Raw genomic sequence first — 115343 nt, 5'->3', positions numbered from 1 at the left:
TCACTATAGGAGAAGTTAAGGGTATCATTGAAAATAGGGTTGCTACAGAACCGTCTGGATTCTCTATTACTGCAAAAAAACCTACATAAATGGCCAACATAAGTGGCATAATAATAGGCAGCATAAACTGCTGTGTATCGGTCTCACTATCAACAGCAGCACCTATTGCCGCATAAATTGAACTGTATAAAAAATAACCTCCAATGAAATAGATCAGAAAGAATCCGGCAAGTTTAAGTAATGGTAAATTGAGAATATCAAGAACAATTAGTTCAATTTTATCGAGATCTGTAGTGGCCATATTACCCACAGGTGTGCTGGGAGCAGTTGCGTCTAAACCTAGATAAAGCGTTAAAAAGGTTAGCAAACCTCCACCAATAATCAACCAAATCATAAACTGAGTGATACCCGCAAGCGTGGTCCCCATAATTTTACCCATCATGAGTTTAAAAGGCTTAACCGATGAAATAATCACTTCAATAATTCGATTTGTCTTTTCTTCGATCACCGAACGCATAACCATATTCCCGTAGATGATGATAAACATCATCAGCAAATATCCGGCTCCGCCACCAAAACCGGCTTTGATCCAACTTGATATTTTTGAAGTTCGTTCTCCTTGAAAATCTTCTATATTTATCGATACCAGTGTTTTTGATTCATCAATTAAATCCAGATCAACACCGCGATCGAGTAACTTTTCGTTGGTGATTTTAGTCTGAATTTGCTCTTCTATGCTTTCTAAAGTAGAAATCCCCGGAGCTTCGTTTCCGAAGAAAACTACTCCGGAAGTATTTTTCTTGATGTTTTTAGGAATATAGAGCAGTCCAAAATAGCTATTGTCTTCAACTTCTGCCTTAGCCACTTCGAGTCCGGCCGGAGACAAATCGAGATAGTCTATATTCTCTGTGTTTTCAAATTCTTTATAAAACATGCCGCTTTCATCAACCACAACAATCGTCTGCTTTCCGGCTTGGTTGAGTTGCGTTAAATACGTAATAAGCATGATCATACCTACTACAATCAACGGACTCAAAAAAGTCATGATGATAAATGAGCGATTACTCACCCGCGCTTTATATTCTCTTCTGATTATTAACCCTAAAGCTCCCATTAATTTGCGTTTATGGTTTGAATAAAAATATCGTTTACCGTGGGTACCACTTCAACAAAGTGGTTTATAGTACCTTTTGATGCTAGAAAGTTCAGCAACTCGTTAGGCTTTAAATCTTCAGGAATCTTAACTTCTATTTTAAGATCGTTTTCATTAATAGTTTTAAAATGAGCTTCATGCAGCTCCCAAGTAGAAGGAATTGAATTGAAGACATCAGTCTGTAAAAGCTGTAAACTTGATAAACTATCATCTGCGGTCTCCAAGCCTATTTCAAAAGTATTGGTCCGATAAGCCCGTTTGATATCTACAAGACGACCATCTAATATTTTGTTGCTTTTATGCATCAAGGCGATATGATCACACATTTGCTCAACAGATTCCATTCTGTGGGTCGAAAAAAGAATGGTTGCGCCATCATCGCGTAATTTGAGAATTTCGTCTTTAATCAACGAAGCGTTAATCGGGTCAAAACCACTGAAGGGTTCATCAAAAATCAAAAGCTTCGGCTTATGAAGCACCGTAACAATAAACTGTACTTTTTGTGCCTGACCTTTAGACAATTCCTGTATTTTTTTATTCCACCAGCTCATCATCCCCAAACGTTCAAACCAATAGGTACTGCGCTCTTTTGCTTCAGCTTTTGTGAGTCCTTTAAGTCTCGCGAGATAAATAACCTGCTCCCCCACTTTCATAGACTTGTACAGTCCACGTTCTTCAGGCATATATCCAATATTGATGATATGCTTTTGATCAAGAGGTTCTCCATCTAAAAAAACCGTACCGGTATCTGGCATGGTTATCTGATTTATAATGCGAATCAAGGTGGTTTTACCAGCTCCGTTAGGACCTAATAATCCAAAAATACTACCCTTAGGGACAGCGATAGAAAGATCATTAAGTGCGGTATAATCCCCGTATTTTTTATGAATATGGTCAGCGACTAAAAGGTCTGTCATAGAAAGTAAATTACCTAGGGCAAGCCCACAAGGCATTATAATGAAACAAATTTTCTATTTCGAGGCAAGCTTCGGGGGTATTAAACCCTTTGGCGGTGCCAATAAAAATAAAAGCTAAATATATTGAAAAGCTTACAGCCTAAAGGCCTGTTAAGAATTATTTAGTACCAAAAGAACTGTTAGGGTCTTAAAAACAAAAACCCACCCTTAATTTGCATCAAGGATGGGAAAAAAATTGCTATGAAAAAGAAAAATATCACTAACTAGTGATTAGTGATATTCAAATATACACATTTTTCTTAATATCATCTTAAAATCTAAGAAAACATATCTTTAACTTTCTCAAAGAAAGACTTATCCTCTTGTTGTGGCTGAGGCGAAAAATGCTCATCATCCAGCATATTTTCAAAGAACGCCTTTTGCTCTTTATTCAAGTTTTTAGGGGTCCACACATTCACGTGTACCAGTAAATCTCCTCTGCCATACCCGTTAATTGAAGGGATACCTTTTCCGCGTAAGCGTAATATTTTACCGCTTTGCGCACCTTCTTCGATCTTGATACGCACCTTGCCGGTAACGGTATCAATCTCTTTACTGGTACCCAAAACAGCTTCAGGAATACTTATATACAAATCGTAGTGTAAATTATCTCCTTCACGACTTAAGGTATCGTGCGAAGCTTCCTCAATTACAACGAGTAAATCACCTGCTATACCATTGTTCCCGGGTGCCTCATTACCTTTTCCGGTAACTTTTAACTGCATCCCGTCTACAACACCAGCCGGTATTTTGATAGAAACCGTTTCTTCTTCGGTCTTCATTCCTTGTGCATCAGCATCTGCAGCTTTAGATTCTATAATCTGACCGCTACCGCCACAACTTGTACAAGGTGAAGCTGTTTGCATTCTGCCAAGAATTGTATTGGTTACACGGGTAACCTGACCGCTACCGCCACAAGTTGTACACGTTTTATATGTTGTACCACTTGCTTGTTTTTTACGCTTTACTTTGATCTTCTTCTCCGCACCGTTTGCGATCTCTTCTAAAGTAAGTTTTACGCGTATACGTAAGTTGCTTCCTTTAGTTCTTCGCTGGCCGCCAAAGCCACCACCGAATCCGCCAAACCCGCCGCCACCGCCACCAAAGGCGCTACCGAAAATATCACCAAACTGACTAAAGATGTCGTCCATATTCATGCCGCCACCGCCGCCAAAGCCACCGCCTTCAAAGGCTTGATGACCATACTGGTCGTAACGCGCACGTTTATTTTCATCACCCAGCACTTCATATGCTTCTGCAGCTTTCTTAAACAGCTCCTCTGCTTCAGTATCCCCCGGATTTTTATCTGGGTGGTACTTAATCGCCTTCTTTCTGTATGCTTTTTTTATCTCTGCAGCTGTAGCATTTTTGCTTATGCCTAGTATGTCATAATAATCTTCTTTCATCCCTGTCTCTGCTTCAATTTATTAGTACTATCTCTTACTTCTTACTGCCCAACTACAACCTTTGGATAGCGAATGATTTTTTCTCCCAATTGATAACCGCTTTCAATTACATCAACGATTTTACCTTTCAAGCTATCCTTTGGAGCCGGAATCTGCGTGATCGCTTCGTGTAAATCTGCATCAAAAGCATCGCCAGTTTTCACTTCCATCTGCTTTAAGCCCTTAGCCTTAAGCGTCTCTCTCAGCTTATTGCTGATAAGCTCTACCCCTTTCTGCAGGTTTTTGTCTTTTGCTTTTTGAATTTCTGTCATCGCTCTGTCAAAATCGTCTAAAACCGGCAACATAGCCTGCATAACTTCTTGACCTGCGGTCTTAAATAACTCTACGCGCTCTTTGCTTGTGCGACGCTTATAGTTTTCAAATTCAGCAAAAAGACGTAAGAATTTATCTTTTTCCTTTTCTAAGTCAGCTTTGTATTTAGCCAACTCATCTTCGTCATCTTCAATCTCAACAGCTGCAGCAGCTTCATTATTAACCTCTGCACCAACCTGTTGCATATCTTGTGCTTTATTTTCTTCGTTCTCGTGAAGGATCTCTTCTTTATTTTCTGAACTCATGGTATATCTTATTTGCTTTGCAATTGGCAAAAGTACTGCCATTGTTGTAAAAATGTCAAAATGTCACCAATATAATTTATGGTTTATTTAAGAGCAAATCTCAATGTTTCTTCTATTTTTGAACTCTCAATTAACACTAAAAAAGCAATTACAATGAAATTTAAATTTTTAACCTTATTTACTATGGCTGCGCTACTTACAGCTACAGTATCTTGTAAAAATGAAGCTAAAAACGAAACTGAAGCTGCAGATGCAGAAACTGTTGCTGAAGTAACTACTGAAGCTTCAAAATTTATGCTTGACAAAGAAGCATCAGAAATTAGCTGGGAAGGTGCAAAACCAACCGGAACTCACACTGGTACCTTAGGTCTAGAATCTGGAGTTGTGCGTCTTGAGGACGAAATGATAAGCGGAAGCTTTTTAATTGACATGACTTCTATTGTTGTTACAGATCTTGAAGGAGATCAAAAAGCAAGCCTTGAAGACCACCTTAAAGGAACTGTTGAAGGTAAAGAAGGGGATTTCTTTAACGTAAATAAATATCCTACTGCTGCTTTTGAAATTACTGGAGTAACTGAAAAAGATGGTAAAAAAATGATGGCTGGTAACCTTACCCTTAAGGAAACTAAGAAAAACATCGAGTTTCCTGTAACGTATGAAGTTGCTGGTAACACATTAACGTTAAAATCTGAGCCATTTACAATTGACCGTACGGATTGGAATGTAAACTACGGATCTAAATCTGTATTTGACAACTTAGGTGATAAATTCATCAACGATGAAATCGAATTAGAATTTACAATTGTTGCGAACCAACAAATGTAATCTCATTCAATAATATTGAATTACAAAACCGGCCTTGAGCCGGTTTCTTTATGCAAACTCTTTTTTGACTTTGGTTATTCAAGCAGATCTGCTAAAGCATTATGCAATTGCCTGTATTTAAAACTGTAGATCGTTTCTGTTTTTTCTGAACTCACTTTCTGGCTTTCTAAAACCACGGCAGCCATCTCTCCTAATAAAAGCTTCAATGCAAATCCCGGAACATTAGGCAAGATCAAAGGCTTTCCTAATAATGCAGCGGACGCTTTAGTTAAGGTTTTATTCGTTACCGGGTTTGGAGCGACTGCATTGTAAACGCCGTCTAGATTTTGTATAATAACAGTCTTGAATATTCCGGCCAAATCTTCTAAATGAACCCAGGACTGCCATTGTTTACCGTCACCTAAGGGAGCACCAACATAAGCCCTTATGGGCTGTAAAAGCTTTTCTAAAGCACCTCCGTTTTTGGCCAAAACAACACCTACTCGCACTTTAGCAACTTTCAACCCCAGTGCCTCAAACTGATCTGCCGCTTGCTCCCAAGCCTCAACAACAGTTCCTAAAAAACCTGGATTATAGGTTTCAAAACTTTCGGTATAAATAGTGGTTTTTGAAGAAGGATATGCACCTATCGCACTTGCTGAAACAAATTGCTTCACCTCATTAGGTGTATTTTTTAAGGTTTTAAAAAGAAGGTCTGCCGTCTTTGTCCGACTTTCTAAAATAGTTTTCTTGTAACTATCCGTCCAGCGCTCTGCGATACTTGCTCCTGCCAGATGAACAATGCTGGTCACACCTTCTAAGCAAGCCGTATCAATCTCTCCGGTTTTGGCATTCCATACAAAACCTTGATAGTTGGTTTTAGTCTCAATCTTCTCCGGACTCGTTGTTAAATAATTTACCGCAATCCCGGCATCTAACAGTTGTTTACACAACTCTTGTCCTACCAGACCTGTAGCTCCTGTAATTAAAATTCGCATCGCTTCTTTTTGCCCTAAGTTAGTCACTAAGTACTTAGTGAGGGACTATTTGGTACAGGTTTAACAATGCTTTAATCTATAAAACAATATTGTACTTTACACTTAAAGATGCTTATACTAACTTGCGGTTCCTATTAGGTTATATATTTATGAAAAAGCTGCTTTTAGCAATCACTACCGGACTTTTATTGGCTATCGCATGGCCTACTTATGGTTTTCCGTTATTACTTTTTTTCGGGTTTGTTCCGTTACTATGGGTTACGCATAAAAGTATTGCAAAACCAGCTAAAAAATCAGGCTTAAAACTCTTCAGCTTTGCTTATATAGCATTTTTTATATTCAATATTAGTACCACCTGGTGGCTTTATAATTCAACAGGATTTGGGATGTGGTTTGCCGTTTTAGCCAACTCACTTTTGATGACTTTTGTATGGATGCTCTATAGAAAAGTAAGCAAGCGACTTTCTATAAACTTAAGTCTGGTCTTTCTCATTTCACTGTGGATACTTTTTGAGTTTATGCATCTCAACTGGGAGTTTGCATGGCCGTGGCTCAACTTGGGTAATGCTTTTGCTACCTATACCGGCTGGATTCAATGGTATGAATACACAGGAGCTTTTGGTGGAACACTATGGGTTTGGAGTGTTAACGCTTTAATTTTTAAAGGAGTTTTAGCGTTCGCAGAAATAAAAAATCAAAGAGCTCTTTTTATAAAATTAGCGATTGCTGCAGGAGTGATTCTTATTCCTATTGGTGTTAGCCAACTTATTTATCACAACTATAAAGAGACTGAAGATCCTGTTGAAGTTGTCTTGCTACAACCGAATATAGACCCCTATACCGAAAAATACAATACTACTAACGAGCGTATTGCAGACTTACTTTTTGAAGAAGCTTCAAAAAGTTTAACCGATTCAACCGATTTTTTAATCGCTCCCGAAACCGTATTGGCAGAAGGTGCCGGTGTGGATATTCGGAATTTTGAGTACAGCAGAGAGAAAGAGAAAGCTGAAGATTTTCTAAGCGCTTACCCCAATTTAAATTACCTGGCAGGGATTCAATTTTACAGATTGTACACAAATGAAGATGATGTTTTACCTGCAACAAATTATGTAGGTAAAGATCGAATTGGAAATCCCCTTTGGGCAGATTTTTTCAACTCTGCTTTTCTATTGAACAAATCAGATAGCACACAGATTTACCACAAAAGTAAATTAGTCGTTGGGGTTGAAAATTTTCCGTATCAAAGTATTTTAAAACCGCTGTTAGGCGATGTTATGCTTGATTTAGGTGGAACTGTTTCGATGAAAACCACTCAAGAAAACAGAGTAGCTTTTGCAGGAATTGATGGAAGTAAAGTAGCTCCTATTATTTGTTACGAATCGGTTTATGGGGATTTTGTAACCGATTATGTAAAAGCTGGAGCAGAATTTTTAGCCATCATAACCAATGATGCGTGGTGGGGAGATACACAAGGACACAAACAACACCTCAACTATGCACGACTGCGGGCTATAGAAAACCGAAGAAGTATTGCCCGTAGTGCAAACACGGGTATTTCTGCAATAATTAATCAAAAAGGAGAAATTGAGAAGGAATTGGGTTACGGTTTACGCGGAAGCTTAAAAGGAAGTGTGAATAAAAACAAGGAGCTTACCTTTTACAGTAAGCATGGAGATTACCTTGCTAAACTGGCTTTTATTCCAGTATTTGGACTTCTGATTTTCTCATGCTTCCGAAGGAGAAAATAAGTATAACCAACTACTGCCCGCGATAGTAAATGACCGTGCTTATCGTTTTTAGTAAAATATTGAGATCGAGAAACATATTACGGTGCTTGATGTAGAACAAATCGTATTGTAATTTTTCTAGCGTATCATCTACAGATTCGGCATAACGCCCGCGTACTTGCGCCCACCCCGTTAAACCAGGCTTCACAACGTGCCGTATTTCATAAAAAGGTATTTTCTCTGAAAGTTCTTTTACAAAAACAGGGCGCTCAGGGCGAGGACCTATAAGACTCATTTCTCCTTTTAAAATATTAATACATTGCGGGATCTCATCAATACGCGTATTGCGTAAAAGTTTGCCAAAAGGAGTTATACGCGTATCCTTTTTCTGAGCCCACTGAACCCCACCAGATTCTGCATCTACCACCATTGTTCTAAACTTTATCATCTTAAACGCTCTTCCATTTTGACCAACGCGTACCTGCGTATAGAACAGAGGTCCTCTATTTGCTATAAGATTTCCTAAAAGGATTAAAGGGAGTAAAGCAAGTGTCAAAAGCAACACTAATGCCGCAAAAATCACATTAAAAAAACTACTGACAAATAAGTAAAACCGATTCTTATTACTTCGGCTAAATGGGAAATATTTATAAAAATCTCGTTCTACATGCTGTACCGGAACCCGATGAGTAATTTCTTCATAAACCTGAGTGTATTCCCGAATAGGAAAACCTTGTTCTAAGAGAATAATCAATTTATTATATAAATCTACTCCTACTCCTTTTGAAGGACTCGCTACCACAATTTCAGAAACAGAATAACGCTTTATAGCATTTAATAAATCAGCAACTTCAATAGCCATCAATCTACGATCAAAAGAATCTGGCTTGATATTATCGGTATTTACAAAGCCTATAACCCGGTAGTTAGGATCAGCAACGTGAAGATTTTCTGCTATTAAATTGATATCAAAACTATTCCCTACAACGAGTATTCGCTTATTGAATCGAGGAGCAGAAATAAGGTTGATGTAGGTATAGCGCCACAACAATAATCCAAGGACTAAAGAACCAAAGAAAAATAAGATTTGTAAGCGGTTCTCAGGTAGCACCGGAGTAAAAAACGGAGTTAGCACAAAAAACAAAACGGTCATAGAAACCGTTAGCAAGACATTCTTAAGTGTAGTCTGAAATGAAGCTGCTTTCTGCAGATCATACATCTCAAATATTGCAGCAAAAAGCGTGTAGTACACTATTAAGATAAACACCCACTTCCAGCTATTGGGTTTAAATTTTAAATACTCAAAATCAAAACCATTATAAACCAATGCAATCATCAGAAAGATAAAAACAAGATCAAATATACGCAGCAGGATTTTGCGCTCTGAGATTTCAAAATGAATATTGGGTATCCAAGACATGTAGGCCTGTTTGGGCATTTAAATATAACGCATTTTAAGACAAAATATTAGACCACTGTTTCTTAACAGCGTTCCAGTCGTATTGCTTAATATGATCTTGAGCGTTTTGAGTTATATTTTGAACGAAACTTTTATCTGTAAGTAAACGCCCTATGGCTTTTACAAATCCGTCACAATCTTCATCGACGACTAATAAACCGGTTTCTTCATTTTTTAAAATATAAGGAACTCCACCTACTGCTGTACTAACTATCGGTAGCCCTAAAGCCATCGCCTCTAAAACGCTTACCGGTGTGTTATCGATATGGGTGGTGTTTATAAAAATATCATAATCTGCAGCAAGATTCAGCCACTCACTTTTCTCCAGTTTTCCGGTAAATACAACCGGTAAATGTTTTGAAAGCGCATACATTTTACAAGCTTCTAGACTGCCATCTTTATCAGGCCCCACCATACAAAGCTGAGCATTAGGATATTCATCAAGCAATCTTTCTAAAACTTCAAGAGCCAGCATCGGGTTATAAATAGCAGCAAACGAACGCACCCACAATAATTTAGGCTGAAGTTCCTCACGGAATTTAAATGGATAACTATTGAGTTCTAACGCGTTTGCAATAATCTCAACATTGGAATAGCCTGCATTCTTAAAATGATTTGCCAAATATGCTGAAGGAGCTACTAGTTGACACGCATTCTTAAATAAAAAATATGAAGCTTTTTGACTTCCTTTTAAGCGTTGCGGTAAATTTCCACCGTGTAGAATGGGAATATAATTTAACCGAAACCTTTTGCAGATTCGAGCTGCAACATAAGCAAACCAGAAATTCTGAGTACTGTAAGTATCTATAAGCACATAATCAGCTTGCTCTCGATATCGAAAAATGAGCCATATCATATCTAGTAAACGAACTGGTTTCGACCGCTTAGAACTTGCATAAAAAACAGCAAAACCCAAACTTTCTAATTGGGGACCTAAAGTATCTATACCCGTTGGTGTAAACCCTTTACTGGCTAATTTGTTTCCGAGGTAGAGTATCGTTTTTTTCATCAACTACATTCAATAAAGCCAAAGCATAAATAAATGCCGGTGCCGCCACACGCATAGACGAGTGGTTAATAGTAAGAAACCAAAACCCAAAAAAGGAGTAAAACAGGTAGTTTTTTCGGTTTCCAATTCTATAAAACAGCGGTGTACAAAATAATATCAATAAAGCTATTAATCCGAAAACTCCGTGTTCAGAAAGCAATCTGCTGATTTCATTATGCGAGGCAGCTAAAATATCAAGTTTTTCTTCCCGATATTCTCGCGTTTTGCCAACACCGATTCCCATTACAGGATTATTCATGAAAAATGTAAGCTCAGAAGTAATCAACTCTTGTCTTCCTGTAGAGAGATCTTCTTTGATACGTCCTGCAGCATCTTTATTAGCATAACGTAAATCGATAAGCCCCATTGTTCGAACCGAAGTAATCAACCACGTGATAGCTAGCGCACTTCCCAAAATCACCATATAAAATGAAATGGAATTTCTTTTTTTAGAAGAAACCCCTTGAAAATAGATTACGATAAAAGCTATACTGATTAATGCTGCAGTAAAAACTCCTCCTCTCGAGAATGTAACTATACCTCGATAGGCTAAAAACATCAGCAAGCCGATATTTATAGAAAAGATCAGTTTATTCTTTCCATTGACAAAAATCTGCACTACTAGCGAAAACATTCCTATACCAAGGGCAGTAGCCACTTGATTGGGGCCATAACCTCCGGATAGGGCAAAATTAGATTGCGTCCCGTTGAGAACGTCTCGCGTGTCTGGAGTAAAAAAGAAGAGATAAATTCCCATGGCAATCACAGGCATTAATAAACACCAAACTATATTATGGATTTGTTGACGCGTTATACGACGATCAAAACAATACAGTGCCGCTATACCTAAACAAAACGGGCCGCTTAAATTAAATATTACTGCTTTACGCACATTGGTATCAAAATTAAGCGTCTCAGCAGCATAAAGTACTCCGGGAATCAGCAACAGTAAATACAACCAATACGGTGCTGATCTGCGCGATGTCCCGCTGAAAAACAATCCCAATAAAATAAAACAAATAACTGAATACTTACCGGCTTCCCAAGGAATCAAACTTCCTCCGGTCATCCTAAAAAAAACCTCCCCTGAGGTCATATATGCTGCAGCATATAAAGCCTGATTTTGTTTGTTCCCGGATTGAAATATCCAAAGTGTGAAGAATACTATAGAACCCAAAAAATAGAACAGACCTAAAAACCGGAACAAATAAATAGCAAAACCTATCGCAATATGAAGTGCGATAAATTGCAAGTAACGTTTGTTATGATTCTTAAATAATTTCAGCATACTTTGAAATAACTTTCTGAATAACAATTGGTTCCCCGTATTCTAAAAGAATTCTATCTTTTAACTTTTTCACATCTACCGCTTTATCATCAGTCATAAAACCGCTGGCTCTAATTGCCTCAGCAAGCGCAGCAGGATTCTGAGCAGGAACCAACTTCCCAAAATCCCCTAGTACTGCTCTGCACTGCCCCACATCTGTGGTGATTACCGGTATTCCTGCCTGGCCGTATTCGAGCAGGGCCAAAGGTAAGCCTTCCGAATCTGAAGATAGAACGCCTATATCAAAATGCGGTAAAATGGCAGATATTTTTAGGTAGGTACCATAAAAAAAAACGCTTTTTGAGAAGGGCTCTTCTTCTAAACGCTCAACAAGAGATTTTGCATAAAGACTTTCGGGTACAGATCCAAAAAGGTGTAAGGTGTAGCCTGCATCATGTTCTAAAACCAGTTTAAAAGCATCTAAAAGCATATGATGATTTTTTTGAGGCCTTAAATTGGCCACACAAACCATGCGTTTTCCCTTAGCTCCGGAAATCTCAAAGTCTGTATCAAAGGGTAAAGCTTCCGCTATAAAATTTTTAATGTAGAAGGTTTTTTTAACCTTCAGCTTTTGTTTTGACCACAAAACGAGTTTTTCATTAACTGCAAAAATTCCGTCAAAATACGAACTCAATAGTTTTAGGCTAGTCGCTTTCCGCCCTGCAAGATATTCACTATTCCCAAAGTGATCATGCCAAATCAATTTCAATCCCGGAGTTATCAACTTTACTAAAACAGCTAAAAAATAACTACTCCCGTGAGCCTGAATGATTTCGATCTTATGCTTTTGAATAAAACGCTTCAGCCGTAATACTGCTGCAACGTCCAGTCGTCGCTTTCGCTTTAAATACAAATAAGGTACTTCAGGATCGATCAATGTTTTTAACTGCCCCTCCTTCCGCGTGACACAAAGAGCGGAAACTTCAACTCGCTTGTGGAGGGCATTCGCATAGTTAACCGCCATCCGCTCTGCTCCGCCTATTTCTAAACTATCTATCAGTTGTAAAACCCGCACGCTAAAGTAGTTTTTTGATTTCAGCGTCAAAACGCTCTAAAGTATAATTTCGGGACCAGCTAGCCGCTTCGGCAGCCATTGTTTTAAGCTTGTTCTTATCGAGCAAGTGCTCCTTCAGTCTTTCTACGTCCATATCCAAATCAGTTTCTAACAGCACACCGCGTTTTCCGGAATTCAGCATCCAGGGAACACAGGAAACCGGAGTAGCAACAGGAATCACCCCCCACCACATCGCCTCGGCCACCGCTTTGGGCCAGCCCTCACTTTTTGAGGGTAAAATCAAAAAGTGACTCTTGGCGTAGGCCTCTTTCAGGGCTTCTGAAGACTGATTCCCATGTAAAAACAATTGGCGCTCCATCTTTAATTCCTTAGCAGCTTTATTCAACTTTTCACGTTCCGGGCCTTCCCCATAGACGTGTAACTCTAAAGGAAACCCACGTTCGATTAATTCGGCTACCAATTCTAAGGCGTACACCGGTTGCTTGCCTGGCGAAAGGCTTCCTACAAAAAGAAAACGCAGGGGTAAATCGTACTTGCGTTTAGGTATTTCGGCTTTATCTTTTTCACTATAAGAAGCCGTAAAAAAAGCTTTGACATTGGCTTTCTGATTCGGCCATTCCCCATAAACCAGCACCTGCATATTTTTGGTCAAATAGGTATTACTCAATATCCATTTCTGCAAACGATAGCTCCAAGGCTGGCTTGCACCGGGTTTCCAGTTTCCGGCGTATTTTGCTGTTTTGGATTTATGCGGAAAGAAAATTTGAACCAATGCCCCCAGCAAACCCATATTTCCGGGACAACGCAAATGGATGTGATCTGCTGATAACATTTCAAAAAAAATAGTCATTAGGATTTTAGGAGTATACACAATAGCTGTTAATCCGCTTAAAAAACTATCAATCGAAATAGGATTGACAGAAACTAAGTGAATATCTTGTCTCTTAAAAGAGGTCTTCAGTAGCGGCTTATCATATTGAGAAGGGCAAAGAATTACAACACCTTCAAAGTACTTGAACCAAAAATCCATTTCAATTACGTAGGGAGAATAAGCCATATAGTTGCCGTCTTTCTTTAAGACTGGAGCAGAAGATATCACTAAAATATTCATCAAATATATTCTGAAGAATTTTTACTACTTATCACCTGTGCGGGAACACCCAAAACGGTTTGATTTTCAAGAACGCTCCTATTTACTAATGAATTAGCCCCTATAACACAATTATCCCCTATTACTATTTTACCTACAATTGTGGAATTACAACCGACGTAAACATTGTCTCCCAAAGTTGGTACTCCCCTCTCAACACCCCGACCACTTACACCTATTGTAACTCCCTGAGAAATATTACAATTATTACCTATACAGCAATTAGGATGAATAAAAATATTTCCAAAATGACCGATATAAAAGGATCTTCCTATAATTACAGATGCAGGCAAAGAAATACCTGTAGTAACTTCAATTAGTTTCTGCCAAATCAAACAAATACCTAACAATAAATGTCTTACCCCAAAAATTTTAACTTCACTATACACGAATGATGCAACTCTAAATTGAATAATTGCCCAGAAAGCCTGAGTCAAAAACACTATCCCTATAAAGTTTCCTCCATACCGTTTATATTTTCTGTAATCTGACTTTATCATTCAATTTTAGGTTTATTATATAACAAACTCCACCAACCCACTACCCTGCCGGTTGCTTCGTTAAACGCTTCCTTTTTGTCAGAAGCTGTCAACACATTACTAAACCGGATCAGTGTAAGCAGCAAGGCTGTAGCATTCCATTTTAATCGAGCTATAAACCCCGGGTTAGAATATTTCACGCGCCACACATACCAGCCGTTACGGATCACCATTTTGCCGTATTTGTAGAGATTGGGTCTTCCAGCGGGGTCGTGATGATGCTGCAGACGAGCAGCAGTACACATCACATTTTTCCCGTATTTCAAAGCACGCAGACAGTAATCTGCGTCTTCATAAAGTCCGTACCCATCAAAATACAGACTGAAGTTTTCAGCATCAATTACCTTGCGGCGAAAATTCATAGACATTCCGATTAGTAAATCCACCTCGTAATTTTTTCCGGTTAAGGGATAGCCATAGGTTCTGCCGTGAGAAAAGTCAGGCATAATTCCCGGGAGATCGGGTGATTGCAAACCCAGCTTATTCCGCAGATAAAAACGCTGCGACTCACTGCGCTCAAAGCCTTCAAATACATAGACTTTATCTGTTGAGCTTTTGCGATCTGAAGGTTTCCAAAGGTTTTCATTAGTTGCCATACCACCTACACCCACGATATCGGGATCAGATTTAAAAGCCCCAAGCACCGCCTCAAAATAATCGGGTTCTAAAACCACATCATCATCCAGAAAACAGATGATTTCAGCTCTGGGATTTAGCTTTTCAATCCCAAAGTTTCGCTGTCGGGTAAGTCCGCGATCTTTATCCTCAACTTTATAGTAGCTTAGGTTTTTTAGGTCTTGCTGCGAAAGGCTCTCCGGAGTTTTATCATCACGTGAACCGTCGATTATTAAAATTTCATCCGGATAAAGACTTTGCACAGCTACTGTAGCTAAAAGCCTGTTTAAGGCTTCGGTACGCTGGTAGGTACAGACAATAAGTGAAAACATCATTTCGTATTCAAAAGTTTTTTGGCCCAAATTAAACTTACCTTCCATCGTTTCTGCATCAACCGAATATAGGCAAACGGATTTTTAATCTGCTGCAGCCTGTAAAATTTAAGAAACAACACCGTTTTATATCCCTGAACCTGAGAAGGTGTTGCATGTTTAACTATGGAAGCCAAAACCGTTGGTGCAGGTTTGGGCGCAGGACTTTCGGTATCCCAGGGCTTTTCAACAGGTTTTCTAAAACCGCCCGAAGCAGCCTTTAAATGAATCAGTTTTAAAAATGGATTGTACAGTATATCAACACCGGTTTTACGTAACTGCATCCCAAAATCGGCATCTTCACCAAAACCATGTTCCAGCGCAAGATCAAAACGTAGTGCTTTTAGTGCCGAAGCTTTTACAAAACTGCAACCCGAACCAAAAGCCGGCCATTGAATCACCGTTTTTTCGGGTTCTATTTCGCCTTCCTGAAGACAGCTCACTGTAAAAGCCTGCGGATCTTCGGCCTGAATAAACGCATCAGCCTTTTGTAAAAAATCACTCGGAATTCGCAAATCATCATCAGCCAGAAAAACCCAGTCTGCCTCAACCTGATCTAAAGCCAGATTGCGCGCGTTGCAGGCTCCGGTTTGATGGGTAAAGGTATGTCTGATTTCAAATGGCCAGCTTTGGCTTTGTAAATAATCGAGTTCTGAAACCGAAGCTGTATCCGGATTTTGCTCAATAAGGATTAGGCTTTGGGGTAACAAAAGCTGTTCTGCAAGATCTGTAAGGGTTTGTTTTAAAACCTCTTTGCGGCCCAGCGTGGGGATAATAACATCAAACTGGATCTTCGGCTTCACGTTGTTTTGATCTGAAGGAGTCACTTCAAAGTGAGGGATATCTCTTTGCGGAATAGATTTAACCGGAAAGGACTTCACGAGCTGAAACAGATTGAGCTTTTTACGATACCACAAAAGCTGCAGGGCAAACATGATCAGCCATTTTTCACCCATAAGAGTCGCAATTGCGGTGTAAGTTGTTTTCGTATTTTTTGAGAAGGAAAGGGTACTTTTTTCGGAACTCCTGATCAGTCGTGGCTCACTATACACCCGTAAGCCTTTGGATATTCCGGTTTTTGCCAGTATGCAGAGAAACAAATCGAAATTTGAATCTACGGGAATGTATTGCTTAAAATGCAATAGTCTTTTACAGCTAATTAAACCCACAGCACTGCTCATCAGCCAGGTGGGATATTTGACACCAGACTGAATTCTAAAAAAAACACTTTGATCTACAAATCCCATTTCTTCAGCAATTACCAAAGGTCGATTTGCAGCATAACTCCACATTTCAGATTCCCTTGGAAAATTTTCAATAAATGCGAGATTCAGGTTGGGTTCTACCTCTTCGTGAAACCATACCAAAGTCTCATGCGGAAAGGTTTCGGCCAAAAGAAAACAAGCGGCACTCACCGCTTGATTTTTAAATTCGAGTTCCAGAGGATGTCCGTCTTTTGAGACAGCGACAGGCGTTTTACCGTTATGTTTTAAGAAAATCAAGCTTTTACGACACCTTTATAAAACTCCAGATTTTGCTTAACCACAACTGCCGTTGCAAAATGTCCCACAACCTGTTTACGGGCACGGGCTCCCATTTTACTTCTTAATTCCTCGTCATCAAGTAATTTTAGAACGGCATCGGCGTATTTCCCATGATTTTTGGGATCAACGGTATATCCGGTTTCACCATCTAGCATTACCTCGTTTGCCCAACCAATATCAGAAGTAACCAGCGCTTTTTCCATCGCCATGGCTTCAATCCAGGTCATCGGTAAGGCTTCTGCAAAACTGGGCAAGACAACCACAGCTGCTTTGGCAATTTCTTCCTGTACCAACTCATAAGCCAGTAATCCCTTAAACTCGATGCGTTTGTGAAATTCAGGTTTTACCAGTTCCCTAAAAAGCTCCTGAGTAGATCTGCCTGTAAAAACGTCCCTGACATCATTCCCGGCAAGAATCAGCTGTGCTTCGGGATTCTGTTCAAAAATACGATTGGAGATTTCGGCCAGTTCCAAAACACCTTTTTTTCGGATTATACTTCCGTAATACAGCAAACGATTGGGAACCTCCGGAATTTGAACCGGTTTAAACCGATCGACATCAATCGAATTGGGAATCACTTGTATTTCCTTATTCAGTCCAAAAATTTCTTTTGTCTGTTTTGCTGTAAAAGCACTTACCGCAAGAATGTGATCGGCATTTTTAAGGGCTTGCTTTTCAAACCAGCGGTTCTTGGGTTTTTGCTTTCGGTTCTCCAAATGGCAAAAATAGCCGTCGCTACCGTTACAACGAATGATCAGAGGACATTTAAAGCGCATCAAAGCGGTGATCCCCGTCCAGTCCGGCGCTTCTAGTATATCTATTTTATGTATCAGAATCTCCCGATTGACGTAGCACTGTAAAAACCTGCGGTGCAAATACCAGCCTGCGAATGTATACTTCCGCTTTGCGATGCTGTGAATTTGGACTCCCTGATCTTCAAATTCTCGGTCTTCCGACTGACTGTACACAAAAACCGTAACGCGTTCCCCGGCCTGAACCAGACTTGCTGCCAGGTTTTTGATACTGGTTCCCAGACCGCCACTTCGGTTAAACGCAGCGTGGGGATACTCGGGAGTTAAAAAAGCAATGTGCATCAGTCCAGTAAATTTATATGTTCAGCGACCATACGGTCTAAAGAATAATCTTTTTCTATAAGTAATGAGGTATCTCGGTTTATACCCCGCTGACCTGTTACAACTTCAGAAATAATATTGGCAAGTGCATTTTTATCTTTTGGACGAAACAAAAATCCGTTTTCACCCTCTTTGATAATCTCGGGATTGCCGCCAACTGTGGTGGTAATCACCGGTACATTTGCCGATAAACTTTCAAGAATTGAAAGGCTGAAGCATTCCATATAGGTAGGTTGAATAAGGTACTCGTAATCAGCTAAAATAGTGGGGATTTCGGAAGAACTGCCTTTGAATGTCAGCAACTGATCAACCGCTTTGTCTTTTGCCTGTTGTTTAAGACCTTCTTCCAGCGGACCTTCGCCGTAAATGGTGATGTGGAGGTTGTTTTGCAAATCGGGTTTCAACAGCGCCAAGGCATCTATCAAATCCTGCAAGCCTTTAGATTCCCGCAGGTGGGAAACCACGACAAAATGAACGTTGCCTTGCGAATCCAGATCGTGTTGCGCTCGTTTTTTAAAGACTGAAGTATCAATCCCGTTGTAAATCACTCCGGTTTTGCGGACCACTACTTTGCCCAGGTCTTTCACAATATGCCGGGCCGTGTAACTGCTCACTCCAATAAACCGGTCTATAGCCTTATGGTGTAAATAGCCTTTTAGACGGTTTTTTAACTGCTTTTTAAGCGGAAAACCATTTAAGGGACGCGGATTGTGATCTACGGCGATTAGGTTTTTGATCCTTCCGGCATGTTTGGCTTTTTTATAAAAGGGGGTGCACAACTCGGTAAAATGCGTAACCAGCGTGCTGTACATTTTGCCATTTTCCTCAAGGTAGTTTAGGAAAAAAGCTTCGACACTCGAATTTCCTTCCGCAGAAAAAACAGTGACACCCTCGTAAAATGTTTTATCCAAAACATCTGGAAAAAACCAGTCTACCTCATAGCCTTTAGCTTTCGCTGCTTTATCATAAGCCACAAAAAAACGATCCATCCCGCCTATGCGATCCGGGCGCAGCACGTAATTACAAACTACAGCTAATCTTTTGGTACTCATAAGGTGTTTTTTAAAGCCTGTACACAAGCCTGAGTGGTTTCGTCAAGGGGTTTACCCACCTGCATCTCAATTAGCTTCTTTCGGTTTTTCATATCAAGATTGGGATTACGCAAATACGCGTTCACGGCAGTATACAATTCTTCTGCGTTTTTAGCGATTTTAACCGCCCCACTTTGAACCACATTGTCATAATGCTCATACTGCAAAAACCGCTGATCGTTGTAAAGTCCGTTAACGCCATTACCAAAGGCCGTATTGACAACCGGCTTTTCAAACAGCATAAAGTCGAGACTCATGGTTGAAAGCATATTGACGTTCAGATCGCAAAACTTAAGAATGGCTTTAAGCATGCTCAGGTCTTCGCGTGTAGGTACCCGTTGAGACCAGGGCTCGGGATGCCCTTCCCGGGTGAGCTCCCATTTGGGATGATTCCATTTGATTTCGGGATATTTGGTTTTGGTTTCTGCGAAACGCCGCTCGTCTTCTGCCGGTGAGGTACGCACCAAAAGCTGGCACAAATCGATTGCTCCGGAACGGATGCCTTCAGCCAAAGTCGCGATCACCAGCGGATCGTTAGGGCCAATCGTGGCATCGGCGCAGCTGTAGCACAGTATTTTTTCATCCGGATTCAGACCAAACCTTTTGTAGAACTCCGCTTTTGGAATATCAAATTGGGAAAGCACATACGGCTCAAATTGCGGAGTCCCCACTATAGAAACCGTCTGCGGATTGGTATAGGGATAAAACCGAAGCAATTCGTTTTTCATCAAATCGCTCCAGACTAAAAAGTAGTCAAAAGTTGAAGCCATCCTCCCTTTTGAAGCAAGATTGTCCCAACTGAAAATAAACGAGGCGGTAGGAACCTGTAGTTTTTTCGCCCAAAAAACCAGTGTGGCAATAAAGGGTGGTCGCTGATGTGTAAAAAACAAAAGATCAGGCTGATACTGCTGCAGGAGTTGCCCGTATTGGCTGACGACAACACCATTTGCAAAGCTTTGCTCCTGCAACTTTTCATACCGAAGGATATCCTTTTCGCTGTGAAAAACAGAACTAATAGCATAAACCATACGGACCAAAAGGCCGTGCGGACTCCAGCTTTTGGCTTTGTTCATCTCGTAATTATCTGCAATTCCCGGGTTGGTTTTGTGTTTTTGCAAATGTGCGACTTCTTTCAGTTTACGCCAAAACCAGTTCTTTTTGGTTTCGGTAAAAACCGGAAGGGCTACAATAGTAAATTTTGCAGCATCCAGTTCGGGAAAGGCGGTATAGGGCAAACCTGAAAAAATGATAACTTTTTCAAAACCGGCTGCAGCTTTATCGAGAAATGTACTTAAAACGAAATTGCGAAAGCCAACGCCATCTGTAATTACAATTCCTAAGGTCTTTCGAGATTCTAAATTCAAGGTTTTAGATTAATCTGATTATTAAGTTATTGAGTTATTTGAAAAAATTTACTCCCACTTAGAGTGCCGGCCGAGACCCTAAGTCGAAACCGGGGTATCGAGAATGTCACTTCGAGTGTTTGATTGAGGCCAAAAGCCGAAAGCAAATGTATCGAGAAGCCTGGAAAACGACGAACATCCTAACTCCTAAGACTTCTCGATACACCTGAAGCTCCGCTATCGCTCTGCTTCAGCCACTCGAAGTGACAAATATTATTTAAATCGCTTTTTAGCCAAATTCGGCAACTTTTCATATTCTCCATTGATTAAAGCCTCTTTCTTTGCCTGTGACCAATTTTTAATCCTTTTCTCAAACTCAATTGCTAAATCTGGCTCTGTAAACTCACAATAATAAACCAATTCAATTGGCCTTCTGCTATACGTATAGGAATTTTTATACTTCCCGGATTGATGTTGTTCAATCCGCCCCCAAAGATCAGAAGTAATGCCGGTATAATAGGTTTTATCCCGACACCTTAGAATATAAACGCTATAAACTTTCATACAAACCGCAACTAATCTTTAAAAAACATCAATGAAAAATCTAAATCGAGAAGCGTCACTTCGAGTGTTTGATTGAGGCCAAAAGCCGAAAGCAAATGTATCGAGAAGCTTGTTGAACTAAAAAACATCCGAACTCCTAAGACTTCTCGATACACCTGAAGCTCCGCTATCGCTCTGCTTCAGCCACTCGAAGTGACACCTTAAAGATCCCGAAATTGCTTCTGATGGTCTATTTGCCAAAAAGCTTTGGTTCTTAGCGCTTCCAGAAATCCGGAGGCAGCTGTTTTGGTGCTTTTTGCTCCTTTTGGATTTACGTTTAGTGCTTTCGCAGAAGCGATCCCTTTTAAAATAGCTGCTTTAGTATTATCCACGTGAATAATGCTATCAGTGTACAAATCGCGGTTTTCCTGGCGCCTGCCCACATTTACCGTAGGAATACCCAGATAGGGAGCCTCGTGAATTCCGGCACTGCTGTTTCCTATTAAAAAGGCTGCGTTTTTGAGCAAAGTAATGAAGTACTCAAACCGCAACGAGGGAAAAAGCCGGAATCGCGGATGCCCTTCAAATTGGCGATACGCCTCCAAAATAGCCGAAGAACCCAGGTCATTATTGGGATAGATCACCACATAGTTTTGATCATCTTCCAGGAGCACTTGCACGAAATCACCTGCATGGGTTACAGTTTCCTGATGCGCGGTGGTCACCGAATGAAATAAGACTAGCGCATAGTTTTCAAACGGAATGTCGTAGTAAGCTTTTGCGGTTTCTAAAGCCGGTAAGCTATCACTAAAAAGCACATCGAGATCAGCCGAACCGATGTTAAAAATACTGCTCTCGAGTTCGCCCATTTGCAGCAAACGTTTGGCTGCCGTCTCGTGAGATACAAAATGAATATGACTCAATTTACTCACCGAATGCCGAATGAGTTCATCTACGGTCCCCGAAAGTTCGCCTCCTTCGATATGACCTACCAAAATATTGTTTAAAGAACCTACAATTCCACCGGCCAGAGCTTCCACCCGATCGCCGTGAACCACAATCAAATCAGGTTTAACGGCTTTAACAAAGGCTGAAAAACCTTCGATAGTCTTAGCCAAAGTAAGATCCATCGTGGCTTCTGAGGTATGATTGGGAAAACGGTGTATGTTATGCAAACCGGCCTTTTCGATCTCAATAACGGTTAGGCCGTATTGCTCCAGCAAGTGCATGCCCGTAGCAAAAATACAATACTCAAATTCCGGCGCATCACTTACCGCCTGAATCAGGGATTTCAGTTTCCCAAAATCTGCCCGCGTACCGCTGAGGAAGGCTATTTTTTTCAAAATTATTTTTATAAAAATAGTAGTTCAAATAATGTTTAAAACCTGAGCTAAAAAACTATCTACAATGTTACTTCAGTTTGATTGAGCCGGCAAACCGAAAACAAATGAATCGCGAAGTGTCACTTCGAGTAATTTTTGAGAACCTGAGTTCGAAAAGATTGTATCGAGAAGTCTGGTGAACGAGAAACATTCTAACACAAAAGACTTCTCGATACGTCTGAAGCTCCACTATCGCTATGCTCCAGCCACTCGAAGTGACATTATTTAAATAGCTTTTTAGCCAAATTGGGTAGCTTTTCATATTCTCCATTTATCAAAGCTTCTTTCTTTGCTTGCGACCAATTTTTAATCCTCTTCTCAAACCCAATTGCTAAATCGGGCTCTGTAAATTCACAATAATAAACCAGTTCAATCGGCCTTCTGCTATGCGTATAGGAATTTTTATACTTCCCGGATTGATGCTGTTCAATCCGCTCCCAAAGATCAGAGGTTATACCGGTGTAATAGGTTTTATCCCTGCATTTAAGGATGTAGACACTATAAATTTTCATATAACCAGCAACTAATCTTTAAAAAAAACACCAATGAAAGATCCAAATCCAAAAATACAATGTTTCGAGAATGCCACTTCGGTGTTTAATTGAGGCTACAAGCCGAAAGCAAATGTATCGAGAAGTGTCACTTCGAGTAATTTTTGAGAACCTGAGTTCGAAAAGATTGTATCGAGAAGTCTGGTGAACGAGAAACATTCTAACACAAAAGACTTCTCGATACACCTGAAGCTTCGCTGCCGCTATGCTTCAGTCACTCGAAGTGACAGTCAATATTTAATATCATCGTGCTTTAACTGTTCATCCTCAGCAATAGCTCTTGCTGCTTTTTTTCCCAGGATATCTTCAAACTGTTCAGCCAAAATCTCACCGGTTCCCGGACGCTTTACCCAAATATTTGCTTCGCTAAAAACCTCACCTTCCTGGATTGGCGCGATGGTACAAACAGTTGCAAATGCAAAATCGATGGTGACCTGTTCTTCCTGAGCCGGCGCTTTTACGCCCCCACGCATAAGCCAGATTTCCTTACTCGACTGAATGAGTTCGGTGCAAGCTTTCTCGTCCATACTGCAAACAATATCCGGTCCGGTACGCTGCATATGATCGGTAAAATGCCGCTCTAAAATAGAAGCTCCTAAAGCTACTGCTCCCAAACAAGCGTTGTTGTTCAAGGTATGATCTGATAAGCCAAAAGGCACATCGGGAAAGGCCTGATGCAGTTGAGTCATCGCACCCAAACGCACTAAATGAGTGGGGGTTGGATATAAATTAGTGGTGTGCAGCAAAGCGAAAGGTGTACCGGCATGCTTAAAAATCTGCACGGCCTTAGAGATACTTTCAATCGTATTCATCCCGGTGCTGAGAATAACCGGCTTCCCAAAACCTGCGATGTGCTTGAGTAAGGGATAATTATTGCATTCACCCGAACCGATTTTATAGGCCGAAACATGCATAGCCTGAAGCCGGTTTGCGGCTGCACGCGAAAAAGGTGTTGAGATAAATAGCATTCCTTTTTCTTCGACGTACTTTTTAAGCGCAATCTCATCGGCTTCATCAAGCGCGCAACGCTGCATAATCTCGTAAATAGAAACAGCTGCATTCCCCGGAATCACTTTCTTTGCAGCACCGCTCATTTCATCTTCTACAATATGCGTTTGGTGTTTGACCACTTCAGCTCCTGCCCGGTGCGCAGCATCAACCAGTTCTTTAGCCACTTGCAGAGAACCTTCGTGATTAATCCCTATTTCGGCGATGACCAGTGGTGGGTAATCCGGTCCTATCTTACGGTTTTCAATTTGGATGTATGGGTTCAAGGTGGTCGTTCTTATTTTTAATTATATTAACCTGTCACTTCGATTTCTTTGATTGAGGCTACAAGCAGAAAGCAAATGTATCAAAAATGTCAGTTCGAGTGATTCTTGAGCGCCCTAGCGTGAAAGAATTGTATCGAGAACCCTCACAAACAACAAACATCCTAACTCCTAAGACTTCTCCATACACCTGAAGCTCCGCTAAAGCTATGCTTCAGCCACTCGAAGTGACAATTTCGAAGTAACCTTATTTAAAATACTTCAAATACAACTCCGCCCTCTTAAAATCCGCTTCGGTATCAATGTCAATTTCTGCAAAAGGATGATCCACAATTAAAGGATAATTTTTTTCTCCCAAAAGTTTACCCTGATTTAATAATTCCGTTTTAAAAATATAAAGCAAACCGTTCTCATAATATAGTGGTTCAAGATCCTGACTGCGCTGACCCATTTTATAATTGTATGGGGTAAAACAATTATTAGAAATAGTTCCCAGTTTACGCTCATTTCGGGAAACGGTCATCAGACTATCACAATCTTCACGTTCAAAAGTCGCGATGGCTTCTTTAAGAAGACCTTTGGGCCTCAACGGATTTGTGGGTTGCAATAAAATAACCGCTTTAAACTTCTTTTTCAGTTGATTTACCGCATGTTGCAAAGCTGTAACTACCGGTTCTTCGTTGCCTGCTAAAGCATCGGGCCGTTTAATGACTTTAACACCACCTACTTGTTCTGCATATTGAAGAACCTTTTCATCATTTGAACTAACTACAATATGCTCAAATCCTTCTTCCTGAGCATAGGTCATGCTATGACCAACAAGCGGCTTATCTCCTAATTGCCGCAAATTTTTTCCGGGAAGTCTTTGCGAACCGGCCCGCGCGGGGATTATAACAAGGTAGGTTTTCATTTAAAAAGCTTTTGACCTTTACCGGTAATCATCAAACTTGAAAGCCCTAAACTCACTTTACTCCAGCTTTTAAGTGTCTCAAAATTTAGAGACCCTAATTTTAACAGTACTTTCAAAATGGATTTCGTTGTTTTTAAATCTTTATGAACGAGGGGTATCATTTTTCGCAATTCAGCAGTATAAAATCTCCTGAGCGAGGGAGACAACCTGCCTTCCGATTGCAACCTCTTAATGAAAGAAATCAGCGCACGAACTCGGGATTGCGTAATTTTAAAGTTCCCCTGCTTATATATGTTCTCTGAAATACTCGCACTGTGTTTTAAGTATGTGGTTAAATAATAATTAATGACTAGCATTACTGGATTGCTCAACAATACACGTTGAAAAAAGTCCCGGTCCTGCCCACCTAAAAGCTGTTCATCAAAAACTAGATTATGTTTATCCAAAAAGGATTTGGTATACATAGGGTCTGGCAAATACCAGGATATTTTACGGGTGATAAAGTCCTCGAGCAGATTAGACGTTAACTGTGTGCGCTGCTCTAAAACTTCCGTTTGATCTTTCACATAATAGATTTTCGTTTTTGACAAAACGATATCTGTTTCCGTATCAAAAGCGGCAAGCTTCTTATGAATAAAATCCGGCTCCATCAAATCATCAGAATCAAACCAATTGATAAATCTTCCCGTAGCATGTTCAAAACCAAAATTACGACAGGCGTTGGCACCCTTGGGTCGGTTATTAGGACGTATCAAAACTTTAAATCGCGAATCTCCTTTTTCAAAATCTTTTAAGATTTGAAGAGACTTATCGGTACTGTGATCGTCAACAAGTAAACACTCCCAATTGCGATAGGTTTGAGCCTTTATCGAATCGAGTGTACCTTTTAGATGAGCTTCCCGGTTGTAAACAGGGATAATTATAGAAACTATCGGTTTAATTTGAGCTTAATTTTGGATTCCAAAAAACAGGTGCTTGAGACAGTGATAAATAGGCGTTAAGTTTTTCGTTAGAAAAACGTATGTCCAGCTTTTGTCGACGGCGTCTATTTTGAATTAACGCTAATCCGGCCTTGCATATACTCATCAGAATACTGAATTCGCCTTTTAAAAATTTCAGTCTGAACTGTTCCTTGATAGAATACATAATTTTAAACCAGGCTTTTTGTTTGGGATAAAAAATCAAATAGTTACTCCAGGCAGCCTGCAAAGCCCATTGGGTTCTTAAGCTGGTTTCTTCAGCGCTCTTTTTTCGATTCTTTAGTGATACCCGATGATGAACGAGCACTTTTGGAAAATAGAAAACCATTTGTTCTGCCCTAAATAATTTCATTGCGGCATAGTCCTCTTCTCCATAGAAATGATACCACTCGGGGTAAGACGTTATAAAGTTATCCCAAGAACTTTTACGCATCAGGTGAGCACCTCCCAGAAAATTACTTACCTGATAGGTATTCTCAGACGTTTTTTGACTCGCCGGCTTTTGCAGGCCCCAAAAAAGCCTAAACGATAAAACAGCACAGTTGAGATTCTCCTGCATAAACGACATTGCTTTTTCTAATTCTTCAGGATTTAAAAAGTGCGCGTCATCATCCAGGGAAAGAACGTATTCTGTAGGAGCGGCTTGCATCAATTGATTTCGATTGGCTATCAAGCCCTTATTTACTGTATTCTGAAATATGTTTATCTCCGGATATTCACTCGAGATGTATTCAAAAGTGCTGTCTGTAGATGCGTCATCCCAAATGTAAATACCCTCATCAGCAATGACTTCTCGCAAGGCATTCAAAGTAAAAATCAACTCCTGTTTACGGTTAAAAGTGGTTATTAATATACTTATCTCTTTGGAGTTAAGCAGAGGCATTTAGGAGATTTTGAATTTGTTTATTGAGATACGCTGATGAAAAATAGTCCTGTAAATCGGCACGATTTAAATGCCAGGATTCTGCCTTTGTATTTTTCCATTTGAGGTAGAGCTCAGAGAGAATTCTGGCGATCTGTTTGGAATCGTCTGCCTCACTTTGCCAGGTGTAATCTTCCCCGAGCAGCCCTCGCACTTCACTTTTTTTTGGACTTAAAGCTAAAATAGGCTTATCTACCATCACACAATGAGCCATCTTGGCCGGTAAAAACGGACTATAATCTGTATCACTTGCTTCAATAATTAGGTTTACAGATGCGGCTTGTTGTAACGCCAAAGATTCAGCATAGGAAACGCCCGGGTGATAGATGAACTGCGCAACGGGTTCAAATGAGTTTATCAATTCTTTATAATTGCTGGCGGGGCCTACTAAATAAATATAGACATCCCCTCTTGCTTCCTGATGATTATCCAAAAATTGTTGAAAACCCAGAAGCAGACCTTGGGGAGATCTTCCGCCAATTAAATTCCCCGTATGAAGGATGTTGAACGCATTTTCCTTAAAAAAAGAAGGCAGTGAAACCTCTGCAATCTCGTTATCGTATTGATGTGGAATGATCACCGATTTTTCTTTAAACCCGGGATAAAACCCTGTCATATGCTCTGCCAGAAAACGTGACGGAAAGCCTGCATATCTACAATGGGCAGCTACCTTTTGAAAAAAATGATCTTTCTGCTTTGCCCCCTTAGGAACAAAGGTATAGGGTTTAGGGTAATGTTGAAAAGGATATGGATCGTGAACGTAAGCCAACCATTTCTCGTGCCACTCAGGTAATTGTAATAGTGCATAATGGGGTCGAAAACTCTCCCCCTTACTTAGGGTTATGACTAAATCAAAATTGTGAACATTAAAGCTTTTAATCTTTTTTACAAAAGATTTAGTATCGTTGAAGAATGCAAAACTAAATCCAAAGATATTCTCTAAAAAGACCGACCAGTTCACACCCAGATTACGATGTACAGTACGCTGAATCCCACCGAGTATATAGTATAAATTGCTTCTCCGTTGTTCTGCTAAAAAGCAGATCGCTCCTTCTATTTGAATCTCATCCTGAGTATAGTGAATAACACTTACCACATAGCCAGAAGCAACAAGACTTTTAATAAAGGCAACATTAGCCTTAGAACCACTGCTATCTTCCGGATTAACGGAATCAGTAACAACTAAAACTTTGTTCGCCATCCTTTTTTCATTTTTAAAAAAAAGCCTACTACTCCGCTAAAATTATATAAAAACCAAAGTCTTATTGTATTGACAGCATTCAAAGCAGATTTTCTCATTATCGCTTGATAAAGAGACTTCTCCTTTTTAACAACAGCCTTCCAAACAAAAAATTTTGCCGAAGTATAATTCATTTTATTACTCTCTATCAAATTATCTATACATATTTGATAGGCTCTGATAAGACTCTCTGTATACTTTAGATTTCCATTAAAGAAGGCTGCTGTGTTACTGTGCTCGTGTTTCCTATTATAATAAAGTTCAACATTTATTCTCCCTCCCTTTCTCTCTTTGATTAATAGCCGAGAATAGAACTCAAGTTCTTCGGCATAATACAAACCTTCTTTAAACCTCTCACCTTGAAGGGCTGTTTTTCTCCACATGACCGAGCAACTAGCTAAGGGTATTATATTATCTAAAACATCTATTAGTCTTTTATCTGAAACATCATCAATTCGCTTGAATTCTCGAATATCACTAAACCTTTTTATGTAATTGTTAAATGGTTTTATCTTATAATGTATAAAATCTAAATTATTACTATCAAACGCCTTAGTACATATTTCAAGGTTTTGAGGATGTAGAATATCATCATCATCGACAAACAGAATAAACTTCGATTTTAAGTCCTTGGCTAAATCTAAACCGTAATTTCGCGTGGCTGAAAGTCCTTTAATATAAGTGGAAGGTTTCTCGAAATATAAAAATCGAGAATCTGTTTTAATAAATTGATTTACCACCAACTCAGTATCATCAATTGAATTATCATCTGTAATTAAACATTCAAAATTACGGTAGGTTTGATTCTTAATAGACTCTAAAGTTTCCAGAATTAAATGAGCCCTATTAAATGTGGCTAAAAGAATGGTAACTTTAGAGCTTTTATTAGATTCCAAACTACTGACTTAATTTTAAAATTTGACGCCAATACGATGGTCCAAGATGTTGTAATGCAAAGAATGAAGCTTTGATAGTTCCAAATTCCTTTTGCTGCACACAGGCTTTAAGTAAGTTATAGCGTTTAACACGAAGTGTTTTTGAAACCTGTTTTTTTGAAAAGGGATGTTTACACTTCTCAAGTTGTTCAAAAAATGCAAGTCCGGCTTTGAGTTGTTCCATGCTTGAAACTCTTGTAGGCCAAATGTAAGAAAGCACCACTTCATTAGGATATCGCATTTGATCGCAGTCAAACAACCTAAACATACGCAACATACTCTGTTGTGCACTCACAACCTGTTTTTGATTCTGGACTTTAGAAATTTGATTGCTATGTACCCGATAAATTAACAAAGGTTCATTTAAGTTGGCTAACTGTACTCCTGCTGCCGCCAAAAGAGTAAACAAATCATAATCTTCCGCCGGCTCTTTTAAAGGGTCGTATTTAAACTGTTTGAATAGGTCAGTCCGCCCCATTATACTGGGGTGAATCAGGGAACTGCCTAAAAGTAGATGGGCCTGTATTGCTTTAGGTTCGGTTGGATAATTAAATTTTAGACTGCTACCCTCTACTACTGCATCGGTTCCGCAAATCGCAATATGCGAATTTTGTTCTAAAAAGTAGATCTGCTTTTCAAAGCGCTGTGGTAAACTTATATCGTCTGCATCCATTCGAGCGATATAGGCACCGCGCGCCTGATCAATAGCCCAGTTTAAACTTTCGGTATACCCGGAATTCACTTTTTTCTTATAAAGGATAATCCGGGGATCTTGAAAACTTTCAATGATTGAAACACTATTATCCGTAGAACAATCATCAATGATTAAAAGTTCAAAATCAGGTTCCGTTTGATCAAGAATACTCTGTATGCTTTCGGCGATAAAAGCTTCAGCATTGTAGACCGGTAATAAGACACTGATTTTAGGAGACAAAATGTATCAGTTTAGTATTAATCCCTAGTGTCAATTCTCCCTGCTCTAAAATACTATAACCTCGTTTTCGAAGCGTCTCATAGATTGGAGTACGTATATTAAACTCATCGTGAATCTCAATAACCAGCACCTTTGTCCTATCTAAAAAATCCTGATTTACCTGACTATCAAAAATAAAACGCTCAGCACCTTCAATATCAATTTTTAAAAGATCAAAGAATCCGGTTCCTTCATTTAGGAGTTCCTGGAGTGTGATGCCCGGAATTGTTCCAGTGGTGCTTTCCTGGGTTGTTTTTGCCCAGTCTGCACCATCACGCATGGATTTCCCTATGTCAAAACGTTTTCCCTGTTCTGCACTTAAAGCTTTTTGCAAGGGTTTAATAGTTCCAAAATTTTCCACATTTTTCAGAAGCATTTTAAAATTTTGAGGCTCTGGTTCTAAAGAATAAATTACACTAAGGGGGTAACGTTCTGCAAAAAAACGCGATGTAAGACCAATATTAGCTCCTGCATCAATAATAGTTATAGGTTCACCCGCTTGGAAGTTAAGCTCCAATGCGGTACAAGCCGTCTCATATTCCGTTTCAAATATCACCTGGCGCAAAACGTCATAATCACTGCTAGGCCGGTTTCTGATAAAAAATGGATTGGTGTAGTTTTTAAGTTCAAGCCTGTAAAGCGCTTCCTGTTCTTTAAGTTTTGCCTTACTTACAAACGAGCTTCTTTGTAAATCGTACTGCAGGCGTTTTTGAGGACTGCCTTTGAATATCAGGTTATAAAGCTTACGAAAACTTTTTTCCAAAACACTGAACTTAAATGAGAAAATGCAACAAAATTCTAATACGAATTTAGATAAAAATCCTTTTAAGAATATTAAGACTAGTCCGAAAACTATATTTGTAGCTTATAAGAGAAGGATTTAAGAATAATAGTCGTAATACCTGCATTCTTTTTGCCTTATTAATTAATAAACTTCTTAAGACCTTGATGTAATATTCTTTGAACATACTCATATCCAATTCACTAAATTCAATCCATTTTTTAAAATCTAATTCAGCCTCTTTTCGAACGCTAAAAAAGTAATCCCAATCCCAATGTGATTGCCTTTGAAATTGAAAGAGTATTTTCTGTGTATCAACTCTAAACATCACGAAATTGCTCAAAACCACCTTTAAATTTTTCTCAAATTTCTTTTGTGCGACTTCATTCAGCCCTATTTCCGTAGTCAAACTATTTTTATGAACTCTATAACTATAGAGTACTTCTGAAGTATGTTTAAATTTAAAGTGATTTGCAGCTCTTACCCAAAAATCATAATCCTCAATACCATGTAAATCCTCATTATAATTAAATTTTTGAAATACTTCCTTTCTATACAAGAAGCTAGCCCCAATTCCATTTTCAAAGGGCAAAAGAATTACCGGACTGACTTTGTAAACTCTAATATGTTTACTTTGATCATTAATTACATTAAAATTAGAATATACTACGTCTTCGCCACTAGTTTCTAAAACCTTCACTAAACGCTCTAAAAAATCACTATGAAGTGTATTATCATCTGAAGTCCAGGTTAAATACTCCCCTTGCGCCATCCGGTGACCAACATTAAGCGAGGCGGGTAATTTTAAGTTATGTTTGTTTGTAATTATTTTGATCCTGGAATCCTGCAACCTAAAAAATTCAAGCAATTTTGGTGTATGGTCTGTTGAACAATCATCTACAACAATCAATTCGAAATCTATAAAAGTTTGATTCAATATACTTGCTATTGCCTCTTCGATATAAGCCTGTCCATTATAAGTGGGCAATATGATTGAAACTTTAGGCATCGGTTTATAAATGACGCTTAATGATTGTGCTTAAATCCCTTACGTACGATTCCTTAGTAAAGCTTTTGATATATTCCCGATTTTTAAGCCCATGTTGATCGCGGATGGATGGATGATTTAATAACTCTGACATTTTACCAATTAAATGTTCTCTGTTATTGGATATAAGATACGGACTTTCTTTAAGTAAGTATTTACAGCCGGGGTGATCACTTGCTATAACAGGTAATCCATAAAGCATATATTCCATCACTGCATTAGGCATGCCTTCTATTTCTGAAATTAATAGCCCCACATCCAAACTACTCAAAACCTCCTCTATTGATTCCTGAGATAGCAAACGCACTTTCTGTTCTAAACCTTCTTCACGAATAGATTTTTCCAGCGCATCATATTTAATTCGGGTATATCTTGATGACTCCCTGTTCCCGGTAAATATCAAAAATGCGTCTTCGAAATTTTCGCTTACTTTTTTAAAAGCTTCCAAAATGAGTTCGTGCTTTTTGTCTTCCCTGTAATGGGCCACCATTCCAAAAACTAGGGCGTCTTGAGGTATATTAAATTTGTTACGGATTTCCTTTTTATCAAAATAAAGATATTCCATCGTTAGATATTGAGGGAGAATGTATGATTTTTCCTTATCAAGCCCATAGTGCCTTTTGTATAACTCCAATCCAGTTTGTGAGTTGGCTATGACTGCCGGCACAGCTCTTGATGCATATTTTTCAAACAACTCATCAGGTTTAAAAACATCGAGACCCAATTGATGCCAAAACGTAAACTTAACAGTTGGTAAAACTTTATACAGATAAAAGGCAACTTTAGATGGAAAGTTTAAAAATGGAAATATATAATCAAATCCATAGGGTTTAAGTAATTTTCTATAACCCCAAATGTACTTGAAACTCCATACCAGTCGCTTCAGGTTACGATAGCTTAGTTCTTTCCAACACACCAAATAAGGAGCGTGTGTATGGAAAATGTGTCTGATATGGCAAGCTTTGGCAAATTGCTTAAAATCGGGCTGCAGTTCATCGCTAAACGTAAGCAAAAGAGACACTTCACACTGGTATTCTTCTGTCAAAAATTTAGCTAATCCCAGGCCTTGGCGTTCTGCGCCTCCAAGACTTCCGTAGTGCATTACGAACAATAACCTTTTACCTTGAAAAATTTGCTTATCTAACAAATAAAAATTTTAAGAGATTAATAATTTTTCGCTTCAAAATACTATACATTGAATCTTGAACAATTATTTCTTCAAAAAATGGTTTTAGGTCTTGAAGATATTCTGGCTTTTTTAATTTAAGTTCTCGATAAAAACTTTTTAAATTCCAGAGTACAAATTCTTTTTGACGTTCTTCAAGTGCTATGTCTAAATGAGTGTCTATTAACTTCCAACTTAATAAGCCCCTTCTTACCGAATCAAGATTACCAAAAGAGCTTAGATTATTTTCTGTCCTTGTCCGGTACCAAGCAATTGACTCAGAAGAAAAAATGATTTGCTTCGTATGGCTGAGTATTCTCATAATAAACTCGCCATCATCATTCAAACTTAAATTTTCATTCCAAGGACCTGCAATTTCTATTAATGATTTTGGAATTAGATAGGCATTAGGCGGAAAATATCCATAATCCTTTATTAAGGCATTTAAAAAATCTGGAATAGAATTAAAATTATCGTAGCTCGATAGGTTTTCGTGTAATAAATATTCATCAAAATCAATACGACCCCATTTACAAATCGACACTACGTTAGAGCTATATAACTTTATTAAATCAATCTGAAATTTTAGCTTGAAAGGCGCTAGTATGTCATCTGCATCTAGATACTGAATAAATGTCATTGTAGAGAATTTCAAACCTATATTTCTGCAAGTGCTTGCCCCTTTTATTCTATCATCAGGCCTTTTATATAATTTAAAATTTGATTTTGATTTTATAAACCCCTTTACAATATGGAAAGAATTATCTGTTGAACCATCATCTACTATAATACATTCCCAATCCTTAAAAACTTGATTTTGAACAGATATTAAAGTATCTAAAACATACTTCTCTTTATTATAAAGCGGTATAATTATACTTACTCCCAAAAGAATTGAAATAAATAAAGTTTAAATCTTATTCAATAAAATATATCCTCGTCTAAATATTTTATAGCTAATAAATGCCACAAAAGATAGAAGCTTCTTTTGAATACTAAAACCTGAATCTTTTAATATAAATTTCTGGAAAATTAATTTCGATTTATCAAGCTGTAGTGTATAGGTGAAATATTTAAAATTATCTATTAAATAATTTCTTAAATACTCTCTATCCTGATTATTGAGGAATATCTCATTATTAGAATACACTAAAATCCTTGCTAGACAATAATTCCAATCTCTATCTTCTTGATTGTAAGAACTGGATATACTACCATTGTGTTGTCTCAAGTAAATCAAAGGCTCATTGACTACTGCGTAATTACCAAATCTATTTAAAATTCGACAATAAAACTCCCACTCTTGTGCAGCCTGCAATTCTTCATTAAATAAACTGTAAAATTTTTTAAGTAAATTCCTATTCCATAATGGTGAAGAGGTAAGCCATATAATTTCAAGTCGTAGATAGGATGAAAAATTATTTGCACTTTTCAGCTCAAATTCGGGTATATCTAACTCCTTATGCTTTTTACTATCAAATCTAAGAGCATTACAAACACAAAAGTCAAATTCACTTTTATTAAGCAGGTTTAATTGTTTCTCCAACTTAGTATTTACCATCAAATCATCGCTATCGAACCATTGAATATATTCACCATTACTCAACTCAAACCCATAATTCCGGCACGCATTAGCGCCTTTTGGTCGATCATTTGGTCGATCATTTGGTCGATGATGGTATTGAAATCTGGAATCTTTTTCAACATACCCAGCCAGTACTTTATCTGTCTCATCCGTACTCCCATCATCTACAACAATACACTCCCAATTCGTATAGGTCTGTGCCAAAACAGAGTCTAAAGTTTCCCCGATCAAATGCGCCCGGTTATAGGTGGGGATGATGATAGAGACTAAAGGCTGTTCGTGCATAATTTGAAAATATTATACATCAATTTAAATAGCTTATTGTTGATGGGGAATTGGGTTGATTATCGCATACATCCGTGAATATGATAAAGCCAATCCTGATTAGTATAAAATTTTGGCAGCGATAAAACTTCATTCATCAATAGTATACCCGCCACATAACTAAACCGTAGCTACTCCGTAGCAAAGGCGTAATTAAAGCGTAGATAAAGCGTATTAAGCCCAAACCAAAAAGAATATTGATTCCGGCAAATCCGGCAGAATCGGCAAAATCGGCAGGAATGACCACTCCCAATTGCCTCACCCTAAAAAGCAACTTAATTTCGGCTTTATAAATTCGTTTTAAGCGCTGCATCCCTAAAGGGTTTAGATCAGCATCTACAAATTAGAAATGCAGTAACAAAACAAGGACAACTAAAACATGTATAACGTAATCAAACTACTATGGCTACACTCAAAGGCTTGATCAAAATAGAAGGCACCCTCGACGGCTTAACCTTCTACAAAGGAAAAAACGGTTACTTCATTCGCACCAAAGGCGGGATCAGTAAAGAACGTATTCAAAAGGACCCGGCATTCATCCGTACCCGGGAGAACGCCAACGAATTTGGTCTGGCTGCAACCGCAGGTAAAATACTGCGATATGCGCTTTCAACTCTCATTCGCAATGCTAAAGACAACACCCTGCCTTCCCGACTCATGAGCAAAATGATGCTGATTAAAAATCAGGATACCACTTCATCCAGAGGACAACGCAATCCTGCAGTGGGCTTAACCACTCCCGAAGGCAAACGTCTCCTTCAGGATTTTGATTTTAATGGCAATGCGATTCTCACTCAGGTCCTTCGCGCGGACTATTCGGTGAATGTAACCACAGGTGAGATCCGTATTCCCGGTTTTGTTCCCGGAACCCAACTGAATGCTCCTCCGGGTGCTACCCACGTCACTTTAAAGTCGGCATTGTTGAATGTAGACTTCACCACTGAAGCCCGTGATCTCAAGCTCAGCGATCCCCTCAACCTACGCATCAACGCAACACCCAAAGAAGTCGCCCTAGCCCCGATTGCCGTTACCGGTACAGGGGTCACGATGATTCTTTTACAACTTTCCTTCTTTCAGGAAATAAACGGAGTACAGTATCCCCTTAACAACGGGGCGTTCAATACACTCAATATTTTGCGTGTGGTTTAATTTTTTTAGTTAAGAAAGCTGGTTATCCAATAAACCGGCTTTCTCTAATTTAAATATCATTAGCGGCTTCATCCAATACCTCATCTAATTTGGATATATAACGTTGCATAGTGAACTCATCATAAATACGCTTCCGCCCGACCGCACCAAGTTTTTGTGCAAACGCTTTATCATCCAACAACCGTATCATATGTTGGGTCATAGTTTTCACCCCACCTTCCTCAGATAAAAGCCCGGTCTGCTCGTTGACAACTACATCAGGTATTCCTGCATGAAAGGTAGAAATAACAGGCACTCCTGCTGCTGCTGCCTCTAAAACTGCCAATGGAGTACCCTCCATGTCCCCATTCTGAGCGGTTTTAGAATGTTGTACAAAACCACGAACCTGTGCTAAACTGGCTCTATAATCATTAGGGGTTATGACACCTGTAAATTCAATAGATTCTTCGCAACCCAAAGCTAAGGCTAGGTCAAAACAAGCATTTTTCAAAACTCCATCACCAGCCATTACTAGCTTTGCATCAGGGTGTACTTTTAAAGCCGCAGCAAAAGCCATTATAGTCAAATGAGGTGCTTTTTTATCTACAAAACGACCAATAGAAATAAAGGTTTTCTTTGAACAACTAGGTTCGACATCAAAGAATATTGGATTTGGACCGTAGGTGTTTAATATAAGTTTATTCGAAGGACAACCCAGCTCCAAAAGCATTTGATGCATTTTTTTGGAAACCGAAATCACAAAGGCTGCGCGTTCAAAAACTTCCCGATAGTGATTTGCGCGTTTAATAACATCCTTTACAGAAGCATCATACCCGTGAAAATGAACAACAAAAGGAATATCTGCTCTTTTTAAAACCGGCAATAGATCGAAGGCGTGATTCCCGTATTGAATGAGGGTGACATCAATCCTTTTTTGATTTAAAGAAGCGACAATATTTGCGCCGCGTAACAATCGAGTTTTTTTCTTTAAAAACCGTTCACAAAATTTCTGAAATAGTGTTAAACGGGCAATATTTTTTTCTTCACCTTCCACTCTAAAAGAATCTCCGCTCCCATAATAATAATAAACTTTTCCTCCCAACCTCTCCTTTTGAGCTTGAATAAAGGTTTCTGAATACGGGTTTCTATTGGGGCTAAATAAGGCTATATTCATCGAAAAATATTTTTTAGCCGCTTAAGCATATAATACCCTTTAAATTCTCGATGCTTTTTAGAATAAGGAACATCCAAACGCTTATACCGTTCAGCTTGACTCTCTAAAACTACAGGAGAATCTTGAATGATTTTCCGCTCTGAATTATATTGGGGACATCGTTCTAAAACAGCATAAAAATAATCATAAGTTCTCCATATCTTTTTGTAACTAAAAAAAATTACCTCACAGTCCAAATCGACGCTTAATTTCTGTATGGTTTTAAAATCGACATCTTCATCTACCGGCTGTAATCCTGATGGCTTATTTTCTCTAAGCCACTTTTGATGATATTTTGATGGGCAAGCAAGCATAATTCTACCTCCGGGGCTAATAATGTCCTTCAAGCTATTATGAAATTTCTCTCTTAAATTTAGTGGAATATGTTCATATACATCTATCATTGAAATAACATCAAAACTCAAATTGAATGAAAGGTTTTTAGTAATATCAATTACTTTATATTCAAGATTAGTGTTTTCAAATAAAGCTGTTGCTTTTTTTATTAAAATTGGACTTAAATCAATTCCTAAAACCTTGCTATTCGAAAATGCCTTTGCGAATTCATAAGTACTCCACCCTATCCCACAGCCAATATCTAATAATGTTTCACTACTAGGTAAAATAAACTTTCCAAATTCTTTAATAGCCGATTCTACTCTAGGATTACCTTTTAGATAATCTAAAGTCATCTTTTCTACTTCAGCATTATAATAATCAAGTGATTCCTTCATACAATATTACAATCTAACACCAATGCATTATACCGCCTGTTGATTTTTCCGGTGCGAAAAAAATCTCCTTCTAGCACCTTTAAATTTAGAGCATTATCTATAACATCAAGGTGATTTTTAACCGACGTATTATTTTCTGACAACACTAACTGTATATTATAAGAACCTCCACGTAAGGGTAATCTTGAAAATTCAACATCTATATACCCCCTATTAATTAGATGATTAATATTTAAAGCCATCTCATCTGTTACCGTCATTGCTTTGAGGTTACCGTGTACATCAGAAATACTAAACCCAAATATTAAGTGTTCAAAGTCTTCTTCATTTACATCAAAACTAACTCTCATTTTCAAATAATCACCTGATGAGATAACTTGAACAACTTTATTAGATCTATTTAAAAATTGAGCATTGTTTATTTTAATTTTTCCATTACCAGACCGCTCGGTGCGTTGTTTTAAATCAAACTCCGCTGAAGAAAGGTTTAAATAATCATTTACGATGGTGTCTGTCTCTCCTTCGAGCTTAATATTTCCCTGCTCTAGCAAAATTCCCCGTGTACACAAACTCTTTACACTCGCCATATTATGACTTACAAACAAAACCGTTCTGCCTTCTCCCTGAGAAATATCCTGCATTTTACCGATAGCCTTTTTTTGAAACTCGGCGTCTCCCACCGCAAGCACTTCATCCACAACAAGGATCTCAGGCTCTAAATGAGCCGCTACCGCAAAGGCCAAACGTACGGTCATTCCACTACTGTAGCGTTTAGTAGGAGTGTCAATGTAGCGTTCACAACCCGAAAAGTCAATGATTTCATCCAATTTGCTATTGATCTCGGCTTTGGTCATTCCCAATATGGCCCCATTAAGGTAGATATTCTCCCGGCCGGTCAGTTCGTGATGAAAACCGGTACCTACTTCAAGCAGCGAAGCGATACGCCCCCTACTTTTAATCACACCGGTTGTAGGTGCAGTAACCCTCGATAAGATTTTTAATAAGGTAGATTTCCCCGCTCCATTCTTACCTATAATTCCCAGAACTTCACCCTGCTTTACTTCAAAATTGATATCACACAGCGCCCAAACATAATCCTCAGTTGATTTTTGACTTCTATCATTTACGGCACCTACTTTTAAAAAGGGATCTTCCTTGCCGCGTAACTTCGCCCAACTACGCTTAAAATCATCGCGTAAGGTTCCCGAGCCTACCGTACCTAAACGATACTGCTTAGAGATATTTTCGGCTTTGAGAATAATATCTGACATATATTTTTTATTAGTCGATAGACTGTAGCTAATAGGCGATAGTCGATAGTTTAAAAGCTAACAGCTATCGACTAATTTGAAGTGCCCCTACTGTCAGTTCGAGTACTTGATTGAGGCCAGAGCCGAAAGCAAGTGTATCGAGAACCATAATAACGAACACGATGAATAAAATCCAGTGCTTTTTGATAAACACGCAAACCCTCAAAATCAAAACTAACCTCCTTCATAATGCACTTCATATTTTTTAAAAAAACCTACTGACTAAGAGCTAACAGCTATCGACTACAAGCTATAGACTAAAATCTATCGACTCTCAGCTATAGACTATTAGCTTTCACCTAACAGCTATCGACTAAAAGTTACCAGCTAACCCTCAAATCGTATCAATAAAATTTCTACCGGTCCGATTAAACACAATCAAGCCCATAAAAAAGACCACCAAACTCAACACACCGCAATATCCCAACAATCCCCAGTTGAAAATCCCTTCCTGCAAGGTCATATAGCGAAAGGCTTCAATCAAAATCGCAATGGGATTCAATTCAATCAACCAGGTATATTCTGAAAGGGCTTTACTGTTCTGTACTTCAGAAATAGGATACATCACCGCAGAGACATACATCAGAAGTGTAGTCGCAAAACCGATTAAAATTCGAAAATCTCGATATTTGGTAGTCAATGAGGAAATCAGCATCCCGGTACCAAGCCCTAAAATGGCCACAATCAGCAGCAAAAAAGGAAAAAACCAAAGCGTGTAATTGGGACTGATTGCAAATCCCTTAAGCACAAAATAAATGTAAAAACAGGTGAAAATGAACAATTGAATACTCAGTTTAAACAAGGCTGAAATCGCCTGAGACATCGGTGAAATAATCCTTGGAAAATACACTTTAGCAAACAAACCGGCATTACTGGCAAAAGTGTTTGACGTATTGTTGAGACACTGTGAAAAATAACTCCACATAGTAATTCCTGCCAAGTTGAATAAAAAGGGAGGCGCTCCTCCGGTTGAAATACTGGCGATATTGTTAAAAACCAATGTAAAAATAACTCCGGTAAATAAAGGTTGGATCAAATACCATAACGGACCTAAAATGGTTTGTTTATAGGCTGAAATAATATCGCGACGTACAAATAACAACAACAAATCTCGATACCTCCAGATCTCCTTAAAATCAATAGCTAATAGAGGCTGCTTGGAATTGATCTCATATAACCATTCGTCGTGTTCTGCCATTACTTTTCCAATTGGTTACTAAACCACCGTTTTACTTTTCTAAATTGACGAGAGCCACGCTTGAGTAGTCCTCCGGCTTTAGGTTGACGATAAGCATCCCCATATTTGCCATAAGCATAACCGTATTCATAACCATAGCCGTAACCATAGCCCAACTTGCTTTTGGCACTGAAATAATTCAATACAAAACTGATGTTTTGAACTTCTTTCTTTTGATACTTATCATTAATGATGCGCAACATTCCTTTTTTAGTATAATGCTGTCTGATTACATATAAAGTTGCATCGATGTATTCATCCAGCTCCAAAGCATCAGAAACCAAACCTACGGGCGGAGTGTCTAAAATGATATAATCGTAACGCTTTTTAAGCTCCTGCATAAACACCCCCATCTGATCACTCATCAAGAGTTCTGAAGGATTGGGAGGAACAGCCCCGGCAAGAATCACATCCAAATGTGGAATTTTAGTTTGCTGGGTGATTTCAGCTAATGTACTTTCTCCAATCAAATAATTCACGACTCCGGCATCATTGGGCAAATTAAAATCTCCAAATATTTTCGGTTTGCGTAAGTCGAGCCCCACCAAAACGGTTTTGCGTTCACTCAATGCAAATACACTCGCCAGATTGATACTGCAAAACGTTTTTCCCTCTCCACTCACCGAAGATGTTATTCGTACGGTTTTAGCTCCTTCTAGTTGTTGCTTTCGGTAAATAAACTGTAGACTGGAACGCAAGCCTCTAAAAGCTTCAGCTATGGCAGATCGCGGATCTTCAATCACTACCAATTTGCTAGCTGCATTACTTTTACCTATTGCTCCCAACACGGGAATACTGGACAAACGTTTGATCTCATTCGGGTTTCCAATCTTCGTATCAAAAAAGAAGATTAAAAAAACAATGACCAGGGGCACAACCGTACCTCCTACAACAGCCATAACATAACTCACCTCAGTGTTGGGTCCTATGGCGCCACCTCCGGTATCTTTGGCTTCATCAATGATTACAATATCTGAAACATTGGCTGCCTTTACAATTCCTGCCTGACTGCGTTTATCCAAAAAGACTCCGTATGCGCCTTCTGTAAGATTGTATCTTCGCTGTATGCCAAATAACTGCTGTTGCTCCTGCGGCAGTTTACGCATCTGACCTTCGGTTGCTGCAATTTCATTACGTACTTCTTGCAATTGACCGCGTAAAATTTGCTGACTCGATGCCATATTTTCAAAAAGAACTGCTTTAATGGCATTGATGCGGCGGTCTAGATCTTTAAATGTGGGGTTGCTGGGTTTTGCGGTATACGCAAGGCGACGGCGCTCTTCAGCCAACTCAATAATGCTGGAAACACTACTCGTCACACTTCCTTCTCCTATACCGGTTATGGATGGAGCGGGAATATCTGTTCCGTAATCTTCTCGAGAACGTAAATACGTTTCTAAATCCTGATAATATTGTAAACGCTGTTTCAGGTTTTGCTTTTGTGCATCCAGTTCGGTTACTTTAGCGATCAAACTTTCCTCACTACTCCCAATCCCTATACTGCTGTTTTCATCCCGAAATTTATCTAGCTCTTCTTGTACATTTTTCATCTCAACAGACTTCACTGCGAGACTACTATCGATAAACTGTATGGTTTTCGTAGCAAAAAGATTCTTACGCTCTAATTGGGTTTCAGCCAAAATCCGCACCGAAGCATTTAAATAATCAACCAGACGGGCTTTATTACTTCCGGTAAGGCTTAAGCTAAGTATGCTAGAACCTGACGGGGTCTGATCTATAGCTATCCCGCGGTAACGCCCCACAACAGCATTAAAAGAATTGAACTTGATCAAATATTCTTTCCCGGGTTGAGCCGGAACTCCGGATGGATTCAATTTAAAATTGAAATAGGGCAGATTTACAGGATCTCCTAATGCATATTCTTTTTCAAATGATGCAGCGGGCAAGGGTATCGGTATTTGCGCTTTTGTAGCATAGTTCTGAGCAGAGCCGGATCCGCCTTTAAAATCTATATGCAAGGTGTAATGCCTGTCATCGGTAAAAACAACTTTAATCATCTTACCTAACAGTTGGGAACGCTCGGTATTGACGTCTACCACAAATGGAGTTTGACCATAAATATCTTCAAGATGATACACTCCTTGTTGTAAATAATCTACATAATATTGAAGCTCTTCAACTACGCGCTCATTATGACTGCGAGAACGCAATAAAATGATTGCGGTTTGCACCTTATCGGTCGTGCCGCCCCAATTAAACGTAAGACTGGTATTGGAAGTGAAAAACGGATTTTGATCATCTTTTACCGTGATCATATTGCTCATACGGTAAACGGTTTGCCGTCTCACATTTTTATAATGGGCGATATAATAGGCAATCCCAATACAGATCACAAACAGCGGCCACCAACTGACGATCTTCAGCAGGAACCCTCTAAAATCAAAAAAGTTCTGTAAATCTTTTATTTCAAATTCATCTTCCATCTAGAGTCGCGAGAATAAAAGAATTGTTGTGGTTGCAAGGGTTAATATGGAAACAACGGTTGTCAAAGATTGCAAACCGGTTGTACCTATACCTAATGATTTTTGCGGAAGCGGATTCACTAAAATCACATCATTGGGTTGAACATAATAATACGGAGAGTTTAAGGCTTCTATCTTCGTTAAATCTATATGATGAATTTTCTTTCCGCCGGGATACTGCCTGATGATCAACACATCGGTACGATCCCCATATTCTGTAATATCTCCGCTGTTTACAATAGCATCTAAAAGTGAAAGCTGTTCCACTAAATCTACTTTTACGCCGGGCCCTCCTATTTCACCACCAATGGTATATTTAATTCCTGCAAGTTTTACGGTTACGAATATGTTTGCCTCTTCGGTAAAATAATCGTCTAATAATTTTTTCTCGATTAGTTCTCTAATCTCTTCTGTGGTATAGCCTAACACATGAATTTCTCCCAGCGTAGGCAATCTAATAGCTCCATGCCGATCAACCGCAAAGCCATCATAGTAATACCCTTCTCCTAAACTATTACCTTCCGCTCCTGCTGTTTGTGGGTTGAACAAAGCAACCAATTCCTGATCAAGTGCTTTTACCCGAATACTCAACACATCATTGATTTGAACATGATATGGGGGCTGTTGTAAATTAACTTGAATCAAACGGTCTTGCGCAGACTGGGATTCTTGTAAATACGTAAGTTTTTTAGTTGAAATACACGAACTCAATGTAGTCAGGAAGACTAGAATCGATAATCTGAGGACGATCGTAGCATGCGATAGTCTGAAAAAGACTGGAAAAAAGGAATAGCTCCGCTGACTTATGTCCCATAATGCAGGGAAAAGCAGCTTATTTGTAGGAATTTTCATATTAAGTTGGGGTTGCAACCACGTCAAATATAACCTTTGCTATTTAATTATGAAACAGTATGGAGCCGAACTTAGTTAAAGTTATGGGCTCCATACAAAATTAAATCTAAAAGATTTTACACGTACTAATTAGCAACTTCACTTATAAACTTTATCCGGTAAAGACGCAGTTCATCTTCATCATAATCACCGTCAAATTCATCAAGTGCAGCTTCTATTTTATCAGACTCAGCTTCAAGGAAATATTCGTGAAGTTCTTCCTGCTGATCTTCATCAAGGAGATCCTCGATCCAGTAGTCTATGTTCAATTTGGTACCGCTATATACAATAGCTTCCATTTCCTTTACAAATTCGGGCATTTGTAACCCCTTGGCTGAAGCTATATCGTCTAACGGCAACTTTCGGTCTACATTCTGAATGATATACAACTTTAAAGCGCTGTTAGAACCCGTAGATTTAACAACAAGATCGTCCGGCTTTAGAATGTCATTTTCTGCTACGTAGGCTGTTATCAGTTCAATAAAGTCTCGTCCGTATTTCTTGGCTTTCCCTTCACCTACACCAAATACATTCGCCATTTCCACAATGGAAGTCGGATACTTTATTGCCATATCCTCTAAAGAGGGATCTTGAAAAACGATATATGGCGGCACGCCTTTACGCTTACCTACTTTTTTACGAAGATCTTTTAGCATTGCGACCAACTTAGGGTCTGTGCCTCCACCGGGCTTTGCTATGCGCTCTGCAGGCGCATCGTTTGCTTCCTCAAAAGCATGATCTTCGGTCATCATAAAAGACTCAGGATTACTGATGAATTGCTCCCCCTTTTCAGTCAATTTAATAATGCCGTAGGTCTCTATATCTTTTCTTAAATATCCTGCGACTAAAACCTGACGCAATAGAGCTTTCCAATAAGCAGGCTCTTTGCCTTTCCCGATCCCAAAATACGCATCGCTATCTGTTTTATGTGAAGAAATAATCGCGTTAGATTTACCAACAAGGGTAAAGACCAACTCTTTTCCTTTATAAATCTCACCGGTTTTTCCTACTACCTCAAGAAGCTTTACAACATCTTCTTGAGCTTCGTGCTTTTTCTTAGGGTTACGCACATTATCGTCTAAATCTCCACCTTCACCGGTTTCATTATCAAATTCTTCACCGAAATAATGCAAAATAAATTTACGTCTAGACATCGAAGTCTCTGCATAAGCAACTACTTCTTGTAAGAGTGCGTGACCAATTTCTTGCTCAGCAACCGGTTTACCGCTCATGAATTTCTCGAGCTTCTCTATATCTTTATAAGAATAATAAGCCAGACAATGTCCTTCTCCCCCGTCCCTTCCGGCACGACCGGTTTCTTGATAATAACTTTCTATACTCTTAGGAATATCGTGATGAATTACAAAACGCACATCGGGCTTATCAATCCCCATTCCAAATGCAATAGTGGCAACAACCACGTCCACATCTTCCATCAAAAACATATCCTGATGTTTTACGCGAGTTTTAGCATCCAGACCAGCATGATACGGCACTGCCGAAACCCCATTTACTTGAAGCACCTGTGCTAACTCTTCAACACGTTTTCTACTCAAACAATAAATGATTCCGCTTTTACCTTGGTTTTGCTTGACAAAGCGGATGATATCTGCATCAACATTTTTAGTTTTTGGCCGTATTTCATAATACAGATTAGGCCTGTTGAACGACGCTTTGAAAGAATTAGCTTCTGAAGTCATCCCCAGATTCTTCATAATATCTTCCTGCACTTTAGGTGTTGCGGTAGCAGTTACCGCTATGATTGGTATATCATCACCTATGCGTTTTATAATCTGTCTCAGGTTGCGATACTCTGGTCTAAAATCATGCCCCCATTCACTTATACAATGCGCTTCATCTATAGCGACAAAGCTTATCTTCTGAGAACGTAAAAATTCTACATGCTCTTCCTTGGTCAAAGACTCTGGAGCCACATAAAGAAGCTTGGTGATTCCGCTGGAAATATCTTCTTTAACCTGTTTTACTTCTCCTTTGGTCAAAGAGGAATTGAGTACATGAGCTATTCCATGTTCTTTTGAAATACCCCGTAGTGCATCTACTTGATTTTTCATCAAGGCGATTAACGGGCTAACAACAATTGCTGTACCTTCTTGTATTAATGCGGGTAATTGGTAGCAAAGTGATTTACCACCACCGGTAGGCATAATGACAAAAGTATGTTTTCCTTCAACAATGCTCTTGATCACATCTTCCTGTAAGCCCTTAAATTGACTAAAACCAAAATATTTTTTAAGGGACGCGTGTAAGTCTATTTCTTCTGAACTCATTAAAGCTTATTCAAATTTGCATACATTTGTATTTTAAATATACTAATTTCTACACCACTAACAAACGGCTTAATCTTATATCTTTTGAATACCTACAAGCAGATTTTAGACAGCGCCAAGCGAACCATTGCTTTGGAGCATGAAGCTGTCGCCAATCTCAACTCACTTATCGATCAAGACTTTGCTAAAGCTGTTTTATGCATTTATAACGCAAAAGGCCGGGTGATTATTTCCGGCGTTGGCAAAAGTGCAATTATAGCACAAAAAATGGTGGCTACTTTGAATTCTACAGGAACTCCTTCGGTTTTTATGCATGCTGCAGATGCCATACACGGTGATTTGGGAACCATACAAAAAGACGATGTGGTGGTATGCCTCTCAAACAGTGGAAATACTGCTGAAATTAAAGTACTCATTCCACTTATAAAAAATCAGGAGAATACGGTTATCGCAATGACTTCTAATAAGGATTCCTTTTTAGCAAAGAACGCAGATGCACTTATTTTGGCTTACGCCGAAAAAGAAGCTTGCCCGCATAACCTAGCTCCAACTACCAGCACCACGGTGCAACTCGTAATGGGTGATGCCTTAGCGCTGGCTTTACTGGATTTACGCGGATTCTCTAAAGAAGATTTTGCTAAATACCATCCCGGTGGAGCTTTAGGGAAGAAAATGTATTTACGCGTAAACGAATTGATTGCGCTTCACGAAAAACCTGAAGTATCACCAGAAACACCTATAAAACAAGTAATTGTTGAGATTTCACAAAAAAGGCTCGGAGTAACTGCTGTAACCGAACAAGGCAAAATTGTAGGTATCATTACAGACGGAGACATACGACGCATGCTGGAGACTCATGATACGCTTACAAATCTTACAGCTGCAAGCATAATGAGTAAAAACCCAAAGACGATAGACACCAATGCGATGGCCACTGCTGCGCTAGATGTTTTAGAAAAAAATAGCATAACGCAACTCTTAGCAGTTGATAGCACTAATAATTATGCAGGTGTGGTACATTTGCACGATTTAATTAAAGAAGGAATTCTATAATGGCAAAAAGAACACAAGCAAATCCGGACGAAATGTCTTTTTTAGATCATCTTGAAGAATTGAGATGGCATCTTATACGTGCAACTCTGGCAATCGTTATTGTTGGCGTTATTGCGTTTATATTTAAAGACTTCATTTTTGACAAGATCATATTTGCCCCGGCTAATGCTGATTTCATATCCTATGATTTCTTATGCCGCATCGCAAATGTATTCGGTTCTGACAAGGGCTGTGTAAACGAGATGGATTTTACCATTCAGAACCGTACAATGGGCGGACAGTTTAATGCTGCTATCTGGACTTCTATCATCGTGGGTGTCGTTGTTGCATTCCCCTATGTGATTTATGAATTCTGGAAATTCATTGCTCCCGGTTTATACGAGAAAGAGCGTAAAAATTCAAGAGGTTTTATCATCATCTCTTCGCTGTTATTTTTTACCGGAGTTCTTTTTGGCTATTACATCATCGCCCCCCTTTCCATAAACTTCTTAGCGAATTTCACAGTAGGTGATATGGTTAAGAATGAGTTTGACATTGGCTCTTACATCGGCTTGGTTCGTGCCAGTGCGCTTGCAGCCGGACTCATTTTTGAGCTTCCAATCATCATTTACTTTTTCACTAAAATCGGTTTGGTAACTCCGGAGTTTTTAAGAAAGTATAGAAAATATGCACTCATCATTGTACTAGTGGTTTCCGCAATAATTACTCCACCGGATATCTCTACACAAGTAATCGTATCCATCCCAATCCTAATTTTATACGAAGTGAGTATTCTAATTTCCGCAGTGGTGATGCGTAAAGAAGCACGTGAGTTGAAACGCACTCAGAAAGGCGGAAATTAAAAATCAAATCTCGGTAAACGAGAACCCATAAAAACAATAATACCCCACAACTATGTCAGAAAAGACTTTAAATCAGGTTGAAGAATTCAATAGCTATCGCGCAAAAATGAATGAGAAAATTCTTGGCGATAAAAATAAAATCATCAATCGCATCTTTAACTTAGATACGAATGCTTTTGCTCCCGGAGCTCTAGACGTAAAAACTAAAGAACTTTTAGGCCTTGTAGCTTCTACTGTTTTACGTTGCGACGATTGTGTACGCTATCATCTGGAAAGCTGTTTTAAAGAAGGTATCACAAAAGAACAAGTGATGGAAACCTTAAGCATCGGCACATTAATTGGCGGTACTATTGTAATCCCACACCTGCGCCGTGCTTACGAATATTGGGAAGTTTTAGAAGAAAGTGCCGCAGAATAATACTGGAGTCTAAAAATCAACGTTTTTTAACTGTTGACGAATCTATAAAAGGAACGCATGAAACTACGAGCAGAAAATTTAATGAAATCCTATAAGGGCCGAAAGGTCGTTAAAGGAATTACTGTTGAAGTAGAACAAGGAGAAATTGTGGGACTTCTGGGACCTAACGGTGCCGGGAAGACAACTTCGTTTTATATGATTGTAGGTTTGATAAAGCCTAACGGCGGAACCATTTATCTAGACAATAAAGACATCACCAACTATCCGATGTACAAACGTGCTCAAAACGGTATTGGCTATCTGGCTCAAGAGGCTTCGGTTTTTAGAAAACTGAGTATTGAAGAAAATATCCTCAGTGTTCTGCAAATGACTAAACTCAGTAAAAAAGAGCAAATAGCCAAGATGGAAGAACTCATCGATGAGTTTAGTCTGGGTCACATTCGTAAAAGCCGTGGAGATCTGCTTTCGGGTGGCGAACGCCGCCGTACCGAAATCGCGCGTGCATTAGCAACAAATCCCAACTTTATTTTGCTTGACGAACCTTTTGCCGGGGTTGACCCGGTTGCCGTTGAAGATATTCAGCGTATTGTAGCGCAGTTGAAAGAAAAGAACATTGGCATCCTCATTACAGACCATAACGTACAGGAAACGCTGGCTATTACAGATCACACCTACCTGATGTTTGAAGGAAGTATTCTCAAACACGGCATCCCCGAAGAACTTGCCGCTGACGAAATGGTGCGTAAAGTATACTTAGGACAAAACTTTGAGCTTCGTAAGAAGAAGTTATTTCAGTAGGCCAATATTCCTCTTGCTTCCTTTTACTCATTTTTCCTTTTTCTAAAAGCTATAGCACGAATACGTCCAGTCCTAGCTCTGAGTTCATTTTACGGCCAAGTATTTAGGAAGCTTCATTTAAAGCTAAACCATTCCTTTCTTAAGTATGCGCTCCCAGTCTGAAAGCAACATTCAGGTTATTTATTGTGTAATCAGCTTATAAAAAGTCAATTCTAACCCCTCCCAACGTCCCTGATCATCCCAGAATTCTTTTACTCAAAGTCTGAGTGCAACCACAGTGCTACCACACTCCAACCACACTTTACCACACTTTCAGTGGGTGATTCTGGTTTGATTGTAGTATCATAATGCTTACAATAGGAAGCTGCCTGGTAGATATTAGGAGTAGATCAGTAATTATCTTGGGATTAGAAAGGTGTCGTTATGGTTCAAACTGCATGGAGCCATCCGGTTTTGTAGGGTAAAGCTTAGTATAACAAAGTAATCGCGCTAAAGAACCAACCCACAGCCGGGGCTTTACCTCATCAAAACTGTGTACGCTATAATTTGAGCTCTATTGTTGATTATTTTTTCAATAAAGGTTCTGCCTTGTATATACATGCCCCTCCATAAATCTACGTTTAGCTTCGCTTACTTCATTCGCTCCTGAATAAGATTTTGGGTTTGTTTAAGCCAGTCTTTAGAATAATCCAAATATAGATCTGGCTTTACTCCAACTCCTTCATAGGATAAATACTCGCGGTGTCTCTTAGATGAAAGGTACACTTTAAAAAAATTGCTGGGGAGTATTGAGATGTCGCCTTTCAACTCATAAGCAATTGCTCCTTTGGTTCGATCCCCTAAAATGGTCGCTGCTTTTGCTTTTTTAAGCCTGATTGCAAACTGCTCAGCATTACTCCCGGTATTTTGATTGACAAGTACAAACAATTGCATGTCGTTTTTCTGGTTTTCTAAAATTTCAAATAAAATATCTGAATTGCGATCACCGCCGCCGCCATTATTCCTTAAATCGACAATTAGATTATCTGCAATAGCTTTTCCCTTGAGTTCCTCATAAAATTTTTCAGCTTCACCCAAAACCGGATAAAATCCACTAAAATCCCCTGCTTTAATATAACTCACCTCCGGACTTAATTGCTCAAAATGATAGGTATTATCAGCAAAAGCCGATCGCCAATAGCTGATTTGAGCCGTATCCTTTTTTAGGTTTAAACTCATGAATTCCCCATTCTTAAAACCCGTAGTTATGGGAACAGGAGTTTTAGTAGCGTAACTGCCTATCACTGCAAGAGCACGGTTCTGTCCATTCAATTTAAGAATTCCGAGTTGCTCACCTTCTTTCCAGAGTGGTAATTGTGATCGCAATACGATCATTGTATAATCTTCAGATAGATTATCCTTCACAACTCCTACCTCGAGGCTTCTACCGGCATGATAAACACCTTCAATTTCTTCAACTGCCTTTTTGGACAGATTATTCTGCAAACGCTCAAGATCACCGGAAAAATTGGGATACATCTTAAAGAGAGCGGTTTCTTTAAAGGCTGCCAGTTTATCCTCATCTTTGAGCATTTCTGCATCAAATTTTGCATTTCCGTAAACAATACTATGTCGGTCATTGATCAGTTGCATAGTTTCCACCAGCACTAAATAACAATCAAAAAGAGGCATTTGTGAAGTCGCTTTAGAGGCTATAGGACTTAGTTTTTGATCAAAAACCTCTTTAGCTCCTCTAAAATCATTTTTGTAAGCCGAACTTTTCTTAATCTTTTTGACCAGAAAATTCAAATCCTGTTTACAAGCACAGGTAGCTTGTTGCGCCATCAAAGAACAGGTAGAAAGCAGGATTAAACCTAAAAAATAAAGCGAAATTTTAATTTTAAGAGCAGTCTTCATCAGTTTGCGATTTAAAAGTTTGATGAGACAAATCTAGAAAGCGCTTTTAAGCAAACCGGCTATTTATAGGTGTTTGTGGCGAAATACCGCTAGTTTGTGGTGAAATTAAGCGCGGCTTTTACTTCAGGGAGATAGGTATTTGAAACCGAGCATTGCAAATCATGAATCATTGTGATTTTAAACTTGCCATTTTCTGAATTCACATACTTATACTGATCGGGATTGATCAAAAACGAACGATGCACCCGAAGCAATTGCGGTAAATCTGAAGCTACAGCGCTCAGCGTATTTCTGATTAAATGCTTTTTAACCCGGTTGTCTTCGGTATAGATCACCTCAACATAATTATCTGCACTGGTAATCATAATGAGTTGGTTCCAAACCAATCGAAAGCCTTCATAATTACCCGATCCGGCTATGGTGATTTTTTGCGCTTCTTTCCTTTTTTCAAGGTAACGCCCCAAGCCATATCTTCCTGCTGCAATAATGGGTAAAACCACTAAAAGCGCCGGAATGTAAATAGCTGTAATAAAATAAGACAGCGAATACGGATTGGGCTCATAGGGTATTACAACAAATAGATACACCATACGCACCAATACCAGTCCCAAAAGCGAAAAGGCTAGCAGCATCAATAGCTCTGAACTTAATTTCCAGCTTTTGGCGTGATAAGCATAGAGCCAGGATTGCAAGGGTAAAAGCACGAGGTAACCCGCAGATGCTACAAGGCTATAAATGGGTAAAAAAACCAATTTCTCTTTAAATTGTAACTCTCCCACATCAAGAGGCTCGGTAAAAAAGAGAAACAGAAAAATCCAAAGGAATAATCCCAGTGCAATGATAAAATGACGCTTTAAAACCGGATCAAATGGGTATTTACCTTTCATACTTTAGTCAAAATACACAGGATTATCTTCCTGTGCAATTTTAACCAATTTCACCAGTTGTTCTTCAAGAATACGGTCTGCAGATAATTCCGGAAGCGTGTTCATATCAAACCAATCTACACCCCCAATATCAAAATTGGGATCAAAACTTCCTTCCTGTATTTTACACAAAAAGCACAGTTTATACACATAATGAGGTTGTGGTGGGTGCGGATAGTTACGCTTATCAAGCACTGCTAGCAAACGTATTACCTCAGCTTTAAAACCGGTTTCCTCTTCTATTTCTTTCAGCACATTTTCAGTAGGTGTTAGACCTACATCTGCCCAACCTCCGGGAAGTGTCCATTTATTATCTACGGTTTCCTGTACCAGCAAAACTTGATTTTGTTCATTCAGAATTAAGCCACGAACATCAACTTTTGCAGTAGGATAATCCGTTTCAGGAACAAAGAAACCCTTCAATTGAGCTACAGGTTTATCAGACAGAATACTCATCATTTCTAATGCCAGCGTTCGCAACTCTTCATAACGCTCAGCATCATAATTTTCTTTATTAAATACGAGACCGGCTTCTGCCAGCGACTTTACCTGTTTAATCTGATTGAGAAGATTCTCTGATACATCCATTTCAACTTAATTTTTTATAGTCTCTGAAGGTATAATTTCTTCAGCTTTTTCCTCAGGCTTAATGCGTTTTTGAAGTAATAAAATCTGACCAAGATGGCTTGATTGATGTTCCATCACGTGAAACCAACCGTAAAAATTAGTCATTCCTGCTCCCGGAATTTCTTCCTCCAACCACGTGTCATCTCGTTTAGCCAGCTCTTCTTTGGTTTTTGTACGCACTTCATTATAAAGATTTAGATAATAATCAACCTCATGATCTTTAAAACTTTCCCTTCCGGAATCTCCAAGATTTAAAGCAGGCCCCCATAATTCCTCTTCCTCTTTATTGAAATAACGCCCCTCAAAAGTCATTACCTGATATAATTTTTCAGCGGCAGCCAAATGCATAATAAGTGCGCCAATACTGTTTGCTTTTTCGTCCATCAAATAATCCAATTCATAAACCGAATGATTTTTAACCGAACCTTCTACGCGTTCTTTCATCGCATCAAGCATACTCACCAAAACGCCCATTTGCGGTGTAAACCCTTCTTCTGAAACAATTTCCATAGGTCTGGGCGGTGTTGCGCCGCGACCTTTAATTAAAATCGCCTGAGATCCATCGGTTGCATCTGAAGTCAACTCAGAATTATACTCCTTTATTTTTAATTGTTCACCCTCAGAAATACCAGTACTCCAGCCCAATAGAGAGTTCTCATGAGTACTTTGTTCAAAAGACGCATTTTGAATAGGCGCTTCAGCAAAATCCCCATTTTCGTCTTCGATCAAAAGCTTGAGGTCATCAAAATAGAAATCTCCATTTTGCATACACAGCCCCCCAATATTTAAGGTTTGAGCCTCTTTATCAAAAGCCCCTTCAATTGTGTAGGTCTTCCATTTATCAGAAGTCACCGGGCGATTCATCATATTATCAAAAAAGCCGGTCTCTTTGTTTTTGTTATCAACCCGTGCCCAAAGTCCGGCTACGCCATTAGGATCATCTGAGATTACCTTAATTCTTCCCATGAGTTTAAATTTCACTTCGTGAGTAGCTTGCACCTCGATAGACTGGGTAAAAGAAATCCAGCCTCTTGAAATGGTTTTCTGAGCATTCATGCTAACCGAAATGCCGGTAAGCAAAAGGAGAAGTAATCTGGTAATTTTGAATTGCATGGTTTCAGTTTTTTTGATTTCTTAAAAGACCGTTATCAACTGCAAACGTTACAAAATACCATCAAATTCTCTTACGAGTCACTATTGAAATAAGCACATACGAGATGATGATAACCGGTATTGCCAGGAATGTCAGCCAAAAAAGCAAAATCACTGAAAGCGCTAAAAATCCGTAACGCACTTTATTCTCTGCAAATCCCCAACTTTTAAATTTTAGAGCAAAAAGTGGGATTTCAGCATTGAGCATATAACAACTCAACGCGGTTAAAGCCAAAAGAAACCACGTGTTTGTGATCAAACCTTCGGCAAGTGCAAAATCCTGAAATTGTACAATTAGCGGCAAACTCAAAATCAGCAACGCATTTGCCGGTGTGGGAAGCCCTATAAAGGAAGTCGTCTGTCGTGTATCTATATTAAATTTGGCCAATCTAAATGCGGAGGCCAGCGTTATGGCAAATCCTAAAAACGGAATAAAAGAGATGCTTTCCCAAGACATTCCGGCTTCTACCCAACGCTCACCGGTATTCCAGTGCTCCAATTTATGCAGCATTTGAAACATTACCATACCCGGCACAACACCACTCGTTACAACATCTGCAAGAGAATCTAACTGCAACCCGAGTTCTCCTTCCACCTTAAACATACGCGCAAAAAAGCCGTCGAAAAAATCAAAAAACACTCCAAAAACCACAGCATAAGCCGCATAATCTAGATGACCGGTTGCTGCGAAAAACGTACCTAACATACCGCAGAATAAGTTAGCCATCGTAAAGGCATTTGGGATATAGCTTTTTATATTCATCTGTTTTTAAAATTTTATGGTGTTTCTCAAGACTTGCGCTTGGCGGATAAAAATAGCGAAAAACATTTGGCCAAAAGCAACCTTAGCAATCTCCTAACGTTTTAAACTGAAAACCGACACTACTTCCTACTTCAAAAATAAAGTTTAAATTCTCAAGGTATTTAATCAACTTTACCCCAAAATCTTAACCGGTTGACACGAGTTCTACTTTCACTATTTCTATCTCTAAGCGCTACAACCGTAACAGCACAAGCTGTGCGCAAATATTCTAATGAATTTTTGAATATTGGGGTTGATGCTGCTGCTTTGGCGATGGGTAATGCTGTAGTCGCAAGCACTGATGACGTGAACAGCGGCTACTGGAATCCTGCCGGACTCGTAAATCTGGAAGACAATCAACTTGCACTTATGCACGCGAGTTACTTTGCCAATATTGCGCTTTACGATTATGCAGGTTTTTCAAAACCGTTAGACGACCGCAGCACGCTGGGCGTTTCACTTATACGTTTTGGGGTTGATGATATTCTAAACACGACTCAGCTAATTGATGCAGCCGGAAACATCGATTACAACCGCATCAGTCTTTTTTCTACTGCTGATTATGCGTTTACGGTTTCTTATGCCAGAGAACTACCGGTACAAGGCTTGAATATTGGCGCTAACGCGAAAATTATACGCAGAATCATTGGTGATTTTGCTTCGAGTTGGGGTTTTGGTATTGACTTCGGAATTCAATATGCCAGCGGAAACTGGTATTTTGGCTTGATGGCGCGAGACATCACGACTTCTGTAAACACCTGGGCGATTGACGAAGAAGCTTTTGCAAGCATACGCGATGCTGTTGCAGGACAAAACCAGGAATTGCCTGAAACTTTAGAAATCACCATCCCAAAATTACAGTTAGGCGTTTCCCGCAACTGGGAAATTCATTACGATTACACCATAAAAGCTGAAGTAGATTTGCTGATGCGTTTTACGCAAACCAATGACATCTTATCAAGTTCATCTGTAAGTGCTACTCCTGCAGCCGGATTTGAATTTGGCTACACCGGAATCGTTTTTTTAAGAGCCGGAGTAGGGAATTTTCAAGAGGTCACCCAACTCGACGGAAGCAACCGCATAGGTTTTCAACCCAATATAGGCGTCGGATTTCAATACAAAGGCATTCATATAGATTATGCGCTAACTGATATTGGTGATCAAAGTGCCGCTATCTATTCTAATATTTTCTCCTTAAAATTAGACTGGGAGTTGTTTCGATAGCTTCGGTACGATTTATATGGATTTTCAACCCGTAAAATCACTCAGCTACCTTAACTATCAATTTGGAAGTAGACATCCTTCCCTAACCCTTCCTTCAAAGGAAGGGAACTCAATTAAAATGAATAATGAAAGCCTCCCTTAGAAGGGAGGTTTGGAGGGATGTTTTTACACACATAAACGCTCTAAGCTTCGACTCCATAAACTTCGAGACAGTACTTAACTTAGTCACTTTTAACCTATAACCTTTAACTTACAACAAACCTTTCGTTCCTCTAAGCATTTCTCGTTTTCCGGGTGGGCCGGGTAAACGCTGCACTTCAAATCCTACAGCTTGCATGGCACGACGTACACTACCTTTTGCTGCATAGGTAACCAAAACTCCTCCGAACTTTAAAGCCTCATACATTTTCAGAAAAATGGCTTCTCCCCATAATTCGGGTTGAACACGCGCACCAAAAGCATCAAAATAAATCAGATTATGCTGATTCTGATCGGTTACCGTCTCAAAAGTTTGTTGGCGTTTTTTTAGCTGAAATTTTTCAGTGATTGTAGCTGCAGTTTCCCAGTCTGCTTGATGCATTTTATTAAATACACCTTCATAGCGTTCTGCTTTAATAGCTTCCAGGTAATTGAGCTGTTTTAGTTCTTCCGCAGAAACAGGGTATGCTTCTACTCCTTCATAGTTTAAAACAAGCGGTGCGTTTTCAGCATGAATGAGTGTAAGCAAGGCATTCAAGCCCGTACCAAAACCTATTTCTAAAATATGGAGTTGAGCTGTTTCGGGATTCTTTTCGATAAAAAAATCAAAACCCATTTTAAGGAATACGTGCCTCGCTTCTTGAACCGCGCCGTGCATAGAATGGTATTGCTCATTCCACTCAACCAGTTGTATTGTGGTAGAGCCGTCGCCTGTTCTTACAATTTTACGCTCCAAATTATTCCTCGATTTTAACGCCACTAGCGGTAAAGCCAAGCGCCTTTTTAGGTAGTGTAATAGCCGCAATTGCTGCTTCGCTTTTACCCCCGTCTTTAGCATAATGCTGTTGTTCTTCTACAGAAGTCTCACTGATAAAAGCTTCGCCGTGCACCACAACCTTTTTCCCACTAAGATCTTTAGGTACAAAAAAGGCATAATCTTTAAACTTCACCATCACAGGATCTACAGCTCCTACATCTATGGTCATCCAGCAGCCTTTTGCCTGACACACTTCTTCTACCGGACCTTCAAAAGTGACCTTTACGGTATCTCCTACTTTGAGGTTTTTATAGATATCGCCCAATTCAAAAGCGGTAAGTGTGGTTTCATTTTTGAAATCATCTCCAAAAACATTCAAAGGAGATGGGGTCGCTTCTTCAGAAATGGTCGCAACGTCTTCTTGTTGTGAACGTGTTTCCTTACAAGAGATTATACTTAATCCTACTAGTGTGAAAATAAAAAACTGTTTCATAACGCTTAATTTTATAAATATCAGAGCAGCTTGTAAATTTAATCAATTCTTGAGGTTACAGACTTTGAGAAAATGATAAATTTGTACCCATAAATTAGATAAAAATGACAGATACATTAAAAGTAACCAAGATTAGCAAGTCTAAGATCGATCAAGTTGATTTTAGCAAGCTTGCTTTTGGTACCGTCTTTACAGATCATATGTTTGTTTGTGAGTACAAAAATGGGGCATGGCAAACTCCGGAAATCCTTCCTTACGGTCCGCTGCAAATGGATCCTTCTGCAAAGGTATTTCATTATGGCCAGGCTGTTTTTGAAGGAATGAAAGCTTACAAAGATGATAACGGAGACGTTTTTATGTTTCGCCCCGAAGAAAACTTCAATCGTATCAATAAGTCAAGTGAGCGTCTTGCGATGCCTGCTTTTGATAAAGCGTATTTCTTTGACGGTCTAAACACACTTTTAAATCTTGACAAAGACTGGATTAAGTCTGGAGAAAACAACTCACTTTACATTCGCCCGTTTGTTATTGCTACAGAAAATGGTGTTTCTGCATCTCCTGCTACCGAATATAAATTCATCATCATCTGTGCTCCGGCTCAGGCATATTACAGCGGTGAGGTTCGTGTTCTGTTTGCAGATCATTACAGCCGTTCTGCTGATGGTGGTGTAGGTTTTGCTAAAGCTGCAGGTAACTATGCTGCACAATTTTATCCTACTGAACTTGCAAAAGAAAAAGGATACAATCAAGTGGTATGGACAGATGCTAACTCGCACGAATATCTGGAAGAAGCAGGTACGATGAACGTGTTCTTTAGAGTTCACGACACCTTGTTGACTGCTCCTACCAGCGATCGTATTCTTGACGGTATTACCCGCAAAAGTCTAATCGAATTGGCAAGAAGTCAAGGCATTACTGTTGAAGTACGTCCGGTAAAAGTTTCTGAAATTGTAGAAGCCGCAGAAAATGGTTCCTTAAAAGAAATGTTTGGAGCCGGCACTGCTGCTGTAATCTCTCCTATTTCAGGATTTACACATAAAGATAAAAAGTTTGACCTTCCGAAGCCGGAAGACGCTTATGCTACAAAACTTAAAAAACAATTAACCGAGTTGCAGGCTAATCGTGCCGATGATCCTTTTGGATGGCGTTATGAAGTACCCGCACTAGAGGTATAGTTTTAAAATAGTTTCACTTTCGCGAAAATTAATCAAAAAGCATCTTACAGTAATCTGTAAGATGCTTTTTAGTTTTTCAGCAAGTGCTCCTTCAGGGTTTTGTGTTTGTATTCTTTAGGCGTATTTTTGCACCTCATTTTTAAACCGAAGACATGCAAGACGGAATATATGCTAAGTTTCACACCTCAAAAGGTGAAATATTAGTAAAACTAGAACACGAGAAAACACCCGGAACGGTAGGTAACTTTGTTGCTTTAGCCGAAGGGAATCTGGAAAATTCAGCTAAAAAACAAGGAACACCGTATTACGACGGATTGAAATTTCACCGTGTGATTCCAGATTTTATGATTCAGGGTGGTTGCCCACAAGGTACCGGTACCGGAAATCCGGGTTACCAATTTGACGATGAGTTTGACGCCAGCTTAAAGCACGATGCTCCCGGAAAACTTTCTATGGCAAACGCCGGTCCGGGAACAAACGGAAGTCAGTTTTTTATCACCCACACCGCTACGCCTTGGTTAGACGGTAAGCATACCGTTTTTGGAAATGTAATTGAAGGACAGGATATCGTTGATGCAATCGCACAGGGAGATCAGATTGAGACACTTGAAATCATTCGTGAAGGAGAGGAAGCTCAAGACTTTAATGCGGTGGAAGCTTTTAGAACTTTTGAAGGTGCTCGTGAAAAGCGCATTGCAGAAGAGCGTGCAAAAAAAGCAGAGGCTCTTAACAAACTAAGCGAAGGTTTTAAAGAAACTAAAAGCGGATTACGCTACCAGATCATTCAAGAAGGTAACGGTAAAAAAGCAGAAACCGGCAAAACAGTTTCGGTACACTACAAAGGTCAGTTAGCAGACGGTACCGTTTTTGACTCTTCTTATAAAAGAAACCAACCTTTAGATTTTCAGGTAGGTGTAGGTCAGGTAATCGCGGGGTGGGATGAAGGTATTGGCTTACTAAAAGTGGGCGACAAAGCTCGCTTTGTAATTCCTTCAGACTTAGGATACGGAAGTCGCGGTGCAGGTGGAGTGATTCCACCAGATGCGATCCTCGTATTTGACGTAGAGTTAGTGGACGTAAAATAAGGTTTCTCAAACCTGTTGAACAAAAAAAGCCCTTTTTGGGGCTTTTTTTGTTCCTATAGTAAGCCTTGATTTTTGAAAAACTATAGGGTTTTGGTCATCTGTATGCAATTTCTTATCTTAAAAAGAACCAAAAAAATAAAAACTAATGGGAAAAGGAGATCAAAAAACCAAACGTGGAAAAATTCATCGAGGCACTTACGGCAAGTTAAGACCGCGAAAAAACAAAAAGAGAGCTGCCACTACAGCAGATGTACCCACTAAGCAAACTGCTACCAAAACAAAAGAGGCCGGTAAAACGACCTCTGATAAAAGTTTAGCGGAGAAAAAACCCTAATCCGTTAACGAACAAATACAAGTTCATTTTTATCTAAATCGGAGTATTGTTCACTAAAGCCATACCCGTCATAATCAAAGCCCTTGAGCTCTTCTAGGGTCTGTACATCCTTATCTATAAGGTATCGCACCATAGAACCTCGGGCTTTTTTAGCATAAAAAGCGATTATTTTTAGCTTCCCGTTTTTGTAGTCTTTAAAAACCGGAGTGATTACCGGAACTTTCAGTTTTTCAGGTTTAACAGACTTGAAATATTCATTACTCGCCAAATTCAAAAAAAGCTCATCGTCTTTAAGCTCTGCATTTAAAGCTTCGGTGATTTTATCATCCCAAAACTCATACAGATTCTCTGTGCTACCTGATTTTAATTTCGTTCCCATCTCCAAACGATAGGCTTGCATCAAGTCAAAGGGTTTTAAAACTCCGTACAAACCTGAAAGGATGCGCAGCGTATCTTCAAGCTTATCTAACTTTTCTGTCGGAATAGTGTAGGCGTCTAAACCCGTGTACACATCACCATCAAAAGCATAAACTGCTGGACGTGCATTTTCTTTTGTAAAGGGAGTAGAGAATTCTTTATAACGCTGGTAATTGAGGTCAGCCAACTTATCACTGATGTGCATCAGCTCAGCAATCTCAGCTTTGGTCTTGCGCTCTAATTTTTTATTTAAGGTATCAGCCTCCTCTAAAAACTGAGGCTGCGTACTACGTGTCGTAGGTAATTTTGATTCAAAGTCTAAGGACTTTGCCGGTGAAACTACTGCTTTCATTGTGAATTTCTTTTATTCAAAAATAAGCATTCGTAGAATTACCGTATGTTAATCTTGCAATATATGAAGAACAAAATCTAATTGTCTTTTACCTGGCTATCGATAATGCTTTTAAACATTTCTAGTTTGTTTTTAGACAATATCAATTTTTCAAACTCATGATTTGAAATAAATATGATTTTTCGCAGATCACCTGAACCTCTAACTGCTTCAATATACGTATTTCTTGTTAAATAACCTGTAGTAGCAATAATACCCAACTCGGCTAAGCCATTTGTATGCTTAAGTTTATCACTAAAAACTATAAAGGTATTTTTATCCACTTTATCTTTCGGCTTATTTTTACATTCCACGAGAATATATTTGCCAAACTTATTCAAAAAAGGATCAGCGATTTCATTACGGATTATAAGGTCTACCTCATTTAAAGATTTATCAATAATTCTTTTATTAATACTATTAAATCCGATAGATTGAAATAATAAACTTACAAAATGCTCAAATTTCTCGCCTTTACTATAACTATCTGTTTCATTTTTCGCATTTGAGTAATACTCAAGTAATGCATTATTAATTTCATCAGGAGAATTGAACATATCATTATGATATGTTTCAATTTCATTTACCAATTTAGGGATCCAAATATCATAATCTTCTTTATCCAAAACATTTACAATTCTGCCTGTTAAGAAAAGATCTTTAAGTTGAAGTAAATATTCTCCCTTAAATGCTGATACAATTAAAATTTTCGCAAAAGGATTAGTATCAATTATTTTATTAATCAATTCAATTCCATTAAAAGAGAAATCATCCATTCGCAAATCAACAATCGCTAATGAAAAATATCGATTCTCTATAGATTCTATTATACTATCCTCTTCAAATGCACTGAAAAGGTTGTATTCTAAAGGCAACTGCTTTTGAAGACCTTTAACTAATCCAATAGCTTGCTCCTTAACGTCATCAATAATTAGAATACTTCTTTTCATTATTCAATTTTCATTAAAGGTAAAGATATACAAAAATATTTGGTGAATTCCTCATCATCCAAGGAATGATAGGTGATTTTACCATCATAAAGTTCACAGAGGTATTCAGCATGATGTAATCCTATACCTGATCCCCCAGTGTTTGAAACACCATATTCAAAAATCTTATGTTCGATTTTTTTCTCGACCTCTTCTCCATTGTCGAAAATTTTAAGTTTGAAAAAACTATTATCCCTAGAGACGGTAAACTTAATTTTTCTCTTTTTTTCTACTTTGGTTAGAGCTTTAGTAGCATTAATGATAATGTTATTGATCATTTGAATTACTGACTGAAATGGTAAATTGAAATAAATTTCTTCATTAACTTCAATTTCCTTTATTAGAGAGATTTTATTTTCATAAAAGTTGTCTCTATTTAAAAGTTCTACTGCGGTTATTAAATTATTATAAGAAAACTTATCTTCGTCACTATGAGGAACCAATTTTGAAAAATTATCGATGGTTTCTCTCATTATTTTTAAATTCAATTTTATAGTATTCAGGTGATCATCCGTAATTTCTTCAGAAGAATTTGTGCTCACTATACTATCTATACTTTGTATGGAGTTTTTTATATCATGCCTTGCAAAATTACTAAGCATTGTTATATGAATGGCATGAGATTTTGAGATGGCATCAATATTTTTACCATGCCTACCCAATTCTTCTTCAAGTTTTTCTATTCTTCTATTTAAAATAGCAGGATTATTACCTTTCCTTGGAATATATTTTTTATTTCTTTTCGCCATTTACACAATATATATTCGAAATCTTTGACAAAAAATAAAAATCTCCATCATTAAATTAAACCAAACATTATTGGAAAAATAAGCATCAGTATGGAATAATCTGTATTCATTTATCACAAGATTAACATTTAATCCTTAACCCCAACAACTTTCCGCTCATCACTTTCTATAAGTCCGTCACGCAGGCGAATCACGCGATGCGCATGCTCTGCGATATCTTCTTCGTGCGTAACTAAGATTACCGTATTTCCTGCCGCGTGTATGGCATCAAAAAGACTCATAATTTCAATCGAAGTTTTAGAATCCAGGTTTCCGGTAGGTTCATCAGCAAGTATTATAGAAGGCTTATTGACCAAAGCTCTACCCACTGCCACCCGTTGGCGTTGTCCACCAGAAAGTTGGTTGGGCTTATGATCCATACGATCGGCAAGACCTACATCGGTGAGTACTTCACTGGCTCTTGCGTGACGTTCGGTTTTTGAATATCCGGCATATACCATGGGCAATGCCACATTGTCTAAAGCAGTCGTTCTGGGCAGTAAATTAAACGTCTGAAAAACAAAACCGATTTCTTTATTACGCACCTCAGCGAGTTCGTCATCAGTCATCGAACTTACATCACGAGAATTTAAAATATAGGTTCCCGAAGTTGGCGTATCTAAACAGCCTAAAAGGTTCATCAAGGTAGACTTCCCGGAACCCGAAGGACCCATAATCGCTACATATTCTCCTTTATCAATCTGTAAATCTATACCTTTTAAAACGTGCACAATTTCATTCCCGAGCGGAAAATCACGCTTTATGTTTGTAATATCAATTAAGCTAGCCATAAACTGATTTCTAATTTTATCAACACTAAAAGATAGTTGATTTTCAACAATGAGTAGTCAAAATGTGGTTTGAGTTACACTTTTTAGAGTCGAATTTTAAAATGCTCTTTCGCCTGTTCTTTTCTAAAGAATACAAAACCCAACCAAAAACAAGCTACTGTAACCCGTACTTGAGGATGATTTTTAATGTGCTGCCAAGCTTCGGCCATTTGTGGAGACCAATACATATCATCAAAAATCCATACGCTCGCATTGTTAGCTGTTGACAACAATTTTTCAAAATAGTCTAATGTTGCTTCTTTACTGTGATTCCCATCAAAATAAATCAAGTCGTAGTCATTTTGTAAAAGCTCCGGAAGCGTCTCCCTAAAATCCCCGGTGATAATTTCAGTATTTAAAATATCAGATTGAACTAAGTGTTTTTTGGCTAGACCTGAAGTTTTCGGGCAACCTTCTAATGTAGTTATATTACCCGTTTTAGGCAGTGCCAAAGCGGCTGTTGCTAACCCCAACGAAGTGCCTATTTCTAAAATTTCTTTCGGTTTAAAATAAGAAACCACCCGATAAAGCAATTTCATTCTCTTAAAGTTTGCTCCGGCGTGTTTTGCGATGGCTCTAACCTCCCGTCTGTTCGATTTAAAAACCCGTGAACCAGCACCAAAATCGGTCACTTCAATAACGGCATCACTTTTTAATAGTTGATCACGGTAATTTTTTAGAAGTTTATATTCAGGATATTTTTTACGATCGTAAAGACATTTTGTGACAAAAGAAAACACGAAGGGAGAATGAACCCCATGCTGATTGGTTGCCTTTTTTAAGAACTTAAAATATGCTTTGATCAAATACCACATGGGTAATTAGCCTTCCTGTTTCGCACTCAATTCAAACCAGCGCTCGGTGTACTCATCTATTTTATCCTGAATTCCCTGAAGTTCAATAGAGCGTTTATTTATTTCTTCACCAGACAAATCCGGATTCAAAAATTCGGCTTCTTTTTGTTCTTTTTCTTTTTCCATCTTGGCGATATCGCGCTCCAAGCGGTTGTATTCTTTTTGTTCGGTGTAAGACAAGGAACTTACAGCAGTTTTCCAATTCTCTTTATTGGTTTCCTTTTTTACGCTGGGTTTAACGTCTTCTTCCTGAAGTACTGCAGGCCCGGAGTCATAAGCTCTAAAATCGGAATAATTTCCAGGGAAATCTTCAACAATGCCCTGACCTCTAAACACAAATAAATGATCTACAATCTTATCCATAAAATAGCGGTCGTGAGAAACCACAATCAAACAACCCGGATAATCAAGCAGGAAACTTTCAAGGACATTCAATGTTACAATATCCAAATCATTCGTTGGCTCATCCAGAATTAAAAAGTTAGGATTCTGAATCAATACCGTACATAAATACAAACGCTTGCGCTCTCCCCCACTTAGCTTTTCAACAAAATCATATTGCTTTTTACGATCAAAAAGAAAACGCTCTAAAAGTTGACCTGCAGAAATCTGGCGCCCTTTTTTCAGCGGAATATAATCCCCAAATTCTTTGATTACTTCAATTACCTTTTGTCCCGGTTTAATCTGAATACCCTTTTGGGTATAATACCCAAACTGAATGGTCTCCCCAATTACAAGTTTCCCGGAATCCGGAGGCATTTTTTCAGTCAGGATATTGAGGAATGTAGATTTACCGGTACCGTTTTTACCGATGATTCCTATACGGTCTGCACGTTGAAAATTGTAATCGAATTTATCGAGAATCACCCGGTCTTTAAACGACTTAGAAACCTTGTGAAGCTCAACAATCTTACTTCCCAGACGCTCCATATTCAGTTCTAGCTGAACTTCGTGATCATTACGACGCTTGGCCGCTCTATCTTTAATCTCGGCAAAATCATCTATTCTTGATTTTGACTTGGTGGTACGTGCTTTTGGCTGGCGACGCATCCATTCTAATTCCTTTTTAAAAAGCTGTTTTGCTTTACCGGTTTCGGTCTCTTCATTAGCAATACGCGCATCTCTTTTCTCCAGATAATAGGCGTAATTCCCTTTATAATTGTACAGCTTTCCTTCTTCTAATTCTATAATTTCATTACAAACGCGCTCTAAAAAATAGCGGTCGTGCGTAACCATAAATAAGGTAAAATTCTCTTTGGCAAAAAACTGCTCTAACCATTCAATCATTTCAAGATCCAAGTGGTTAGTAGGCTCATCGAGAATCAACAGGTCTGGCTTACTCAGCAACATATTGGCAAGAGCCAAACGCTTTTTCTGCCCTCCACTTAGTTTTTCAACTTTACGATCGAGATCATCCAGCTTTAGCTGAAATAATATTTGCTTGTATTGCGTTTCAAAATCCCAAGCCTGATATGCTTCCATCTGATCAAAAGCCTTCTGATACGTGTCCCCATCGCCCATATTTTCAAGCGCATGCTCATAAGCAGCAATAACTTTAAGAATCTCATTATCGCTGTCAAAAATGGTTTCTTCTACGGTAAGATTAGGATCTAAGTCGGGTTCCTGAGAAAGAAATGCGATTTTGACTCCCTTACGGAAAACCACTTGTCCGCTATCTGGATTTTCGACACCGGCAAGAATATCCAGCATCGATGTTTTCCCGGTTCCGTTTTTAGCGACCAGTCCTATTTTTTGACCTTCATTGATACCAAAAGACAAATCTTCAAACAGAACCCTTTCGCCGAAGGCTTTAGAAATAGATTCTACAGAAACATAATTAATTGCGCTCATAGGCTGCGAATTTAGCCTTTAAAAACGGAGAAAAAAATCTTATTCCCGCAGATTACTTATCAAGAATCTCTTTGATATTGGGTTTAAAATAAGAAGGTCCTTTAAGCACTTTACCATCTTCCCGATAAATAGGTTGCCCATCTGCTCCCAGCTTACTCATATTGCTGCGCTGTATCTCGTCAAAAACCTCCTCAATTTTATACTGCATCCCGTGTTCTAAAATCGTTCCGCAAAGAATGTAGAGCATATCACCAAGTGCATCTGCAACTTCGGTAAGGTCATTGTTAGTAGCAGCTTCAAGATATTCTTCATTTTCTTCTTTCATCAGGTTAAAGCGCAACAAATTCTTTTGTTTACCTAAATCTGCTTGGGGAGCTTCATTTACCCCTAAGCCGAATGCATTGTGGAATTCGGTTACTGCAGCTAATCGTTTTTTCATCGTATTTTTCTGTATTAAAGACTTAATTTTGAATAAAAATACATTAAAATGTTTAGTACGGGTCAGTGGGTTTTTGCCGCAGTTTTCTTTATCGCTTTTGTAATCTTCATCTCAAGAAGTTACCGCAAAGACCGCAAACTTCACAAAAAAGAATACAAAGGCTCCTTCTGGATCTTGATAGGCTTTCTCGTTTTTGTGGGTATTTTATTCCTCATTAAAATCACATTGAATAAATAGTTGCTTTTTACACCAGCTTCTTTGTTAGAATTCCTTAGGGTATGCATTAAATTGTTAAATTAGCAGTTAAAGCTGTTCTTAAATGAAAATATTAAAATACCTATTCTTCCTTTTGCTAATCGTTTTTATAGCAGGCGCCATTTATTTCGCGACTAAAGATGGAAGTTATGAAGTTGAAGAATCAAAAGTTATAAAAGCTCCGGTGAGCTTAGTTTTTGATAAGGTTAATGAATATAAAACTTGGGAACAATGGGGTCCCTGGAAAGAAGAAGACCCTACTATGATTTTTAATTATCCCGAAAATACAAGTGGCGAAGGCGCAAGTTACGCCTGGGATGGTAAAGAAGCTGACGGCTCTATGCGCACCACAGCTGTAATCCCTAACCAGCGCATTGAGCAGGATATAACGTTTATTACTCCCGCTGGCGAGCGCACCGCAAATGTATACTGGCAGTTTGAAGAAGTTGAAGGAGGAACAAAAGTTACTTGGGGAATGCGCGGTGAACACCCATTAATGGATAAAGCCTATTTTACCTTGACCAGCTTTGACTTTGATGCCGAAATGCAGACGATGTACGATAAAGGTTTAAACAACCTATCAATAAATGTTATTGAGGATATGGAAGTTTTCTCGATAAGCGATGTAAAAATCACGCAATATAGCGGTGGGTTTTATATGTATACTACTACCTCAACATCTCTTGAATCTGCAGAAAATAAAGTAAAAGAACTAATTCCACAGGTTAAACGCTTTATGGAAGGTAATAACATTAGCATTTCAGGAAAACCTTTGAGTATTTACAATTCTAAAGACAAAGCTAATAATAGTGCGATTATTTCTAGCGGAATACCCACAACCTCACGTATCGTTGTACCGGAAGACAGTTCTATTTTATGTGGATTTATGCCTTCATATACAGCTGTAAAAACCACACTCACCGGAGATTTAAAAAATCTGGAAGCTGCCTGGAAAAAAGCCGAAGCATATATGGCCTCAAACAATTATCAACCGGCAGAAAACAGCAATCCTTTTGAAATCTATGTGGTAGGCCCTAAAGATAATCCCAATCCTGCAGAATGGGTTACAGAATTATACTTACCCGTACACGTAGAACAGATGAATCTCGAAAATCTTTAAATTATTTTAAACTTTTTAAATAACTAAAAGCTCGCTTCAAAAGTTTTATAGTAGTTTTAACCTAAGAAAGAAATACAATGAAAATCAGTAATACATCATATCGCTCGCTGAAGGTCTATAAGACCCCACCCGACTTGTTGTGTTATAACTCGTAAGAGTCTTTATTTTTAAAAACGCAAAAAGTCTGGTAAATCGCCAGACTTTTTTTTATGCTTATACATCAATGAAAAAACTAGTACATACCTACCTAGATACTTTTAAAGGATTATCAAGAGAAGTCTGGTGGCTTGCCTTAATTACCTTAGTCAACAGAGCCGGCGCTATGGTAATTCCTTTTTTATCACTATATCTAAGAGATGATTTGGGTTTTAGCTTGAGCAATGTAGGTTGGGTTATGACCTGTTTTGGCTTTGGTTCTTTGTTCGGTTCTTGGCTAGGCGGTATACTTTCAGATAAGTTAGGATATTACAAAACTATTTTAATAAGTCTGCTTGCTACTGGCATCGGGTTTTTAGGACTTCAATTTATAAGTAGTTTCTGGGCGGTATGCTTAGGCTTTTTTGCATTGATTGCCGTTGCAGATATGTCTAGACCTGCTTTTTTTGTAGCCCTAAGCGCTTACAGCAAACCAGAAAACAAGACCCGTTCACTAACTTTAATCCGCTTAGCAATAAATCTGGGATTTTCTGCAGGTCCTGCTTTAGGCGGAATTATCATAGCCAGCATCGGTTATTATGGTCTTTTTTGGGCAGATGGAATCACGTGCATTTTAGCCGGAATTCTTTTAATACAAACGCTAAATCCAAAGAAAGCAAAAGTAACCGATCAAGAAGAACGTATCGAAAATCCGTTATCACCGTATAAAGACCAACTTTACATGCTTTTTCTAATTGCTTTAGCCCTCTTTGGAGTTGTTTTTGTGCAGTATTTCTCAACGGTACCTGTATTCTATAAAGAAGTTCGTTTTTTAACCGAATCTCAAATCGGGCTTTTATTAGGGCTTAACGGTTTATTGATTTTTGTTTTTGAAATGCCACTCATCGCTTTTATGGAGCGTAAAGGATGGAATCAAATAGCTAATGTTATTAGCGGCTTTATACTTACAGGATTGAGTTTTGGATTTTTCTACCTGATGGGCTGGAATGGCTTTTTAGTAATCGGGATGATTGTTGTTACGCTGGGTGAAATGATTGCTTTTCCTTTTGGAAATGCTTTTGCGCTACGCCGGGCTAAACTAGGAAGACAAGGTGCTTATATGGGATTGTACAGCATGTCATTTTCACTGGCTCATATCTTTGGTCATAACAGCGGGATGCAACTCGTTAATGCATTTGGTTATAACAAAACCTGGCTGGTTATGGCAGCAATAAGTTTAGCAGGAATTCTATTGCTACTCTATGTAAAAAAGAAAAGTCTGAAACTTAAAATTTAGACTTACCTAAATAGTTTTTTATAAGTTCGTTGTAAACCGGCTTTATTTTTAGCAACTCGGTATTGGGTATTTCATAAAGTGTATCGTAAGAAGTATACCCTTGCTTTAGTAATTCTTCCAGATAAAAATAAGCCGTATTGTAATCTTCATCTTGAGCTGAAAGATTTATAATGTCTATATAAGACTGGTAGTCGTCGGGCTGTAGCATAGTGATAAGCACATTAGAAAAAATACGCTGATCTATAAGACCAACCCTATTTAAAGTAAGAAAGTCTTTTAACGTATAGTCTATGTAACCAAGCATACGTTTTGCGACGTTTTGCTCTTTAGGTTTCAGCGAATCTTTAGCCGCTAATTTAAAATCATTTATTCTACTATCCCAATATCCTAGATTATCGAAATTAGCCAGTGCTATATCTTCCTCTAAAAAGTAGGAGATATCATCTAATAAAAGCGTCTCTTCAAGTTTACCTCCTTTACGTTTACGCTTTGCTAACGTATAGCTATCTGAACGTCTTAATGAACGCTGCACATCTCTTATAGGATCTAAATCTACATTTCCCCTATAATCACTTTTTAAATCAGTTACCAGATCATAAGCGGTAAGGTATTCTTCTTGTGCAATTAAATTTTCTACGGTATTTAAATCAAACTTAGCCTGTTTTTGCCAGGTTGTGTCAGATACTTCTATATTAAGGCGTTCTAAATTGAGATGCGAAAGCCTATTGATTAGTGTTCCCAAAAAAGCCGCACTAGGCCAAACATTAGTATTGCTGTATTCATATAAAGTATTATCACTATCAAAAGTGCGCATCATACTAAAATAGTCTGCCATCTGATAGTAATTTGCTGAACCTTCACCTATGACCCCCATAACCCTATTTCTTTTAGAACGCTGTAAATACTGATTGGCATAAAACACATCGTCTATAAGAAGTAAGTTTGTAGAACCGGTAATTATGTAAGAAACAGCACTTGCTACCTGAGCCCCACTTTTTAATCCAGCCATATAGACCTCATTTTTATTTATAGCCACTTTCAAAAAAACATCCCGCATAATCTGCACAGCCGTATTTGCATTAACATCAAGACTATCTATATCGTTAAATAAAGGTTTATTATTAGCAGCAATCACAAAGTTCTGACCATCTATACTTGATGCAAAAAGACGTGCTGCGCGGGTGCCCTCTCCTTCTGGATCAAAAACAAACAAAACCTTTGCCGGTTTGTCTATCTCGTAACTTTTTGGTAAAAAAATCGAATAGGAAATATCAAGCGTATCGCTCGCCACTTTAGTTTCTGTGACTAATCCTCTAAGTAAAGTTTCTTGGCATAATACCATTGAAGAAGTAAGCAATAAAACAAAGAATAAAACTTTTCGCATAGGTCTTTATAAAAAATACAACAATAATTGTGCTACAATTTAGGCAATAAAAAAACTGCTTTGTATTAAAGCAGTTTTAAATATAAGGGTGAAAGCGTATAAATTTTTAGGATTCTACGCGTTGAGCAACTTGTTTAGGATTTTTCTTAAATAAGAAGTTAGCAAACAATGAAACTACAAAAAGGTCTGCAGCTATAAGAAATACAATGCGTGCTGCTTCGGTTGCCCAAAGATCAAAACCTCCAAAACCATATATTCCTGCTACAACTGCTAGTATCAAAAAAGGAAGCGTAAATCGTTTCATCATCGTGTATTTTTAATTATTAACTGGTGTAAAATTATGCTGATAATCAAGTGCTTTATCCCAATAAAATCCTAATTACTATATTTTTAACGATAACAACATAAATATGTTAACAGCTTCAGAAAGCAACCAAGCTTGTATCAAGCCTATCAGTCTGACAAAGGCAGGTCCGCAACGGATTAGAAGGAAACAACCTTTGACTTCGAGGTAAACTTCGCAGCACCAACCTTTGGTAGGCAGGTTTAAATCTCGATTATCGAGTAAGCTTTTCAAGCTCTTACGACTCAATTAAAGAACACGTTTACTCGTTTAGATTACAGATGCTATTTGCCATACAGTTTGTATCTTTACACCGCAAAAAAATTGGAATGAATACCGAAACCACTATAGCTCCTGTTCGCACCCCAAAACCAAAATGGTTACGGGTCAAATTACCCACAGGAAAAAAGTATACTGAATTAAGAAGTCTCGTAGATAAGTACGACTTACATACTATTTGTACTTCAGGAAGTTGCCCAAATATGGGAGAATGCTGGAGTGAGGGTACGGCTACATTTATGATTCTGGGAAATGTTTGCACCCGTTCTTGTGGTTTTTGTGGAGTAAAAACCGGAAGACCGGATACTCTGGATTGGGAAGAACCTGAGAAAGTGGCGCGTTCTATTAAATTAATGGGTATAAAGCACGCTGTAGTTACGTCGGTAGATCGTGATGATCTTAAAGATATGGGTTCTATTATGTGGGCTGAAACGGTAAAGGCCATCAGACGTATGAATCCTGAAACTACACTTGAAACGCTTATTCCAGATTTTCAAGGAAATGAACGCAATATAGACCGCATCGTTGAGGTTTCTCCTGAAGTGGTTTCTCATAATATGGAAACCGTTAAACGTCTTACACGCGAAGTGCGTATTCAAGCACAATATGAACGCAGTTTAGGTGTTTTAAAATACTTGAAACAACAAGGCATCAGAAGAACAAAATCTGGAATTATGTTAGGTCTTGGGGAAACTGAAGAAGAAGTTCTTCAAACTATGCGTGACTTGAGAGACGCTGATGTAGATGTTGTAACCATTGGTCAATATTTACAACCTTCTAAAAAACACTTAGAAGTTAAGCAGTTTATCACACCGGATCAGTTTAAAAAATATGAAGTCTTAGGTTTAGAAATGGGCTTCCGTCACGTTGAGAGTAGCGCGCTGGTACGTTCTTCATACAAGGCTCAGAGACACATCAACTAGCACTTAATTAAATGGCTAAAATCAAAATCGGTATAAACGGTTTTGGACGCATAGGCAGAAGACTTTTTCGTCTTTTGAATGAGCATCCGGCTATTGAAGTTGTAGCCGTTAACGACAAAGCAGATGGCGCTACACTTGCCCATCTTCTAAAATACGACAGCATTCACGGTATTTTCAATGCTGATATAAATTTTATCGAAGGCTTTTTAACTGTAAACAATAGTCGTATAAAATTATATCAACAAAACGAACCTCAAAATATTCCGTGGAGTGACCACAAGTTAGATTTTGTAGTAGAAGCTACTGGGAAATTTAAGACCTATGATTCTCTAAAAGGGCATCTAACTGCAGGTGCACCTAAAGTTATTTTGAGTGTTCCGCCTGCAGATGACAGCATTAAAACTATTGTTCTTGGTGTTAATGAGAATTTGATAACCGGTGATGAGCAAATTATTTCTAATGCAAGTTGCACTACAAACAATGCAGCTCCAATGATTAAAGTCGTCAAAGATCTCTGTGGAATCAAACAAGCTTACATAACTACAGTACATTCGTATACGACCGACCAAAGCTTGCACGATCAACCGCATCCTGATTTAAGAAGAGCTCGGGCTGCAGGTCAATCTATCATACCTACAACAACAGGAGCAGCAAAAGCCTTGACTAAAATATTTCCAGATCTCGGTGATGTTATAGGAGGTTGTGGCATACGCGTACCGGTTGCTAACGGCTCCCTGACAGACGTAACACTCAACGTAGAACGAGAAACCACAATTGAAGAAATCAACAATGCATTTCGAAAAGCTGCAGAAGGATCTTTAAAAGGAATTCTTCAATACACCACTGTTCCTTTAGTCTCTATAGATATTATAGGAAATGAACACTCGTGTATCGTTGATGGTCAGATGACTTCGGTGATAGGTAACTTGGTGAAACTCATAGGATGGTATGATAATGAGACCGGATACGCATCAAGACTTATTGATCTTATTCTAAAATTATCTTAAATATTTCAACAGTTTTTTACCGTTATTTCTGCAAAGTGGCTATATTAGTAACTCAATGAAAACAATAATGCCGCTCGACAGAAAACTACTTGTCGCTTTTTTGCTTTTTTTCTCAGTCCTTGGTTTCAGTCAGAAATCAAGCAGCACTGAAAATGCGCAAAATATAAAAATTGATTCATTGCTCTTAAAGGGTGCTATGGCAATGGATCAGGCAAACTTTGATGAAGCGGTTGTTAAATTTAAAGAAGCTGAATCTTTATCTAAAAAATCAAAAAACAGCAGTAGTGTCGCTATTAGTAACCAACTTCTGGGAAAGATCTATTTTGAACGTGGTGAAACCGAATTTGCAGCAAACTACATTCTTAACGCAATAAAACTTCATCAAGAACTTCAGGATCTCAACAACCTTGGTCAAGACTATTTAATTTATAGTCAGATTCTCATAAAAACAGGAAATAGCGCAAAAGCACTACCCTTTCTAGAAAATGCAGAACTTATATTTTCCAATTCGCGGGATGACGACTCTAGAACCCTACTCGCAACAGCATACCTCTATGAAGGAAACATTTTACAGGAGCTAAAAAACAATCAGGAAGCATTACTTAAATATCAAGAAGCGCTTTCTATTCTTCAGAAAGTAAAGGTTAAAAATCACTATTTACTAGGTCGGGTAAACCTGCAGGAAGGTCGGGTAAATTATAACCTCAACCAGTTTACAAAAAGCTTAGAGTTTGCAAACCGAGCATACGATATAAGTCTTAGCAAAAACTTTCCACAAATTGAAGTGGATGCGCTTGCTCTTCTTAGCAAGATTTACAATAAGATTCAGGATTATGAAAAAGCATATGTTAACCTGGCTCTTTACAATCAAAAAAAACAAACCTATTTTGGTGACCTCAACTCTGAAGTCAGAGAAACTGCGATTAAAAACGCGTTACTTTCAAGTATAAATCCTGAAGATTTTGATCCCGGCAAACGCGTGCAAGCCAACAAGATAACAACAGTTCTTATCATTGCGCTTTTTACCATTCTGTGTTTATTAGCGCTTTCGCTTTATAAAAACAACAATCTTAGAGCAAAAGCAAATGAGCTACTTCAAGCTAAAAATGCTGAGCTTGTAATTGCTAAAGAAAATGCTGAAAAGGCTTCCATTGTAAAAGCTCAATTTTTGTCTACCATCACGCACGAACTACGTACTCCTATGTATGCCGTTACCGGACTTACACACTTATTACTGAGTGAAAATCCTACTGAAGAGCAAAAGAAACACCTCGACTCTCTTAAATTTTCCGGAGAATATTTACTCTCACTCATTAACAATATTTTGGACCTCAATAAACTTGAGGCTGATAAGGTTGAAGTCGAACAGGCTACCTTCAACCTGCGCAAGCGAGTAGATGATGTACTTTTTGCCTTAGAACGCTCTGCGCAAGAAAAAGGCAATAAACTGAATCTGGAATACGATAATGAAATACCCGAGCAGATCATTGGAGATCCGCTAATGATTTCTCAAATTCTTATAAACCTCATCGGGAACGGAAATAAGTTTACACGCGACGGCGATATATTCATAAGAATCAAACAATTAAGTCACAACGAAACCCAAACCTACCTGCATTTTGAAGTTGAAGATACCGGTGAAGGAATCAGTAAAAAGAAACAAAAAGACATCTTTCAGAATTTTACTCAAGGCTCTGTACAAATCAATAGAAAATTTGGGGGTACCGGCCTGGGATTGTCTATTGTTAAACGTCTTCTTACGCTACAGAAAAGTAATATTGAACTGGAAAGCACCTTAGGAAAGGGCTCTAAATTCTTTTTTGATATTAAATACGGATTGGCAAAATCTAAAAATAACGAACCCGAAGAACGCGTGTACGAAATTGATTACGAAGCCTTAAAAGGCAGAAAACTCTTGGTCGTTGAAGACAACAAGATCAACCAGATGATTACACGTAAAATTCTTGAGAAAAACGAGATGGAATGCGAAGTAGCAGACAATGGGGAGATCGCAATAGAAAAAGTTCGTTTTGATAATTTTGATTTGGTACTAATGGATATTCACATGCCGGGAATAAGCGGTATTGAAGCGACTCAAAAGATTAGAGAATTCAATAAAGATGTGCCCATTCTCGCGCTAACAGCGGTTACTATTGATGAAAATATAGATGATTTTTATCTGGCCGGTTTCAATGACATTATCCCAAAACCGTATAAGGTTGAAGAGTTCTTCTTCAAGATACACAACGCTCTTAAGCGTAAAAACGTCATTCTTTAAGCCTCTTTAGACTTCACAAAGCCTTTGATTCGGTTATCAAAATCAGTTTGCTTATTGAGCAGCTTAAAACAAATTGGAATATAATATAATGCTGCCTTTTTCAATTTCCCACGGAGACGCACATAATCTTTTTCGGTAGTGATTATGATTTTCTGACGATCAAGATCTGCTAATTCAGCATCCGCAAAATTATGATGATCACCGAATTCAAAATGTTTATACCTCACCCCTTTCTGGTTCAAATAATCTAAAAATGGTTTGGGTTTTGCTATTCCGGTAACAACAGCTACCTCTTCTTTAATTAATGAATTAAATGTTACCGCTCCTGATTCTCCTTGTAAAGAACCATACGCTATCGCCGCAAAAAACACCGGAGCATCAGAATACGTTTTAATTTTCTGTTCAATCTGCTTTTGCTGATCAACGCTTAAATTTTCAGGGCATTTAGTAACTACGATAATATCTGCCCGCTCTGCACCGCCCCTCGATTCGCGCAAGTTTCCGGCAGGTAAAATCAGGTCTTTATAAAAAAGATCATTATAAGCCGTAAGCATGATCAACAATCCGGGTGACACCTTTCTATGTTGAAAAACGTCGTCCAAAACAACCACCTCAGGCTGAATGCTTTTCTTACGTAAAATCGACACACCCTCCACCCTACTTTCACAAACTGCCACTTGAACATCTTTAAACTTTCGGGCAAATTGCAGCGGTTCATCTCCCACTTCAGAAGCTAAAGAATCTGGTTTTACATCATAATATCCTTTGGTGCTTCTTCCGTAACCTCTGCTTAAAGTCGCAAGTTTATGCGTATCTTTTAATAGCTTCAAAACATACTCAGTCATTGGAGATTTTCCGGTTCCTCCTACAGAAAGATTTCCTATTCCTATTAGTGGGAAGTCATATTCCTGAGAATCAAAAATATTCGTATCAAAAAAATAATTACGCAGGCGTGTGACACCGTCATACGGAACAGAAAATGGCCAGAGAATTTTACGCAATTGTTTCACAGCACCGAAGGTATAATTTTTTAGACTAAAGATCCATACTGATAAATTTCAGTTTTTGAACCAAATCATCGACACAGATTACTTTCGGCTTTGCCTTATAAGAAGACTACCTCGGGGCAAGCCCACAAAGCATTCGTTAGAAACAAATTTTCAATTTTGAGACAAGCCATGGGCTATTAAACCCTTTGGCGGCGCCAATAAAATATTAACTTATCAAAACAAGCTAGTTTCCCTTTGCGCTTTATTTAACTTTGCAACTTTAAAACTAATTGGTTTATGACAGTTAACGATATTGCTTCGGCACTTGAAGAATTTGCACCATTGACTTATGCAGAAGATTTTGATAACGTAGGCTTACTTCTAGGCAACAAAAACACGGAAGTTACCGGTGTTTTGGTAGCGCTTGACACGCTAGAAAATACAGTTGATGAAGCGATTGCAAATAACTGCAACCTTATCGTAAGTTTTCATCCCATTATTTTTAGCGGACTTAAAAAAATTACGGGTAAAAATTATGTGGAGCGGGTCATTCTAAAAGCGATTAAGAACGATATCGCGATTTATGCTATTCACACTGCTTTAGACAATATGCCGCACGGTGTAAGCAAAGGTATGTGCGATGCATTAAAGCTAGAGAATAGAAAGGTTTTAATCCCACGTAAAGGCGTTATAAAGAAGCTGACCACTTATGTTCCTAAAAACGAAGTCATCGCTGTAAGAGAGTCTCTATTTAAAGCAGGCGCAGGAAACATAGGTAATTATGAGCAATGCAGTTTTAGCACTAAAGGCAAAGGAACTTTTATGGGCAATGAAGACAGCAACCCTACAATTGGCAATCGCCTGGAATTACAAATAGAAAAAGAAGTTCAGCTCAATATTACTTTTGAAGCTCGACTAGAATCGGCCGTTTTAAAAGCACTTTTCAATACCCATTCTTATGAAGAAGTCGCTTATGAGATTACAACCCTTGACAATCAGAATCAAAACATTGGTATGGGAATGATTGGAGCATTAACGACTCCACTTGAAGAAGTAGCATTCCTTAAAATGGTTAAGAAAGCTTTTAACGCTGAAGGAATTAGGCATTCTCCATTTTGCAATAAACCTATTAAAAAAGTTGCTGTTTTAGGCGGAAGCGGAAGTTTTGCGATTAACGCCGCACTTAAAGCAGGTGCCGATGCTTTTATTACGGCAGACCTTAAATACCATCAGTTTTATCAAGCTGAACGTCAACTGATTCTTGCAGATATTGGTCACTATGAGAGCGAGCAATTCACAAAAAATATTTTGACCGACTTTCTTACGAAAAAATTTACTAATTTTGCAGTCGTTTTATCAGACGAAAACACCAATCCTATTAAGTATTTATAATATGGCAAAAAAGACCGAAGCAACTGTAGAAGAGAAACTCAGAGCATTATATGATTTGCAGCTGATACACTCTCGTGTTGATACCATACGCAACGTGCGTGGTGAGCTTCCTTTAGAAGTAGAAGATCTTGAAGATGAAGTTGCAGGATTAAATACCCGACTTGAAAAATTAGGAGGTGAGCTTAGCTTGATCGACGATCAAATAAAAGCTAAGAAAATTCTTATTGAAGACGCAAAAGCCGCTATCAAGAAATATACTGAGCAGCAAAAAAATGTGCGTAACAACAGAGAATACAACTCACTAAGTAAAGAAATCGAATTTCAGGAATTAGAAATTCAACTTGCTGAAAAGAACATCAGAGAATTTCGTGCTCAAATAGAGCAGAAAAACGAAGTAATCGATACTACCAAAGAACGTGTTGAAGAGCGTAAGAAGCACTTAAAGCACAAAAAAGAAGAACTTGACGAGATCTTAGCTGAAACTGAAAAAGAAGAACAAGCGCTTCTTGCAAAAGGTGAAAGCTATGAAGATCAAATTGACGAGCGTCTTGTTAAAGCATATAAGCGTATTCGTTCTAACGTGCGTAACGGTCTTGCTGTTGTTGCTATAGAACGTGGAGCTTCCGGAGGTTCTTTCTTCACAATCCCACCACAGATTCAGGTCGAGATTGCTGGTCGTAAAAAGATCATCACAGATGAGCACAGTGGTCGTATTTTAGTTGATGAAGAATTGGCTAAAGAAGAACAACAAAAAATGGAATCGATTTTCTCTAAGATCTAAGAAAATCTTTTTTTTTCGATATTTAAAAGCTCTGTTTTAACGGAGCTTTTTTTATGACACATTTTTAGAGTTTAACAGGGTATTAGCAAGGCTGCATAATTGATTCTTCTATATTTAGTATTAAACTCAACTTTATGAGACTGTGCTCCCTACTTATACTTACTTTTTTTACAACCATGAGTTGTAAAAATACCGGCCCTTCTGCTGAAGATCAAAAAATGGCTCAGTTAGACCCCGTGCAAACTGAAGCTGTTGATGGGTACGAAAGGGCTTATTTTGCCAGTGGTTGCTTCTGGTGTGTAGAAGCTGTGTTTGAAAGCGTAAAAGGCGTTAAAGAAGCCGTAAGCGGTTATTCTGGAGGCACCATAAAAAACCCGACGTACAAACAAGTCAGTTATGGTAAAACCAATCATGCTGAAGCTGTAGCGGTATTTTACGATCCTAAAGTCATTAGCTTTCGAAATTTGGTTTTGGTATTTTTTGGCTCTCAGGATCCAACAACACTAAACCGACAAGGTCCGGATCGCGGTCGCCAATATCGTTCTATCGCTTTTTATCAAAATAGCGATCAGAAAAAAATTATAGAAGATATTATAGCTGAACTCAATGAAACAGTTTATGATGATCAAATTGTAACGCAGGTTTTACCATTTCAAAAATTCTGGCAAGCGGAAGGTTACCATCAGAATTATGAGCGAAACAATCCAAAAGATCCTTATATACAAGGAGTATCAATCCCCAGACTCAATAGATTTAAAAAACAATTCCCAGAACTTTTAAAAGACAACGCCCACTAATGAGAACCATCACTAATTTAGCTCTGTTTTTATTTGCCCTATCTTCAACCGCTCAAGAAGATTTTTCAAAATACAAATGGCGTAACCGTATTCTCGTATTTTCAACCGGGAATCTAGAGAGCGAGACGTTTAGTGCCCAGTGGGAGGCATTTAAAAGTTCTCATAAAAAATTAGAGGATCGTAACATCGTCCTTTTTGTTTTAGCAAAAGGACGCATTTACGACAAAGAATTAAAGGCGATTCATCACTATCACATCGCTCCACTTCGCAAAAAATATCAGATTCCACAAACTTTTAATGGAGTAACCTTGATAGGGAAAGATGGCCTGGTAAAACTTCAAAAACAATTTACAGTTGAGCCTCAGTTTATTTATGAAACAATAGATCAAATGCCGATGAGGCAACGTGAAATGCGTGAAAATTTAGACGATTAAGGCGCTGTTGCTTTCAATTCGAAAATTAAGGGATATAATTTGTTTTGCAATTCATAACCCGTTTCAGTCTTTTGCAGATTTGGTAAGATATTATAAGGAGATGCATCGTTTTCCTTTAAATACTCAATCCTCAAACCTGCTTCAGCTAACGCTGAAACCACAGCTCCCAAACCGTGATTCCAAGTATACTCTTTTGTAGTTATAGCTGCATCTTTATCAGCATACGTTCCGGTATTTTCCTCATATATAAGTTCGTCTTGCATATAACCGTATCTCATTTCAGGCGGATTTTTCTGATAGTCCCACATCCATACTATCGGATGAAATTCTACAATATAAAATATGCCTCCGGGTTTCAAACAGGTTTTAATCATTTTAGCCCAAGGTTTCAGATCTGGCAACCATCCCAATACTCCATAACTTGTAAAAACAATGTCATATGTCTGAGTGACCAATTCTGCAGTATCTAAAACATTTCCGCAAATAAATTGAGCGTTGAGATTCAGTTCTGTATTTAACTTCTTTGCGGTTTCAATAGCCACATCAGAACTATCAATACCGGTACATAGGGCTCCTCTCCTGCTCCAACTCAAAGTATCTTGACCAAAGTGACATTGCAAATGCAATAAGGATTTCCCCTCAACATCAGGCAGGGCATTCAGTTCATAAGCATTTAGACTGCTTTCTCCTTTTTTAAAGGCTTCCACATTGTAGAAATCACTCGTAAGATGCGGTTGAACCTTTTGATTCCAGGCCTGTTTATTCGTTTCAAAATATTCGTATAATCCCATTTTACCAAACGTTTAACACCTAATTGCGTTAGGCTGAAGTATTTTCAAAGACAAAATAAGGAATCTTAACTTACATCAAGCATAGTCTATATTTTGATGTCTAGTTTTATAAAAATTGAAAAAGAAAACTATTATGAAAACCAATCAGGCATTATTGCAATCCTTTAAGCTAGGAGATATCACATTAAAAAATCGTCTCGTTATGGCTCCTATGACCAGAAGCCGTGCCGAAAATTCTGAAAATGCTCCTACTGAAATGCATGTAGCATATTATACTCAGCGTGCCGGAGCCGGACTGATTATTACTGAAGGCTCACAGGTTTCTAAGCGTGCAGTGGGATATATTCACACCGCGGGTATTCACTCTAAAGCTCAAGTTGAAGGCTGGAAAAAAGTAGTTGATGCGGTTCACAAAGAAAACGGAAAAATATTTATACAACTGTGGCACGTGGGGCGTATGTCGCATCCTGATTTTCATAACGGGAAAAAGCCATTAGCACCAAGTGCGGTAAATCCGAACTCAAAATCATTTACAACAAAAGGCTTTAAAGAAACTGTAGAACCTAAAGCAATGACACTTCAAGAGATTGAAGAAACTCAGCAAGAATTTGTAAACGCTACAAAAAATGCAGTTGAAGCAGGTTTTGATGGCGTAGAAATCCACAGTTCTAATGGATATTTATTTCATCAGTTTTTTAATAAAAATGCTAATGTGCGTACAGATGAGTATGGTGGAAGTATTGAAAACCGTGTTCGCTTTTTCTTTGAAACCTTAGATAAGGTGAAAGAAGTAATCCCTGAAAACAAAATTGGAATTCGTCTAAATCCATCCTTAAATGATGTCTTTGGGATTCAAGCTACAGAAGAAACCATACCTACTTTTGACCATATTATCGAGCGTCTTAATAATTATGATTTGGCGTACTTACACCTTTCAGAACCATTTACCGATGTGAGCGAAATTGATTTTCTCGAAACTGAAATCGCAAAAAGATACCGCCCTAAATACAAGGGTAATTTGATGATCAACACCGGATTTACTCAAGAGACCGCTAATGCTGTTATTGAAGCTGGTGATGCTGATCTTGTAGCTTTCGGAAAGTTATACATCTCCAATCCAGATCTTGCAGAACGCTTTGCTATTAACGCTCCTACAGCAGAATGGGACGAGGATACGTTTTATTCTCAAGGAGAAAAGGGATACACCGATTACCCTACCTATCAGGAAGAAAAGCAAGAAGCTTAATAGGCTAAAATTTTGTTATTTTGTTTAATCTTAACAGCCTACTGATTAAACAAGCAATAAATTGAGGGTAAGTTTATACTTACCCTTTTTTATGAGACATTATACTGATAAGGAAATAGAAGAATTGCCCTCAAGATATCGCGCGCACTTTATCAACAGCTGCACGGGATTTAAATCTGCAAATTTGTTAGGCACGGTCTCTGAAGACGGCATTAGCAATGTGGCTATTTTTAGTTCTGTAACGCATTTAGGCAGCAATCCTCCCCTATTGGGTTTTGTATTACGCCCTACTTCTGTTGAGCGCAATACTTATGACAACTTGCTTAAATCTGGTGTTTTTACGGTAAACCACGTGAATCAAAATTTTATTAAAGAAGCGCATAAAACTTCAGCTAAATACGAAGGAAACGTTTCAGAATTTGATAAAACGTTACTTTCTAAAGAATTTTTAGACGATTTTAAAGCTCCTTATGTAAAACAAAGCCGTATAAAAATGGGGTGCGAATTTGTTAATGAATATTTTATCAAAGAAAATGATTGTCATTTTATAATAGGTAAGATCAAACATATATATGTTGATGACCACATTCAGGCTGAAGATGGCTGGCTCAATCTTGAGCGTGCTCAGACGGTTTGTATTGACGGTCTTGACGGCTATGCTTTACCACAAATTTTGAATCGTTTTACGTATGCAAAACCCGATGAGGCTATACATTCATTTAGAGATCTTGGCTCATAAAAAAGTAAATCTTCCTGAAAAAATATGTGTAACATGCGGCAAGCCTTTTTCCTGGCGCAAGAAATGGGAAAAGAATTGGCAAGATGTAAAATACTGTAGCGAACGTTGCCGGCGTAATAAAAAGACTCTATAAATGAATTTAGTTTGGTTTAGAAATGATCTGAGAACACAAGATAATCATAGCTTAAATCGGGCATTAACAGATGCTGAAAGCGTAGTCGCAGTATACTGCTTTGACCCCAAGCAATTTAAAAAAGACCGTTTTGGATTTAAAAAAACTGAGCGATTTAGAGCGCAATTTCTAATTGAAACCATACAAGAATTAAAAAATAACCTTGCGGAATTCAACATTCCGCTTTTTGTGTTTTGCAAACAGCCGGAAGAAATACTCCCACAACTTATAAGCGATTACAATATCAATAAAGTATTTCTTCAAAAAGAATGGACGTATGAAGAGAGAAAAGTTTCAGATTCTATCAAAAAACATTCAAAGCCGGGGACTGAATTCATAGAGACTTTTGATCAATTCCTAATTCATCCTGAAGATCTTCCGTATGATCGTTTTGCAGATATTCCACAGGTTTTTACGCAGTGGCGTAAAAAATGTGAGAAACAAGCAAGCATTAGAGGTCTGGTAAAACCCAGAAAACTTTCCGAAGAAAATCTTCTAGATACACAGACTACAATCCCAACACTTACCGATCTACGACTTAAAGATTTTAAGCGAGATAATCGTTCAGCATTTCCTTTTAAAGGAGGAGAAAATCAAGCATTGCTTAGAATTCGATCTTATTTCTGGGAAACTAAAAAACTACAGGTTTATAAAAAAACTCGTAACGGACTTCTGGGCAACGACTACAGCTCTAAACTTTCGGCTTGGCTCGCAAACGGGAGTTTATCTCCCCGTACGGTCTATTGGTTGGTAAAAGAATTTGAAAAAAATCAAGTGAAAAACGAAAGTACCTATTGGTTGATTTTTGAACTTTTCTGGCGTGATTACTTTAAATATATTTCCCTAAAACACGGTGATAAAATCTTTTACTTAGGAGGAATTCTTGACAAAAAATACGACTGGAATCAGGGTAAAGAAACCCGTGATGCCTGGATAAGCGGTACTACCAAATATGATTTTGTAAATGCGAATATGCAAGAAATCGCAGCTACCGGATGGATGAGCAACCGCGGCAGACAAAATGTTGCGAGCTTTTGGTCTAAAGAAATGCAACAAGATTGGCGCATTGGCGCTGCCTATTTTGAGAGTATGCTCATAGATTATGATGTACACAGCAATTACGGCAATTGGATGTATAATAGTGGTGTGGGGAATGATCCTCGGGATCGAAAATTCAATATAAAAAGTCAGGCAGAGCGCTACGATGGTGATGGGAAATACCGCAGAACCTGGCTTCAAAAGTCTTTGTTTGATTAAAAAACTATTTGTGAAAAAGCTCCGTTTAATTCTTGGCGATCAACTCAATCATAAACACTCTTGGTTTGATGAGAATGACAAAGATGTGATTTATTTTATGGCAGAAATGCGTCAGGAAACGGATTATGTGGTGCAGCATATTCAGAAGGTAATCGGTTTTTTTGAAGCTATGCGCAACTTTGCAGACTGGTTAGAAGAGCGGGGCCACTTTGTTATTTATTATGATTTAAACCACCCTGATAATAAACAGGAATTATCTAAAAACCTGAATCAATTAATCAAAGCCCATCAAGTTGAGAAATTTGAATATCAGCTCCCTGATGAATACCGCTTAGATCAACAACTCAAACAATTTTGCGATACAGTAACACTTGATACAGAAGCTTATGACACGCAGCATTTCCTAACCAGCCGAACCGATCTGGAAGACTTTTTTAAAGGAAAGAAAACGTTTACCATGGAATATTTCTACCGCGATATGCGCAAGAAATACAACATGATGATGCTAACCGACAAAGATCCTGAAGGTGGTAAGTGGAACTTTGACCAAAGCAATCGTAAAAAATGGAGTGGTAAACCAGAGATTCCTCACGAGCGCGGATTTAGAAAAGATGTTTCGCAAACGCTAAAATGCATTAATGAGGCAGGTATAAAAACGATAGGGATGGTTGATGAAACTTCATTCAACTGGCCTACTTCGCGTGCAGACTCTTTGAGTGTACTCAACTATTTCTGTGAAAATCTGTTAGTTCATTTTGGCGATTATCAAGACGCGATGGACCCTGATCAGGTTTATTTATTTCACAGTAGATTGAGTTTTGCGATGAACAGTAAAATGTTGCATCCGTTGGAAGTCATTGAAAAGGTAATTGACTATTGGCGTGAAAATAGAAATCAAATAGACATCAGTCAGATTGAAGGTTTTGTGCGTCAAATACTGGGATGGCGAGAATATATGCGCGGAATCTACTGGATGAAAATGCCGGAATACCGAACTACCAATACATTAGAAAACCACAATAAGCTACCTGATTTTTACTGGACGGCAGAAACAAAAATGAACTGCTTGCATCACGCAATTAAACAAAGTCTGAATCACGCGTACGCGCACCACATTCAACGGTTGATGATTACCGGGAATTATGCGTTACTTACGCAAACACATCCTGATGAAGTTGACGAGTGGTACTTGGGTATTTATATTGATGCGATAGAATGGGTTGAAATTACAAACACTCGCGGCATGAGTCAGTTTGCTGATGGTGGACTTGTAGCTACAAAACCCTACGTTTCCAGCGGAAGCTACATCAATAAAATGAGCAATTATTGTAAGTCTTGCGAGTACACTGCTTCTAAAAAAACTGGTGATAATGCGTGCCCTTTCAACAGTTTATATTGGAATTTCTTGTTTGAAAAGCGAGAACACTTTAAGAATAACCAGCGTATGAATATGATGATGAGTCTTCTCGACAAAAAAGATCCTGATGACTTGCAAGAACTTGTAGATCGCGCTCAAGAAATCATAAAGAATCCACAAAACTTTTAATTACTGCGTTAATTCACTGTTAATCGAAATTCAAGTTGCTGACTATCTTACTACATTTAAATCACTAACCAATATCATTATTATTATGAGAGATATTATTTGGCTTATTGTAGTGATTCTATTAATTGGCTGGCTCGTGGGGTATTTTGGCTTCGCTGAGTCTGTAGGAAGTTTAATTCACATCCTGCTTGTACTTGCCGTAATTGCAATTCTCTATAAATTGGCCACAGGTCGCCGACTATAACAACCAAAGATTACTAACCTTAAACATTTAATTATGAAACGTATTTTTTTATTTTTATTTCTAGCCGGAGTAATGGGTACAACTTTACAAAGTTGTCGCGAATCTACCGGAGATAAAATTGAAGACGCAGCAGATGACATTGGTGACGCTGCAGAAGATGCTGTAGATTAATTACTACCGCATTTACAATCTGAAAGTCGTACTTATTCAAGTACGGCTTTTTTATTGTCTACACGTTAACAAGTCAACGTTAACAAGGGTTAAAGCTTTTTTTAAATCCCTCATTGATGCTTACTTTTAAAATAAAACAAATGCTATGAGCACGACAATTTTAAATAAACCAATAACAAACCTTCAAGGAACTTGGAAACTTGCCAACGGACATGAAATGCCTTACTTAGGATTAGGTGTCTGGAAGGCAGAAGATGGTGAAGAAGTTATCAATGCTGTAAAATGGGCGCTTGAAGCCGGTTATAGACATATAGACACTGCAAAAGCGTACGACAATGAAGAAGGTGTAGGAAAAGGAATCAAAGAAAGTGGAATTTCTAGAGAAGAACTATTCTTAACCAGTAAATTATGGAATAGCGACCAAGGTTATGAAAGCACGTTGAAAGCTTTTGACAACACCCTGAAACGTTTAGATACTGACTACCTCGATTTATACCTCATCCACTGGCCCGTAGAAGGGAAATATAAAGACACGTGGAGAGCGATGGAAAAACGCTACAAAGACGGAAAGATTAAAGCGATTGGAGTAAGTAATTTTTTAGAACACCAACTTAAGGATTTAATGCAAGATGCCGAAATCAATCCGATGGTAGATCAATTAGAATTTCACCCGTGGTTAGTCCAAAAAGATTTGCAAGATTTTTGTGCGACGCATAATATTCAATACCAAGCTTGGTCTCCGCTTATGCAGGGTAAAGCTTTCAAAAATGAGACTCTCAAAAAATTGGGCGAAAAGTATGATAAATCTCCAGCACATATTATATTGCGATGGGACCTTCAAAATGGAGTGGTGACGATACCAAAATCTACATCACAAGATCACATCATCAGCAATGCTAAAGTGTTTGATTTTGAGCTGAGTGACGAAGATATGCAGACCATAAATAAATTGGACAAACATGAACGCATAGGTCCTGATCCTGATAATTTTGACTTTTAAAAATCATCTATCCTATTTTTAGATATAGATAAATTAAAACCCGCTTCTCTGCGGGTTTTATGTTTTATAAAAGTTTTTTAGGACACGTATCAGTGCTTTTAATCTCAATTATCGAATAATTTCAGCTTAAAAGCTTCCCGTAGCCTAAAGAGTCTTTGTAGTTTTGCCGGCAAATTGATTTTTAAGTTATGTGGAATTTAGAAGGAAAAACAGCATTAATTACAGGAGGGACTAAAGGAATAGGTCGAGCCACAGTTTTAGAATTTGCAAAATTGGGAGCCAAAGTAATCTTCACGGCTCGTAACGGTAATGCTGTTGCAGAATTTCAGCAAGAATTAGCTGAAGCAGGCTACATAGCTTCTGGAATGGCAGGTGATGTGACTTCTGAAGATGATCAAGATAATTTAACTGATTTTGTTTTTCAACGTACCGGTTCTTTAGATATTCTCGTAAACAATGCCGGGACAAACATTCGTAAAGAAGCGGTGCTCTATGAGCCGGAAGAGTATCAAAAAATTCTGGGTACTAATCTTATTGCTCCTTTTGAATTGACCCGTAAATTTTTCGCTTTACTAAAAAGATCTGGTAAAGCTTCCGTTATCAATGTGGCTTCTGTTGCTGCAAGTCAGGATGTAAAAAGCGGCGCTCCTTATGCGATGGCAAAAGCCGGACTCTTACAACAAACCCGTAGTTTAGCTTCTGAGTGGGCTGAAAAAAATATACGAGTAAACGCAGTTTCTCCCTGGTATACCGAAACGCCACTCGTAAAACCAATTATAGAGCAGGAAGAGCGCTATGCTAAAATCATCGAGCGCACGCCACTTAAACGTTTTGCACAGCCTGAAGAATTAGCGAGCACTATTGCGTTTTTAGCAATGGATAAAGCTTCTTACATAACCGGTCAAAATCTGGTTGTAGACGGAGGGCTAAGTGCTAATGCGCTGTGACTTATTTTAAAACTTCAATTTTGAACTATTTATAACCTTGCGCCTGCAGGTCAAAAAGTTCAGCATATAATTTAGGAGTCTGCATCAATTCATTGTGTGTACCTAATTCGAGTATTTTACCGGCTTTAAGCACCAGAATACGGTCTGCCATACGCACCGTACTGAAGCGGTGCGAGATGATGATGCTGGTTTTTCCTTTGGTTAAATCTATAAAGCGTTCAAACACCTCATACTCCGCCTTAGCATCCAATGCAGATGTAGGTTCGTCTAAAACCATCACCATTGCATCTTTCATATAGGCACGAGCCAAAGCCACTTTTTGCCATTGTCCGCCAGAAAGTTCCTGTCCGTTTTTAAAGCGCTTCCCCAGTTGGGTCTCATAGCCTTCCTGCAAGTCACCAATCACCTCATTAGCCAAACTCAACTGCGCTGCATCCGTAATACGCTTATCATCTTGTACCGCAGCAATATCACCTACAGCAATATTTTCGCGCAGCGTAAACTCATACCTGAAAAAATCTTGAAAAATAACACCAAACATCTTCTGAAAATCAGCTTTGTTGTACTCATTTATATTGATTCCATCCAGTAAAATAGCTCCCTGAGTAGGTTCATAAAACCGAAGCATCAGTTTAATCAAGGTGGTTTTACCCGCTCCATTCTGACCTACAAAAGCCATTTTTTCTCCGGCTTTCAAGGTAAAACTCACACCTTTTAAAACTTCATGCTCGCTCCCGGGATAAGCAAAATGAACATCTTTCAACTCAAAACCGGTATGAATAACTTCCGGAAGTGGCAGAAATTCCCGGTTTTCATCAGGTATTTCCAGATCTATAAAATCAAAATAATCCTTAAGGTATAACGCACTTTGCGTAATTCTGGTAAAACTGGTAAAAAAGGTCTGTAAACTGTTTCGCAAACGGTTAAAAGAAGCAGATAAAAAAGTCAGTTCACCCACAGTGATTGCACCATCTAAAACACTTTTAATTATCACCAGATAAGCCGCATAATAACAAATCACACCCAAAACATTAAAAATAGCACTGTAAATACTGCGTTTAACAGTCAACTTTTTATTGATGTGATAATACCGCTCACTTAAAGTTTTAAAGCGCTTGGCTATAAAGTCTGTAAGACCAAAGAGTTTGATCTCTTTAGCGGTTTTGTCATTTGCACCTATATACCTCAGGTAATCGAGCTCCCGACGCTCTGTTGTCCAACTGCGAGACAGCGAATATTGCTGCCCACTGAAGCGGATCTCATTGATAAAAAGCGGTATGATACTCAAGGCCAATAATACGATCAGCAGTGGCTGAAAGTAAATCAAACCTGCTATTAAGGTTCCTATAGAAATTAAACTTTGTCCTTGTGCCAGAGACATACTCATCAAACCAACACGCCCCTGAGTTTGTTGACGGGCACGCTCTAGTTTATCGTAAAACTCTGAGTCTTCAAGCTGACTCATATCTATCTTACTGGTCTTACGAATCATCGTTTCTGAAGAAATGATGTTGTATTTATCACCCAGAAGACCGTCTGTAATTGCAATAATTCGGTTTATAATATCAGCAAAAACAGTGATAGCAAATTCGATTAAGACGTAATTCCATAACTGACCATAGGCTGCCTGCGGAGCTGCTACTTGGGCTATTACCTCATCAATTATAAGTTTTCCTACCCACAAAATAACCACCGGCGAAAACGCATTAATCAGCCTGCAAATCAGATTAATGGTAAACAGCAACGGACTAACACTCCATATTTCTTTAAAAAAACGAGGGATAAAACGCAACGCCTGAAAAGAGGCGCGTACGTTTGTTTTTTTAGTATCTGAAATACTTTCTAAACTTCTTGGCATTGTGCAAAGATACAGCGAAGCGCTTTGGGGATATTCTAAATCACCTGTAAAATTCTACTATAATGTACAGTCACAAAATGCGTCATTACCTTTACCCAGCCTGTAAGTCAACGTAAGACCCACGAAGCTGTACCAGTCATTATTAGAAAAATCTGGTAATTGATTGGGCTCCAGTCGTGCATCTTCAGGATGACTTCCGTCCAGATTATCTGTTACCGTATAACGCGGAGAAAGTTCTATGCCTACCATAAAATTACTCCCAACAAAAGTTTTGAAACCTATCCCAAAAGGAATCACCATTCGGGTTCTGGTTCCGTATTTTTCTGCTAATACATCTTCAAAACCAGCAGAGAGCGGGTAATACAATTCGTCATTATAAACAGTCCCTAAACCAGCGTGTACATAGAAATCAATTGGATTCCGGGCATTCTTTAAAAGTGAAAACGGTACATACTCAATACCTACAGAAGCTTCGATACTTTTATTTTCAAAAGAATAATATAAAGAGTTATTGCGACCAGTACCACGGTAACCATCAGCTGCATCACGGTCGTTATCATAAAGCGTAAAGAAAGTTATAGTCCCTCTGAGACTCAGCTTTTCATTAAAATTCATCTTACCTATCAAACCCAGAGTTGCTCTATTAGGCGACACAAATTTCTTTTCCCCTATTTCCCCATAATAATTTACACCCCCTAAATAAAGACCGAGATCATAAGTTTTCTTTTGTGCTTTTAACGTGTTTACAGCAAGAATAGCTATTAAAATTACGAATACATTGGCTTTCATCAGTAGAGTTTTAAAGTGAGCGTACTGGGCTTACAATAAGATTTGAGTTTATTATAAATTTATAAAACTTAAAAAAGTTTATAATAGTATTCTTAAATTTCAAAATACTAACATTTTTAGTTTTAACACCTTAAAAAACAACATAAATGTCTAATACAGGACTTATTATAGAAGAAAGAAGCAGGGATATTGGAGATTTTCTAGTAGGTAGATTACTGCCTTTTAGAAAAAAAAGAATGGTGGGTCCTTTTATTTTTATAGATCATATGGGGCCTAATCAACTAGGTCCAGAAAATTATCTGGATGTTGATCAACATCCACACATAGGGCTTTCAACATTAACCTATCTGCTAGAAGGTGAACTCATTCACGAAGACAGCACCGGCACCTATCAGCGCATCAAACCGGGATCTGTAAACTGGATGGTTTCCGGTAAAGGCGTTACCCATACAGAACGAACCCCTAAAGATTTTAGAAACGGAAATTCTTTTACGATGCACGGTTATCAGATCTGGGTTGCCTTGCCTAAAATGCTGGAGTTTACAGAACCTGCTTTTCACCATATTGATGCAAATGCATTACCACAATGGAAAGAAAATAATGCGCAATACAAACTCATCGCCGGTAAAGGCTATGGGAAAACGAGTCCGGTGCCGGTTCACTCCGACTTATTTATGATCGAAATCATTGCTGAGGAAGATCACAAACTCGACATTAAAGACAATCTTTTTGGGGAAGTTGGCGTCACTATCGTTTCAGGTGAAGTTGAAGCCTGCGGCGAAATCATTTCGGAAGGCAATATGCTGGTTAGTAAAACGAACGAAGTCTGTAAACTCAAAATTTTAAAAGGCGCACATATTTTTCTTTTCGGCGGAAAACCTTTCGAAGAAGAACGCTACATTTATTGGAATTTTGTTGCTACTTCAAAAGAACGTATAGAAAAAGCTAAAACACAATGGAAAAATCATGAGTTTCCTAAAGTTGAAGGCGATGACACCTACGTGCCCCTACCCTCTTAAACCTTACTGGTCTGAACCTTAAGTGATTTACGTTTATTCAAATAAAACAACACTAGAAACAGACTGCACAGAGCACTTGCAAAGAGAATATATAACAAAGGAGCTACGTTTTCAGTAACGAGTTGAGCCACCAGAATACTTGCCATAGAGCCAAATAGCATCCCTATACTCCCCACTAATGCAGAAGCACTACCGGCTTGCTTGGTAAACGGATCTAAAGAAAGTGCGGTAACATTGGGGTTTTGAAAACCTACTAAAAACAACATTAAAAACAGGAATGGATAAACCACCCAAAACTGAAGCGCTAAAAAACTAATGGCAATACCACCTGTGGTGAGTACAGATAAAGCCAAACAGGTAGCAACAGTTATTTGGAGTAAAGAAAAGCGTTTTAATGCCAGACGATTAAACTGACTACCAAGAATAAGGCCTAACGCATTACTTCCAAAAACCCAACCAAATTGTTGTTCACTCAAACCAAAAAATTCGATAAAAATAAAAGGAGCACTACTCACGTAACTCAACAAACAAGCCATCGTAAACCCTCTGGTCATTGCGAAAATAAAGAATTCACGATTTTTTAGAATAGATATATATTCTGTGATAATCTTTGTAGGTCTTAAACTCGTGGTCTTGTTAGGAGCTGCACTTTCGGGCAAAACATACGTGATAAGCAAAAGCATTAAAACTGAAAAAACAGCCAAAATATAAAAAACAGCTTGCCAGTCAAAAGCTCCTATAACAAGTCCGCCTACTGTAGGTGCGATTATGGGGGCAACTCCCATTATAAGCATTAAGGTAGAAAGCACATCTGCAACCTGTTTCTTTTCAAAAAGATCCCGCACAATAGCTTTAGAAGCAACCATACCGGCACAACCACCCAATGCCATAAAAAAGCGTGCACCTATCAAAATGTTTAAATTCCAGCTAAAGGCACACAAAAGAGCTGTAACAGTATAAAGTATCAATCCGCCAATGAGCGGCCTACGCCTTCCAAAACGATCCATAAGCGGACCGTAAGCCAATTGACCCAGTGCAATACCAATAAGGTAACTTGTTAAAGTTAAACCTACTTTACTAATATCTACCCCAAAATCGTCTGCAACATTACCAAACCCCGGTAAATACATATCTATAGAAAAAGGACCTATAGCGATGAGTGTTCCTAAAATAAGTACGATAAGATTGCGGGAAGATGTTGTAAATCGTTTTGCCATATTCTGATTCTAAAATGCAAAATTAACCTATGTTCTTACAAAAAGCAGGCTGCATCATGTTATTAAAACTCTAAAACCCTTGGTCAGTTTCTTAAGGTAACGTTGTCGTTGGAGTTAAAACAAAAAGAGATGCCCGGTGAGCATCTCTTTTTAATTTGGCCTTGTCGTTTAAATTCTAACCGCTTCGGTATTTTCAGATAAAAACCATTGGTCATTTTTAATCTTTTTAAACGACTCTGATTCCCGTATTACATAGTCGCTGCTTTTTTTAAACTTTTGAAGAAGTTCAAAATTCACATGAATAGGAACTTTTAAACCAGGATAGTTAATAGCATACAAATCATCCTTTTTCCCTACTAACTCTAACTCAATTGGTGTTTCCATAATTAAAAGGTTTAATTAATAGTTTTTCTTTTTTACTAACAAAAAAAATACCAATGCCTTTTGCTAAATAAGAGTTTTTAATAAGACTGTCAATTTTTCAGAAAACTTATTACCCCATAGAGAGAGGCACTTCCATAAAAAGAACATACGCATCTTGAGACGCCTTAATCTCAACAGCATTAGCCTCCAAAACACCCAAACCATCTCTACGTTCCAAAGTTTGATCTCCAGCAGTAATGCTGCCTTCTAAAACAAAAATATAAAGACCGTTACCCGGTTTATTGAAGGTATACGTCAGTTCTTTTCCGGCATCCAGATCGGTGAGATTAAACCAAGCATCTTGATAAACCCAAACTCCGGCATCTTCTTTATTAGGAGAAAGAACCTGCTGTAGTTTGTTTTTTCGGTCTGCTTTATCCAACGTAATCTGATCATAGCGAGGCTCTACATTTTGTTTATTCGGTATCACCCATATCTGAAGAAATTTTACTTCTTCATCTTTGTTTTTATTATACTCAGAATGTTGCACTCCGGTACCGGCGCTCATCACCTGAATATCACCTTCTTTGATAACCGTAGTGTTTCCCATACTATCTTGATGCTCTAAATCACCAGAAAGCGGTATCGAAACGATTTCCATATTTTGATGCGGGTGTGTACCAAAACCCATTCCGCCACTCACCTTGTCATCATTCAACACGCGTAAAACACCAAAATTCATACGCTCTGGATTGTAATAATTGGCAAAACTAAAGGTATGTTTGCTGTGTAACCATCCGTGATTTGCATCGCCACGGCTGTCTGCTTTATAAAGTATTGTTTGCATATCTATTTATTTAAAATAACAGGATTTTCAAGGGAATAACAAGTATACCAATTAAAAAAATAGTCGTTAAAACTAGACATACATTACGTTATTGAATAGCCTCTTACGATACAGACAAATTTAAAATAACAGGTATTACAAACTACATACTAACCAAAAGCTTTGTACTTTTAATTTTCAAAAACTTTTTCAAATGAAAAAAACGGTACTAACCTTACTTGCTCTGACCGCACTTGTGGCCTGCAAAAATGAATCCAAGACTGAAACAACAGAAACTATTGAATCTGTAGAACGAGTTGAAGTAGATCGCACTCCTGAAGAGCAAATCGCGTATAAGATTGCTCAGGCAAATGGTGTCGAAAATTGGGATGAAGTAACTGAAATACAATTTACATTTAATGTAGATCGCGGTGACAGTCATTTTGCCCGCACTTGGAAATGGAATCCAAAATCTGACGACGTCACGATGATGAGTGAGCAAGACACTGTGGCTTATAATCGTAAAAGTGTAGACAGCCTTTCTATGAACGCTGACAAAGGTTTTATAAATGATGCCTTCTGGCTACTGGCTCCAATGCATTTAGTATGGGACGAAGGAACAACCTTAACTGTTCAAGATACCGCTACTGCTCCTATGAGTGAAGAAAAAATGAGTAAGATCACCTTGACTTATGATGGTGATGGTGGGTATACACCGGGCGATGCTTATGACTTCTTCTATGATGAAGATTATAGAGTACAAGAATGGGTTTATCGCCGCGGAAACGTTTCTGAATTTTCTATGGTAACAACCTGGGAAGGATATAAAGATTATAACGGAATAGAAATAGCTTCTGATCACAAAGCTCCTGAAGATGCTGTGCATTTATACTTTACAGACATCGCAGTAAAAACGGAAGAAGACTAGCTCTCTTTCTATTTTTCAGCATATAAAAGCTCATCGTAAAGATGGGCTTTTTTTAATTTCGTTTTAAACCCAAAGCAACTATCCCTGCGATAAGTGTAAAGCTCAACAGGGCTATAAAGCTTCCTTCTAAACTGAAAGTTTCTGCCAAAAAACCTAAAAAAACCGGACCTAAAAGCAAACCTACAAAACCTGTTCCTGCAATAAAACTTATGCCTTCTGAAGCTTGTATGCCTTTTAAATTTCCGCTGTAGCGAAATAATTCGGGAACAATTATAGAAAGCCCAACCCCCACCAAACCAAAACCCACTAAAGCTATCCATGTTACTCCGGTTAAAATCAATCCAAAACCCAGAGTTGCCACAAAAGATCCTGCAATCATAATAAACCGTGAACCAAAATGAGCGCTAATACTGTCGCCAAAAAAGCGCCCGAGCGCCATTGTTCCATTAAAAATCGTGTAGCCTAAACCTACTAAAGCTGCTGCAGCAAGTGTTACTTTTTCCAGATATAAGGCACTCCAATCTACAATAGCACCTTCAGCAGCCATTACCAGAAACCCTATTAAAGCCAAACCAATAAGGGGTTTCAAATTGCGCAACTTTAAACTGCTCTCCCGTTCTGCTTCTTCGGTTTTTAGGTACAAATAATTTCTGCACAAAATCAAATTGAGAAGCATAAGCAGTAAACTCACACCAGCAATATGCTGCCATGGGATTTCTATAAATGGAATCAACAGACTTCCTATCCCTGCTCCTAGCATTCCACCCAGACTAAAAAAACCATGAGAAACAGACATAAAATGCACCTTGTCTCGCTTTTCTATTTCGGTAACCAAAGTATTTATCGTGACGTCAAGCAGCCCCGAAAACAAACCTATCACAAAAAGACTGGCACATAAAACAACATAGGTCTCGGCTATAAATGGACCCAAAAATACCATGCAAAAGCCGAGATTGGCTACAAGTGTTGTTTTCCCAACTCCTAAAAATTGAATAATTCTAGGTACAAAAGAAATAATAGATAAAGTTCCTAAAGCCATAAAAAACACGGCAAATCCTAGTTCGCCTTCACTAATAGCCAATTTTGCTGTGATCTCTGGTATATAAATCGCCCACGTCCCAAAAATGATATTGAGCGTAGCGAATAAAAAAACCGGAGTAAAGTAGCGCAGATTGCTAAAAACTAAACGTAAAGCTTTCATGAAGTTAAGGAATTTACAACTGCCAAATTACCAAAAATCTACGTGCAATGATAACGCAACACATTATATCTAAACAGATGTTTTGATTTGAACCCCGAAACCTTAGCGCTAAGCTTGCCTCACGATTAGCGATGTGTTATTTTTACAAACTATGCTAGAAACAGAAAATAACCAATACGAAAACACCTTAAGCTTTGCTAAACAGGCTGATGCAGCAGACCCATTAGCACGCTTCCGCGAAAAATTCAACCTTCCTAAAGATAAAAACGGGGATAACCTCATTTATTTATGTGGAAACTCTCTGGGTTTACAACCCAAAAAAGCTAGAGCCTATGTTGAAGAAGAGCTTAACAATTGGGCAGAACTAGCCGTTGAAGGTCATTTTAAAGCCAAAACTCCCTGGACAACTTATCACGAGATATTGTCTAAACCTATGGCGGATATCGTGGGTGCTAAACCCAGTGAAGTGGTCATTATGAATACCCTTTCTACAAACCTGCACTTGATGATGGTTTCCTTTTACAGACCTACTGCGAAGCGCCATAAGATCTTGATAGAAAGTGATGCATTTCCTTCAGACAGTTATGCGGTTAAATCTCAAATCAAAGAGAAGGGTTATTATCCTGATGAATCTTTAATTCTTTGGAAACCCAGACCGGGAGAAGATCTGTGCCGTTTTGAAGATTTGGAAGCTTTGATGAAAAAACACGGCGAAGAGATTGCACTGGTAATGATTGGCAATTCTAACTACTACACGGGGCAAAAATACCCTATAAAAGAAATAACACAATTAGGCCATCAATACGGCTGTAAAGTAGGTTTTGACTTGGCGCATGGCGTAGGTAATATAGATGCAGATTTACACGATAACGGTCCTGATTTTGCCGTGTGGTGTACCTATAAATATTTAAACAGCGGCCCGGGAGCACTGGGTGGTTGTTTTGTACACGAGCGTCATGCCAATAACAAAGATATTCCACGTTTTACGGGCTGGTGGGGACATAAAATGGAAAGCCGTTTTAATATGCGTGTAGACTTTGATCCTATTGAAGGTGCAGCAGGCTGGCAACTTAGTAATCCGCCTATACTTTCTATGGCACCTATACGTGCATCGCTTGAGATCTTTGCTGAAGCAGGTTTTAAGAACATTCGCACGAAATCTAAAAACATCACCGGGTATCTTGAATATTTAATCAAGGACCTTAACGATGACCGCATTGCTATATTGACACCAACCAATCCTGATGAGCGCGGTTGCCAACTTTCTATTCAAGTGAAAAATGCTGATCGCAGTATGCACGACGGCTTTATGCAAGCAGGTATTATTTGCGACTGGCGAGAGCCCGATGTCATTCGGGTAGCTCCTGCTCCACTTTATAACAGCTATGAAGATGTTTATGAAATGATACAACGGCTGAAAGAGCTTTTAGCCAAAAAATAAATGGAGTTTCAACTACCAACTAACAAACCACTTTTGAAAAATCAAGAACATATATTAGTTATAGGCGCCGGCCTCTGTGGATCTTTACTCGCCTTACGTATGGCGCAACGCGGCTATAAAGTAACCTTAATGGAGAAACGCCCGGATCTACGTAAAGAAATTGTAGACTCGGGGCGCTCAATCAATCTGGCATTTTCAGATCGTGGTATGAAAGGGCTGCGTCTTGCCGGTCTCGAAGAACAGGTATTACCGCTTTGTATTCCTATGAATGGTCGCATGATTCATAATACAGCGGGCGAACTTTTCATGAGTCCGTATAGTGGTAGAAATGAATATATAAATTCTATTTCACGGGAAGACCTCAACATTATGTTGCTTGATGAATGTGATAAAATGCCTGATATCACCATGCTTTTTAATCAAAAGTGTACAGGTGTTGCTTTAGAAACTGGCGAAGCTACTTTTGAAGATTATAAGACGCAACAAACCACAACCTATAAAGCTGATGTGGTTATGGGAGCTGACGGTGTAGGCTCTGCACTTCGCAAAAGCATGCTTGATCACCGCAAGTTCTTATTCAGTTATGGGCAAGATTTTTTAACCCACGGTTATAAAGAACTATCCTTCCCTCCCGGAGCTGATGGTGGATTCTTGGTAGCGAAAAATGCATTACATATCTGGCCTCGCGGAAAAGATATGATGATTGCATTGCCTAATCTTGACGGAAGCTTTACCGTAACTTTATTTTTATCTTGGGAAGAGGGTAAAGACAGTTTTGAAAGCCTAAATACTGATGCTGCAGTCCTTGATTATTTTGAGCGCGAATTTCCTGATGCATTAGAGTTGATGCCAGATTTACTGAAAGAATTTAAAGAGAATCCCACTTCTCCATTAGGCACCATCAAATGCGCTCCGTGGCACGCTTACGGCAAAGTATTACTGCTAGGTGATGCTGCACACGGTATTGTTCCGTTTTACGGTCAGGGAATGAATTCTGCTTTTGAAGATATTGATGTTTTAGACAAATATCTAAACAAGTACGAAGGCGACTGGGAAGCCGTTTTTAAAGCGTATCAAAACGAGCGCAAGGAAGACACTGACGCGATTGCAGATCTTGCAGTAGATAACTTCCACGAGATGAAAGCACACACCGCACGACCTATTTTTCAGGAAAAACGAAAACTGGAAATTGCCTTTGAAGAAGCTTTTCCTAAGGAATATTTTTCTAAGTACGCTTTGGTTACTTTCAGAGAAGACCTGAGATATTCTGAAGCTATGCGTCGCGGTCGCGTGCAAGACAAAGCGATTCTCAATCTCATTCATGACGGTAAGTTTACCGAAAGCATGAGTCTTCACGAAAAGCTTGATCTGGTTAAATTAGAAACCCGGAAAATGCTTCACGATGATGAAGTTGTTGAAGGACTAGAAGAAGAATAAATATGCACTTTATTTCTGAAGAACTTGATGATTATGCTGTAGCACATTCTGCTAAAGAACCAGAATTACTACAGAAATTGACTCGCGAAACCTATCAAAAAGTGGTACAGCCGCGTATGCTGAGTGGTCATTATCAAGGACGTATTTTGAGCATGATCGCAAAACTTGCTAACCCTAAGGTTGTTCTTGAAATAGGCACCTACACCGGCTATTCGGCATTATGCCTTGCAGAGGGTTTACAGCCTGATGGTGTTTTACACACGATTGATGTTAATGAAGAACTTGTAGACCTTCAGAAAAAATATTTTGATGCTTCCGCTTACGCAAAAAATATAAAGCAACATCTGGGTCCTGCGCTCGAAATCATTCCGCAGCTTGAAGGCAAATTTGATCTTGTCTTTATGGACGCAGATAAACCCAATTACCCTGCTTATTTCGATCTAATAATCGACCGGTTAAGACCCGGCGGCCTCATTCTTTCAGACAATGTGTTATGGAGCGGAAAAGTAGTAGAACCTTTAAATCCTAAAGACACTTCTACAAAAGCGCTTTTAGAATACAATACAATTCTGGCTAAAGATGAGCGTCTGGAAACTGTACTATTAGCTATTAGAGACGGACTTACGGTAAGTCGTAAAAAAATCCCGTCTTGATGTGAGACGGGATTAATAATTAACACTTAGTATAAATACAATTCTTTAAAAAGACTATTTTCTAAAACTGAAAACATCTTTTTAGTGAAGAAATCATAGGTTATAATTTCAGGTATAAGATATTACTAAATTCTCATATCTGTTGTATAGAACTAAGAAAAAAAAGGATCAATTTTCATAAAAAGAATTGAAAATTTCTAACACCTTAATAATCCTAGTACGTACTAAGCTCTAGAATTTACGCTTAACCGGTCCAGTGATATCTTCAATATTCTTTTTTGCCTCGTCGATCTCGCGCTTCATATCTTTTGCTATATCTGTATTGATACCTTGCTTATCTGCACTCTTGGTGATTTCAGTCTTGATATCTTCTGTAGCATTTTTAAGGGTGCGCATACCCTTACCTAAACCTCTGGCAATGTCAGGGACTTTATCTGCTCCAAATACCATTACGATAATGAAAACGATAAAGCCAATCTCTGCGCCGCTAATAAAAAGTGGTATACTCATAGTAGTGCAAATATATAGGGAAAAATGAAAAGCCGGTGAATCTTCACCGGCTTTTTAATGGTAATTAACTCTTAAAAAGAATTAGTCTTGTGTACCTTCTTTAAAGCTGTCAAATTCGCTTTCCTCTTCTGCTTTTGGCCAACTGTTATTGCTCACATCTACATCAGCAGTCTCAAGGTCTGGATCCAGCATCACGCCTACCAATTCTTTATCAGTTGCAAGAACCTTAGTTACTTCGGCATCGTTCTTACGCCATACCTGCACAGGATAGGTTACTTTTTCTTTAGTACCGTCTGCATAGCTATACTCAACGATGATAGGCATAGGGATACCACCCGGCTTGTTAAATTTAACTGCATAAAAATGCTTCGGTGATTTTAATTTTGCACGCTCTGCGGGTGTGAAATTATCCATCATAAACTCTTGTAGATTTGGAGCATTTTCTACAATAGACTTCCCTTTCATTGCAGGATCATAGTCTTCACCATCTTCTTCAACTACATAAACTGCATCAACAGCACTAGGGTCTACACCATAACGGGTTAACATCTCTTTACCTGCAGTTGTAGGATTGTTAGTCAAGTAATATGATTTCACTTCACTAACGCCAATATCTACACTTTCTGTAGTATAGAACCACCCTCTCCAGTACCAGTCAAGGTCTACAGCAGATGCATCCTCCATAGTACGGAAGAAATCTTCTGGGGTTGGGTGTTTAAACATCCAACGCTGTGCGTATGTTTTAAATGAATAATCAAATAAATCACGTCCCATAACGGTCTCTCTCAAAATATTTAAAGCTGTTGCCGGCTTACCATATGCGTTATTCCCTAACTGGTAAACGTTCTCAGGATTAGACATAATAGGAGAAATGAAATCTTGATTTCCACCCATATAATCTGTAATCTTAGAAGGTTCTCCACGACGTGAAGGATATTTAGAATTTGGAGCAATTGCTTCTGGATAATTCTCACCAAAATCCTGCTCAGCTACATACTGCACAAAAGTGTTGATTCCTTCATCCATCCATCCCCACTGACGCTCATCAGAGTTTACAATCATAGGGAAGAAGTTGTGCCCTACTTCGTGAATGATCACACTGATCATTCCAAATTTGGTACGATCGCTATAGGTTCCATCTTCATTAGGACGCCCATAGTTCCAGCAGATCATAGGGTACTCCATACCTTGGTTCTTTCCATGTACAGAAATCGCTTTAGGATAAGGGTAGTCAAATGTCATTCTTGAATACGACTCTAAAGTCTGTACAACAGCTTTAGTAGAATATTCTTCCCAAAGCGGGTTTCCTTCTTTAGGATAAATAGAAATCGCCATAACGTCTCCTTTAGGAAACTTCACAGCTTGTGCATCCATAATATATTTACGAGAAGTTGTGAACGCAAAGTCACGTACATTCTCTGCCTGAAGTTTCCAGGTTTTCTTTTCAGTGCTGCGTCCTTTTTCTATTTGCTCAGCTTCTGCCTGAGTTCTAATGATCACCGGCTTGTCATAACTTTTCTGAGCTTGTTCCCAGCGATTCATTTCTTCCTTACTGTAAACGTCTTTACGATTAACCAAATTACCGGTACCGTCTAATAAGTGATCTGCAGGTACTGTGATCTCCACATCATAATCCCCAAAAGGAAGTGCAAACTCACCGTTACCCCAGAACTGATAGTTTTGCCAGCCTTCTACATCATTATACACACACATTCTAGGGAAGAATTGTGCAATTACATAGTTCTTGTTTCCGTCAGGAAAGCTTTCGTAACCAGAACGTGCCCGATCTACAGTATGCTCAGGGATGTTATAATTCCAACGGATGCTGAACTCAAACTCATCTCCAGGCTCTAAAGCTTCCGGCATTTCGACACGCATCATGGTGAAGTTTATCATATGAGGTAGTTCTTGACCATCTTTAGAAACTTCAGTGATATTGAACCCGCCGTCAAAAGGTTCTGTCATATAGCTAGAAACCACAGAACCCGGCTGAATAACCGGTGCCATACCACTACCGTCTTTTTCTCGAGCAGGTGAATCTTTGGTACGAATATTTTGATCCAATTGCACCCATAAATACTCCAATTTATCCGGAGAGTTATTGATGTACGTGATGGTCTCATAACCACTGATGGTTTGATTCTCATCGTTCAATTCTATTTTGATTTCGTAATCTGCTTCGTTTTGATAATAAGCAGGACCGGGAGCTCCCGATGCAGTACGATACTGGTTAGGTGTTGCAAACTCATTATAAAGTTGTCTAAACTTATTGGTGTTTACATGACCCGATTGTTTTTCTTCCTGTGCCGGCTCTTCTTGCGCAAAACTTGTTGCTCCAACCAGAAGTAACACAGTGAAAAAAGTGTACTTGAGTTTTTTCATAAAAATTATAATCTATATTAAGTGCTTGTGAATGCTATAAAAGTAAAGATTAACCTAATCTTAGTAAATTATTCAGAAAAGTTTAACACTGCTTTATCATTTTCTCGGGTCAATAAAAAGCTTTTCTTGATAGAACCGGCTTTTAAATGAACCACATTTTTCTGATCCGGAAAGAGGTCTGTTAGCAGTGTGTTTTCAATTTCTATGGCCTTAAGGTTTTGAATATCGGTTACTTCAAAAAAACAAACCACATAATCTATCTCATCCTTATGACCTATATACTGTAAAGGTTGTGCTTTGCCGTTTATATTTACGATAAACTTAGCTTCAAAATACTTTTTGATATACCCATCTAATTTTTGCTGATCGTAAGAAGCATCTACCTTTATAGATGCATCATAACGCTCCTGAAAAACTTTTTCTAAGTCATCATAAAAGACTCGGGTTACCATCTTTAGCGCATGATCTTGAGCATCATAATCGGCTTGTGTAACACTAAAATAATATTTATGAAGACCGGCGACAGCCATTAAAGGAACTGCGACAACCAGTAGAAGAATTAGTTTTTTCATAAGGCTTGTAAAAATACAGATTCTGAATTGCTTTTTGTCATTTTGATCAAAATGCATTCCAAAGTATTAATGCTTTTTTTCAACACGCACACCCGCTTCCGCTTTACTTTCTAAATAAGCCGGAGCCTCTTTAAATAACAATTCCATTAAAGTAAGAGGATTACCACTAGCTGCTACGGCTAAGTTAGCTGTATTATCCATATATACATAATGCACAAAGTCATCAATAAAGCGTGCCGGTATTTTCAGTTCTTTGATATACGTGCTGTCTGCTACCAGATTGCGGGCTTCCTGAACTTTAACTTCCATATTAGAGACTTTTACAATCTTCTTAAGGTAAGCCGTACGTCCACTAATCGCATTGATTACTGCTCCTACGGGAATGATTCCGCTACCGCTATGGGTTGCAGTATATAACTTACGCTCTTCTGAAGTAAGAACGGGACCGGTATAAACAGGCAAGCCTGCCTCAGCAGGATCAAAAGGCTTTTCCAGTTTAGGCTTATTCATATCATCACCCAATCTTCCGCTCAGTTCAATATCGCTAATATTTACATCCTCAAGCGCTGTTACCTCAGTTTCCAATTCTATTTCTACATACTTACGGGAGTAGATGGCAGGAGTAATAACCAACTCTTTATGTTTGAATTGCAATGCTGAAATATAAAGCGTATCATTGACACGAACAGGAATCGTAAAATTTCCGCTTTCTGTGGTTATGGTACCTTTTTGTAACGTAAGATTGAGAACATGCAAATACTCGTGTTCTATAGAGTCGTTGAGGATTGTACCTTCAAGCATAACAGCTTCTTGCGCCTGTAGACTCAAAAAGCTGTTCAAGAAAAGAATCCCGATAAAACCAAATATTTTCACCACGTGCGTTAGATTAAAAAGCTCGTTCTAAATACGCACCAAAGATAAGATAGTTGCAAACCAATTTTTAGTTCTCACTTTGAATAGCTTTAAACTCTTCCCGTTTGTTGATCAAAAACTGAATTAGATTCAATTCATTACCCTGCTCCAACATCTCTTTGTTGAGTCCGTTAGCAGCAACATAATCCATATATAAACCTATTTTTCCTTTTTCGATATCTAGATTTTTCTGAAAGAACTCATTAGAATACATCTCAGCCAATTCATCTTCTGCCATTTCATTAATGTTGCCTTCATCAGTATCCTTTTTATCAAAAATTGCTTTAAAAATATTTACAAAATTGAGGCCGTAGCGCCACCTCTGATCATCAACAGCAACATTATCTACCTCAGAATAGCGGTCTGGTTTATTATCTTCAGCACTCAAAGCTGTAGCCGTAAACGCGATATTATCATTTATAGTTTTCACTCGGTTTACATCAGCTACAATATCTCCGGTCAAATCATACGGAGTTACAATAATCTCCTCAAGCTCATTTACCGTTTCCCGCAAAGTAATGTTGATTTGTTTACTGCTTACAATCCCCTGATCTACTAATACGGTAATCGGGGCAAATTGTAAAGACTGAATAACTAATTCATCATTACGCGCAACAGCAATATCAAAAGTTCCTTCTTCTGAAGTAATCGTACCGCGTTGTGCCGTTTTATTATACACTACGATACCTCCCGGACCGTCACCCGATGGTACAATAATTTGACCGTCTACCATAATCCGGGCTAACTTTTGACCGGTAAGGGTAAATGACAAGAATAAAACAAGACATAGGCTGGTAAGAACTTTCATGATAGAGCGATTTTTTGGTACTATGAAGTAACAACAAGAATTTGAAATTTCAGAGTAAAACGGGCGTAAACTTTTGTTAAATGCCTTTTAGTTTTAACTTTGAGCATCTAAATCTATTGCATTTTGAAAAATCTCATTCTTGCCAGCACATCTACCGTTCACGGCGGCTCGTATCTAGACTATCTTAAACCCACATTAAATGAACACTTTAAAGCGGTAGAACGTATTATTTTCATCCCTTACGCAAGACCAGGGGGTATTTCTCACGAACTGTATACCTCAAATGCTCAGAAATTTTTCAACGCCTTAGATATTGAAGTAGTAGGATTACACAGTTTTAAAGATCCCGTGAAAGCACTTGAAAATGCTGAAGGTGTTTTTACAGGTGGTGGCAATACTTTTTTACTGGTTAAGCAATTGTATGAAAACAAAATCATTGCATCTTTAAGAGATCGCCTGTATCAAGACATGCCCTATCTAGGCACCAGCGCAGGCACAAATATCGCCGGCGTAAGTATGCAGACTACAAACGATATGCCTATTGTTTACCCGCCTAGTTTTAAAACCTTAGGCACGGTACCATTCAACATCAATGCGCATTACCTAGATCCTGACCCTACCAGCAAGCATATGGGAGAAACCCGGGAGACACGCATTAAAGAGTTTCATCAATTTAATAACGTTCCGGTTATAGGTCTTCGGGAAGGCAGCTGGATCGAAGTTAAAAAACGCACCTACACGCTACGCGGCCCGCACAGCGCACGTATTTTTGAAGCTACAAAATTACCGTACGAACTTCCAACAGATTCTGAAATTACCATCAGTTAGAGTTTCTTTAAAAAATGATAACCTTTAATCACATAATCTTCATTGAGGTAGAATTTGTGACTGGGAAAATTATGCACATAACTGTTGAGTTCTGAAGTCTCACAGCCTTGCTCCCGGGCATAGGTGTAAATCCACTGAAAAACCTGCTTCCCCAGACCTTTTCCGCGGTGTTCTGCTTTGATAAACACGTGATCTACTTCACAGGTTTTACCGGCATAATGCCGTATTGCGAACCATAAGCCAAAAACTCCGGCAAGTTCGTCGTCTTTATAAATTCCGTAACACTGGTAGCGGTGTTCAAACATATCAGCAAAACGTTCTTTAAGCAACGATTCTTCCACACGGTGCTCCATCAATTCCTGCACCAGTGGTAAAAACATGTTAATGTCTTCTTTAAATAAGCGACGGACATTAATTTTGGACATAATTGGTTATTTTTAAAAGTAAATCACCTCGAGGAAAGCCCACAAGGCATTCGTTAGAAACAAATTTTCAATTTCGAGGCAAGCCTGGGGGTATTAAACCCTTTTGCGGTGCCAATAAAACAGTTTTGATTTCGAGCTGAACCTCGAAGCATTTAAATCTCGATGATCGAGAAAAAAAGCAAAAGTAATGGATAATACGATTCAACATAGAGAAAATGACAAACGCGGTATGTTCTGGATAGAAGGTGAAACCGGAAAAATCTCAGAACTCACCTATACCGTTAAAGACGATTCTACAATTATTGTAGATCATACTGAAACTAAAATGGAATTTGAACACCAGGGTTTTGCCAGTAAGATTCTAGATCACACGGTACAATGGGCACGTTCTAAAAACCTCAAAATAGACCCCTTATGCCCTTTCGCTGAAGTCAAATTTGATGAAAACCCAGATTACGCAGACGTACGTGCTTAATCGCTAATCGTTCTTATTTTGAATACTGAAACGTTTACCATAAAGCAAATTAACGCAACAGAAACCTTTGCAGTAAGACATCCGGTTTTGCGAAAGGGTCGCCCACTAGAAACTTGTGCAATGCCCGGTGACACCGATGATGACACGTTTCACCTGGGGTTGTTTGATGCCCAAAAACTCATTGGCGTTGTTACGTTTATGAATGTGGCTAAACCGCAATTTACCGGCAAGCAATATCAACTGCGTGGGATGGCGGTATTAGACGATTATCAAGGGCAAAGCCTGGGCAATTTACTGGTAGACGAAGGAGAGAAACTACTGAAAGCTAAAACTGTTAACACGCTGTGGTGCAACGCCCGCGTAAAAGCGCTTAATTTTTATCTTAGAAAAGGTTTTGCGATCAGTGGTGAGCCTTTTGAGATCGAACCTGTAGGCACACATTATTTACTTTTTAAAACCCTTTAATGAAACGCAGAACTTTCATACAAAATACCGCACTTGCAACCGCAGCCATCAGTACATTTCCGCAATGGGTTACCGCTCAGGAACGTTTAGATAAAGACCAACTTCTAGGCAAAGGGAATCCAAAACTTGTGGAGCAAAATGGATACCGGTTACGCCCACAGGTAGCAGCGGCTTTTGATAAAATGACTGCTGCCGCACAACAAGACGGCATCGGGATTCAGGTGGTATCGAGTTATAGAGATTATGCGCATCAAAACCGTATATGGGAACGCAAATTCAAGAGTTATACCGGCAACGGCATGAATGATCTTGACGCTATAAAAAAGATCATAGAATACAGCACGATCCCCGGAACTTCACGCCACCACTGGGCAACAGACCTCGATATTATTCAGTCTGAGACCGGGGTAACCAACAATGTATTGGATCCTGATAAATTTCACGGCACCGGACCGTTTTGCGAACTCAAAGCTTGGTTAGATAAACACGCAGAATCTTTCGGGTTTTATGAAGTATACACCAATGATTATGGTCGCAAAGGCTTTAATTATGAACCCTGGCATTTTAGCTACGCGCCACTTTCCGTAGGCTATTTACAACAGTATAAAAAATTGGATATCGCTCAAGTTCTTCAGCAAGAAAAACTCTTGGGAAGCGATGCTTTTACGTCCTCTTTTATCAATCAATATAAAACCGAAAACATACTGGATATCAATCAGGCACTTTTAAACTAGCCAAAACAATTCTACATTATGAAACGAGGCGGAAGAGCGCTCAAGCTATTTTTAGGTGTTGCCATTGTTGCTTTTGGTCTGGTTCGCTATTTTGGCAGTCAGGAAGAAAACCCCTACACCGGTCGTACGCAAGCTATAAGTCTTTCTACGGAAGAAGAAATTGCAATAGGTCTGCAAAATGCTCCTATTATGGCAGATCAACACGGTGGCTTACATCCTGATCAGCAACTGCAGGATTTTGTAGCTCAAGTAGGCAAAAAACTGGTAGATAATACCATCGCTCAGGAAACGCCCTATCCCTATGAATTTCATTTGCTGCGCGACCCAAAAACCGTAAATGCCTTTGCGCTTCCCGGCGGACAGATCTTCATCACATACGCCTTGATGGAGCGCCTGGAAACCGAAGACCAACTTGCAGGCATCTTGGGTCACGAGATCGGTCACGTCGTAGGACGGCATGCTGCGGAACGTATTGCACAAAGCGAACTCGCCAACACCGTGGCAACCGGGGCACAAGTAGGTGCAGATGCCGGAATACTCGCCAGTCAGTTGGGACAAACGGTACTGCTTAAAAACGGACGTGGTGACGAACTGGAAAGTGATGATCTGGGCGTCAAATTTATGCTGGAAGCCGGTTACGATCCTGAAGCCATGATTGCCGTGATGCAAATACTCAAAGCCGCCAGCGGTCGCCAGCACGTACCCGAATTTCAATCTTCACATCCCGATCCTGAAAACCGTATTCAAAAAATAAAAGAAGCTATTGAAAAGTATCGGGGTAATTAATTATTCATTTTGGTATTGCTTTAATTAAACCACAACTATACTCCCCTACAGAAACTTATTTTCTGAACAAAACCCAGCCTTTTCACTATTTACCTATGAAGTTTATTTTTGGATAGCACATCTCTTTTTCTTTTTGCAATCGTATATGATTGAACAATATAATTATGAGATTAAGAACATACATAATCCCAATGAAATACAGGTAAAACTGGTTCCTAGTTTCGAAATGAGATGGTGTTATAAAACCAGTAGTTTCTATTTTGTAAGTGACAATAAATGCTCCAAAGATTAACCCTATAAAGAACAATAAATTCCAAGTGATTTGAAAATTGATAATAGCTTTAGCTACCCTATTCAGATTATTAACTTGACCTTTTTTTGAACCCCATAATATTGAAGGTAATAAAATACCTAAAATAGGAAATAGCAGAAAGCTCAGTGCCGAACTATTAATACTCTTCAAAAAACTAACATCTGTTTTCAATTCCCAATCGGTAAGTTCATTCTGATCAATATTTAAAGCATTGGTAATACGTCTTAAGGTTTCTCCATTTGGAGTTGTTTCACTACCTTCAAGTCGCTGAATAGTTCTCAAGCTAAGCTTGGAGTTTTCAGCAAGTTCTTCCTGAGTAAGACCTTTTCTTTTTCTAACTTCTTTTAAGCTTTCTGATAAAAAAGTGTTTTTCATAAGTGTTATATTTTCAGTCAAACCTAGATCAAAAAGCATATATGATGTAGCGTCACACCTGCGACATCTTTACGTCATCCCTGCCATTGCAAGCTACACAAGCTATCGAAAGAACTTGTTGAAAACCAAAAATAATTACAAACAATAAAATTCATTCATATTCAACTGAAAATAAAAGTCAAAAACAGATGCTTGTATTAAATTATAACCATAAAAATCGTTTCTTCAAACGCTATCGCTATCTCTTTCTAAAGTATTAGTCATTAGCATACAGAGTGATTATCTTTGTAGAACAACTAGAAAAAACCATGAATAAGAAAGTAATTTTAATGATCCTCGATGGATGGGGATTTGCACCTAACAAAGAAGTTTCTGCCGTAGATCAGGCCAATACTCCTTTTATTGATTCACTATATACAAAATATCCACACGCACAGCTGCTGACCCACGGGGGCAACGTAGGTTTACCAGATGGACAAATGGGAAACAGCGAGGTAGGACATATGAATCTGGGTGCCGGTCGTATTGTTTATCAGGATTTTGCTAAAATCAATAAAGCGCTCAAAGAGAATACGCTGCGCGATCAGAAGGAACTTAAAGATGCATTTGCTTACGCAAAAGAAAATAAGAAGCCCATTCACTTATTAGGGCTGGTTTCTGATGGTGGGGTACATGCACACATCAAACACGTTAAAGGCCTTATTAAGGCAGCTCGTGAAGTAGGTGTTGAAGATATTTACATTCACGCGTTTACAGATGGACGTGATGTAGATCCGCAAAGTGGTGCCGGTTTTATTGAAGATTTAAACGATTATGCAACGAACAACGGAGCCAAATTGGCTAGTATTACCGGTCGTTATTTTGCTATGGATCGCGATACCCGATGGGAACGTGTTAAGAAAGCTTATGATGCTGCTGTAAAAGGGGTAGGAACTAAAACCACAGATCCGGTAAGCGTGATTAAAGCTTCATACAAAGATGGTGTAACTGACGAATTTTTAGAACCTATTATAGTAACTGAAAACGACCAACCGGTTGCAACCATAAAAGATGGTGATGTCGTCTTATTTTTCAACTACCGTACAGACCGGGGTCGCGAATTGACAAGAATGTTATCGCAAGAAGATTTCCCGGAGCAGGATACCCAAAAACTGGATTTGTATTACGTGACGATGACTAACTACGATCAGACGTTTAAAAACATCCACATCATTTTTGATAAAGACAACCTGACCAATACTTTGGGTGAGGTGGTTTCTAAAGCGGGTAAAAAACAAATCCGCATCGCAGAAACTGAAAAGTATCCTCACGTAACCTTTTTCTTCTCAGGGGGTCGTGAGCAAGCTTTTGAAGGGGAAACGCGATTGATTGCAAAATCTCCTAATGTTGCCACCTATGATCTGCAGCCGGAAATGAGCGCCTATGAAGTGCGTGATAAAATTGTTGCCGAACTGAAAAAAGAAGAAGTGGACTTTGTATGCCTCAATTTTGCCAACCCGGATATGGTAGGTCACACCGGTATTCTGGAAGCTGCAATAAAAGCGTGTGAAGCTGTAGATGCTTGTGCTAAAGACGTTATTGAAACCGGAATCGAGCACGGTTACAGCAGCATTGTGATTGCCGATCACGGGAACTGTGAGACGATGAAAAACGAAGACGGCTCGCCAAACACGGCGCATACCATCAACCCGGTGCCAATCATTGTAGTAGACAACGATATCAAAATTGTTAAAGACGGGATCTTAGGTAACGTCTCTCCTACAATATTAAATATGATGGGTATTGATAAACCGGCAGAAATGGATCAGGAAAGTCTGGTAAGCTAAAAACAAAAGCTATGAAACGCTACAAACTAAGTCTGTTTGCTTTAGCACTGAGTGTGCTGATAAGCTGCAAATCAAAAAGTACTGCGACTGCATCCGGCAAAGCTCCAGAAGCTCCTGCGGTTGCAGAGGCTCCTGAAAAACCCGAAGCTCCGGCAGTACAGCAACCTCAAATGCTAACTGGTGAGACCGAACGTCGCGAGTTACAAACCGGTACTTTTGGCTCCTGGTTTAATCCACGCTATGAAGAATATGACATCAATAAAGATGTCGTACTTCAATTGAAGCCATTGCTTGAAAATGTAGACATCACCATTTTTATGGGGACTTGGTGTGGTGATAGCAAACGCGAAACACCTCGTTTTTATAAGATTTTAGACGCTGCCGGTAAAAAGCACGGTATCGAACTCATCACGGTAGATCGTTCTAAAACTACGCCTCAAGGACTGGAAGAAGGCAAAGACATCAAACGCGTACCCACGTTGATCTTTAGTAAAAACGGCGAAGAATTAGGCCGTATTGTAGAATATCCTATTGAAAGCTTAGAAGAAGATATGCTTAAGATCTTACAGGGCAAACCGTATAAACATGCCTATGCGGATTAGACCCGGGCTTCGAGAGCCTCAGCCCTCCGATGCGATAGCGTAGCTTTTAAAAGCTATGTAGCCTGAGGGGACTCGAAGGCTACTAATTAACATTAAAAGCGGACTGATTTTATTCTCAGTCTGCTTTTTTTATATAAATGCAGCAGAGCTATCTATAATAAAACCTACCTTAAAGTATGTTTAGCACCTTATTTCAAACTCTTAAAGAAAAAATAGCTTTAAGCGAAGAGGCACACGCCAAGCTACCGCAGTTTTTTGAGCACAAAACACTGGCTAAAAAGGAATTTTTACTTCAGGAAGGTGCTTATTGCAAACAACTGGCTTTTGTTTCTAAAGGTCTTTTAAAATCATATACTATTGACGAAAAAGGACAGGAACACATAAGCTTACTAGCTTGGGAAGGCTGGTGGGTATCTGACTTTAAAAGTTTTATTTGTGATGAGAAAGCCATTCTCTTTATTGATGCTGTTGAAGCCAGCGAGGTGTTGCTCATTACCCATGAAAACTATGAACTCATGCTTAAGGAAATCCCGGAGATGGAGCGGTATTTTAGGATCCTGTATCAAAACAGTCTGGTGACTAAAGACCGCAGACTCATCAGCTCCAACTCCTACACTGCTGAAGAAAAATACAAACACCTATTAGAGTTGTACCCGTTTATCGGGAAACAGGTGCCCCAAAACCTTATCGCCTCTTTTCTGGGCATCACACCCGAGACCCTGAGTCGCATTAAAAAAACCATGCTTTAAGACTCTTGATCTATATCAATGCACAGCTTTAAGGCTTCCCATAATTTTGTATAAAATAAAGAATTATGAAAAACACAGCATTAATCGTTGGAGCAAGCGGTATTTCAGGAAACAACCTTGCTCAGGAACTACTCAACCAGAACTGGACTACCTATGGGATCACCCGAAATTCTGAGGTAAATCTTAAAGGTTTGAAAAACATAAAAGCCGATTTACTAGACCCTAAATCTCTCGAAACCGCATTGACCGATGTAGAGCCCACCCATGTCTTTTTTACCGCCTGGATGCGTAAGGATACTGAGGCCGAAAACATTAAGGTGAATGCTGCTTTAGTGCGCAACTTACTTGAGGTATTGGCTCCTAAAAAGTCGGTAAAACATGTAGCACTGGTCACCGGATTAAAACACTATTTGGGTCCGTTTGAAGCCTATGCAAAAGATGGATTCTTACCCAAAACACCAGTTCGCACAGAACACCCGCGCTTAGCTGTAGACAACTTTTACTACGCACAGGAAGACGAACTTTTTGCTGCTGCAAAACGAGATGGTTTTACGTGGAGCGTGCATCGTGCGCATACGATGATCGGTCTTGCGGTTGGAAATCACATGAATATGGGGACTACCCTTGCTGTATATGCCAGCATTTGTAAAGAAACCGGCAAACCTTTTACATGGCCCGGTTCTGAAGCTCAATGGAAAGGCATTTCAGATGTGACTGATGCGCGTTTACTGGCCAAACAATTTGTATGGGCTGCCACCACCCCTGAGGCCGCAAACCAAGCGTTTAATACTGCCAATGGTGATGTCTTTAGATGGGAATGGCTGTGGAAAAAGATCGCTGCTTATTTTAAAGTAGACTATATAGGTTACACGCCCGGCACGCCTAACCTGGAAACCGTAATGCAAGACGATGGCGACTTATGGAAACAAATCGCAAAAAAATACAATCTTGTAGAAACTGACCTAGACCGGCTGGCATCGCCCTGGCATACCGATCTTGATTTGGGCCGTCCTATTGAAGTGATGACCGATATGAGCAAGAGTCGTAAACTGGGCTTTACAGCTTATCAAGACACTCAGGATTCGTTTTTCGACCTGTTTGAAACGCTTAAAAAAGAATATATTATTCCGGCTTAAACTGCTATTTCATTCAAGCTTAAGCTAAAATTACCGCAGTCTCTTCATTATGTTGAGGCTGCTTTTTAGTATTTTGGTTTCTAAAATACGTGAGACAGGTGTGGCTTCTTCATACAAAACCTGAGATTTATTTTAAATGTGTTATCTTCAGCCTAGAACATAAATGCTCATCTCATGAATATACTTCACATCACCGCCCTCCTACTTTTTGCAGGCATCAGTTTTTTGTTTTGGAAACTTACCCGTAAGCATTTTAAAAACGAATACGGTAAAAACAACTGGAACTCATGGAAAACACGCCTCTTCTATTGGCAAGGAACCTTAGCCGTAGGTACAGCTGGTACGTTTGTAATACTCTATTTATTGCAGTGGTCACAGATCATAAACTGCTATACAACCTAAGCATTGACTATGAAAAAATTTGATTATAAAATCTTAACCATCAGTGTTGCCCACTTTAGAAAAAGCAGCTTCCAAACTGAACTTAATGAAAAGTTTTCTCAATGGGGTGAAGAAGGTTGGGAGTTGATCAAAATGGAGGGCATTTCTTCTGGGGGAATGGTATTTCAAGGAGCTACAACCGAAGAATTTTTGGCAGTTTTTAAACGAGAAAAATAGCCTGATCCCTCATCTTCTAAAACCGAAAAATATCAACCTTACTGAAAGTCATACCGTACCTCCTTCTCTTTCGCCCATGCGCCTGCAAGAATATGGAGTAGGGATTTTTAAAGCAGTTGTTACCAAATCCGCTTTAAAAAAAGTACTCAAAAAACAACAGATTACCGTTAATGGAGCTTTAGCTTCCACAGCAACCTGGATTTCGGGTGGCGAACTAATTGTTTTAAAGCTTCCAAAGCCTGAGACTAAACAAAAGAAACTCGTATTTCCAGTACAGGTTTTATACGAAGATGACTATTTAGCGGTGATTCACAAGCCTGCTGGGATTTTAGTGAGCGGTAACCGTTTTAAAACCATCACTAACGCCTTACCACAAAATTTAGAGTATAATCCGCTGGAGGATACATGTAAACCCCAACCGGTGCACCGCTTAGATTTTGCTACTACAGGTGCGCTGCTTATTGGTAAAACCAAAAAAAGCATCCGATTACTCAATAAGCTCTTTGAAAACAAAGAAGTGAGCAAAACCTATTATGCGGTGACTATAGGCAACATGCCTTCAAACGGAGCAATTAACCAGCCCATAAATGACAAACCGGCTAATTCTTTATTTGAGGTTTGTGATACCGTCGCATCGCCACGTTTTGACCAACTCAATCTCGTAAAGTTAAACCCCTTAACCGGACGCAGGCATCAACTGCGCAAACATCTTTCAGGTATGGGCAACCCCATATTAGGTGATCGGGATTATACGCCTGAAGCCTTGTTACTAAAAGGAAAAGGTATGTATTTGCACGCATATTCCCTCAAATTTCAACACCCCTTTACACTTGAGGATCTGGTTATAAAAGATGAATTACCAAAAGGATTTAAAAAGTTGTTCTTCTCAAAGTTTAGCTAACTTCCTCTAAAAGAATAAAACCTATAACTCCTATTCATGTTTCCTGTTCATTTTTTCCATCGATGAAAAAACGAACCAAAAAAATCTAGGCTTATTTTTACATCCTTGAAAACTACGCAAACCCCTTATCCTGCG

General features: G+C 38.7%; 116 protein-coding genes and 1 pseudogene (1 of these 117 running past the window's edge). 47 read left to right on the top strand and 70 right to left on the bottom strand.

What is annotated here, in order from left to right:
- From BUB91_RS12190 to BUB91_RS12175, 4 genes are all read right to left on the bottom strand, one after another.
- Window positions 1–1114, bottom strand: the 5' portion of a protein-coding gene (locus BUB91_RS12190) for an ABC transporter permease (RefSeq protein WP_073099537.1). Its footprint begins 176 nt before the window's first position; 1114 of the gene's 1290 nt are visible here — the first part of the coding sequence; the start codon lies at window positions 1112–1114; its stop codon lies beyond the left edge, outside the window.
- Complete coding sequence (locus BUB91_RS12185; protein WP_073099643.1) at window positions 1114–2070, bottom strand: ABC transporter ATP-binding protein; 957 nt, start codon at window positions 2068–2070, stop codon at window positions 1114–1116. The genes BUB91_RS12190 and BUB91_RS12185 overlap by 1 nt, the downstream gene beginning before the upstream one ends.
- Before the next feature lie 317 nt (window positions 2071–2387).
- Window positions 2388–3515: a molecular chaperone DnaJ gene (gene dnaJ / locus BUB91_RS12180; protein ID WP_073099535.1), complete on the bottom strand. Its 1128-nt coding sequence runs from the start codon at window positions 3513–3515 to the stop codon at window positions 2388–2390.
- 41 nt (window positions 3516–3556) lie between these two features.
- The gene (locus BUB91_RS12175) at window positions 3557–4132 is read right to left on the bottom strand and encodes a nucleotide exchange factor GrpE (RefSeq protein ID WP_073099642.1); all 576 of its coding nucleotides are present in this window, start codon (window positions 4130–4132) and stop codon (window positions 3557–3559) included.
- Window positions 4133–4285: 153 nt separating this feature from the next.
- Here BUB91_RS12175 and BUB91_RS12170 point away from each other — a divergent pair, with 153 nt between their 5' ends.
- Entirely contained in the window at window positions 4286–4957 is a 672-nt protein-coding gene (locus BUB91_RS12170; protein WP_073099641.1) for a YceI family protein, read from the top strand.
- A gap of 74 nt (window positions 4958–5031) precedes the next feature.
- On the opposite strand, the gene BUB91_RS12165 is transcribed toward BUB91_RS12170, so the two are convergent.
- Window positions 5032–5934, bottom strand: a complete 903-nt coding sequence (locus tag BUB91_RS12165; protein WP_073099640.1) for a TIGR01777 family oxidoreductase — start codon at window positions 5932–5934, stop codon at window positions 5032–5034.
- Between the two features lie 149 nt (window positions 5935–6083).
- On the opposite strand from BUB91_RS12165, the gene lnt reads away from it, so the two are divergent.
- Window positions 6084–7685 (top strand): apolipoprotein N-acyltransferase, encoded by a 1602-nt coding sequence (gene lnt, locus BUB91_RS12160; protein ID WP_073099639.1) that lies wholly within the window; start codon window positions 6084–6086, stop codon window positions 7683–7685.
- 10 nt (window positions 7686–7695) lie between these two features.
- On the opposite strand, the gene BUB91_RS12155 is transcribed toward lnt, so the two are convergent.
- The 27 genes from BUB91_RS12155 to BUB91_RS12025 all read right to left on the bottom strand — a co-directional run bounded on the left by BUB91_RS12155 (window position 7696) and on the right by BUB91_RS12025 (window position 35222).
- Window positions 7696–9084, bottom strand: coding sequence for an exopolysaccharide biosynthesis polyprenyl glycosylphosphotransferase (locus BUB91_RS12155; protein ID WP_073099533.1), 1389 nt, complete (start codon window positions 9082–9084; stop codon window positions 7696–7698).
- 34 nt (window positions 9085–9118) lie between these two features.
- Window positions 9119–10132, bottom strand: a complete 1014-nt coding sequence (locus BUB91_RS12150; protein WP_073099531.1) for a glycosyltransferase family 4 protein — start codon at window positions 10130–10132, stop codon at window positions 9119–9121.
- Window positions 10089–11459 carry an O-antigen ligase family protein gene (locus tag BUB91_RS12145; RefSeq protein ID WP_073099529.1) on the bottom strand — a complete coding sequence of 457 codons (1371 nt, stop codon included), beginning with the start codon at window positions 11457–11459 and terminating at the stop codon, window positions 10089–10091. Before BUB91_RS12145 ends, BUB91_RS12150 begins: the two co-directional genes overlap by 44 nt.
- The gene (locus BUB91_RS12140; protein WP_073099527.1) at window positions 11443–12513 is read right to left on the bottom strand and encodes a glycosyltransferase; all 1071 of its coding nucleotides are present in this window, start codon (window positions 12511–12513) and stop codon (window positions 11443–11445) included. Before BUB91_RS12140 ends, BUB91_RS12145 begins: the two co-directional genes overlap by 17 nt.
- A gap of 1 nt (window position 12514) precedes the next feature.
- The gene (locus BUB91_RS12135; RefSeq protein WP_073099525.1) at window positions 12515–13624 is read right to left on the bottom strand and encodes a glycosyltransferase family 4 protein; all 1110 of its coding nucleotides are present in this window, start codon (window positions 13622–13624) and stop codon (window positions 12515–12517) included.
- Window positions 13624–14163: a serine O-acetyltransferase gene (locus BUB91_RS12130; protein WP_073099524.1), complete on the bottom strand. Its 540-nt coding sequence runs from the start codon at window positions 14161–14163 to the stop codon at window positions 13624–13626. Before BUB91_RS12130 ends, BUB91_RS12135 begins: the two co-directional genes overlap by 1 nt.
- Window positions 14160–15152, bottom strand: coding sequence for a glycosyltransferase family 2 protein (locus tag BUB91_RS12125; protein WP_073099637.1), 993 nt, complete (start codon window positions 15150–15152; stop codon window positions 14160–14162). Before BUB91_RS12125 ends, BUB91_RS12130 begins: the two co-directional genes overlap by 4 nt.
- Complete coding sequence (locus BUB91_RS12120) at window positions 15149–16690, bottom strand: glycosyltransferase family 2 protein (RefSeq protein ID WP_083557939.1); 1542 nt, start codon at window positions 16688–16690, stop codon at window positions 15149–15151. The genes BUB91_RS12125 and BUB91_RS12120 overlap by 4 nt, the downstream gene beginning before the upstream one ends.
- Window positions 16687–17826 carry a glycosyltransferase family 4 protein gene (locus BUB91_RS12115; protein ID WP_073099522.1) on the bottom strand — a complete coding sequence of 380 codons (1140 nt, stop codon included), beginning with the start codon at window positions 17824–17826 and terminating at the stop codon, window positions 16687–16689. Before BUB91_RS12115 ends, BUB91_RS12120 begins: the two co-directional genes overlap by 4 nt.
- A complete protein-coding gene (locus BUB91_RS12110) occupies window positions 17826–18917 on the bottom strand; it encodes a glycosyltransferase family 4 protein (protein WP_083557938.1) in 1092 nt (363 codons plus the stop codon). Before BUB91_RS12110 ends, BUB91_RS12115 begins: the two co-directional genes overlap by 1 nt.
- The gene (locus tag BUB91_RS12105) at window positions 18914–20320 is read right to left on the bottom strand and encodes a hypothetical protein (protein WP_073099521.1); all 1407 of its coding nucleotides are present in this window, start codon (window positions 20318–20320) and stop codon (window positions 18914–18916) included. The genes BUB91_RS12110 and BUB91_RS12105 overlap by 4 nt, the downstream gene beginning before the upstream one ends.
- 252 nt (window positions 20321–20572) lie before the next feature.
- Window positions 20573–20863: a GIY-YIG nuclease family protein gene (locus BUB91_RS12100; RefSeq protein ID WP_073099520.1), complete on the bottom strand. Its 291-nt coding sequence runs from the start codon at window positions 20861–20863 to the stop codon at window positions 20573–20575.
- Window positions 20864–21063: 200 nt separating this feature from the next.
- Window positions 21064–22188 carry a UDP-N-acetylglucosamine 2-epimerase gene (gene neuC / locus BUB91_RS12095; protein ID WP_073099519.1) on the bottom strand — a complete coding sequence of 375 codons (1125 nt, stop codon included), beginning with the start codon at window positions 22186–22188 and terminating at the stop codon, window positions 21064–21066.
- Window positions 22189–22445: 257 nt separating this feature from the next.
- Window positions 22446–22736 (bottom strand): GIY-YIG nuclease family protein, encoded by a 291-nt coding sequence (locus tag BUB91_RS12090; protein WP_073099518.1) that lies wholly within the window; start codon window positions 22734–22736, stop codon window positions 22446–22448.
- A 269-nt stretch (window positions 22737–23005) separates the two neighbouring features.
- Window positions 23006–24049, bottom strand: coding sequence for an N-acetylneuraminate synthase (gene neuB / locus BUB91_RS12085; RefSeq protein WP_073099517.1), 1044 nt, complete (start codon window positions 24047–24049; stop codon window positions 23006–23008).
- Window positions 24050–24293: 244 nt separating this feature from the next.
- Entirely contained in the window at window positions 24294–24956 is a 663-nt protein-coding gene (locus BUB91_RS12080; protein ID WP_073099514.1) for an acylneuraminate cytidylyltransferase family protein, read from the bottom strand.
- The gene (locus BUB91_RS12075) at window positions 24953–25873 is read right to left on the bottom strand and encodes a glycosyltransferase family 2 protein (protein ID WP_262490548.1); all 921 of its coding nucleotides are present in this window, start codon (window positions 25871–25873) and stop codon (window positions 24953–24955) included. The genes BUB91_RS12080 and BUB91_RS12075 overlap by 4 nt, the downstream gene beginning before the upstream one ends.
- Window positions 25874–25892: 19 nt before the next feature.
- Window positions 25893–26819: a glycosyltransferase family 2 protein gene (locus BUB91_RS12070; RefSeq protein WP_073099510.1), complete on the bottom strand. Its 927-nt coding sequence runs from the start codon at window positions 26817–26819 to the stop codon at window positions 25893–25895.
- Window positions 26806–28059: a glycosyltransferase family protein gene (locus tag BUB91_RS12065; protein ID WP_073099508.1), complete on the bottom strand. Its 1254-nt coding sequence runs from the start codon at window positions 28057–28059 to the stop codon at window positions 26806–26808. The genes BUB91_RS12070 and BUB91_RS12065 overlap by 14 nt, the downstream gene beginning before the upstream one ends.
- Window positions 28041–28994: a glycosyltransferase family 2 protein gene (locus tag BUB91_RS12060; protein ID WP_073099505.1), complete on the bottom strand. Its 954-nt coding sequence runs from the start codon at window positions 28992–28994 to the stop codon at window positions 28041–28043. Before BUB91_RS12060 ends, BUB91_RS12065 begins: the two co-directional genes overlap by 19 nt.
- Before the next feature lies 1 nt (window position 28995).
- On the bottom strand, window positions 28996–29967 hold the full coding sequence (locus BUB91_RS12055) for a glycosyltransferase family 2 protein (RefSeq protein ID WP_073099503.1): 972 nt from the start codon (window positions 29965–29967) through the stop codon (window positions 28996–28998).
- Complete coding sequence (locus BUB91_RS12050; protein WP_073099501.1) at window positions 29957–30769, bottom strand: FkbM family methyltransferase; 813 nt, start codon at window positions 30767–30769, stop codon at window positions 29957–29959. Before BUB91_RS12050 ends, BUB91_RS12055 begins: the two co-directional genes overlap by 11 nt.
- Before the next feature lie 46 nt (window positions 30770–30815).
- Window positions 30816–31796: a glycosyltransferase family 2 protein gene (locus tag BUB91_RS12045; RefSeq protein ID WP_073099500.1), complete on the bottom strand. Its 981-nt coding sequence runs from the start codon at window positions 31794–31796 to the stop codon at window positions 30816–30818.
- Between the two features lie 4 nt (window positions 31797–31800).
- On the bottom strand, window positions 31801–32937 hold the full coding sequence (locus BUB91_RS12040) for a glycosyltransferase (protein WP_128759387.1): 1137 nt from the start codon (window positions 32935–32937) through the stop codon (window positions 31801–31803).
- Window positions 32938–32971: 34 nt separating this feature from the next.
- Entirely contained in the window at window positions 32972–33889 is a 918-nt protein-coding gene (locus BUB91_RS12035) for a glycosyltransferase family 2 protein (protein ID WP_073099496.1), read from the bottom strand.
- Window positions 33890–33910: 21 nt separating this feature from the next.
- Window positions 33911–34870: a glycosyltransferase family 2 protein gene (locus BUB91_RS12030; protein WP_073099494.1), complete on the bottom strand. Its 960-nt coding sequence runs from the start codon at window positions 34868–34870 to the stop codon at window positions 33911–33913.
- Window positions 34871–35006: 136 nt separating this feature from the next.
- Entirely contained in the window at window positions 35007–35222 is a 216-nt protein-coding gene (locus BUB91_RS12025; RefSeq protein ID WP_073099493.1) for a hypothetical protein, read from the bottom strand.
- 89 nt (window positions 35223–35311) lie between these two features.
- Between BUB91_RS12025 and BUB91_RS12020 the strand changes: the two genes are divergently transcribed.
- Window positions 35312–36058 (top strand): hypothetical protein, encoded by a 747-nt coding sequence (locus BUB91_RS12020; RefSeq protein ID WP_073099492.1) that lies wholly within the window; start codon window positions 35312–35314, stop codon window positions 36056–36058.
- 49 nt (window positions 36059–36107) lie between these two features.
- On the opposite strand, the gene BUB91_RS12015 is transcribed toward BUB91_RS12020, so the two are convergent.
- The 7 genes from BUB91_RS12015 to BUB91_RS11985 all read right to left on the bottom strand — a co-directional run bounded on the left by BUB91_RS12015 (window position 36108) and on the right by BUB91_RS11985 (window position 46193).
- Complete coding sequence (locus tag BUB91_RS12015; RefSeq protein ID WP_073099491.1) at window positions 36108–37211, bottom strand: glycosyltransferase; 1104 nt, start codon at window positions 37209–37211, stop codon at window positions 36108–36110.
- A complete protein-coding gene (locus BUB91_RS12010; RefSeq protein ID WP_073099490.1) occupies window positions 37208–37984 on the bottom strand; it encodes a class I SAM-dependent methyltransferase in 777 nt (258 codons plus the stop codon). Before BUB91_RS12010 ends, BUB91_RS12015 begins: the two co-directional genes overlap by 4 nt.
- Window positions 37981–39255, bottom strand: coding sequence for an ABC transporter ATP-binding protein (locus tag BUB91_RS12005; RefSeq protein WP_073099489.1), 1275 nt, complete (start codon window positions 39253–39255; stop codon window positions 37981–37983). Before BUB91_RS12005 ends, BUB91_RS12010 begins: the two co-directional genes overlap by 4 nt.
- Before the next feature lie 373 nt (window positions 39256–39628).
- Complete coding sequence (locus BUB91_RS12000; RefSeq protein ID WP_073099488.1) at window positions 39629–40492, bottom strand: ABC transporter permease; 864 nt, start codon at window positions 40490–40492, stop codon at window positions 39629–39631.
- The gene (locus tag BUB91_RS11995; protein WP_073099487.1) at window positions 40492–42975 is read right to left on the bottom strand and encodes an exopolysaccharide transport family protein; all 2484 of its coding nucleotides are present in this window, start codon (window positions 42973–42975) and stop codon (window positions 40492–40494) included. Before BUB91_RS11995 ends, BUB91_RS12000 begins: the two co-directional genes overlap by 1 nt.
- Window positions 42976–43866, bottom strand: coding sequence for a polysaccharide biosynthesis/export family protein (locus BUB91_RS11990; protein ID WP_083557933.1), 891 nt, complete (start codon window positions 43864–43866; stop codon window positions 42976–42978).
- A gap of 125 nt (window positions 43867–43991) precedes the next feature.
- The gene (locus BUB91_RS11985; protein ID WP_073099486.1) at window positions 43992–46193 is read right to left on the bottom strand and encodes a RecQ family ATP-dependent DNA helicase; all 2202 of its coding nucleotides are present in this window, start codon (window positions 46191–46193) and stop codon (window positions 43992–43994) included.
- An 84-nt stretch (window positions 46194–46277) separates the two neighbouring features.
- Between BUB91_RS11985 and BUB91_RS11980 the strand changes: the two genes are divergently transcribed.
- The 4 genes from BUB91_RS11980 to lptB are packed head-to-tail and all read left to right on the top strand — an operon-like array spanning window position 46278 to window position 49304.
- On the top strand, window positions 46278–47246 hold the full coding sequence (locus BUB91_RS11980) for a KpsF/GutQ family sugar-phosphate isomerase (RefSeq protein ID WP_073099485.1): 969 nt from the start codon (window positions 46278–46280) through the stop codon (window positions 47244–47246).
- Window positions 47246–48088 carry a twin-arginine translocase subunit TatC gene (tatC, locus tag BUB91_RS11975; RefSeq protein WP_073099484.1) on the top strand — a complete coding sequence of 281 codons (843 nt, stop codon included), beginning with the start codon at window positions 47246–47248 and terminating at the stop codon, window positions 48086–48088. The genes BUB91_RS11980 and tatC overlap by 1 nt, the downstream gene beginning before the upstream one ends.
- A gap of 52 nt (window positions 48089–48140) precedes the next feature.
- The gene (locus tag BUB91_RS11970) at window positions 48141–48506 is read left to right on the top strand and encodes a carboxymuconolactone decarboxylase family protein (RefSeq protein ID WP_073099483.1); all 366 of its coding nucleotides are present in this window, start codon (window positions 48141–48143) and stop codon (window positions 48504–48506) included.
- A gap of 57 nt (window positions 48507–48563) precedes the next feature.
- Complete coding sequence (gene lptB, locus BUB91_RS11965; RefSeq protein WP_073099482.1) at window positions 48564–49304, top strand: LPS export ABC transporter ATP-binding protein; 741 nt, start codon at window positions 48564–48566, stop codon at window positions 49302–49304.
- 630 nt (window positions 49305–49934) lie between these two features.
- On the opposite strand, the gene BUB91_RS11960 is transcribed toward lptB, so the two are convergent.
- The 5 genes from BUB91_RS11960 to BUB91_RS11940 all read right to left on the bottom strand — a co-directional run bounded on the left by BUB91_RS11960 (window position 49935) and on the right by BUB91_RS11940 (window position 54668).
- Window positions 49935–51200 carry a S41 family peptidase gene (locus BUB91_RS11960; protein WP_073099481.1) on the bottom strand — a complete coding sequence of 422 codons (1266 nt, stop codon included), beginning with the start codon at window positions 51198–51200 and terminating at the stop codon, window positions 49935–49937.
- Window positions 51201–51289: 89 nt separating this feature from the next.
- Complete coding sequence (locus BUB91_RS11955) at window positions 51290–52087, bottom strand: LytTR family DNA-binding domain-containing protein (RefSeq protein ID WP_073099480.1); 798 nt, start codon at window positions 52085–52087, stop codon at window positions 51290–51292.
- A gap of 3 nt (window positions 52088–52090) precedes the next feature.
- Window positions 52091–52714 (bottom strand): NUDIX hydrolase N-terminal domain-containing protein, encoded by a 624-nt coding sequence (locus BUB91_RS11950; RefSeq protein ID WP_073099478.1) that lies wholly within the window; start codon window positions 52712–52714, stop codon window positions 52091–52093.
- 6 nt (window positions 52715–52720) lie between these two features.
- Window positions 52721–53866, bottom strand: coding sequence for a DinB family protein (locus BUB91_RS11945; RefSeq protein WP_073099476.1), 1146 nt, complete (start codon window positions 53864–53866; stop codon window positions 52721–52723).
- 61 nt (window positions 53867–53927) lie between these two features.
- Window positions 53928–54668: a CDP-alcohol phosphatidyltransferase family protein gene (locus BUB91_RS11940; protein ID WP_073099474.1), complete on the bottom strand. Its 741-nt coding sequence runs from the start codon at window positions 54666–54668 to the stop codon at window positions 53928–53930.
- Between the two features lie 192 nt (window positions 54669–54860).
- Here BUB91_RS11940 and BUB91_RS11935 point away from each other — a divergent pair, with 192 nt between their 5' ends.
- Entirely contained in the window at window positions 54861–55931 is a 1071-nt protein-coding gene (locus BUB91_RS11935; protein WP_073099472.1) for a putative type IX sorting system protein PorV2, read from the top strand.
- A 250-nt stretch (window positions 55932–56181) separates the two neighbouring features.
- On the opposite strand, the gene mnmD is transcribed toward BUB91_RS11935, so the two are convergent.
- Together mnmD and BUB91_RS11925 are read right to left on the bottom strand one after the other, a co-directional pair.
- Complete coding sequence (gene mnmD, locus BUB91_RS11930) at window positions 56182–56865, bottom strand: tRNA (5-methylaminomethyl-2-thiouridine)(34)-methyltransferase MnmC2 (protein WP_073099470.1); 684 nt, start codon at window positions 56863–56865, stop codon at window positions 56182–56184.
- A 1-nt stretch (window position 56866) separates the two neighbouring features.
- On the bottom strand, window positions 56867–57379 hold the full coding sequence (locus tag BUB91_RS11925; RefSeq protein ID WP_073099468.1) for a DUF4920 domain-containing protein: 513 nt from the start codon (window positions 57377–57379) through the stop codon (window positions 56867–56869).
- A gap of 104 nt (window positions 57380–57483) precedes the next feature.
- Between BUB91_RS11925 and BUB91_RS11920 the strand changes: the two genes are divergently transcribed.
- The 3 genes and pseudogenes from BUB91_RS11920 to BUB91_RS21295 form a co-directional block, all read left to right on the top strand.
- Window positions 57484–58554 (top strand): branched-chain amino acid aminotransferase, encoded by a 1071-nt coding sequence (locus tag BUB91_RS11920; RefSeq protein WP_073099466.1) that lies wholly within the window; start codon window positions 57484–57486, stop codon window positions 58552–58554.
- Window positions 58555–58706: 152 nt separating this feature from the next.
- On the top strand, window positions 58707–59639 hold the full coding sequence (locus BUB91_RS11915) for a peptidylprolyl isomerase (RefSeq protein WP_073099465.1): 933 nt from the start codon (window positions 58707–58709) through the stop codon (window positions 59637–59639).
- Window positions 59640–59784: 145 nt separating this feature from the next.
- Window positions 59785–59868, top strand: a pseudogene (locus tag BUB91_RS21295) (30S ribosomal protein THX); the annotation flags it as partial.
- Window positions 59869–59977: 109 nt separating this feature from the next.
- Here the strand turns inward: BUB91_RS21295 and yaaA are convergent.
- The 7 genes from yaaA to BUB91_RS11875 all read right to left on the bottom strand — a co-directional run bounded on the left by yaaA (window position 59978) and on the right by BUB91_RS11875 (window position 66532).
- Window positions 59978–60742 carry a peroxide stress protein YaaA gene (gene yaaA / locus BUB91_RS11905; protein ID WP_073099463.1) on the bottom strand — a complete coding sequence of 255 codons (765 nt, stop codon included), beginning with the start codon at window positions 60740–60742 and terminating at the stop codon, window positions 59978–59980.
- 77 nt (window positions 60743–60819) lie between these two features.
- Window positions 60820–61731: a restriction endonuclease gene (locus BUB91_RS11900; protein ID WP_073099462.1), complete on the bottom strand. Its 912-nt coding sequence runs from the start codon at window positions 61729–61731 to the stop codon at window positions 60820–60822.
- The gene (locus BUB91_RS11895; protein WP_073099461.1) at window positions 61731–62519 is read right to left on the bottom strand and encodes an ATP-binding protein; all 789 of its coding nucleotides are present in this window, start codon (window positions 62517–62519) and stop codon (window positions 61731–61733) included. Before BUB91_RS11895 ends, BUB91_RS11900 begins: the two co-directional genes overlap by 1 nt.
- A gap of 128 nt (window positions 62520–62647) precedes the next feature.
- Window positions 62648–63349, bottom strand: coding sequence for an ABC transporter ATP-binding protein (locus BUB91_RS11890; protein ID WP_073099460.1), 702 nt, complete (start codon window positions 63347–63349; stop codon window positions 62648–62650).
- An 83-nt stretch (window positions 63350–63432) separates the two neighbouring features.
- Entirely contained in the window at window positions 63433–64203 is a 771-nt protein-coding gene (locus BUB91_RS11885; RefSeq protein ID WP_073099459.1) for an O-methyltransferase, read from the bottom strand.
- Window positions 64204–64209: 6 nt separating this feature from the next.
- Complete coding sequence (locus tag BUB91_RS11880) at window positions 64210–66084, bottom strand: ABC-F family ATP-binding cassette domain-containing protein (RefSeq protein ID WP_073099634.1); 1875 nt, start codon at window positions 66082–66084, stop codon at window positions 64210–64212.
- 61 nt (window positions 66085–66145) lie between these two features.
- The gene (locus BUB91_RS11875) at window positions 66146–66532 is read right to left on the bottom strand and encodes a pyrophosphohydrolase domain-containing protein (protein WP_073099457.1); all 387 of its coding nucleotides are present in this window, start codon (window positions 66530–66532) and stop codon (window positions 66146–66148) included.
- Window positions 66533–66580: 48 nt separating this feature from the next.
- Between BUB91_RS11875 and BUB91_RS11870 the strand changes: the two genes are divergently transcribed.
- From BUB91_RS11870 to BUB91_RS11860, 3 genes are all read left to right on the top strand, one after another.
- On the top strand, window positions 66581–66769 hold the full coding sequence (locus BUB91_RS11870; RefSeq protein WP_073099455.1) for a hypothetical protein: 189 nt from the start codon (window positions 66581–66583) through the stop codon (window positions 66767–66769).
- 82 nt (window positions 66770–66851) lie between these two features.
- A complete protein-coding gene (locus BUB91_RS11865) occupies window positions 66852–67907 on the top strand; it encodes an SRPBCC family protein (protein WP_073099450.1) in 1056 nt (351 codons plus the stop codon).
- 223 nt (window positions 67908–68130) lie between these two features.
- The gene (locus BUB91_RS11860) at window positions 68131–69339 is read left to right on the top strand and encodes an MDR family MFS transporter (protein WP_073099449.1); all 1209 of its coding nucleotides are present in this window, start codon (window positions 68131–68133) and stop codon (window positions 69337–69339) included.
- Here BUB91_RS11860 and BUB91_RS11855 read toward each other — a convergent pair.
- Together BUB91_RS11855 and BUB91_RS11850 are read right to left on the bottom strand one after the other, a co-directional pair.
- A complete protein-coding gene (locus BUB91_RS11855; RefSeq protein WP_128759386.1) occupies window positions 69329–70723 on the bottom strand; it encodes an alpha/beta hydrolase family protein in 1395 nt (464 codons plus the stop codon). The two genes, BUB91_RS11860 and BUB91_RS11855, sit on opposite strands and share 11 nt — an antisense overlap.
- Window positions 70724–70829: 106 nt before the next feature.
- Window positions 70830–71030, bottom strand: coding sequence for a DUF1328 domain-containing protein (locus BUB91_RS11850; protein ID WP_241652660.1), 201 nt, complete (start codon window positions 71028–71030; stop codon window positions 70830–70832).
- 365 nt (window positions 71031–71395) lie between these two features.
- Here BUB91_RS11850 and lipA point away from each other — a divergent pair, with 365 nt between their 5' ends.
- The 3 genes from lipA to BUB91_RS11835 are packed head-to-tail and all read left to right on the top strand — an operon-like array spanning window position 71396 to window position 75553.
- The gene (gene lipA / locus BUB91_RS11845; RefSeq protein WP_073099633.1) at window positions 71396–72268 is read left to right on the top strand and encodes a lipoyl synthase; all 873 of its coding nucleotides are present in this window, start codon (window positions 71396–71398) and stop codon (window positions 72266–72268) included.
- Between the two features lie 11 nt (window positions 72269–72279).
- Window positions 72280–73275 carry a type I glyceraldehyde-3-phosphate dehydrogenase gene (gap, locus tag BUB91_RS11840; RefSeq protein ID WP_073099446.1) on the top strand — a complete coding sequence of 332 codons (996 nt, stop codon included), beginning with the start codon at window positions 72280–72282 and terminating at the stop codon, window positions 73273–73275.
- Between the two features lie 55 nt (window positions 73276–73330).
- Window positions 73331–75553, top strand: coding sequence for a tetratricopeptide repeat-containing hybrid sensor histidine kinase/response regulator (locus BUB91_RS11835; RefSeq protein WP_241652659.1), 2223 nt, complete (start codon window positions 73331–73333; stop codon window positions 75551–75553).
- Here the strand turns inward: BUB91_RS11835 and lpxK are convergent.
- Complete coding sequence (gene lpxK, locus BUB91_RS11830) at window positions 75550–76563, bottom strand: tetraacyldisaccharide 4'-kinase (RefSeq protein ID WP_073099444.1); 1014 nt, start codon at window positions 76561–76563, stop codon at window positions 75550–75552. The genes BUB91_RS11835 and lpxK overlap by 4 nt on opposite strands.
- 276 nt (window positions 76564–76839) lie before the next feature.
- Between lpxK and BUB91_RS11825 the strand changes: the two genes are divergently transcribed.
- From BUB91_RS11825 to BUB91_RS11810, 4 genes are all read left to right on the top strand, one after another.
- Window positions 76840–77934, top strand: a complete 1095-nt coding sequence (locus BUB91_RS11825) for a Nif3-like dinuclear metal center hexameric protein (RefSeq protein WP_073099443.1) — start codon at window positions 76840–76842, stop codon at window positions 77932–77934.
- Window position 77935: 1 nt separating this feature from the next.
- Window positions 77936–78715, top strand: a complete 780-nt coding sequence (locus BUB91_RS11820; RefSeq protein ID WP_073099442.1) for a zinc ribbon domain-containing protein — start codon at window positions 77936–77938, stop codon at window positions 78713–78715.
- Between the two features lie 176 nt (window positions 78716–78891).
- Window positions 78892–79512 carry a peptide-methionine (S)-S-oxide reductase MsrA gene (gene msrA / locus BUB91_RS11815; RefSeq protein WP_241652658.1) on the top strand — a complete coding sequence of 207 codons (621 nt, stop codon included), beginning with the start codon at window positions 78892–78894 and terminating at the stop codon, window positions 79510–79512.
- Complete coding sequence (locus tag BUB91_RS11810) at window positions 79512–79946, top strand: DUF4174 domain-containing protein (protein ID WP_073099440.1); 435 nt, start codon at window positions 79512–79514, stop codon at window positions 79944–79946. Before msrA ends, BUB91_RS11810 begins: the two co-directional genes overlap by 1 nt.
- Here BUB91_RS11810 and BUB91_RS11805 read toward each other — a convergent pair.
- Window positions 79943–80737, bottom strand: a complete 795-nt coding sequence (locus BUB91_RS11805; protein WP_073099439.1) for a class I SAM-dependent methyltransferase — start codon at window positions 80735–80737, stop codon at window positions 79943–79945. The two genes, BUB91_RS11810 and BUB91_RS11805, sit on opposite strands and share 4 nt — an antisense overlap.
- Before the next feature lie 133 nt (window positions 80738–80870).
- Between BUB91_RS11805 and BUB91_RS11800 the strand changes: the two genes are divergently transcribed.
- From BUB91_RS11800 to BUB91_RS11770, 9 genes are all read left to right on the top strand, one after another.
- A complete protein-coding gene (locus tag BUB91_RS11800) occupies window positions 80871–81983 on the top strand; it encodes an alkene reductase (protein WP_073099438.1) in 1113 nt (370 codons plus the stop codon).
- Window positions 81984–82074: 91 nt separating this feature from the next.
- Window positions 82075–82722, top strand: a complete 648-nt coding sequence (locus BUB91_RS11795; protein ID WP_073099437.1) for a flavin reductase family protein — start codon at window positions 82075–82077, stop codon at window positions 82720–82722.
- Window positions 82712–82855 carry a DUF2256 domain-containing protein gene (locus BUB91_RS11790; protein WP_073099436.1) on the top strand — a complete coding sequence of 48 codons (144 nt, stop codon included), beginning with the start codon at window positions 82712–82714 and terminating at the stop codon, window positions 82853–82855. The genes BUB91_RS11795 and BUB91_RS11790 overlap by 11 nt, the downstream gene beginning before the upstream one ends.
- Window positions 82856–84151: a DASH family cryptochrome gene (locus tag BUB91_RS11785; protein ID WP_073099435.1), complete on the top strand. Its 1296-nt coding sequence runs from the start codon at window positions 82856–82858 to the stop codon at window positions 84149–84151.
- Window positions 84152–84161: 10 nt separating this feature from the next.
- Complete coding sequence (locus tag BUB91_RS11780) at window positions 84162–85697, top strand: cryptochrome/photolyase family protein (protein WP_073099632.1); 1536 nt, start codon at window positions 84162–84164, stop codon at window positions 85695–85697.
- 85 nt (window positions 85698–85782) lie between these two features.
- Window positions 85783–85941 carry a lmo0937 family membrane protein gene (locus BUB91_RS20790; protein ID WP_128759385.1) on the top strand — a complete coding sequence of 53 codons (159 nt, stop codon included), beginning with the start codon at window positions 85783–85785 and terminating at the stop codon, window positions 85939–85941.
- Window positions 85942–85974: 33 nt separating this feature from the next.
- Window positions 85975–86112, top strand: a complete 138-nt coding sequence (locus BUB91_RS21050; RefSeq protein WP_164916932.1) for a hypothetical protein — start codon at window positions 85975–85977, stop codon at window positions 86110–86112.
- 145 nt (window positions 86113–86257) lie between these two features.
- Window positions 86258–87112, top strand: a complete 855-nt coding sequence (locus BUB91_RS11775; protein WP_073099434.1) for an aldo/keto reductase — start codon at window positions 86258–86260, stop codon at window positions 87110–87112.
- A gap of 188 nt (window positions 87113–87300) precedes the next feature.
- Entirely contained in the window at window positions 87301–88059 is a 759-nt protein-coding gene (locus BUB91_RS11770) for an SDR family oxidoreductase (protein ID WP_073099433.1), read from the top strand.
- A 25-nt stretch (window positions 88060–88084) separates the two neighbouring features.
- Here the strand turns inward: BUB91_RS11770 and BUB91_RS11765 are convergent, their stop codons facing one another.
- The gene (locus BUB91_RS11765) at window positions 88085–89917 is read right to left on the bottom strand and encodes an ABC transporter ATP-binding protein (RefSeq protein ID WP_073099432.1); all 1833 of its coding nucleotides are present in this window, start codon (window positions 89915–89917) and stop codon (window positions 88085–88087) included.
- Window positions 89918–89974: 57 nt separating this feature from the next.
- On the bottom strand, window positions 89975–90706 hold the full coding sequence (gene porG, locus BUB91_RS11760; protein ID WP_073099431.1) for a type IX secretion system protein PorG: 732 nt from the start codon (window positions 90704–90706) through the stop codon (window positions 89975–89977).
- Window positions 90707–90852: 146 nt separating this feature from the next.
- Here porG and BUB91_RS11755 point away from each other — a divergent pair, with 146 nt between their 5' ends.
- Window positions 90853–91725 (top strand): pirin family protein, encoded by an 873-nt coding sequence (locus BUB91_RS11755; RefSeq protein WP_073099430.1) that lies wholly within the window; start codon window positions 90853–90855, stop codon window positions 91723–91725.
- On the opposite strand, the gene BUB91_RS11750 is transcribed toward BUB91_RS11755, so the two are convergent.
- From BUB91_RS11750 to BUB91_RS11740, 3 genes are all read right to left on the bottom strand, one after another.
- The gene (locus BUB91_RS11750; protein WP_073099429.1) at window positions 91722–92942 is read right to left on the bottom strand and encodes a multidrug effflux MFS transporter; all 1221 of its coding nucleotides are present in this window, start codon (window positions 92940–92942) and stop codon (window positions 91722–91724) included. The two genes, BUB91_RS11755 and BUB91_RS11750, sit on opposite strands and share 4 nt — an antisense overlap.
- 168 nt (window positions 92943–93110) lie before the next feature.
- Window positions 93111–93326 carry a hypothetical protein gene (locus BUB91_RS11745; protein WP_073099428.1) on the bottom strand — a complete coding sequence of 72 codons (216 nt, stop codon included), beginning with the start codon at window positions 93324–93326 and terminating at the stop codon, window positions 93111–93113.
- A 109-nt stretch (window positions 93327–93435) separates the two neighbouring features.
- Window positions 93436–94152, bottom strand: coding sequence for a pirin family protein (locus tag BUB91_RS11740; protein ID WP_073099427.1), 717 nt, complete (start codon window positions 94150–94152; stop codon window positions 93436–93438).
- 193 nt (window positions 94153–94345) lie between these two features.
- Here BUB91_RS11740 and BUB91_RS11735 point away from each other — a divergent pair, with 193 nt between their 5' ends.
- Complete coding sequence (locus BUB91_RS11735; RefSeq protein WP_073099426.1) at window positions 94346–95059, top strand: hypothetical protein; 714 nt, start codon at window positions 94346–94348, stop codon at window positions 95057–95059.
- 52 nt (window positions 95060–95111) lie between these two features.
- Here BUB91_RS11735 and BUB91_RS11730 read toward each other — a convergent pair whose 3' ends face one another.
- On the bottom strand, window positions 95112–96260 hold the full coding sequence (locus BUB91_RS11730; RefSeq protein WP_073099425.1) for an MFS transporter: 1149 nt from the start codon (window positions 96258–96260) through the stop codon (window positions 95112–95114).
- Window positions 96261–96411: 151 nt separating this feature from the next.
- Here BUB91_RS11730 and kynU point away from each other — a divergent pair, with 151 nt between their 5' ends.
- The 3 genes from kynU to BUB91_RS11715 are packed head-to-tail and all read left to right on the top strand — an operon-like array spanning window position 96412 to window position 99791.
- The gene (kynU, locus tag BUB91_RS11725) at window positions 96412–97701 is read left to right on the top strand and encodes a kynureninase (protein ID WP_073099424.1); all 1290 of its coding nucleotides are present in this window, start codon (window positions 96412–96414) and stop codon (window positions 97699–97701) included.
- 33 nt (window positions 97702–97734) lie between these two features.
- Window positions 97735–99138, top strand: a complete 1404-nt coding sequence (locus BUB91_RS11720) for an FAD-dependent oxidoreductase (RefSeq protein WP_241652657.1) — start codon at window positions 97735–97737, stop codon at window positions 99136–99138.
- Between the two features lie 2 nt (window positions 99139–99140).
- Entirely contained in the window at window positions 99141–99791 is a 651-nt protein-coding gene (locus BUB91_RS11715; protein WP_073099422.1) for an O-methyltransferase, read from the top strand.
- Window positions 99792–100022: 231 nt separating this feature from the next.
- Here BUB91_RS11715 and BUB91_RS11710 read toward each other — a convergent pair whose 3' ends face one another.
- From BUB91_RS11710 to BUB91_RS11690, 5 genes are all read right to left on the bottom strand, one after another.
- Window positions 100023–100301 (bottom strand): Sec-independent protein translocase subunit TatA/TatB, encoded by a 279-nt coding sequence (locus tag BUB91_RS11710; protein ID WP_073099421.1) that lies wholly within the window; start codon window positions 100299–100301, stop codon window positions 100023–100025.
- Between the two features lie 81 nt (window positions 100302–100382).
- Window positions 100383–102683, bottom strand: a complete 2301-nt coding sequence (locus BUB91_RS11705) for a M1 family metallopeptidase (protein WP_073099420.1) — start codon at window positions 102681–102683, stop codon at window positions 100383–100385.
- A 68-nt stretch (window positions 102684–102751) separates the two neighbouring features.
- The gene (locus BUB91_RS11700) at window positions 102752–103255 is read right to left on the bottom strand and encodes a DUF6702 family protein (protein ID WP_073099631.1); all 504 of its coding nucleotides are present in this window, start codon (window positions 103253–103255) and stop codon (window positions 102752–102754) included.
- 66 nt (window positions 103256–103321) lie between these two features.
- Window positions 103322–104131 (bottom strand): hypothetical protein, encoded by an 810-nt coding sequence (locus BUB91_RS11695; protein ID WP_128759384.1) that lies wholly within the window; start codon window positions 104129–104131, stop codon window positions 103322–103324.
- A 64-nt stretch (window positions 104132–104195) separates the two neighbouring features.
- Complete coding sequence (locus tag BUB91_RS11690) at window positions 104196–104975, bottom strand: peptidase associated/transthyretin-like domain-containing protein (RefSeq protein WP_128759383.1); 780 nt, start codon at window positions 104973–104975, stop codon at window positions 104196–104198.
- A gap of 123 nt (window positions 104976–105098) precedes the next feature.
- Between BUB91_RS11690 and pepE the strand changes: the two genes are divergently transcribed.
- On the top strand, window positions 105099–105803 hold the full coding sequence (gene pepE, locus BUB91_RS11685) for a dipeptidase PepE (protein WP_073099418.1): 705 nt from the start codon (window positions 105099–105101) through the stop codon (window positions 105801–105803).
- Here pepE and BUB91_RS11680 read toward each other — a convergent pair.
- The gene (locus BUB91_RS11680) at window positions 105800–106228 is read right to left on the bottom strand and encodes a GNAT family N-acetyltransferase (protein WP_073099417.1); all 429 of its coding nucleotides are present in this window, start codon (window positions 106226–106228) and stop codon (window positions 105800–105802) included. The genes pepE and BUB91_RS11680 overlap by 4 nt on opposite strands.
- 187 nt (window positions 106229–106415) lie before the next feature.
- Here BUB91_RS11680 and BUB91_RS11675 point away from each other — a divergent pair, with 187 nt between their 5' ends.
- The 4 genes from BUB91_RS11675 to BUB91_RS11660 are packed head-to-tail and all read left to right on the top strand — an operon-like array spanning window position 106416 to window position 108688.
- Window positions 106416–106703: a GNAT family N-acetyltransferase gene (locus BUB91_RS11675; RefSeq protein ID WP_073099416.1), complete on the top strand. Its 288-nt coding sequence runs from the start codon at window positions 106416–106418 to the stop codon at window positions 106701–106703.
- An 18-nt stretch (window positions 106704–106721) separates the two neighbouring features.
- Window positions 106722–107168: a GNAT family N-acetyltransferase gene (locus BUB91_RS11670; protein ID WP_083557930.1), complete on the top strand. Its 447-nt coding sequence runs from the start codon at window positions 106722–106724 to the stop codon at window positions 107166–107168.
- A complete protein-coding gene (locus tag BUB91_RS11665; RefSeq protein ID WP_073099414.1) occupies window positions 107168–107902 on the top strand; it encodes a M15 family metallopeptidase in 735 nt (244 codons plus the stop codon). The genes BUB91_RS11670 and BUB91_RS11665 overlap by 1 nt, the downstream gene beginning before the upstream one ends.
- A gap of 18 nt (window positions 107903–107920) precedes the next feature.
- Window positions 107921–108688, top strand: coding sequence for a M48 family metalloprotease (locus BUB91_RS11660; RefSeq protein ID WP_073099413.1), 768 nt, complete (start codon window positions 107921–107923; stop codon window positions 108686–108688).
- Window positions 108689–108773: 85 nt separating this feature from the next.
- On the opposite strand, the gene BUB91_RS11655 is transcribed toward BUB91_RS11660, so the two are convergent.
- On the bottom strand, window positions 108774–109376 hold the full coding sequence (locus BUB91_RS11655; RefSeq protein WP_073099629.1) for a helix-turn-helix domain-containing protein: 603 nt from the start codon (window positions 109374–109376) through the stop codon (window positions 108774–108776).
- 308 nt (window positions 109377–109684) lie between these two features.
- On the opposite strand from BUB91_RS11655, the gene gpmI reads away from it, so the two are divergent.
- From gpmI to BUB91_RS11620, 7 genes are all read left to right on the top strand, one after another.
- Window positions 109685–111202: a 2,3-bisphosphoglycerate-independent phosphoglycerate mutase gene (gene gpmI, locus BUB91_RS11650; protein ID WP_073099628.1), complete on the top strand. Its 1518-nt coding sequence runs from the start codon at window positions 109685–109687 to the stop codon at window positions 111200–111202.
- An 11-nt stretch (window positions 111203–111213) separates the two neighbouring features.
- Complete coding sequence (locus BUB91_RS11645; protein WP_073099412.1) at window positions 111214–111804, top strand: thioredoxin family protein; 591 nt, start codon at window positions 111214–111216, stop codon at window positions 111802–111804.
- A gap of 176 nt (window positions 111805–111980) precedes the next feature.
- Window positions 111981–112553, top strand: a complete 573-nt coding sequence (locus tag BUB91_RS11640; protein ID WP_073099411.1) for a Crp/Fnr family transcriptional regulator — start codon at window positions 111981–111983, stop codon at window positions 112551–112553.
- Window positions 112554–112618: 65 nt separating this feature from the next.
- Window positions 112619–113689 (top strand): SDR family oxidoreductase, encoded by a 1071-nt coding sequence (locus tag BUB91_RS11635; protein WP_073099410.1) that lies wholly within the window; start codon window positions 112619–112621, stop codon window positions 113687–113689.
- A gap of 174 nt (window positions 113690–113863) precedes the next feature.
- On the top strand, window positions 113864–114091 hold the full coding sequence (locus BUB91_RS11630) for a hypothetical protein (RefSeq protein WP_073099409.1): 228 nt from the start codon (window positions 113864–113866) through the stop codon (window positions 114089–114091).
- Window positions 114092–114100: 9 nt separating this feature from the next.
- Entirely contained in the window at window positions 114101–114307 is a 207-nt protein-coding gene (locus BUB91_RS11625; RefSeq protein ID WP_073099408.1) for a DUF4177 domain-containing protein, read from the top strand.
- A 76-nt stretch (window positions 114308–114383) separates the two neighbouring features.
- Complete coding sequence (locus BUB91_RS11620; protein ID WP_083557928.1) at window positions 114384–115208, top strand: RluA family pseudouridine synthase; 825 nt, start codon at window positions 114384–114386, stop codon at window positions 115206–115208.
- The last annotated feature ends 135 nt before the right edge of the window (window positions 115209–115343 follow it).

The organism is Leeuwenhoekiella marinoflava DSM 3653 (assembly GCF_900129005.1).
Lineage (GTDB): Bacteria > Bacteroidota > Bacteroidia > Flavobacteriales > Flavobacteriaceae > Leeuwenhoekiella > Leeuwenhoekiella marinoflava.
Note: the sequence above shows the minus strand (reverse complement) of the source record. Positions and strands in the feature narration are given on the sequence as shown.

Coding starts and splice junctions, on each gene's coding strand:
- BUB91_RS12145 (WP_073099529.1), bottom strand. CDS start 11,459: ATGCTGAAATTATTTAAGAATCATAACAAACGTTACTTGCAATTTATC.
- BUB91_RS11985 (WP_073099486.1), bottom strand. CDS start 46,193: ATGAGTTCAGAAGAAATAGACTTACACGCGTCCCTTAAAAAATATTTT.
- BUB91_RS12150 (WP_073099531.1), bottom strand. CDS start 10,132: ATGAAAAAAACGATACTCTACCTCGGAAACAAATTAGCCAGTAAAGGG.
- BUB91_RS11940 (WP_073099474.1), bottom strand. CDS start 54,668: ATGAATATAAAAAGCTATATCCCAAATGCCTTTACGATGGCTAACTTA.
- BUB91_RS11890 (WP_073099460.1), bottom strand. CDS start 63,349: ATGGCTAGCTTAATTGATATTACAAACATAAAGCGTGATTTTCCGCTC.
- BUB91_RS11855 (WP_128759386.1), bottom strand. CDS start 70,723: ATGCGAAAAGTTTTATTCTTTGTTTTATTGCTTACTTCTTCAATGGTA.
- BUB91_RS11860 (WP_073099449.1), top strand. CDS start 68,131: ATGAAAAAACTAGTACATACCTACCTAGATACTTTTAAAGGATTATCA.
- BUB91_RS11960 (WP_073099481.1), bottom strand. CDS start 51,200: ATGAAGACTGCTCTTAAAATTAAAATTTCGCTTTATTTTTTAGGTTTA.
- lipA (WP_073099633.1), top strand. CDS start 71,396: ATGAATACCGAAACCACTATAGCTCCTGTTCGCACCCCAAAACCAAAA.
- lptB (WP_073099482.1), top strand. CDS start 48,564: ATGAAACTACGAGCAGAAAATTTAATGAAATCCTATAAGGGCCGAAAG.
- BUB91_RS11810 (WP_073099440.1), top strand. CDS start 79,512: ATGAGAACCATCACTAATTTAGCTCTGTTTTTATTTGCCCTATCTTCA.
- BUB91_RS12170 (WP_073099641.1), top strand. CDS start 4,286: ATGAAATTTAAATTTTTAACCTTATTTACTATGGCTGCGCTACTTACA.
- BUB91_RS11785 (WP_073099435.1), top strand. CDS start 82,856: ATGAATTTAGTTTGGTTTAGAAATGATCTGAGAACACAAGATAATCAT.
- msrA (WP_241652658.1), top strand. CDS start 78,892: ATGAGTTGTAAAAATACCGGCCCTTCTGCTGAAGATCAAAAAATGGCT.
- BUB91_RS11755 (WP_073099430.1), top strand. CDS start 90,853: ATGTCTAATACAGGACTTATTATAGAAGAAAGAAGCAGGGATATTGGA.
- BUB91_RS11850 (WP_241652660.1), bottom strand. CDS start 71,030: ATGATGAAACGATTTACGCTTCCTTTTTTGATACTAGCAGTTGTAGCA.
- BUB91_RS11655 (WP_073099629.1), bottom strand. CDS start 109,376: ATGAAAAACACTTTTTTATCAGAAAGCTTAAAAGAAGTTAGAAAAAGA.
- BUB91_RS12115 (WP_073099522.1), bottom strand. CDS start 17,826: ATGCACATTGCTTTTTTAACTCCCGAGTATCCCCACGCTGCGTTTAAC.
- BUB91_RS20790 (WP_128759385.1), top strand. CDS start 85,783: ATGAGAGATATTATTTGGCTTATTGTAGTGATTCTATTAATTGGCTGG.
- BUB91_RS12005 (WP_073099489.1), bottom strand. CDS start 39,255: ATGTCAGATATTATTCTCAAAGCCGAAAATATCTCTAAGCAGTATCGT.
- porG (WP_073099431.1), bottom strand. CDS start 90,706: ATGAAAGCCAATGTATTCGTAATTTTAATAGCTATTCTTGCTGTAAAC.
- BUB91_RS11955 (WP_073099480.1), bottom strand. CDS start 52,087: ATGAAAGGTAAATACCCATTTGATCCGGTTTTAAAGCGTCATTTTATC.
- lnt (WP_073099639.1), top strand. CDS start 6,084: ATGAAAAAGCTGCTTTTAGCAATCACTACCGGACTTTTATTGGCTATC.
- BUB91_RS12000 (WP_073099488.1), bottom strand. CDS start 40,492: ATGGCAGAACACGACGAATGGTTATATGAGATCAATTCCAAGCAGCCT.
- BUB91_RS11715 (WP_073099422.1), top strand. CDS start 99,141: ATGCACTTTATTTCTGAAGAACTTGATGATTATGCTGTAGCACATTCT.
- BUB91_RS11750 (WP_073099429.1), bottom strand. CDS start 92,942: ATGGCAAAACGATTTACAACATCTTCCCGCAATCTTATCGTACTTATT.
- BUB91_RS12090 (WP_073099518.1), bottom strand. CDS start 22,736: ATGAAAATTTATAGTGTCTACATCCTTAAATGCAGGGATAAAACCTAT.
- BUB91_RS12020 (WP_073099492.1), top strand. CDS start 35,312: ATGGCTACACTCAAAGGCTTGATCAAAATAGAAGGCACCCTCGACGGC.
- BUB91_RS12100 (WP_073099520.1), bottom strand. CDS start 20,863: ATGAAAGTTTATAGCGTTTATATTCTAAGGTGTCGGGATAAAACCTAT.
- BUB91_RS12070 (WP_073099510.1), bottom strand. CDS start 26,819: ATGCCTCTGCTTAACTCCAAAGAGATAAGTATATTAATAACCACTTTT.
- BUB91_RS12155 (WP_073099533.1), bottom strand. CDS start 9,084: ATGTCTTGGATACCCAATATTCATTTTGAAATCTCAGAGCGCAAAATC.
- BUB91_RS11885 (WP_073099459.1), bottom strand. CDS start 64,203: ATGTGGTATTTGATCAAAGCATATTTTAAGTTCTTAAAAAAGGCAACC.
- BUB91_RS11915 (WP_073099465.1), top strand. CDS start 58,707: ATGCAAGACGGAATATATGCTAAGTTTCACACCTCAAAAGGTGAAATA.
- yaaA (WP_073099463.1), bottom strand. CDS start 60,742: ATGAAAGCAGTAGTTTCACCGGCAAAGTCCTTAGACTTTGAATCAAAA.
- BUB91_RS11730 (WP_073099425.1), bottom strand. CDS start 96,260: ATGAAAGCTTTACGTTTAGTTTTTAGCAATCTGCGCTACTTTACTCCG.
- BUB91_RS12185 (WP_073099643.1), bottom strand. CDS start 2,070: ATGACAGACCTTTTAGTCGCTGACCATATTCATAAAAAATACGGGGAT.
- BUB91_RS11835 (WP_241652659.1), top strand. CDS start 73,331: ATGAAAACAATAATGCCGCTCGACAGAAAACTACTTGTCGCTTTTTTG.
- BUB91_RS11745 (WP_073099428.1), bottom strand. CDS start 93,326: ATGGAAACACCAATTGAGTTAGAGTTAGTAGGGAAAAAGGATGATTTG.
- gpmI (WP_073099628.1), top strand. CDS start 109,685: ATGAATAAGAAAGTAATTTTAATGATCCTCGATGGATGGGGATTTGCA.
- BUB91_RS11735 (WP_073099426.1), top strand. CDS start 94,346: ATGAAAAAAACGGTACTAACCTTACTTGCTCTGACCGCACTTGTGGCC.
- BUB91_RS11680 (WP_073099417.1), bottom strand. CDS start 106,228: ATGTCCAAAATTAATGTCCGTCGCTTATTTAAAGAAGACATTAACATG.
- kynU (WP_073099424.1), top strand. CDS start 96,412: ATGCTAGAAACAGAAAATAACCAATACGAAAACACCTTAAGCTTTGCT.
- BUB91_RS11925 (WP_073099468.1), bottom strand. CDS start 57,379: ATGAAACAGTTTTTTATTTTCACACTAGTAGGATTAAGTATAATCTCT.
- BUB91_RS11775 (WP_073099434.1), top strand. CDS start 86,258: ATGAGCACGACAATTTTAAATAAACCAATAACAAACCTTCAAGGAACT.
- BUB91_RS11945 (WP_073099476.1), bottom strand. CDS start 53,866: ATGCAATTCAAAATTACCAGATTACTTCTCCTTTTGCTTACCGGCATT.
- BUB91_RS12040 (WP_128759387.1), bottom strand. CDS start 32,937: ATGCACTACGGAAGTCTTGGAGGCGCAGAACGCCAAGGCCTGGGATTA.
- BUB91_RS11645 (WP_073099412.1), top strand. CDS start 111,214: ATGAAACGCTACAAACTAAGTCTGTTTGCTTTAGCACTGAGTGTGCTG.
- BUB91_RS11660 (WP_073099413.1), top strand. CDS start 107,921: ATGAAACGAGGCGGAAGAGCGCTCAAGCTATTTTTAGGTGTTGCCATT.
- BUB91_RS11770 (WP_073099433.1), top strand. CDS start 87,301: ATGTGGAATTTAGAAGGAAAAACAGCATTAATTACAGGAGGGACTAAA.
- BUB91_RS11665 (WP_073099414.1), top strand. CDS start 107,168: ATGAAACGCAGAACTTTCATACAAAATACCGCACTTGCAACCGCAGCC.
- BUB91_RS11640 (WP_073099411.1), top strand. CDS start 111,981: ATGTTTAGCACCTTATTTCAAACTCTTAAAGAAAAAATAGCTTTAAGC.
- BUB91_RS11920 (WP_073099466.1), top strand. CDS start 57,484: ATGACAGATACATTAAAAGTAACCAAGATTAGCAAGTCTAAGATCGAT.
- BUB91_RS11765 (WP_073099432.1), bottom strand. CDS start 89,917: ATGCCAAGAAGTTTAGAAAGTATTTCAGATACTAAAAAAACAAACGTA.
- BUB91_RS11805 (WP_073099439.1), bottom strand. CDS start 80,737: ATGGGATTATACGAATATTTTGAAACGAATAAACAGGCCTGGAATCAA.
- BUB91_RS11900 (WP_073099462.1), bottom strand. CDS start 61,731: ATGAAAAGAAGTATTCTAATTATTGATGACGTTAAGGAGCAAGCTATT.
- gap (WP_073099446.1), top strand. CDS start 72,280: ATGGCTAAAATCAAAATCGGTATAAACGGTTTTGGACGCATAGGCAGA.
- BUB91_RS12045 (WP_073099500.1), bottom strand. CDS start 31,796: ATGCCTAAAGTTTCAATCATATTGCCCACTTATAATGGACAGGCTTAT.
- BUB91_RS11625 (WP_073099408.1), top strand. CDS start 114,101: ATGAAAAAATTTGATTATAAAATCTTAACCATCAGTGTTGCCCACTTT.
- BUB91_RS11870 (WP_073099455.1), top strand. CDS start 66,581: ATGTTTAGTACGGGTCAGTGGGTTTTTGCCGCAGTTTTCTTTATCGCT.
- BUB91_RS12025 (WP_073099493.1), bottom strand. CDS start 35,222: ATGCAGCGCTTAAAACGAATTTATAAAGCCGAAATTAAGTTGCTTTTT.
- BUB91_RS12030 (WP_073099494.1), bottom strand. CDS start 34,870: ATGCACGAACAGCCTTTAGTCTCTATCATCATCCCCACCTATAACCGG.
- BUB91_RS11635 (WP_073099410.1), top strand. CDS start 112,619: ATGAAAAACACAGCATTAATCGTTGGAGCAAGCGGTATTTCAGGAAAC.
- BUB91_RS11990 (WP_083557933.1), bottom strand. CDS start 43,866: ATGAAAATTCCTACAAATAAGCTGCTTTTCCCTGCATTATGGGACATA.
- BUB91_RS11970 (WP_073099483.1), top strand. CDS start 48,141: ATGTCAGAAAAGACTTTAAATCAGGTTGAAGAATTCAATAGCTATCGC.
- BUB91_RS12165 (WP_073099640.1), bottom strand. CDS start 5,934: ATGCGAATTTTAATTACAGGAGCTACAGGTCTGGTAGGACAAGAGTTG.
- BUB91_RS12135 (WP_073099525.1), bottom strand. CDS start 13,624: ATGAATATTTTAGTGATATCTTCTGCTCCAGTCTTAAAGAAAGACGGC.
- dnaJ (WP_073099535.1), bottom strand. CDS start 3,515: ATGAAAGAAGATTATTATGACATACTAGGCATAAGCAAAAATGCTACA.
- BUB91_RS21050 (WP_164916932.1), top strand. CDS start 85,975: ATGAAACGTATTTTTTTATTTTTATTTCTAGCCGGAGTAATGGGTACA.
- tatC (WP_073099484.1), top strand. CDS start 47,246: ATGGCAAAAAGAACACAAGCAAATCCGGACGAAATGTCTTTTTTAGAT.
- BUB91_RS11950 (WP_073099478.1), bottom strand. CDS start 52,714: ATGGATGTATCAGAGAATCTTCTCAATCAGATTAAACAGGTAAAGTCG.
- BUB91_RS11700 (WP_073099631.1), bottom strand. CDS start 103,255: ATGAAAAAACTAATTCTTCTACTGGTTGTCGCAGTTCCTTTAATGGCT.
- BUB91_RS11675 (WP_073099416.1), top strand. CDS start 106,416: ATGGATAATACGATTCAACATAGAGAAAATGACAAACGCGGTATGTTC.
- BUB91_RS11875 (WP_073099457.1), bottom strand. CDS start 66,532: ATGAAAAAACGATTAGCTGCAGTAACCGAATTCCACAATGCATTCGGC.
- BUB91_RS12010 (WP_073099490.1), bottom strand. CDS start 37,984: ATGAAGGAATCACTTGATTATTATAATGCTGAAGTAGAAAAGATGACT.
- BUB91_RS12080 (WP_073099514.1), bottom strand. CDS start 24,956: ATGAAAACCTACCTTGTTATAATCCCCGCGCGGGCCGGTTCGCAAAGA.
- BUB91_RS12130 (WP_073099524.1), bottom strand. CDS start 14,163: ATGATAAAGTCAGATTACAGAAAATATAAACGGTATGGAGGAAACTTT.
- BUB91_RS11705 (WP_073099420.1), bottom strand. CDS start 102,683: ATGAAAAAACTCAAGTACACTTTTTTCACTGTGTTACTTCTGGTTGGA.
- BUB91_RS11710 (WP_073099421.1), bottom strand. CDS start 100,301: ATGAGTATACCACTTTTTATTAGCGGCGCAGAGATTGGCTTTATCGTT.
- BUB91_RS12110 (WP_083557938.1), bottom strand. CDS start 18,917: ATGAGTACCAAAAGATTAGCTGTAGTTTGTAATTACGTGCTGCGCCCG.
- BUB91_RS11820 (WP_073099442.1), top strand. CDS start 77,936: ATGGCAAAAAAGACCGAAGCAACTGTAGAAGAGAAACTCAGAGCATTA.
- BUB91_RS11800 (WP_073099438.1), top strand. CDS start 80,871: ATGAAAACCAATCAGGCATTATTGCAATCCTTTAAGCTAGGAGATATC.
- BUB91_RS11690 (WP_128759383.1), bottom strand. CDS start 104,975: ATGAAAGTTCTTACCAGCCTATGTCTTGTTTTATTCTTGTCATTTACC.
- BUB91_RS11995 (WP_073099487.1), bottom strand. CDS start 42,975: ATGGAAGATGAATTTGAAATAAAAGATTTACAGAACTTTTTTGATTTT.
- BUB91_RS11620 (WP_083557928.1), top strand. CDS start 114,384: ATGCGCCTGCAAGAATATGGAGTAGGGATTTTTAAAGCAGTTGTTACC.
- BUB91_RS11895 (WP_073099461.1), bottom strand. CDS start 62,519: ATGGCGAAAAGAAATAAAAAATATATTCCAAGGAAAGGTAATAATCCT.
- BUB91_RS11630 (WP_073099409.1), top strand. CDS start 113,864: ATGAATATACTTCACATCACCGCCCTCCTACTTTTTGCAGGCATCAGT.
- BUB91_RS12175 (WP_073099642.1), bottom strand. CDS start 4,132: ATGAGTTCAGAAAATAAAGAAGAGATCCTTCACGAGAACGAAGAAAAT.
- BUB91_RS11825 (WP_073099443.1), top strand. CDS start 76,840: ATGACAGTTAACGATATTGCTTCGGCACTTGAAGAATTTGCACCATTG.
- BUB91_RS12065 (WP_073099508.1), bottom strand. CDS start 28,059: ATGGCGAACAAAGTTTTAGTTGTTACTGATTCCGTTAATCCGGAAGAT.
- BUB91_RS12125 (WP_073099637.1), bottom strand. CDS start 15,152: ATGATGTTTTCACTTATTGTCTGTACCTACCAGCGTACCGAAGCCTTA.
- BUB91_RS11865 (WP_073099450.1), top strand. CDS start 66,852: ATGAAAATATTAAAATACCTATTCTTCCTTTTGCTAATCGTTTTTATA.
- BUB91_RS12015 (WP_073099491.1), bottom strand. CDS start 37,211: ATGAATATAGCCTTATTTAGCCCCAATAGAAACCCGTATTCAGAAACC.
- BUB91_RS11795 (WP_073099437.1), top strand. CDS start 82,075: ATGAGACATTATACTGATAAGGAAATAGAAGAATTGCCCTCAAGATAT.
- BUB91_RS11740 (WP_073099427.1), bottom strand. CDS start 94,152: ATGCAAACAATACTTTATAAAGCAGACAGCCGTGGCGATGCAAATCAC.